This window comes from Aurantimonas sp. Leaf443 (assembly GCF_001425575.1).
Lineage (GTDB): Bacteria > Pseudomonadota > Alphaproteobacteria > Rhizobiales > Rhizobiaceae > Leaf443.
Map to the genome: position 1 here is coordinate 337743 of NZ_LMRD01000008.1, position 112389 is coordinate 450131.

The 112389-nt window shown below is 71.3% G+C and carries 95 protein-coding genes and 2 pseudogenes (2 of these 97 running past the window's edge); 44 read left to right on the forward strand and 53 right to left on the reverse strand.

The window, feature by feature from the left end:
• On the reverse strand, positions 1–43 hold the 5' portion of the coding sequence (locus tag ASG48_RS12970; RefSeq protein WP_055850327.1) for an altronate dehydratase family protein. The gene continues 1481 nt to the left of window position 1, outside the view; only the first 43 of its 1524 coding nucleotides appear in the window; the start codon lies at positions 41–43; the stop codon falls past the left edge of the window.
• 236 nt (positions 44–279) lie between these two features.
• On the opposite strand from ASG48_RS12970, the gene ASG48_RS12975 reads away from it, so the two are divergent.
• Positions 280–1188 carry a GntR family transcriptional regulator gene (locus ASG48_RS12975; RefSeq protein WP_055850329.1) on the forward strand — a complete coding sequence of 303 codons (909 nt, stop codon included), beginning with the start codon at positions 280–282 and terminating at the stop codon, positions 1186–1188.
• Positions 1189–1301: 113 nt separating this feature from the next.
• Here ASG48_RS12975 and ASG48_RS12980 read toward each other — a convergent pair whose 3' ends face one another.
• A complete protein-coding gene (locus tag ASG48_RS12980; RefSeq protein ID WP_244486898.1) occupies positions 1302–1883 on the reverse strand; it encodes a TetR/AcrR family transcriptional regulator in 582 nt (193 codons plus the stop codon).
• A gap of 222 nt (positions 1884–2105) precedes the next feature.
• Here ASG48_RS12980 and ASG48_RS12985 point away from each other — a divergent pair, with 222 nt between their 5' ends.
• The 3 genes from ASG48_RS12985 to ASG48_RS12995 are packed head-to-tail and all read left to right on the forward strand — an operon-like array spanning position 2106 to position 5921.
• Positions 2106–2618 carry a (2Fe-2S)-binding protein gene (locus tag ASG48_RS12985; RefSeq protein WP_055850331.1) on the forward strand — a complete coding sequence of 171 codons (513 nt, stop codon included), beginning with the start codon at positions 2106–2108 and terminating at the stop codon, positions 2616–2618.
• Positions 2615–3673 (forward strand): xanthine dehydrogenase family protein subunit M, encoded by a 1059-nt coding sequence (locus tag ASG48_RS12990; protein WP_055850333.1) that lies wholly within the window; start codon positions 2615–2617, stop codon positions 3671–3673. The genes ASG48_RS12985 and ASG48_RS12990 overlap by 4 nt, the downstream gene beginning before the upstream one ends.
• On the forward strand, positions 3666–5921 hold the full coding sequence (locus tag ASG48_RS12995; protein ID WP_055850336.1) for a xanthine dehydrogenase family protein molybdopterin-binding subunit: 2256 nt from the start codon (positions 3666–3668) through the stop codon (positions 5919–5921). Before ASG48_RS12990 ends, ASG48_RS12995 begins: the two co-directional genes overlap by 8 nt.
• 45 nt (positions 5922–5966) lie before the next feature.
• Here the strand turns inward: ASG48_RS12995 and ASG48_RS13000 are convergent, their stop codons facing one another.
• From ASG48_RS13000 to ASG48_RS13010, 3 genes are all read right to left on the reverse strand, one after another.
• Positions 5967–6710 (reverse strand): amino acid ABC transporter ATP-binding protein, encoded by a 744-nt coding sequence (locus tag ASG48_RS13000; RefSeq protein WP_055850338.1) that lies wholly within the window; start codon positions 6708–6710, stop codon positions 5967–5969.
• A complete protein-coding gene (locus ASG48_RS13005; protein ID WP_082529448.1) occupies positions 6707–7387 on the reverse strand; it encodes an ABC transporter permease subunit in 681 nt (226 codons plus the stop codon). The genes ASG48_RS13000 and ASG48_RS13005 overlap by 4 nt, the downstream gene beginning before the upstream one ends.
• A 185-nt stretch (positions 7388–7572) precedes the next feature.
• Positions 7573–8334: an amino acid ABC transporter substrate-binding protein gene (locus ASG48_RS13010; RefSeq protein ID WP_055850343.1), complete on the reverse strand. Its 762-nt coding sequence runs from the start codon at positions 8332–8334 to the stop codon at positions 7573–7575.
• A 296-nt stretch (positions 8335–8630) separates the two neighbouring features.
• Here ASG48_RS13010 and ASG48_RS13015 point away from each other — a divergent pair, with 296 nt between their 5' ends.
• Complete coding sequence (locus tag ASG48_RS13015; RefSeq protein WP_055850345.1) at positions 8631–10979, forward strand: Tex family protein; 2349 nt, start codon at positions 8631–8633, stop codon at positions 10977–10979.
• Positions 10980–10986: 7 nt separating this feature from the next.
• Here ASG48_RS13015 and ASG48_RS13020 read toward each other — a convergent pair whose 3' ends face one another.
• From ASG48_RS13020 to ASG48_RS13060, 9 genes are all read right to left on the reverse strand, one after another.
• Entirely contained in the window at positions 10987–11961 is a 975-nt protein-coding gene (locus ASG48_RS13020) for an ROK family protein (protein ID WP_055850347.1), read from the reverse strand.
• Positions 11962–11983: 22 nt separating this feature from the next.
• Positions 11984–12682: a ribulose-phosphate 3-epimerase gene (locus tag ASG48_RS13025; protein WP_055850349.1), complete on the reverse strand. Its 699-nt coding sequence runs from the start codon at positions 12680–12682 to the stop codon at positions 11984–11986.
• Positions 12679–13494 carry an alpha/beta hydrolase gene (locus tag ASG48_RS13030; RefSeq protein WP_055850352.1) on the reverse strand — a complete coding sequence of 272 codons (816 nt, stop codon included), beginning with the start codon at positions 13492–13494 and terminating at the stop codon, positions 12679–12681. The genes ASG48_RS13025 and ASG48_RS13030 overlap by 4 nt, the downstream gene beginning before the upstream one ends.
• On the reverse strand, positions 13491–14336 hold the full coding sequence (locus ASG48_RS13035) for a sugar phosphate isomerase/epimerase (RefSeq protein ID WP_055850353.1): 846 nt from the start codon (positions 14334–14336) through the stop codon (positions 13491–13493). Before ASG48_RS13035 ends, ASG48_RS13030 begins: the two co-directional genes overlap by 4 nt.
• Positions 14336–15412: a Gfo/Idh/MocA family oxidoreductase gene (locus ASG48_RS13040; RefSeq protein WP_055850357.1), complete on the reverse strand. Its 1077-nt coding sequence runs from the start codon at positions 15410–15412 to the stop codon at positions 14336–14338. The genes ASG48_RS13035 and ASG48_RS13040 overlap by 1 nt, the downstream gene beginning before the upstream one ends.
• 110 nt (positions 15413–15522) lie before the next feature.
• Complete coding sequence (locus tag ASG48_RS13045) at positions 15523–16614, reverse strand: ABC transporter ATP-binding protein (RefSeq protein WP_055850359.1); 1092 nt, start codon at positions 16612–16614, stop codon at positions 15523–15525.
• Positions 16615–16619: 5 nt separating this feature from the next.
• On the reverse strand, positions 16620–17564 hold the full coding sequence (locus tag ASG48_RS13050) for a carbohydrate ABC transporter permease (RefSeq protein WP_082529449.1): 945 nt from the start codon (positions 17562–17564) through the stop codon (positions 16620–16622).
• Positions 17548–18429, reverse strand: a complete 882-nt coding sequence (locus tag ASG48_RS13055) for a sugar ABC transporter permease (RefSeq protein ID WP_055850361.1) — start codon at positions 18427–18429, stop codon at positions 17548–17550. Before ASG48_RS13055 ends, ASG48_RS13050 begins: the two co-directional genes overlap by 17 nt.
• A gap of 121 nt (positions 18430–18550) precedes the next feature.
• Positions 18551–19819, reverse strand: a complete 1269-nt coding sequence (locus tag ASG48_RS13060) for an ABC transporter substrate-binding protein (protein ID WP_055850363.1) — start codon at positions 19817–19819, stop codon at positions 18551–18553.
• Between the two features lie 237 nt (positions 19820–20056).
• On the opposite strand from ASG48_RS13060, the gene ASG48_RS13065 reads away from it, so the two are divergent.
• Positions 20057–21271, forward strand: coding sequence for an ROK family transcriptional regulator (locus ASG48_RS13065; protein WP_055850365.1), 1215 nt, complete (start codon positions 20057–20059; stop codon positions 21269–21271).
• 72 nt (positions 21272–21343) lie between these two features.
• Here the strand turns inward: ASG48_RS13065 and ASG48_RS13070 are convergent, their stop codons facing one another.
• The 4 genes from ASG48_RS13070 to ASG48_RS13085 form a co-directional block, all read right to left on the reverse strand.
• Complete coding sequence (locus ASG48_RS13070; RefSeq protein WP_082529450.1) at positions 21344–22066, reverse strand: LrgB family protein; 723 nt, start codon at positions 22064–22066, stop codon at positions 21344–21346.
• Positions 22063–22464, reverse strand: a complete 402-nt coding sequence (locus ASG48_RS13075; protein ID WP_055850367.1) for a CidA/LrgA family protein — start codon at positions 22462–22464, stop codon at positions 22063–22065. The genes ASG48_RS13070 and ASG48_RS13075 overlap by 4 nt, the downstream gene beginning before the upstream one ends.
• 116 nt (positions 22465–22580) lie before the next feature.
• Positions 22581–24923, reverse strand: a complete 2343-nt coding sequence (locus ASG48_RS13080) for a DUF3772 domain-containing protein (RefSeq protein WP_082529451.1) — start codon at positions 24921–24923, stop codon at positions 22581–22583.
• 225 nt (positions 24924–25148) lie between these two features.
• Complete coding sequence (locus tag ASG48_RS13085; protein ID WP_156381592.1) at positions 25149–26939, reverse strand: DEAD/DEAH box helicase; 1791 nt, start codon at positions 26937–26939, stop codon at positions 25149–25151.
• A gap of 233 nt (positions 26940–27172) precedes the next feature.
• On the opposite strand from ASG48_RS13085, the gene ASG48_RS13090 reads away from it, so the two are divergent.
• A complete protein-coding gene (locus tag ASG48_RS13090; protein ID WP_055850371.1) occupies positions 27173–27385 on the forward strand; it encodes a hypothetical protein in 213 nt (70 codons plus the stop codon).
• Between the two features lie 139 nt (positions 27386–27524).
• Here ASG48_RS13090 and ASG48_RS13095 read toward each other — a convergent pair whose 3' ends face one another.
• On the reverse strand, positions 27525–28445 hold the full coding sequence (locus ASG48_RS13095; protein WP_082529452.1) for an undecaprenyl-diphosphate phosphatase: 921 nt from the start codon (positions 28443–28445) through the stop codon (positions 27525–27527).
• 346 nt (positions 28446–28791) lie between these two features.
• On the opposite strand from ASG48_RS13095, the gene ASG48_RS13100 reads away from it, so the two are divergent.
• On the forward strand, positions 28792–29484 hold the full coding sequence (locus ASG48_RS13100) for a glutathione S-transferase family protein (RefSeq protein ID WP_055850373.1): 693 nt from the start codon (positions 28792–28794) through the stop codon (positions 29482–29484).
• Between the two features lie 77 nt (positions 29485–29561).
• Entirely contained in the window at positions 29562–29852 is a 291-nt protein-coding gene (locus ASG48_RS13105) for a DUF1294 domain-containing protein (protein ID WP_055850374.1), read from the forward strand.
• A 13-nt stretch (positions 29853–29865) separates the two neighbouring features.
• Here the strand turns inward: ASG48_RS13105 and ASG48_RS13110 are convergent, their stop codons facing one another.
• Positions 29866–30753: a LysR family transcriptional regulator gene (locus ASG48_RS13110; protein WP_055850376.1), complete on the reverse strand. Its 888-nt coding sequence runs from the start codon at positions 30751–30753 to the stop codon at positions 29866–29868.
• Between the two features lie 106 nt (positions 30754–30859).
• Between ASG48_RS13110 and ASG48_RS13115 the strand changes: the two genes are divergently transcribed.
• The 5 genes from ASG48_RS13115 to ASG48_RS13135 all read left to right on the forward strand — a co-directional run bounded on the left by ASG48_RS13115 (position 30860) and on the right by ASG48_RS13135 (position 35857).
• Positions 30860–31849, forward strand: coding sequence for an aldo/keto reductase (locus ASG48_RS13115; protein ID WP_055850378.1), 990 nt, complete (start codon positions 30860–30862; stop codon positions 31847–31849).
• A 183-nt stretch (positions 31850–32032) separates the two neighbouring features.
• Positions 32033–33163 (forward strand): tRNA epoxyqueuosine(34) reductase QueG, encoded by a 1131-nt coding sequence (queG, locus tag ASG48_RS13120; protein WP_055850689.1) that lies wholly within the window; start codon positions 32033–32035, stop codon positions 33161–33163.
• A complete protein-coding gene (locus ASG48_RS18850) occupies positions 33141–33530 on the forward strand; it encodes a hypothetical protein (RefSeq protein ID WP_244486899.1) in 390 nt (129 codons plus the stop codon). Before queG ends, ASG48_RS18850 begins: the two co-directional genes overlap by 23 nt.
• 4 nt (positions 33531–33534) lie before the next feature.
• On the forward strand, positions 33535–34446 hold the full coding sequence (locus ASG48_RS13130; protein ID WP_055850380.1) for an SDR family oxidoreductase: 912 nt from the start codon (positions 33535–33537) through the stop codon (positions 34444–34446).
• A 196-nt stretch (positions 34447–34642) separates the two neighbouring features.
• Entirely contained in the window at positions 34643–35857 is a 1215-nt protein-coding gene (locus tag ASG48_RS13135) for a GGDEF domain-containing protein (protein WP_055850383.1), read from the forward strand.
• A gap of 21 nt (positions 35858–35878) precedes the next feature.
• Here the strand turns inward: ASG48_RS13135 and ASG48_RS13140 are convergent, their stop codons facing one another.
• Positions 35879–37411, reverse strand: a complete 1533-nt coding sequence (locus tag ASG48_RS13140; protein WP_055850386.1) for a RimK family protein — start codon at positions 37409–37411, stop codon at positions 35879–35881.
• A gap of 65 nt (positions 37412–37476) precedes the next feature.
• Complete coding sequence (locus ASG48_RS13145; protein WP_055850694.1) at positions 37477–38610, reverse strand: GNAT family N-acetyltransferase/peptidase C39 family protein; 1134 nt, start codon at positions 38608–38610, stop codon at positions 37477–37479.
• Between the two features lie 305 nt (positions 38611–38915).
• Between ASG48_RS13145 and ASG48_RS13150 the strand changes: the two genes are divergently transcribed.
• Both ASG48_RS13150 and ASG48_RS13155 read left to right on the forward strand, forming a co-directional pair.
• On the forward strand, positions 38916–39299 hold the full coding sequence (locus tag ASG48_RS13150) for a response regulator (protein WP_055850697.1): 384 nt from the start codon (positions 38916–38918) through the stop codon (positions 39297–39299).
• Positions 39300–39573: 274 nt separating this feature from the next.
• Positions 39574–40713: a PHB depolymerase family esterase gene (locus ASG48_RS13155; protein ID WP_055850387.1), complete on the forward strand. Its 1140-nt coding sequence runs from the start codon at positions 39574–39576 to the stop codon at positions 40711–40713.
• 14 nt (positions 40714–40727) lie between these two features.
• Here the strand turns inward: ASG48_RS13155 and ASG48_RS13160 are convergent, their stop codons facing one another.
• The 3 genes from ASG48_RS13160 to tal form a co-directional block, all read right to left on the reverse strand.
• On the reverse strand, positions 40728–41978 hold the full coding sequence (locus ASG48_RS13160) for an FAD-dependent oxidoreductase (protein WP_082529469.1): 1251 nt from the start codon (positions 41976–41978) through the stop codon (positions 40728–40730).
• 106 nt (positions 41979–42084) lie between these two features.
• Positions 42085–43101 (reverse strand): DUF808 domain-containing protein, encoded by a 1017-nt coding sequence (locus tag ASG48_RS13165; RefSeq protein ID WP_055850391.1) that lies wholly within the window; start codon positions 43099–43101, stop codon positions 42085–42087.
• A 123-nt stretch (positions 43102–43224) separates the two neighbouring features.
• Positions 43225–44193 (reverse strand): transaldolase, encoded by a 969-nt coding sequence (tal, locus tag ASG48_RS13170; RefSeq protein WP_055850393.1) that lies wholly within the window; start codon positions 44191–44193, stop codon positions 43225–43227.
• A gap of 335 nt (positions 44194–44528) precedes the next feature.
• Here tal and ASG48_RS13175 point away from each other — a divergent pair, with 335 nt between their 5' ends.
• Both ASG48_RS13175 and ASG48_RS13180 read left to right on the forward strand, forming a co-directional pair.
• A complete protein-coding gene (locus tag ASG48_RS13175; protein ID WP_055850396.1) occupies positions 44529–45533 on the forward strand; it encodes an AraC family transcriptional regulator in 1005 nt (334 codons plus the stop codon).
• Positions 45534–45778: 245 nt separating this feature from the next.
• Positions 45779–47803: a methyl-accepting chemotaxis protein gene (locus tag ASG48_RS13180; protein ID WP_055850397.1), complete on the forward strand. Its 2025-nt coding sequence runs from the start codon at positions 45779–45781 to the stop codon at positions 47801–47803.
• Between the two features lie 72 nt (positions 47804–47875).
• On the opposite strand, the gene ASG48_RS13185 is transcribed toward ASG48_RS13180, so the two are convergent.
• Positions 47876–49114 (reverse strand): crosslink repair DNA glycosylase YcaQ family protein, encoded by a 1239-nt coding sequence (locus ASG48_RS13185; RefSeq protein WP_082529453.1) that lies wholly within the window; start codon positions 49112–49114, stop codon positions 47876–47878.
• 499 nt (positions 49115–49613) lie between these two features.
• Here ASG48_RS13185 and ASG48_RS13190 point away from each other — a divergent pair, with 499 nt between their 5' ends.
• A complete protein-coding gene (locus ASG48_RS13190; RefSeq protein ID WP_055850400.1) occupies positions 49614–51707 on the forward strand; it encodes a methyl-accepting chemotaxis protein in 2094 nt (697 codons plus the stop codon).
• Between the two features lie 50 nt (positions 51708–51757).
• Here ASG48_RS13190 and ASG48_RS13195 read toward each other — a convergent pair whose 3' ends face one another.
• Positions 51758–52930 carry a Gfo/Idh/MocA family oxidoreductase gene (locus ASG48_RS13195; protein WP_055850402.1) on the reverse strand — a complete coding sequence of 391 codons (1173 nt, stop codon included), beginning with the start codon at positions 52928–52930 and terminating at the stop codon, positions 51758–51760.
• A 335-nt stretch (positions 52931–53265) separates the two neighbouring features.
• Between ASG48_RS13195 and ASG48_RS13200 the strand changes: the two genes are divergently transcribed.
• Complete coding sequence (locus tag ASG48_RS13200) at positions 53266–53463, forward strand: hypothetical protein (protein WP_055850405.1); 198 nt, start codon at positions 53266–53268, stop codon at positions 53461–53463.
• Positions 53464–53538: 75 nt separating this feature from the next.
• Here ASG48_RS13200 and iolB read toward each other — a convergent pair whose 3' ends face one another.
• Positions 53539–54354 carry a 5-deoxy-glucuronate isomerase gene (gene iolB / locus ASG48_RS13205; RefSeq protein WP_055850407.1) on the reverse strand — a complete coding sequence of 272 codons (816 nt, stop codon included), beginning with the start codon at positions 54352–54354 and terminating at the stop codon, positions 53539–53541.
• Between the two features lie 398 nt (positions 54355–54752).
• Here iolB and ASG48_RS13210 point away from each other — a divergent pair, with 398 nt between their 5' ends.
• From ASG48_RS13210 to ASG48_RS13255, 10 genes are all read left to right on the forward strand, one after another.
• Entirely contained in the window at positions 54753–55682 is a 930-nt protein-coding gene (locus ASG48_RS13210) for a sugar ABC transporter substrate-binding protein (RefSeq protein ID WP_055850700.1), read from the forward strand.
• 127 nt (positions 55683–55809) lie between these two features.
• Positions 55810–57351: a sugar ABC transporter ATP-binding protein gene (locus tag ASG48_RS13215; RefSeq protein ID WP_055850409.1), complete on the forward strand. Its 1542-nt coding sequence runs from the start codon at positions 55810–55812 to the stop codon at positions 57349–57351.
• A 75-nt stretch (positions 57352–57426) separates the two neighbouring features.
• A complete protein-coding gene (locus ASG48_RS13220; RefSeq protein WP_055850412.1) occupies positions 57427–58455 on the forward strand; it encodes an ABC transporter permease in 1029 nt (342 codons plus the stop codon).
• A gap of 88 nt (positions 58456–58543) precedes the next feature.
• The gene (locus ASG48_RS13225) at positions 58544–59356 is read left to right on the forward strand and encodes a TIM barrel protein (protein ID WP_055850414.1); all 813 of its coding nucleotides are present in this window, start codon (positions 58544–58546) and stop codon (positions 59354–59356) included.
• A 115-nt stretch (positions 59357–59471) separates the two neighbouring features.
• A complete protein-coding gene (locus ASG48_RS13230) occupies positions 59472–60335 on the forward strand; it encodes a MurR/RpiR family transcriptional regulator (RefSeq protein WP_055850420.1) in 864 nt (287 codons plus the stop codon).
• A gap of 75 nt (positions 60336–60410) precedes the next feature.
• Positions 60411–62333 carry a 5-dehydro-2-deoxygluconokinase gene (gene iolC / locus ASG48_RS13235; RefSeq protein ID WP_055850422.1) on the forward strand — a complete coding sequence of 641 codons (1923 nt, stop codon included), beginning with the start codon at positions 60411–60413 and terminating at the stop codon, positions 62331–62333.
• A 104-nt stretch (positions 62334–62437) separates the two neighbouring features.
• Positions 62438–64291, forward strand: a complete 1854-nt coding sequence (iolD, locus tag ASG48_RS13240; protein ID WP_055850424.1) for a 3D-(3,5/4)-trihydroxycyclohexane-1,2-dione acylhydrolase (decyclizing) — start codon at positions 62438–62440, stop codon at positions 64289–64291.
• A gap of 257 nt (positions 64292–64548) precedes the next feature.
• On the forward strand, positions 64549–65451 hold the full coding sequence (iolE, locus tag ASG48_RS13245) for a myo-inosose-2 dehydratase (protein WP_055850425.1): 903 nt from the start codon (positions 64549–64551) through the stop codon (positions 65449–65451).
• A gap of 52 nt (positions 65452–65503) precedes the next feature.
• Positions 65504–66418, forward strand: a complete 915-nt coding sequence (locus ASG48_RS13250) for a sugar phosphate isomerase/epimerase (protein ID WP_055850427.1) — start codon at positions 65504–65506, stop codon at positions 66416–66418.
• Positions 66415–67434: a Gfo/Idh/MocA family oxidoreductase gene (locus ASG48_RS13255; RefSeq protein ID WP_055850429.1), complete on the forward strand. Its 1020-nt coding sequence runs from the start codon at positions 66415–66417 to the stop codon at positions 67432–67434. Before ASG48_RS13250 ends, ASG48_RS13255 begins: the two co-directional genes overlap by 4 nt.
• Positions 67435–67506: 72 nt before the next feature.
• On the opposite strand, the gene ASG48_RS13260 is transcribed toward ASG48_RS13255, so the two are convergent.
• From ASG48_RS13260 to uxaC, 6 genes are all read right to left on the reverse strand, one after another.
• A complete protein-coding gene (locus tag ASG48_RS13260) occupies positions 67507–68979 on the reverse strand; it encodes a mannitol dehydrogenase family protein (protein WP_055850431.1) in 1473 nt (490 codons plus the stop codon).
• An 11-nt stretch (positions 68980–68990) separates the two neighbouring features.
• Positions 68991–69836: an ABC transporter permease subunit gene (locus tag ASG48_RS13265; protein WP_055850433.1), complete on the reverse strand. Its 846-nt coding sequence runs from the start codon at positions 69834–69836 to the stop codon at positions 68991–68993.
• A gap of 4 nt (positions 69837–69840) precedes the next feature.
• Entirely contained in the window at positions 69841–70752 is a 912-nt protein-coding gene (locus ASG48_RS13270) for a sugar ABC transporter permease (protein ID WP_055850434.1), read from the reverse strand.
• The gene (locus ASG48_RS13275; protein WP_055850703.1) at positions 70749–71861 is read right to left on the reverse strand and encodes an ABC transporter ATP-binding protein; all 1113 of its coding nucleotides are present in this window, start codon (positions 71859–71861) and stop codon (positions 70749–70751) included. Before ASG48_RS13275 ends, ASG48_RS13270 begins: the two co-directional genes overlap by 4 nt.
• Positions 71862–72019: 158 nt before the next feature.
• A complete protein-coding gene (locus tag ASG48_RS13280; protein WP_055850436.1) occupies positions 72020–73198 on the reverse strand; it encodes an extracellular solute-binding protein in 1179 nt (392 codons plus the stop codon).
• Between the two features lie 97 nt (positions 73199–73295).
• A complete protein-coding gene (uxaC, locus tag ASG48_RS13285) occupies positions 73296–74696 on the reverse strand; it encodes a glucuronate isomerase (RefSeq protein WP_055850438.1) in 1401 nt (466 codons plus the stop codon).
• A 118-nt stretch (positions 74697–74814) separates the two neighbouring features.
• On the opposite strand from uxaC, the gene ASG48_RS13290 reads away from it, so the two are divergent.
• On the forward strand, positions 74815–75534 hold the full coding sequence (locus ASG48_RS13290) for a GntR family transcriptional regulator (protein ID WP_055850440.1): 720 nt from the start codon (positions 74815–74817) through the stop codon (positions 75532–75534).
• Between the two features lie 41 nt (positions 75535–75575).
• Positions 75576–76778, forward strand: a complete 1203-nt coding sequence (gene uxuA / locus ASG48_RS13295; RefSeq protein WP_055850443.1) for a mannonate dehydratase — start codon at positions 75576–75578, stop codon at positions 76776–76778.
• Positions 76779–76785: 7 nt separating this feature from the next.
• Here uxuA and ASG48_RS13305 read toward each other — a convergent pair.
• A pseudogene (locus ASG48_RS13305) lies at positions 76786–77733 on the reverse strand (LysR family transcriptional regulator).
• A 163-nt stretch (positions 77734–77896) separates the two neighbouring features.
• Here ASG48_RS13305 and ASG48_RS13310 point away from each other — a divergent pair.
• The 5 genes from ASG48_RS13310 to lpdA are packed head-to-tail and all read left to right on the forward strand — an operon-like array spanning position 77897 to position 83981.
• Positions 77897–79042 (forward strand): acyl-CoA dehydrogenase family protein, encoded by a 1146-nt coding sequence (locus tag ASG48_RS13310; RefSeq protein ID WP_055850450.1) that lies wholly within the window; start codon positions 77897–77899, stop codon positions 79040–79042.
• The gene (locus ASG48_RS13315) at positions 79039–80280 is read left to right on the forward strand and encodes a 3-methyl-2-oxobutanoate dehydrogenase (2-methylpropanoyl-transferring) subunit alpha (RefSeq protein WP_055850454.1); all 1242 of its coding nucleotides are present in this window, start codon (positions 79039–79041) and stop codon (positions 80278–80280) included. The genes ASG48_RS13310 and ASG48_RS13315 overlap by 4 nt, the downstream gene beginning before the upstream one ends.
• 15 nt (positions 80281–80295) lie before the next feature.
• Entirely contained in the window at positions 80296–81294 is a 999-nt protein-coding gene (locus ASG48_RS13320) for an alpha-ketoacid dehydrogenase subunit beta (protein WP_055850705.1), read from the forward strand.
• 1 nt (position 81295) lies between these two features.
• The gene (locus ASG48_RS13325; RefSeq protein WP_055850456.1) at positions 81296–82582 is read left to right on the forward strand and encodes a dihydrolipoamide acetyltransferase family protein; all 1287 of its coding nucleotides are present in this window, start codon (positions 81296–81298) and stop codon (positions 82580–82582) included.
• A 7-nt stretch (positions 82583–82589) separates the two neighbouring features.
• Positions 82590–83981: a dihydrolipoyl dehydrogenase gene (gene lpdA, locus ASG48_RS13330; RefSeq protein WP_055850460.1), complete on the forward strand. Its 1392-nt coding sequence runs from the start codon at positions 82590–82592 to the stop codon at positions 83979–83981.
• Positions 83982–84115: 134 nt separating this feature from the next.
• Here the strand turns inward: lpdA and ASG48_RS13335 are convergent, their stop codons facing one another.
• Positions 84116–84739, reverse strand: coding sequence for a hypothetical protein (locus tag ASG48_RS13335; protein ID WP_156381595.1), 624 nt, complete (start codon positions 84737–84739; stop codon positions 84116–84118).
• Positions 84740–85067: 328 nt separating this feature from the next.
• On the opposite strand from ASG48_RS13335, the gene ASG48_RS13340 reads away from it, so the two are divergent.
• Together ASG48_RS13340 and ASG48_RS13345 are read left to right on the forward strand one after the other, a co-directional pair.
• Positions 85068–85772, forward strand: a complete 705-nt coding sequence (locus tag ASG48_RS13340; RefSeq protein ID WP_055850468.1) for a GntR family transcriptional regulator — start codon at positions 85068–85070, stop codon at positions 85770–85772.
• Positions 85773–85880: 108 nt separating this feature from the next.
• Positions 85881–86849: a dihydrodipicolinate synthase family protein gene (locus ASG48_RS13345; RefSeq protein WP_055850471.1), complete on the forward strand. Its 969-nt coding sequence runs from the start codon at positions 85881–85883 to the stop codon at positions 86847–86849.
• 18 nt (positions 86850–86867) lie between these two features.
• On the opposite strand, the gene ASG48_RS18365 is transcribed toward ASG48_RS13345, so the two are convergent.
• Positions 86868–87026, reverse strand: coding sequence for a hypothetical protein (locus tag ASG48_RS18365; protein ID WP_156381596.1), 159 nt, complete (start codon positions 87024–87026; stop codon positions 86868–86870).
• Between the two features lie 29 nt (positions 87027–87055).
• On the opposite strand from ASG48_RS18365, the pseudogene glnQ reads away from it, so the two are divergent.
• The 3 genes and pseudogenes from glnQ to ASG48_RS13360 form a co-directional block, all read left to right on the forward strand.
• A pseudogene (gene glnQ, locus ASG48_RS13350) lies at positions 87056–87346 on the forward strand (glutamine ABC transporter ATP-binding protein GlnQ); the annotation flags it as partial.
• 1 nt (position 87347) lies between these two features.
• Positions 87348–88604, forward strand: coding sequence for an FAD-dependent oxidoreductase (locus ASG48_RS13355; RefSeq protein WP_055850475.1), 1257 nt, complete (start codon positions 87348–87350; stop codon positions 88602–88604).
• Positions 88605–88614: 10 nt separating this feature from the next.
• A complete protein-coding gene (locus tag ASG48_RS13360) occupies positions 88615–89616 on the forward strand; it encodes a 4-hydroxyproline epimerase (RefSeq protein WP_055850478.1) in 1002 nt (333 codons plus the stop codon).
• A gap of 123 nt (positions 89617–89739) precedes the next feature.
• On the opposite strand, the gene ASG48_RS13365 is transcribed toward ASG48_RS13360, so the two are convergent.
• The 10 genes from ASG48_RS13365 to ASG48_RS13410 form a co-directional block, all read right to left on the reverse strand.
• Positions 89740–91479: a methyl-accepting chemotaxis protein gene (locus ASG48_RS13365; RefSeq protein WP_055850482.1), complete on the reverse strand. Its 1740-nt coding sequence runs from the start codon at positions 91477–91479 to the stop codon at positions 89740–89742.
• A 150-nt stretch (positions 91480–91629) separates the two neighbouring features.
• Entirely contained in the window at positions 91630–93369 is a 1740-nt protein-coding gene (locus ASG48_RS13370) for a nitrilase-related carbon-nitrogen hydrolase (protein ID WP_055850486.1), read from the reverse strand.
• 96 nt (positions 93370–93465) lie between these two features.
• A complete protein-coding gene (locus ASG48_RS13375; RefSeq protein ID WP_055850489.1) occupies positions 93466–94464 on the reverse strand; it encodes an acetamidase/formamidase family protein in 999 nt (332 codons plus the stop codon).
• A 31-nt stretch (positions 94465–94495) separates the two neighbouring features.
• Positions 94496–95212, reverse strand: a complete 717-nt coding sequence (locus tag ASG48_RS13380; RefSeq protein ID WP_055850492.1) for an ABC transporter ATP-binding protein — start codon at positions 95210–95212, stop codon at positions 94496–94498.
• A complete protein-coding gene (locus ASG48_RS13385) occupies positions 95205–95924 on the reverse strand; it encodes an ABC transporter ATP-binding protein (RefSeq protein WP_055850494.1) in 720 nt (239 codons plus the stop codon). The genes ASG48_RS13380 and ASG48_RS13385 overlap by 8 nt, the downstream gene beginning before the upstream one ends.
• Entirely contained in the window at positions 95924–97006 is a 1083-nt protein-coding gene (locus tag ASG48_RS13390; protein WP_055850499.1) for a branched-chain amino acid ABC transporter permease, read from the reverse strand. Before ASG48_RS13390 ends, ASG48_RS13385 begins: the two co-directional genes overlap by 1 nt.
• A gap of 2 nt (positions 97007–97008) precedes the next feature.
• Positions 97009–97881, reverse strand: coding sequence for a branched-chain amino acid ABC transporter permease (locus tag ASG48_RS13395; RefSeq protein ID WP_055850503.1), 873 nt, complete (start codon positions 97879–97881; stop codon positions 97009–97011).
• 139 nt (positions 97882–98020) lie between these two features.
• Entirely contained in the window at positions 98021–99253 is a 1233-nt protein-coding gene (locus ASG48_RS13400; protein ID WP_055850506.1) for an urea ABC transporter substrate-binding protein, read from the reverse strand.
• A gap of 27 nt (positions 99254–99280) precedes the next feature.
• Positions 99281–99931, reverse strand: coding sequence for an ANTAR domain-containing protein (locus ASG48_RS13405; RefSeq protein ID WP_055850509.1), 651 nt, complete (start codon positions 99929–99931; stop codon positions 99281–99283).
• Positions 99928–101088 carry a transporter substrate-binding domain-containing protein gene (locus tag ASG48_RS13410; RefSeq protein WP_055850708.1) on the reverse strand — a complete coding sequence of 387 codons (1161 nt, stop codon included), beginning with the start codon at positions 101086–101088 and terminating at the stop codon, positions 99928–99930. The genes ASG48_RS13405 and ASG48_RS13410 overlap by 4 nt, the downstream gene beginning before the upstream one ends.
• A gap of 272 nt (positions 101089–101360) precedes the next feature.
• Here ASG48_RS13410 and ASG48_RS13415 point away from each other — a divergent pair, with 272 nt between their 5' ends.
• Positions 101361–102122, forward strand: coding sequence for an SDR family NAD(P)-dependent oxidoreductase (locus ASG48_RS13415; RefSeq protein WP_055850512.1), 762 nt, complete (start codon positions 101361–101363; stop codon positions 102120–102122).
• A 163-nt stretch (positions 102123–102285) separates the two neighbouring features.
• Here ASG48_RS13415 and ASG48_RS13420 read toward each other — a convergent pair whose 3' ends face one another.
• The 3 genes from ASG48_RS13420 to ASG48_RS13430 all read right to left on the reverse strand — a co-directional run bounded on the left by ASG48_RS13420 (position 102286) and on the right by ASG48_RS13430 (position 106864).
• Positions 102286–103710 carry a mannose-1-phosphate guanylyltransferase/mannose-6-phosphate isomerase gene (locus ASG48_RS13420; RefSeq protein ID WP_200939598.1) on the reverse strand — a complete coding sequence of 475 codons (1425 nt, stop codon included), beginning with the start codon at positions 103708–103710 and terminating at the stop codon, positions 102286–102288.
• A gap of 174 nt (positions 103711–103884) precedes the next feature.
• Positions 103885–104589 (reverse strand): dihydrofolate reductase family protein, encoded by a 705-nt coding sequence (locus ASG48_RS13425; RefSeq protein ID WP_082529455.1) that lies wholly within the window; start codon positions 104587–104589, stop codon positions 103885–103887.
• 244 nt (positions 104590–104833) lie between these two features.
• Positions 104834–106864: a methyl-accepting chemotaxis protein gene (locus tag ASG48_RS13430; protein ID WP_082529456.1), complete on the reverse strand. Its 2031-nt coding sequence runs from the start codon at positions 106862–106864 to the stop codon at positions 104834–104836.
• Between the two features lie 245 nt (positions 106865–107109).
• Here ASG48_RS13430 and ASG48_RS13435 point away from each other — a divergent pair, with 245 nt between their 5' ends.
• Entirely contained in the window at positions 107110–107514 is a 405-nt protein-coding gene (locus ASG48_RS13435) for a host attachment protein (RefSeq protein ID WP_055850521.1), read from the forward strand.
• 321 nt (positions 107515–107835) lie between these two features.
• Here ASG48_RS13435 and ASG48_RS13440 read toward each other — a convergent pair whose 3' ends face one another.
• The 3 genes in view from ASG48_RS13440 to ASG48_RS13450 are tightly spaced (at most 24 nt apart) and all read right to left on the reverse strand, a layout consistent with a single transcriptional unit that may run on beyond the window.
• Positions 107836–108201, reverse strand: a complete 366-nt coding sequence (locus ASG48_RS13440; RefSeq protein WP_055850526.1) for a hypothetical protein — start codon at positions 108199–108201, stop codon at positions 107836–107838.
• A 24-nt stretch (positions 108202–108225) separates the two neighbouring features.
• Positions 108226–111372 (reverse strand): efflux RND transporter permease subunit, encoded by a 3147-nt coding sequence (locus tag ASG48_RS13445; protein ID WP_055850530.1) that lies wholly within the window; start codon positions 111370–111372, stop codon positions 108226–108228.
• 10 nt (positions 111373–111382) lie between these two features.
• Positions 111383–112389: the 3' portion of an HlyD family efflux transporter periplasmic adaptor subunit gene (locus ASG48_RS13450; RefSeq protein ID WP_055850533.1), read on the reverse strand. Its footprint extends 712 nt past the window's final position; only the last 1007 of its 1719 coding nucleotides appear in the window; its start codon lies beyond the right edge, outside the window; it ends in the stop codon at positions 111383–111385.

The following is a 112389-nucleotide window of genomic DNA, read 5'->3' on the forward strand; positions in this document are numbered from 1 at the left end:
CGTTGTCGGCCTCGTGGAGGCGGAGCGTGCGCGGGGCGGTCATGATCTTGGAAACTCCCGGGAGACGAAGCCCGCGACAGGCGCCGGCCCGGCTCGGCGGCGGCGGGCCTCCCCTCCCGCGCCGGACCGTGCCCTCGGCCACGGGCAGGGGACGCCGCCTTCGCGACGCGCCGTCCTTTGTATAAATAGAACGCCCCGGCCCTTCCGGGTCAAGCGTCCCTTATGTAAAAAGTCCGGGCAGGCAGGCGGCGGTCATCGGCGCGGAACGACGGGTCTCGCATGAAGGGCAACGCGGTCTTCAAGGGCGCGCACAATCGCTGCCTGGCACTGCTCGCCGCGCTCGAGCCCGGCGAGCGCCTGCCCTCGCGCACCGAACTGTCCGCGCGGCTCGGGGTCAGCCGCACCACGGTGCGCGCGGTCCTGGCGGCGCTCGGCGCGGCCGGCATCCTCACCGAGGACGGCGGCGCCCTTCTGCTCCTGCGCCGGCCGCGGGCGGAGGACGGCTTTCCCGAGACGCAGACGCTGACGGTGGCGCAGTCGGTCGAGCGCCGCTTCACCGAATGGCTGCTGCAGGGCGACTTCAGGGCCGGACAGACGCTGAACAGCGCCGAGCTCGCCCGCCGCTTCGGCACGTCGACGACCACGATCCGCGAGTATCTCGCCCATTTCCAGCGCTTCGGGCTGATCGAGCGCCGGCCGAACAGTGCCTGGATGTTTCTCGGCGTCACGCCGGGCTTTGCCGACGATCTCTACGAGGTGCGCGAGATGTTCGAGCTGCGCGCCGCCGCGCAGCTGATCGCGAGGCCGGCGCGGGACCCGGCCTTCGCGGCGCTGGCCGCGCTCGAGGCCGAGCATCGCGATCTCCTGTCGCGCGTCGAGGCGCGCGCGCGCGCGTTTCCCGCCCTCGACGAGCGCCTGCACCGCCTCGTGCACGAGGCCTCGGGCAACCGCTACATGATCGAGTTCTACAACGGCGTCTCCGCGCTCTTCCACTACACCTATGCGTGGAACCGGGGCGACGAGGCCGAGCGCAACCGGCTGGCGCTCGGCGAGCATCTCCACTACATCGCCGCGCTGCGCGCCCGCGACCTCGGCGAGGCGCAGGCGGCGCTGAAGGCGCATCTGGCGACCGCGCGGGCCAAGCTGAAGCGCTCGATCGGCGACGGTGCGTCCGGCGCGACAGGCTGAACGGCGGTCCGTCCCGCGGGCGGTCACGGCCCCCGGCGAAAGCGCCGCGCCGGGTGCAGAAAGACCCGGCGGGAAGCGCTCGACCCCCGGGGCCGGTCGACGGCGACCGCGTCTCAGGCGGCGCCGCCCGGGCGCAGGCGCAGGCCGTCGAGGAAGATGTCGACGAGGCGGATCACCGTGTCCTCCCAGCCCGGCTCCTTGCGCAGGAGGCACATGCCGACCAGCGTGTGGAGAATGTCCTCGGCCTCGACGTCGCCGCGCAGCGCCCCGGCCTTCACCGCCGGTTCGAGGAGCCTGGCGATCGCCCCTGTCAGGCGCACGCGCGAATAGGCGTAGAGATCGCTGGAGCCGTCGACGGCGAGCGCGAGCGCGGCCAGCATGCCCTTCTTGGTGGCGACGAGGGCGATATTGGCATGCAGCCAGCGGCGCAGCGCGCCGACCGGGTCGTCGCCGCCGGACAGGTCCTCGGCGAGCTGGGCGAGCTGCTCCACCTCGCGGCGGTAGACCGCCTCGAACAGCGCCTCGCGCGTCGGGAAATGGCGGTAGAGCGTGCCGATGCCGACGCCGGCATGGCGCGCGACGGCCTCGAGGCTCGCCGCGCCGCCGCCGGTGCGGAAGACCTCGGCCGCCGACAGGAGCAGCCGTTCGCGGTTTCGCGCCGAATCCGCCCGCGGTTTGCGTGTTGCCGTCGTCATCCGGCGTGCCATCTCCCGCCTTGCGAAGGCCCGCCCCTTGTAAACGGAGGCGGCCTCCATATAATCGTTCCAATCCCGGCGCCGCGAGACACGCGCAGCGCCCGGCCGCCATCCGCCCCCGCGAACGCGCGAGCGGCGGGGCGCCATCGCCGGCCGACCCCTTGCCGCTCGTCGAGCGGCAGCGGGCGCCGGGTCCCGAGTTACCATCGAACGGGTGACCGCATGAAATTTTCTCTCCGCCTGACGATCAACGGCGAGCCTCGACAGATCGAGCTCGACGATCCGCGCGTCACGCTGCTCGATCTCCTGCGCGAGCGGCTGCATCTCACCGGCACCAAGAAGGGCTGCGATCGCGGCCAGTGCGGCGCCTGCACCATCCTCGTCGGCGGCCGGCGCGTCAATTCGTGCCTGGCGCTCGCCGTCAGCCACGACGGCGCCGAGATCCGCACCATCGAGGGGCTTGCCGAGGGCGACCGCCTCCATCCCGTGCAGACCGCCTTCATCGACCATGACGGGTTCCAGTGCGGCTTCTGCACGCCCGGCCAGATCATGAGCGCGGTCGGGCTCATCGCCGAAGGGCAGGCGGGCGACGACCCCGAGCGCGTGCGCGAGGGCATGAGCGGCAACCTGTGCCGCTGCGGCGCCTATGCCGGCATCACGCAGGCCGTGCTCCAGGCGCAGGCCGAGATGGGCGCGCGACCGACCTCCCCGACCGAGAAAGGCGAAGCGGCATGATCGAGTTCGACTACGTGCGCCCGGCCACGATCGCCGAGGCCGTCGCGGCGGCAGGCCATCCGGGCGCCGCCTATCTCGCCGCCGGCACCAATCTCCTCGACCTGATGAAGGGCAATGCGCTGCGTCCGACCCGTCTCGTCGACCTCACGCACCTGCCGGACCTTGGCCGCATCGAGACGCTCGCGGACGGGACGACGCGCATCGGCACGCTGGTGAAGAACGCCGCGCTCGCCCATGACGCGGCCTTCGCCCGCCGCTTCCCCGCCGTCGCCGAAGCGCTCCTCTCCGGCGCCTCCGCGCAGCTGCGCAACGCCGCGAGCGTCGGCGGCAACCTCCTCCAGCGCACGCGCTGCGCCTATTTCATGGACCCCGCCAGCGCCTGCAACCGGCGCGATCCGGGCTCGGGCTGCGACGCGCGCGAGGGCGAGAACCGCGGCCATGCCGTGCTCGGCTGGAGCCCGTCCTGCATCGCCACCCACCCGTCCGATTTCTGCGTGCCGCTGGTGGCGCTCGGCGCGATCCTCGAGATCGAGGGTCCGGCCGGGCGGCGCGAGATGGCGCTGGAAGACCTCCACCGCCTGCCCGGCGAGACACCCGAGCGCGAGACCGCGCTGGCGCCCGGCGAGATGATCGTCGCGCTGCGCCTGCCCGCCGAGGCCGCCGCCTTCGCCGCGCATTCGCGCTATCTGAAGCTGCGCGAGCGCACCTCCTACGCCTTCGCCCTCGTCTCGGCGGCGGCCATGCTGCGCGTCGAGGGCGGGCGGATCGCGGAGGCGCGGATCGCGCTCGGCGGCGTCGCGCCCAAGCCCTGGCGCGCCCATGGCGCGGAGGCCGCGCTGGTCGGCGCCGAAATGGACGCCGAGGCCTTCGAGACGGCGGCGAGGGTCGCCTTCGACGAGGCCGTCCCCTCCGGCGACAACGCCCACAAGATCGAGCTCGGCCGGCGCATCGTGGTCCGCGCGCTGGCCTTGGCCGCCGCCGGCACGCCCGAGCGCCTGCCCGCCCTTCCCGCCTCCCCCTTCGCCCCGCAGACCCGAGGTGCCTCCCATGTCTGAGACCGAGATTCTTCCGGGCGGCCCGCGCCTGCGCCAGGGCTCCGGCATCGGCCAGCCGCTGACGCGGCGCGACGGGATGCTGAAGGTCACGGGGCGCGCGCGCTACGCCGCCGACAACCATCCGGACGGCATGCTGCACGCCGTTCTGGCCGTCGCCGCCATCGCGCGCGGGCGCGTCGTCTCCCTCGACCTGGAGGCCGCGCGCGCCCAGCCAGGCGTGGTCGAGGTGATGACGCCGGCCAACCGGCCGACTCTGGCGCTCGATCCCGACGCCAAGCATCACGGCTTCATGTTCCGCCTGGATCTCCTGCAGAACGATCGCGTGCGCTACGCCAACCAGCCGATCGCCGTGGTGATCGCCGAAACGCTGGAGGCGGCGAGCGAGGGCGCGGCGCGGCTCTCGCCGGTCTACGAGACGGAAACGGTGGAGACGGACCTGTCGGCGCAAGGCTTCGTGCCGGAGGTCGTCGGCCCCGGCCATCCCGCCGAGGCGGCGAGCGGCGACGTGGAGGCGGGCTTTCGGTCCGCCGAGCACCGCGTCGAGGCGGTCTACGAGACGGCGGCGCAGTATCACAACGCCATGGAGCCGCATGCGATCGTCGCCGCCTGGGAGGGCGGGCGCCTGTCGATCGACACGCCGAGCCAGGGCATGGCCATGGCGCAGGGGCGCATCGCCGGCCTCTTCGGCATCGCGCCCGAGGACATCCACATCCGCAGTCCGTTCCTGGGCGGCGGCTTCGGCTCCAAGGGCATGATCTCCGGCCCGCAGGTGCTCGGCATCCTGGCGGCCCGGCTCGTCGGCCGGCCGGTGAAGCTCGTCCTGCGGCGCGAGCATATGTACGGGCCCGTCGGCCACCGGGCGCAGACGCGCCAGACGCTGCGGCTCGGCGTCGACGGCGACGGCCGGCTGACGGCGCTCCACCACCATACCAAGACCGCCTCCAGCCGCTTCGACGACTTCTTCGAGCCCGCTTCCGACATCTCGCAGACGCTCTATGCGGCGGGCGCGGTGAAGACCTCGCACGAGGCGGTGCGCATCGACACGGGCACGCCGCTCTTCATGCGCGCGCCCGGCGAGGCGACGGGCTCGATCGCGCTGGAAGTGGCCATCGACGAGGCGGCCGAGGCGGCCGGGATGGACCCGCTGGCCTTCCGCCTGCGCAACTATGCGACGGTCGAGCCGATCTCGGGCAAGCCCTTCTCCTCCAAGGCCCTGCGCGAATGCTACGCCCGGGCCGCCGAACGCTTCGGCTGGGACGCGCGCCCGCTTCGCCCGGGCACGATGCGCGACGGGGACGGGCTCCTCACCGGCTGGGGCATGGGCACGGCGACCTTCCCCGCCCTCATGTTCGAGGCCAGGGCGCGCGGGCTCCTGCGCGCCGACGGCACCGGCGTGATGGAGACGGGCGCCCACGACATGGGCCAGGGCGCCTGGACGGCGCTCGCCCAGATCGCCGCCGACGCGATCGGCCTGCCGATCGACGCCGTGGCGTTCAACGCGGGCACCTCGGACCTGCCCGATGCCGGCATCGCCGGCGGCTCCGGCCACACGGCGACCGCCGGCATGGCGCTGCACGCGGCGGGCGCGGACATCGTGGCGAAACTCGCCGCGATCGCGACGCAGGACGAGGCCTCGCCGCTCTTCGGCGCCGGGAATGTCGGCGTCGTCGCGCGCGACGGCCGCCTCATGCGGCGCGACGACGAGAGCCGCGGCGAGAGCGTCTCGGCCATCATGCGCCGCGCTGGCGTCGAGACGATCGAGGGCACGGGCAAGAGCGGCGGCGATCCGCAGGCGCGCGAGGCCTATGCCATGCACGCCCACGGCGCGGTCTTCGCCGAGGTGAAGGTCGATCCCGATCTCGGGCAGATGCGCGTCACCCGCCTCGTCGGCGCCTTCGCGGCCGGGCGCGTCATCAACCCGCGCCTCGTGGAGAGCCAGCTCTTCGGCGGCATGATCTGGGGCGTCTCCTTCGCGCTGCACGAGCGCGCCAGCGTCGACAGGCGCAGCGGGCGGATCATGAACGCCGATCTCGGCGAGTATCACGTGCCGGTCAATGCCGACATTCCCGCCATGGAGGCGATCCTCGTGCACGAGGACGACGCGCATGTGAACGCGCTCGGCATCAAGGGCGTCGGCGAGATCGGCATCACCGGCACGGCCGGCGCCGTCGCCAACGCCGTCTGGCACGCGACGGGCCGGCGGGTGCGGCGCTTCCCCGTCGAGATCGCCGATCTCGTCATGGGCTGACGGCGACAGGCGGCGCGCGGGTCCCGCCGGCCGCCTTCCCCCGTCTCAGGCGCCCGTCAGCGTGCGCACGAAGCGGGCGGTGCGCGGATCGCGCGGCGCCTGGAAGATCGCCTCGGGCGGCCCTTCCTCCACGATGCCTCCCCCTTGCAGGAAGGCGACGTGGTGGGCGATGCGACGGGCGAGCCGCAGGTCGTGGGTCGCCATCAGCATGGTCATGCCGCCGGCGGCCAGATCGCCGAGCACCTCGACGACCTCGGCGGCCAGTTCCGGGTCGAGCGCCGAGGTCGGCTCGTCGCACAGGAGGAGCTTGGGCGAGGCGGCGAGCGCCCGGGCGATGGCGACGCGCTGCTGCTGGCCGCCGGACAGGGTCGCGGGATAGGCCTCGGCCTTCTGCGCCATGCCCACCTGCTCCAGCAGCGCGGCGGCGCGGGCGCGCGCCTTCTCCTGCGGCCATTTCAGCACGGTGACGAGCCCCTCCATCACATTGGCGATCACGCTGCGATGGGGGAAGAGCTGGAAGTTCTGGAACACCATGCCGGTGCTGCGGCGCACGGCGAGCACGTCCTTCTGCGAAAGGCGACCGCCGCCGAAGGTCACGCTCAGCCCGTCGAGGTCGAGCCGGCCGGCATCGGGGATCTCCAGGAGATTGGCGCAGCGCAGGAGCGTGCTCTTGCCGCTGCCCGAGGGGCCGATCAGCGCCGTCACGCGCCCCTGTGCCACCACGAGGCCGGCGCCGTCGAGGACCGTGTTGTCGCCGAAGCGCTTGACGATGCCGGACAGGGCGATCACGGGCGTCTCTCCAGGAAGCCGCCATAGGTGGCGAAACGCCGCTCCAGCCGGCTCTGCAGGAGGGTGAGGACCGAGGAGAAGGCGAGATAGATCAGCGCCGCCTCGATATAGAGGATCAGCGGCTCGTAGGTGGCGGCCACCACGCGCTGGGCCTCCTGGAAGAGCTCGGGCACGGTGATGGCGGCGGCGAGCGAGGTATCCTTCACCAGCGAGATGAAGGAGTTCGACAGCGGCGGCACGGCGACGCGCACGGCCTGCGGCACGATCGTGCGCAGCATGGCCTGGCGCGGCGTCATGCCGATCGAATAGGCCGCCTCCCACTGCCCCTTCGGGATCGAGGAAAGCGCGGCGCGGATGATCTCGGACGTGTAGGCGCCGACGCTCAAGGAGAAGCCGATGAGGGCGGCGGGAAAGGCGTCGATCAGGATGCCGACGCTCGGCAGGCCGTAGAAGATGACGAAGAGCTGCACGAGGAGCGGCGTGCCGCGGATGAACCAGACATAGGCCGCGGCGATCGCGGCGAGCGGCCGCGGCGCGAAGAGCCGGATCACGGCGACCGCGAAGCCGATGCCGAGACCGAAGGCGAAGGAGAGGACCGCGAGCGGCACGGTGAAGACGAGCCCGGCGCGCAGGAGCGGCCAGAGCGAGTCGAGCATGAGTTGCAGGCTGGGCGGCACGGCGGTCCGATCCGGTCGGGTTCAGGGGTCGCCCGCGCGCCCTGGCCAGGACGCCGGGCCCCCATGGAAGGCACGAACGCCGCGGCGCCGTTGGCGAAGGAGCGGGGCGATCCCCGGGGGCGGCGACGCGCCCCCGAAGTCTTCGGCAAGGATAGGGCGGTGCCGGCGTTGCGGAAGAAGGCGCGTCAGCGCGAGACGTCGGCGCCGAAATATTTCTGCGAGATCGTCTCGTAGGTGCCGTCCGCCTTCATCTCGGCGAGCGCCTCGTTGATCGCGGCCGTCAGCTCGGGATTGCCCTTCTGGACGATGACGCCCGAGGCCGCCGCGTCCTCCTGCGTCGCCACCACCGTCACCGGCGCGTCGGGCTTCTGCTTCTTGAAGTCGAGGAAGGAGAGGTTGTCGTTGATCGTGGCGTCGGCCCGGCCCGTGAGGACGAGCTGCACCGACTGGTCGAACCCGTCGGTGCCCACGAGCGTGGCGCCGGCGCCCTCCGCGATCTTGCCGTAGTTGGAGGTCAGCGACTGCGCCGCGCGCTTGCCCTTGAGGTCGGCGAAGGACGCGATGGCGTCGTTGCCCTCCTTCACGATCAGGACGGCGCGCGAGACGATGTAGGGGTCGGAGAAGTCGAAGCGCGCCTGCCGCTCGGGCGTGATGCCGACCTGGTTGATGACGGCGTCGTAGCGGTCCGAGGCGAGGCCCGCGATGAGCCCGTCCCACTTGCCCTCGACGAATTGCGGCTCGACGCCGAGGCGCCTGGCGATCTCGCGGCCGATCTCCACGTCGAAGCCGACGAGCGCGCCGGAGGCCTCGTGATAGGTGAAGGGCGCGTAGGTGCCCTCGGTGCCGATGCGCAGCACCTTGGCGGCCTGGATGTCCTTGAGGCTGCCGGCGGCGGCGGGCGCGGCGAGGAGGGCGGCGAGCGCCACGGCGGCGAGGAGGCGTTTCATCGTTTTGGGTCCTTCCAGCGGGGAGCGGGGTCGCGCCATAGGTGGGCGATCGGCGCCCGCGCCTGAAGGAACGGGATTTCAAACCCGTCGGTTGCCGGAGATTATCCTTGCGCGCCTGCGGACCGGCCCGCCGACGAACCGGCCCGCCTGGGCCGGCCCTTGCGATGCCGGGCGACGCGCGGGCGCTCGCGCCAGGGCTCGGGACGCCCGGCGAGCGCCCCCGCGCCCGCCCTTGCCGCTTGCGGCCGACGGCGCGTCGGGGCTAATCCCGGGCGCCCGACCTCAAGGAGACGCCCATGGCCCCCGCCCGTCCCGGCATCGAGACCATCATCGCCGGCGAGATCGGCGCCCGGGCCCAGCAGGTGGCGGCCGCCGTCGCGCTGCTCGACGCCGGCGCCACCGTTCCCTTCGTCGCGCGCTACCGCAAGGAGGCGACCGGCGGGCTCGACGACACGCAGCTGCGCACGCTGGAGACGCGCCTCGCCTATCTGCGCGAGCTGGAGGCGCGCCGCGACACGGTGCGCCGCTCCATCGCCGAGCAGGGCAAGATGACGGAGGCGCTGGGGGCGGCGATCGAGGCGGCGACGACGCGGGTGGCGCTCGAGGACCTCTATCTGCCCTTCCGCCCCAAGCGGCGCAGCCGCGCCGACGCCGCGCGCGAGCGCGGGCTCGGGGCGCTCGCCGAGACGATCCTCGCCGACCGGACGGCGGACCCCGCGAGGCTGGCGGCAAGCTTCGTCACGCCCGAGGTGGCCGACGTGAAGGCCGCGCTCGAGGGCGCGCGCGACATCGTCGCCGAGACCATGGCCGAGACGCCGGCGCTCGTCGGCGCGATCCGCCGGCATCTGGTGGAGAAGGCGCGCCTTCGCGCCCGCGTCGTGCCCGGCAAGGAGGAGGCGGGCGCCAAGTTCTCGGACTATTTCGACCACGAGGAGCGCTGGGCGAGCGCGCCGAGCCACCGGGTCCTGGCGCTGCTGCGCGCCGCCAAGGAGGGCGTCGTCACGCTCGACCTCGAGGTGGACGCCGACGATCCCTCGCCGGTCAAGCCGGTCGAGGCGATGATCGCGCGCCAGTTCGGCGTGCGCACGACCGGCGGCTCGGCGGCCGACACGTGGCTCGCGGGCGTGGCGCGCTGGGCCTGGCGCCAGAAGATCCACCCGCATCTGACCGCCGACCTGATGGCGCAGACCAAGGAAGGCGCCGATGCCGAGGCGATCCGGGTCTTCTCGCGCAACCTGAAGGACATTCTCCTCGCCGCCCCCGCCGGCGCCAAGACCACGATGGGCCTCGATCCCGGCATCCGCACCGGCGTGAAGGTGGCCGTGATCGACGCGACGGGCCGCCTCGTCGACACGGCCACCATCTACCCGTTCCAGCCGCGCAACGACGTGAAGGGCGCGAGCGCGACGCTGGCCGCGCTCGTCCAGAAGCACGGCGTGGAGCTGATCGCCATCGGCAACGGCACGGCGAGCCGCGAGACCGAGAAGCTCGCCGCCGAGATGATCGCCGCCCTGCCCGGGGCCAGGCCGCAGAAGGTGGTCGTCTCGGAGGCCGGCGCCTCCGTCTATTCGGCCTCCGAGATCGCCGCGCGCGAGATGCCGGGCGTCGACGTGTCGCTGCGCGGCGCGGCCTCCATCGCCCGCCGCCTGCAGGATCCGCTGGCCGAGATCGTCAAGGTCGACCCGAAGGCGATCGGCGTCGGCCAGTACCAGCACGATGTCGACCAGGGCGCCCTCTCGCGCGCGCTGGAAAGCGTGGTGGAGGATGCGGTGAACGCGGTCGGCGTCGACGTGAACACCGCCTCCCCCGCCCTTCTCGCCCATGTCTCGGGCATCGGCCCGGTCCTGGCGGGCGCCATCGTCGCCCATCGCGACAAGGAAGGCCCGTTCCGCACCCGCCGCAAGCTTCTCGACGTGCCGCGGCTCGGCCCCAAGGCCTTCGAGCAATGCGCCGGCTTCCTGCGCATCCAGGGCGGGCCGGAGCCGCTGGACGCCTCGGCCGTCCATCCGGAGGCCTATCCCGTCGCCAAGAAGATCGTGGCGGCCGCCGGCAAGGACGTGCGCGCCCTGATGGGCGACAGCGCGACGCTGCGCGCGCTCGATCCGCAAGCCTTCGTCGGCGGGGCCTTCGGCCTGCCGACGGTGAAGGACATCCTCGCCGAGCTGGAGAAGCCCGGCCGCGACCCGCGGCCCGCCTTCCGCACCGCGACCTTCGCGGAGGGGGTGGAGGAGATCGGCGACCTGAAGCCCGGCATGATGCTGGAGGGCACGGTGACCAACGTCGCCGCCTTCGGCGCCTTCGTCGATATCGGCGTGCACCAGGACGGGCTCGTCCACGTCTCCCAGATCGCCGACCGCTTCGTGAAGGACCCGGCGGACGTGGTGAAGGCCGGTCAGGTCGTGCGGGTGCGGGTGCTGGAGGTCGATGCCAGGCGCAAGCGCATCTCCCTGTCGATGAAGACGCAAGCCGAGGGTCAGGACGCCCGGCCGCCGCGCGGCGCGGACCGGCCGGAGCCGGACAAGGGCGCCCGTGGCGGCCGGGGCGGGACTGGCCGGAAGGGCGGCGAGGAGGGCGGCGCGAAGCCCGCCGCGCCCCAGATGGGCGGTCTCGGCGCCGCCCTCGCCGACGCCTTCAAGCGCCGCTGAGGCACGGTCAGCCGGCGGCGCTGAGGCGCCTTTGCGCGGGCGCCGCCGCCTCGAAGGCGATGGCGCCGGCGCCGACGAGGCCGGAATTGTCGCCGAGCGCGGCGCGCACCACCGGCACGTCGCGGAAGGGCGGCAGGGCGTTGCGCGCGACATAGGCGGCGATCGCCGGGCCGAGCGCCGCGAACTGATGCGACATGCCCCCGCCGACGACGATCATCTGCGGACTGTAGAGATGCAGGAGATTGACGAAGCCGAGGCCCAGCATCTCCGCCTCGTCGTCCACGAGCCGGCGCGCCAGGTCGTCGCCCGCCGCCGCCGCCTCGAAGACGGCCGCGCCCGTCAGCGCCGCGCCCGCCGCGTGGAGCGCCGATCCCGCGTCGAGCGTCGCGAGCCGCCGGGCCTTGGCGAGGAAGGCCGTGCCCGAGGCATAGGCCTCGAAGCAGCCGGCATTGCCGCACACGCAGCGCTCGCCGCCCTGCACCACCGTCATGTGGCCGATATGGGCGGCCATGCCCATGCGCCCGCGCAGGACGCGCCCGTCCACCACCGCGCCGCCGCCGATGCCGGTGGAGACGGTGGCATAGACCATGTTGCCCAGGCCGCGCGCCGCGCCGAAGCGCCATTCGCCGATCGCCGCGGCGATGCCGTCGTTCTCCAGCCGCACCGGCAGGCCGGTCGCGGCGGAGAGTTCGGCGGCGAGCGGAAAGTCCACGAAGCCGGCGATGGTGGGCGTGGCGAGCGCCAGGCCCTTCTCGGCGTCGAGGGGCCCGGGCGCCGAGAGGCCGAGACCGACGATCTCGGCCCCGCGCGCCTGTGCGCCCACCTCTTGCGCGACGCGCGCGAGCGCCGCGACGACCGCCGCCGCCCCCGCGCTCGCCGGCGTCGCCTCGGCCCGGCGCGACAGGATCGTGCCCTCGGCGTCGACGAGGGCGCCGCGGATCTGCGTGCCGCCGAGATCGAGGCCTATCGCCAGGGATCGCATCGGTCCCGTCCTTTCCGGCCGCTCAGAGCCCGTGAAGCCAGGCCGTGCGGGCGGCGAGATCGGGCGCGCCGAAGGCGAGCGAGCCGAGCACCACGGTCTCGGCGCCCGCCGCGCGCAGCTGCGGCACGGTGGTCTCGCGAATGCCGCCGTCGGCGGCGAGCACGATGCGATGCGGCGCGCCGCACGCCTCGATCATGCGCTTCACCTGCGCCAGCCGGTCGCAGGCCGTCGGGTCGAGGCCCTGTCCCTTCACGCCGATGGCCGTGCCGAGCAGCGTGACGAAGCGAAGGCGCGGGAGGAAGCGCTCGATGCCCGCGACGGGCGTCTCGACGCGCAGCACCATGCCGGCGGCGACGCCGAGCTCGTCCAGCCGCGCGAGCGCCGCCTCGGCGACCGCCTCGTTCTCGAGATGGAACGAGATGAGGTCGGCGCCGGCTTCCGCGAACTGCTCGATCTGCGACAGGACGATCGAATCGGCGATCATCAGGTGGATATGGATCGGCTTCTTCGAGACCTTGCGGATCGCCGCGACGAGATCGGGGAAGAAGAGGAAGGCCGGCGCGAAATGCCCGTCCGCGACGTCGATATGCAGAATGTCGGCATGCGGGTCGATGCGCGCCATGTCGTCGGCGAGGCGCACGAGATCGGCCGACCAGACGGAATATTCGCAGATGAGGCGGTCGCTCGGCAGCGCGTCGATCCAGGCGGTCTTGTCGGTCATCGGGGCAGATCCTTCAGGAAGGCGCCGAGCGCCTCGTGGATGTCTGAGACATAGGCCGCCTTGTCGACGGCCTTCGGGGTGATGCGGGCGAGCCTCGCGCCGGGAATGGCGGCGGCGAGCGCCTGTGCATGGGCCAGCGGATGGACGGCGTCGCGCGCGTGGCCGATGACGAGGACCGGCAGGGACAGCGCCGCGATCTGCGCGTCCGTCACGCCCGGCCCGTCCGCCGAGATCGAGCGCAGGAGCGCGGCGGTCACGGCGATCGGCTCGCGCGAGAAGAAGCCCTTCAGCGAGGCGAGATTGTCGGGCGCCTCCTCGGCCAGCCGCCGCGCGGTGTCCCCTTCGAGGAAGGCGGCGCGCGCCGCCTCCGGCGAACGGGTCGCGAGAAGCGCGCCGACCTCGGCGTTCGGCGCCATGTTGTCGGGGGCCGCGGCCGTCACCCAGGCCGGGCGTGCCAGCACGAGGCCGCGCACGAGGTCGGGCCGCGTGACGGCGAGGCGCAGCGCGATGGCCGCGCCCATCGAGATGCCGCCGACGGCGACCGAGCCCGCGCCCAGCGCCTCGATCGCGTCGGCGAGGTCCTGCGTGAAGCGGGCGATGGAATAATGCGCGGGGTCACCCGCCTGCGACCCGCCATGGCCGGGCATTTCCAGGGTCAGGCGGCGGAAGGCCGGATCGGCCGGAAAGGCCTCGCGCGTCTGCCCGGCATCGCCGCACAGGCCATGCTGGAAGAAGACGGGCGCGCCGTCGCCCCCGGCATCGTCGAGGACGAGACGGGCGCCGTCTGCCTTCGAGACGTGGAGGCCCGTCACGGCGCCACCTCGAGCCCCGCCTCGCCGAGCGCGCCGCGCAGGAAGGCCGAGACGCCCGGCGCTTCGTCGGCCGAAAGCCCGTGGGTGACGAGAGAGCCGGTGAAACCGATCTCCTTCAGGCGGCCGAGATAATGCGGATAGTCGAGGACGCCCTGCCCGGCCGTGGTGAAGCCGCCGGCGGCAGTCCGGTCCTTGGCATGGCCCATGGCGATGCGGTCGCCGAGGAGGTCGACCGCCTCCGAGACCAGCCGGCGCTGCTCTTCGAGCGGGGCCGTCTCGAAGAGGTTGGCCGGATCGAGCACGATCTTCAGCCGCGGGCTCGCGATCTCGTCGACGAGGCGCCTCGCCTTGGCCGCGCCGTCGACGACATTGGCGAGCTCGGGCTCGATGCCGAGATCGACGTCGTGGCGCTCGGCGATGGCGACGGCGACGGCCATCGCCTCCAGGAGATCGCGCCAGGCGTCGGGCTCGTGGTTGCCGGGATGCTCGCGCCACTGGTCGTGCGGGTCGCGCGTGCCGGTGCACAGCGTCACGAGCCGCGTGCCCATGGCCGCCGCGCGGGCCGCGAGGGTCTCGAGGCGCCGGTGCCCGGCCTCGCGCACGGCGCGGTCGGGATGGATCATGTTGTAGGTGCCGGAGAGCGCGACGATCTCGACGCCGGCGGCGAGCCCCGCCTCGCGCACGGCCCGCGCCTCGTCCTCGGAGATCGCGTCGGGCATGGCGGCAAGGCCCGAACAGGCCATGTTGTACTGCGCGGCCGAGAATCCGGCCTCGCGGGTCGCCCGCAGCACCGTCTTCGGGTCGGTGCCGGGGAAGGTCTTGGCGAAGATGCCGAGCTTCATCACACGCCCCCCGTCACGTCGGCGAGCGCGACGCGCGATCCCGTCTCGACGGAGCGGGCGATGGCGACCATGGCGCGCACCGAAGCGAGCCCGTCCTCCACGCTCGCGCCGCTCATCGGCGCGCCGTCGAGGACGGTGCGCGCGAAGCCCTCCACCTGGCGGCGGTAGAAATGCCCGTCGGCGCCCAGAACGCGGTGCGTGGCCCCGTCCGCCTCGCGGAAGATGTCGACCTCGGAGGACTTATAGTACCACGGGTTGTAGGTCTTGCCGAGGATCGAGCCGTTCTGGCCGTAGATCTGGAAGCCCTCGTGCCAGTCCATGCGCACGGCGACGGTGAGGTCGAGATGACCGAGCGTGCCGGAGGCGAACTCGACGTCGACGAACCAGCACCAGATGCCGGCGCGTTCCGACAGGCGCGCCTCGACCGAGACGATGTCGCCGGCGAAATAGCGTGCCGTGTCGATGAGATGGCAGCCATGGGCGAGCATGTAGTAGCGCCGCAGATCCGCCTTGGGGTTGGCGGAGGGCTTGCGGGCATTGGCGCTGGTGACGATCAGCGGCTGCACCGCGTCGGTCATGGGATAGCGGTGGGTGGAGTCGCAATACCAGGCCTTCAGCGCGACGAGGGCGCCCATCTCATCGTCGATGAAGCTCTTGGCGGCCTGGAGGCCGGCGTCGTAGCGCTTCATGTGGCCGACCTGGAAGACCTTGCCGGAGGCCTCGACGACGCCCTTCAGCTCCAGCGCCTCCTCGACGGTGAGCCCGACCGGCTTCTCGCACAGGACGTGCTTGCCGGCCTGCAGCGCGCGGATCGAGGCCGGCACGTGGAAGGCGTCGGCGGTGGCGATGATGACGGCGTCGATCTCGGGATCGGCGAGCATCGCGTCGTAGTCGGAGAAGGTCTTCTTCGCCCCGTGCACGATCGCCATGCGCTGGAGCAGGTCGTCGGCGACGTCGCAGATGGCGGTCAGATCTGCATTGGCGGCCTTGGTGCAGCTCTCGAAATGCGCCGACTGCGCGATCTGTCCGGCGCCCAGAACGCCGACGCGCAGCCGGTTCTCTTCCTTCTTGGCCATGGGGCTTGGGTCCTGTGAACTGTTGCGAGGGGTCGATGCGCCGCGGGCGCGGGATGCGCCTGCGGTGGGAGGAGGCGTTGAGCGTCGCGCGTCGCCCGTCCGGCGAAGGCTCAGACGGCCGTGCCGCTTTCGGCGCGGAAGAGGCAGGCCTTGGAGAGATCGATCGAGAAGGCGTGCCGCTCGCCGGGCGACAGACGCGTGCCGGCGGGAAGGCGCGCCATGATCGGCCGCTCGCCGGCCTTCAGCTCGGCGAAGATGTCGGGTCCGGTCGGCTCGACGACCTCGACGGCCATGTCGAGCCGCGCGCCGTCCCCGCCCGGCGCCTCGAGCGAGATCGCCTCGGGACGCAGGCCGAGAAGCAGCGCCTCGCCCGGCTTCACGCGCTCGAAGGCGCCGGCATCGGGATAGGGAAGCTCCGTGTCGCCGCCCTCCAGCGCCAGCGCCAGGCCGTTGCCGCGCGGCACGGCGCGCACCGGCACGAGGTTCATCGCCGGCGAGCCCATGAAGGTCGCCACGAACACGTTGGCGGGGCGCTCGTAGATGTCCTCGGGCGTGCCGAACTGCTGCAGGATGCCGTCCTTCATCACCGCGATGCGCGTGGCCATGGTCATGGCCTCGATCTGGTCGTGGGTGACGTAGACGATGGTGGCGCGCAGCCGCTGGTGCAGCTTCTTGATCTCGGTGCGCATCTCCACGCGCAGCTTGGCGTCGAGATTGGAGAGGGGCTCGTCGAAGAGGAAGATCTTGGGCTCGCGCACCAGCGCCCGGCCCATGGCGACGCGCTGGCGCTGGCCGCCGGAGAGCTGGCCGGGCTTGCGGTCGAGGAGATGGGTGATCTGCAGGAGCTCGGCCACCTGCCCGATCTTGGCGACGCGCTCGGCCTTGGGCACGCCGCTCATCTCCAGCGAGAAGCCGATATTCTGCCCCACCGTCATCGCCGGATAGAGCGCGTAGGACTGGAACACCATGGCGATGTCGCGTTCCTTCGGCTCCAGCCCCTCCACGGGCCGCCCGTCGATGGCGATCGAGCCGGTCGTCAGCTCCTCCAGCCCGGCGACGATGGACAGGAGCGTGGACTTGCCGCAGCCGGACGGGCCGACGAGGACGAGGAACTCGCCGTCCTCGATGGCGATGTCGATGTCCTTGAGGATCGAGACCGAGCCGAAGCTCTTGGAGACGTGCGAGATGTCGAGACTTGCCACGTGCTTCAGCCCTTGACCGCGCCGGCCATGAGGCCGCGCACGAAGTAACGACCGGCGGCGACGTAGACGAGGATGGTGGGCAGCGCCGCGATCATCGCGGCGGCCATGTCCTCGTTGTAGGCCTTGGTGCCGGTGGAGGTGTTGACGAGATTGTTCAGCGCCACGGTGACGGGCTGCGCCGGGCCGGCGGCGAAGGACACGCCGAAGAGGAAATCGTTCCAGATCGAGGTGAACTGCCAGATGATCGCCACCATGATGATCGGCCAGGAGATCGGCAGGAGGATGCGCAGGAGGATCGTCCAGAAGCCGGCGCCGTCGACGCGCGCGGCCTTGATGATCTCGTCGGGGATGGTGACGAGATAATTACGGAAGAACAGCGTCGTGAAGCAGATGCCGTAGACGACGTGGACGAGGACGAGGCCCGGGATCGTGCCGGCCAGATTCAGGAAGCCGAGCGTCTGCGCCATCGGGATCAGGACGATCTGGAAGGGGATGAAGCAGCCGAAGAGGATCAGGCCGAACAGGAGCTGGTCGCCGCGGAAGCGCCACTTGGTGAGCACGTAGCCGTTGAGCGCGCCGAGCGCGACCGAGATCAGCGTGGCCGGCACGACGATCAGGAAGGAGTTGACGAAATAGCCCTTGATGCCCTCGCAGGCGACGCCGATGCAGGCCGTGCCCCAGACATTGGCCCAGGCCTGGAGCGTCGGGGCGGCGGGCGGCGAGAGGAGCGTGCCCGAGCGGATCTCCTCCAGCGACTTCAGCGAGGTGAAGACCATGGAGACGAGCGGCGACACGAAGAAGGCGGCCAGGACCAGGAGGCAGCCATAGACGAAGAGCGTGCCGGCCAGCCGGCGCCGCTTCGGCTTCGGCCTCGCAGGGTGCCTGGCGGGCGCGATGCCGAGCGGCGCCGCGGCGGGGGCGGTGATCGCCGCCTCACTCTGCGCGTTCATCGCGAAGCTCCGAATAGAGATAGGGAATGATGATCGCGGCGAGCGTCATCAGCATGACCACCGCGCTGGCGGCGCCCAGGCCGAGCTCGTTGCGCGTGAAGGCGACCGAATACATGAAGGTCGAGGGGAGCTCGGTGGAGACGCCCGGCCCTCCCTTGGTGAGCGAGACGACGAGGTCGTAGCTCTTGATGGCGAGATGGGCCTCGATGACGAAGACGGTGAGGAAGACCGGCCGCAGCGCCGGGATGATGATGCGCGTGTAGACCTTGAAGAGCGGCGCGCCGTCGATCCGCGCCGCGCGCAGGATCTCGGTGTCGATGCCGCGAAGGCCGGCCAGGAACAGCGCCATCACGAAGCCCGTCACCTGCCAGACGCCGGCGATGACGATCGTGTAGATCGCCTTGTCGGGATCGACGAGCCACTGGAAGGAGAAGCTCTCCCAGCCGAGCCCGCGCATCATGTGCTCGAGGCCGAGCGTCGGGTTGAGCAGCCATTGCCAGATGACGCCCGTCACCACGAAGGAGAGCGCCATCGGATAGAGGAACACGGCCCGGAAGGCCCCCTCGGCGCGGATCTTCTGGTCCATCAGGATGGCGATGAACAGGCCGAGCGCGGTGGCGAAGACCATGTAGAGCACGCCGAAGATCGCCATGTTCTCGACGGCGATGGCCCAGCGCGGATTGTCGAAGAGGCGCACATACTGGTCGAAGCCGACGAAGTTGTAGCGCGGCAGGAGCTTGGAGCCCGTGAAGGACAGGACGGTCGTGTAGGCGATGAAGCCGTAGACGCAGACGATCAGGAGCACCAGCGAGGGCGACAGCACGATCTTCGGCAGGATGCGGGTGGAGAAGCGCGATGTGGCCATGGGTCCGGTCCGGTGAGCACGGGCGGGGACCGGCCTTGCCGCGTGGGGAGGGACACGCGGCAAGGCTCGGCGCGAAGGGCGCAGGGCGCGTGAAAGCGCCCTGCGCCCCGGTGGCGGCGCGTTACTGCGCGGCCTGGACCGAGGCCAGAAGCGCCTTCACCGCGTCCTGCGAGGACATCTCGGAATTGAAGTGCTGCGTCACGACGTCGAAGATGGCGCGCTGGATGGCGGCCGGCTGGGCATGGCCGTGGGCGAGCGAGCCCATCAGCGTCTTGGCGCCCTCGGCGGCCTTGATGTCGGCCATCGACTTCTTGCCGCAGGCGTCGAACTTGTCGCCGGAGACATCCGTGCGGGCGGGAATGGAGCCCTTCACGAGGTTGAAGGATTCCTGGAAGTCCTTGGCCATCACGCTCTCGGCGAAGGAGGCCTGCGCCGCCTTCTGCGCGTCGCCGACGTCGAACATGGCGAAGAAGTCGGTGTTGAACAGGAACGCGCCTTCCGTGCCCGGCGCCGTCAGGCAGAGGATCTCCTCGCCGGGCGTGACATTGGCCTTCACCAGCTCGCCCTTGGCCCAGTCGCCCATCAGCTGCATGGCCGCCTCGCCGCGGATCAGCATGCCGGTGGCCAGATTCCAGTCGCGGCCCGAGAAGCCGGGATCGACATAGCCGCGGATCCTGCGCATCTGGTCGAAGACCTTGACCATCGTGTCGGAGGTCAGGGACTCCTCGTCGAGCTCGATGATGGCCTTGCGGTAGAAGTCCGGGCCGCCGACGCCGAGCACCACGTCGTCGAAGACGGTCGTGTCCTGCCAGGGCTGGCCGCCATGGGCGAGCGGGGTGATGCCCTTGGCCTTCAGCGCGTCGGCGACGGTGTTGAACTCCTCCCAGGTCTTGGGCGGCGTCAGGCCGTTGTCCTTGAAGATCTTGGCGTTCACCCAGAGCCAGTTCGGGCGGTGGATGTTGACGGGCACGGCGACCCACTTGCCGTCCTCGACGGCGAAATCCTTGATCGCGGTGGGCAGGACGTCGCCCCAGCCCTGCGTCTCGGCTTCCGCCGTCAGGTCGCCGAGAAGGCCCTCGCCGGCCCATTCGCGCACGGTCATGCCGAGGAGCTGGGCGGCCGTCGGCGGGTTGCCGGCCGCCACGCGCGCCTTGAGCGCCGTGTTGGCGGCCTCGCCGCCGCCGCCGGCCACCGGCATGTCCTGCCAGGCGACGCCCTTCTTGGCGAGGTCGTCCTTCAGGACGCCGACGGCCGCGGCCTCGCTGCCGGCGGTCCACCAGTGCAGCACCTCGACCGTCTGCTCCTGCGCGAGGGCCGCGGCCGGAACGACGGCGGGCGCGAAGGCGCCCATGGTCAGCGCGAGCGCCGACGCGGTGAGAAAGCGGTTCATCGATGTCTCCTCCCCTGGCCGGCCCCAGTGCCGGCCCTCCCACAGACCGGCGCCTCCTCCGGCGCCAGTTTGTTTGGATTGAAAACAAACATAGGAGCGCGTAGGTGTCAATGGCCTGTCCGCCGCCACTTGTGCTGCGGTGCGACAGGCCGATACTGCGGGCCGAGCGATCGCGGCGGGACCCAGGCGGGCCTCGCCCGCCCTCCCCCGACGATCGCCAAGGGAAAGCTGCCGCCGATGTCGATGCCCCGCGCCGTGCGCCACATCAACGAGATCCGCGCCCTCGACGCCGTCTTCACGCTCGGGCCCATGAGCCGGGCGACGCTGGCGCGCGAACTCGGCCTGACGCGCTCGACGGCGGGCGCCATCGTCGCCGGCCTCGTCGACGAGGGGCTGATGGTGGAGGGCGAGAGCGATCCCGGCCCCGCCACGGTGCCGGCCTCGGCGAGCGTGCCCGCGCGCACCGGGCGCCCCGGCACGCTCGTGCGCCTTCGCCCGAACCACGCGCTCTTCGTCGGCACCGATATCGGCGTCGGGCGCATCAGCACCGTCGTCATCGACCTGGAGGCGCGCAAGATCGCCGAGGAGCACGAGGCCTTCGCGCTCGACGAGGCGCCCGGACGCGTCGTGGAACGGGCCTTCGCCCAGGCCGCGGCGATCCTGCGGGCGCTGGGCGCGCGGCAGAGCGTGCGCGGCATCGCCGTCACCGTGCCCGGCATCGTCGACAAGGAGGGCGTCGTCGTGCGCGTGCCCATCCTGGGCTGGTCGAACGTGCCGGTGCTGCCGCGCCTGCGCGAGACCTTTCCGGAGGTCGCGCATCTGGCCGTCGAGAACGACGCCAACGCCTTCGCCATGGCCGAGCTCTATCGCGGCGGCGGCGGGGAGGCGGTGCGCGACGCGGCCTACGTGTTCATGGATGCCGGCATCGGCGGCGCCGTCGTCGCCGACGGGGTGCTCCTGCGCGGCCATCACGGCTATGCCGGCGAGTTCGGCCATCTGCCGCTCGGCGGCGCCGGCTTCTCCTGCGCCGGCGTGATCCCCGGCTCGCTCGAGGCCTATGTCGGGCGCGGGGCCCTGCTCGAGCGCCACCGATTCCACGGCGGGTCCGCCGACACGCTGGAGGCGATGCTGGCGCGGCTCGCCGCGGGCGAGCCGGCGGCGCTGAGGACGGCCAGGGACTGGTGCGCCGAACTCGGCCGGGCGCTCGCCGGGCTGACGGCGCTGCTCGACCCGCAGCGCATCGTCCTCGGCGGCCCCGTCGCCGCCGTCTCGGCCTACGGGCCGCAGGTCATCGCCGAGGCGCTCGCGGCCCATGTCATGCCCGGCCAGCCGGTGCCGCAGGTGCGCCTGTCGGCGCTCGGTCTCGACGGGGCGGCGATCGGCGGCGCCTCGATCCTGCATCGCGCCATGCTCTCGGTCGACCGGGCGCTCGTCTATCACGCTCCGCGCTAGAAGGGTCGCGCGAGGCGGCGGAGCGGGCGGGCGGCCCTCGCGCCCGGCGCCGGCGGCCTGCGTCCCGCGCGGTCAGCGCAGCAGCGACAGGACGAGCGGGGCGACGAGCGCGGTGACGAGCCCGTTCAGCGCCATGGCGAGCCCGGCGAAGGTGCCGGCCACGTCGCTCACCTGGAAGGCGCGCACGGTGCCGATGCCGTGCGAGGCGAGCCCGGCGGCGAAGCCGCGCGCGGCGAAGTCGCGGATGCGCAGCGCGTTCATCAGCGGCGTCACCAGGATGGCGCCGATGATGCCCGTGGCGATGACGAAGACCGCCGTCAGCGCCGGGTCGGCGCCGATCTGCGCGGCGATGCCCATGGCGATGCCGGCGGTGACGGATTTGGGCGCCAGCGCGGCCACCAGCGGGCCGGGCACGTTCAGAAGGAGGCCGAGCCCGACCGCCGAGCCGACCGCCGCGAAGGTGCCGGCGAAAAGCGCCGCGAGGATCGGCAGGAGCGTGGCGCGCACCAGGGCGCGGTTGCGGTAGAGCGGCACGGCCAGCGCGACCGTCGCCGGGCCGAGCGCGAAATGCACGAACTGCGCGCCCGAGAAATAGGTGGCGTAGGGCGTGCCGGTCGCCGCCAGGATGGCGACGAGGACGGCGATCGAGAGCAGGATCGGGTTCACCAGCGGGTGGTTGCCGCAGGCCCGCGCCACGCGGCGCGCGCCGAGGAAGACGCCGATCGTCAGCGTCAGCCAGAGAAGCGGGCTCGCGGCGAGATAGACCCAGAGCTCGAAGATCGAGGCCGGGCTCACGCTCCGCCCTCCCTCGCCGGCCCGCTTCGCCCCTGCAGGCGGCGCACGAGGAGGAAGGCGAAGACCGTGACGAGGAGCGTGGCAACCGTCGAGAGGACGAGGACGAGAAGGATCGGCAGGCCGTTGCGGGCGATCAGACCCGTCGACTGGGCGATGCCGACGCCGGCCGGCACGAAGAGGAGGCCGAGATAGGACAGGAGCCCGTCCGCCGCGCCCCCGACCGGGGCCGAGCCGTGTGCCGCGCCGGCGCCCGCGCGGCGGCGCCGGTCGGCGAGCGCGAGGCCGCAGAAGAGGAGGACGATGCCGGCGACCGGCCCGGGAACGGGGAGCCCGAGACCGCGCACGACGGCCTCGCCGGCCAGCTGGCACAGGAGGATGGCGAAGAGACCGAAGAGCAAGGAGACCTCCTTTCCGGCGGCGGACGCGGCCGGATTCCAGGCGGCGCGCCGTCGTCGCCGCTCCCCGCTAGGCACAATCCGAACGGCGCTTCGTCAAGCCCCGCGGCGGGCGGGCGTCACGCCGCCGGCGGCGCCACCAGATGCACGCCCTCGGCGCGGAAGCGCTCCAGCATCTCGAAGAAGATGGCGCTGCGGGTGGAATAGACGACGCGCGGCCCCGACACGAAGGCGAAGGACTTGAAGGCGACCTGCCCGCCCTCGATCGCGTCGATGAAGATGGACGGGGCGGGCTCGGCGAGGACGGTCTCGTTGCGGGCGTAGATGTCGAGCATCAGCCGCTTCACGGCGCTCACGTCCACGTCGAGCGGCGCGGAGAAGGCGATCTGGATGCGCCCCAGCGGATTGGCGAGCGTCATGTTGCGGATCGTCTTGGTGATGAGCTCGGAATTGGGCACGATCAGCGTCGAGCGGTCGGGGATCTGGATCTCGGTGGAGCGCACCGAGATGCGCTTCACGTCGCCCTCGTCGGTGCCGATGCGCACCGTGTCGCCGATCTTCACGGGGCGTTCGGCGAGGAGGATCAGGCCGGAGACGAAGTTCTGGGTGATCGCCTGGAGGCCGAAGCCGATGCCGACCGAGAGCGCGGAGACGACGAGGGCGATGCGCTCCACGCCGATGCCGAGCGCCGAGAGCGCCCAGAAGCCGGCGAGGATGATGCCGGCATAGCTGACAATGGTGGAGACCGAGTTGCGGGCGCCGGGGTCGAGGTCGGTCGCCGGCAGGAAGCGCTCGTCGAGCCAGCGCCGCACGGCGCGCATCAGGAGGATGCCGACCGTCAGCGCCACCATGGCCTTCAGGATCGCGCCCGGCACGATGGTGAAGCCGCCGACGGTGATCTCGGCCGTCGAGCCGAACTGGTAGAAGAGCGAGGAGGCGCCGGGCCCGAGCGGGCCGGACAGGAGGAGCGCGGCGAGGACGAGGATGGCGATGCGCAGGATCGCAGAGAGCACGACGCCGAGCTGGCCGACCTGCGTCTTGCGAAGGCCGAGCCCGGTGTGCAGCGAGCGCCCGATCCGGCTCTCGGCCGAGAAGAGCGTGGTGCACAGGTCGTCGACGACGACGAGCAGGAGATAGGTCGCCGCCGCCACGATCGCCGTCCAGATCGTCTGGCGCGACAGGAAGAGCGCGAAGTTCACGTAGCCCTGCAGGGCCGCGATCAGGCTGACGGCGACCGCGATCCAGGCGGCGAGCGTCGCCAGGGTGACGAGCGTCGTCTGGGCGCTCGGCTCGCGCGCCTCCCCCTCCAGCCGGCGCTGCCGGCTGAGGCTGACGAGGACCGAGACGATGAGCCCGCAATAGGTGAAGGCGACGAGGTAGTTGACGAAGATCGCGCCGGTCTGGCTGACGCCGACGGCCCGCGCGCCCTCCACCAGGAAGACGCCGAAGAAGGTCAGGACGGCGGTGAGGCCGGGATAGGAGCGCAGGCGCCGCGCCGCCGCCTCGCTGATCGGCAGGAGGCGCCAGGAGGTCTGCCCGACGAGGAGGAGGCCGGCGCCGAGCGAGATGACGAAGGAGCCGACGGCCGCCGTCGCCGTCAGCGCCTCGGCGAGCGGGCGCGTGCCGCGCGTCAGGAGCCCCGACCAGTTCATCGCGAAATAGACGAGGACGAAGGCGAGCGCGGAGGTGAGCGTGCCGACGACGACGAACCACAGCGCCAGCCCCGAGCGGCGGGCGCGCGAGGCGGGCACCTGGGCGATGGCGAAGTTGCGGCCCGCCAGGCGCAGCCGCCGGCGCGCCGGCAGGATGAGGAACAGCGCCAGCGCCAGGGCCGCCGACATGACGGTGATGCGCGGCGCGGGGTCGCTGGCCGAGATGGTGACGAGCGAGAAGCGGATGAAGTCGCCGAGCCTTGCCAGATCGTCGTCGATCGTGCGCGCGCCCGCGCGCCACAGTTCGGGCGAGAGCGGCGAGGCCACGCGCTTGAACGTGTCGCGGTTGAAGGCCTCGTTGATCTCCTGGATCAGCTGGTCGATCGTGTCCTTGGCGTCGGCGGCGAGCAGGCGCCCGCGCTTGATCGCCGAGTCCAGCCGCCCGCGATCCTCGGCGAGCTTGTCGCGCTGGGCCTTGATGTCGGGCGCCTCGGCGTCGCCCGCCTCGCCGAGCTCGGCGATGCGCGCGTCGATCGCCACGAGCTGCGGCTCCAGAAGCGCCACCGCCGCGTTGGCGGCCATGCCGACTGCCATGGCGCGGTCGCGAAGCTCGGCCTTCTGCGCCACGTCGCCGTTGCCGGCGGCCGCCTTGGTGATCGCGGCGAACTCGTCGGTCTGCCGGTCGAGGGCGACGACCGGATCGCTCGCCGCGTCCCCCCCGCCCTGCGCGGCCGCCGGCGGCGCCAGGAGAAGGGTGAGGCAGAGGAAGAGGGCGGCCAGGAAGCCGCCGTGCCGGGTCGCTCTGATCATTCGCGCTCATTCACGGCGCCGTCGCGCGCCGTCCCCTCGCAAGTCCGGATGTCGATTCCGCCGGCCGGACGGCGGCCGCGGTCGCGGCGACACCGACATCACGAGGAAGGCGAAACGATGGGCGCGGGAATCGAGATCGGGCCGGCCATGCCGGGCGGGCCGCGACGCGCCATGCGCTCTCGAAGGGCCGGCGCCGGTCCTGCGACGGGCGCCGGCGCCGTGCCGTCAGCCCTGCGCGGGCCGGGCGCGGCGCTTGTCGGGACGGGGCCCGCGCGTGTCGCCGCCGGGCCCGCCGGCCGGGCGTCCGCCGGGCTTGCCGCCGTCCTTCTTGTGGAAGGGCCGCTTGCCGCCGGGCCCGCCCGGGCCCTTGCGCCCGCGCTCGGCCGAGGCCGGCGCGATGAAGCCGCCCTCGACGGGCGTGATCGTGATGTCGTCCTCGGCGCTGACGCGCGCGGCCGAGGCGAAGCGGCGCGCCACCTCCTCGGCGATCTCGAACTTCGTCTCGCGGTCGTAGATCTTGATCGCGCCGATCTCCTGGCGCGTGATCTTGCCCCGGCGGCAGAGCAGCGGCAGGATCCATTTCGGGTCGGCATTGTTGCGCCGGCCGACATCCATGTGGAACCAGACGCTCGCCATCTCGCGCCCGGGCTTGGCGCGGCGCTCGCCGGCATCGGCGAAGTCGGTGCCGCGCTTGTCCGGGCCGAAGCCGGGATCGAACACGTCCTCGGGGGCCGGCAGGCGGGCGCGGTAGAGGCGCGCCAGCGCGGTGGCGATCACCTCGGGCGAGAAGCGCTCGAGCAGCGATTTCGCCGAGGCGGCCTCCTCCTCGCTCGCCATCACGTCCATGATCGGATCGGTGAGGAGGCGCTCCTCGTCGCGCAGGCGGATCTCCTCCGCCGAGGGCGCGCCGCCCCAGGTGGCGTTGATGCGCGCCTCGGCCATCAGGCGCTCGGCCTTGCGGCGGCGCGAAATGGGCACGAGCAGCACCGAGACGCCCTTGCGCCCGGCCCGGCCGGTGCGGCCCGAACGGTGCTGCAGCGTCTCGGCGTCGCTCGGCAGGTCGGCATGGATGACGAGGCCGAGGCTCGGCAGGTCGATGCCGCGCGCGGCGACGTCGGTGGCCACGCAGACCCGCGCCCGTCCGTCGCGCAGCGCCTGCATGGCCGTGTTGCGCTCGTTCTGCCCGAGCTCGCCCGACAGGGTCACGACCTGGAAGCCCCGCTCGAGCAGGCCCGAATGCAGGTGCCGCACCGCCTCGCGCGTGTTGCAGAAGACGATGGCGCTCGGCGCGTCGGCATGGCGCAGCACGTTGACGATCGCGTGCTCCATCTCGTTGGGCGCGATGCGCACGGCGCGATACTCGATATCGGCATGGCCGGACGTGCCGCGCGCCACCTCGATGCGCAGGGCGTCGCGCTGGTAGCGCTTGGCCATGGCCATGATGGTCTTGGGCAGCGTCGCCGAGAAGAGGAGCGTGCGCCGCTCGGCGGGCGTCGCCTCGAGCAGGAACTCCAGATCCTCGCGGAAGCCGAGATTGAGCATCTCGTCCGCCTCGTCGAGCACGAGCGCCTGCAGCGCCCCGATCTGCAGCGCGCCGCGCTCCAGATGGTCGCGCAGGCGGCCGGGCGTGCCCACCACGATGTGGCAGCCCGCCTGCAGCTTGCGCCGCTCGGCGCGCGGATCCATGCCGCCGACGCAGGTGACGACCTCGGCCTTGGCGTCGGCATAGAGCCAGGCGAGCTCGGCCGTCACCTGGATGGCGAGTTCGCGCGTCGGCGCCACGATCAGCGCCAGCGGATCGCCGGCCTGGCCGAAGCGCTCGGCCTCGCCGAGGATCGTGGCGGCGATGGCGATGCCGTAGGCGATGGTCTTGCCCGAGCCCGTCTGCGCCGAGACGAGGAGGTCGCGCGCCTCGGTCTCGGGCTTGAGCACGTTTTCCTGGACGGGGGTCGGCGTCTCGTAGCCGCGCTCGGCTAGGGCCTTGGCAAGCGGCGCGCTCGTGGCGGCAAACGGCATCGGATCTTCCTTCGGATGGCAGCGGGGCGGCGTGGACCGGCCACGCGGATGGCAGCATGCCCTCCCTCACGCCAGCCTATGGCACAGCCGCCGCTTCGGCTCAATCGAGGCGCGCCCCCCGGACGGCGCATCCCGGCTTGCAGCCATGCCCCGCGGCAGGGCAAAGAGGCGGCGAGACAAGGCGGCGCGCCGACCCGAAGCGGCGGGCGCCCGCGAAAGGAAGGGAGCGGGCCATGGCCTTCAAGACGCGGGGCGAGACGGAAGCCGAGGCCAGAGTCGCCGCCGCCGGCTGGAAGCGCGACAAGAAGACGGGCCTCTGGAAATGCTACCGCGCGAGCGAGCGCGGCGCGACCTTCTCCGGCACCGCCATGGACCTCGCCCGCCGCCTCGCCCCGCCCCCGCCGCGCGACGCGGAGGAAGACGCAGCGCAGGAAGGCCGGGACTGAGCGGCAGGCGGCCGAGGGCCGGACGCATGCCGGAAGCGCCCTGCGTCCTCGCGGCCGCCTCGTTCGTTTCCTTCCCGGAGACCGCCGCAGACCGGCCGCGGGCGCACCGATCCGCGGGACGGGCGCGGGCGACGACGACCTAGCGCGCGATCGGGGCGCCGTGGTCGGTGAGGCGCTCGCCGCGTTCGGCGAGCTGCGAGGAACCGGGGGCGGCGTCGGAGAGGCCGGCGGCGGCGGGCGCGGCGACCGGGGCGGGGCTTGCCGTCATCAGGAGGATCAGGCCCACGGTGCCGACGGCGATGCGCCACCAGGCGAAGGGGGCGAAGCCGTGGCGCGAGACGAAGTCGAGGAGGCGCCGCACGACGAAGAGCGCCGAGAGCAGCGCCATCACGAAGCCGATGGCGACGAGACCCAGATCGTCGGCCGAGAGCGCGTCGCGGTTCTTGTAGAGGTCGTAGGCGAAGGCGCCGCCCATCGTGGGCAGGGCGAGGAAGAAGGAGAACTCCGCCGCCGAGCGCTTGTCCGTGCCCATCAGCAGCGCGCCGGCGACCGTCGCGCCCGAGCGCGAGGTGCCGGGCACGAGGGCGAGGCACTGGAACAGGCCGATCTTCAGGCAGAGCGACAGCGGGTAGTCCATCACGTCGGTATAGCGCCGCTCGAGCGGCAGGCGGTCGATGACGAGGAGGAGGATGCCGCCCACGATCAGCGCCACGCAGATCACCTCGGGCGTCTCGAACAGGACGCGCTTGATGAAGTCGTGCGCCAGGGCGCCGAAGAAGGCCGCCGGCAGGAAGGCGAGAAGGATGCCGAGGACGAAGCGGCGGCTCTTCTGGCTGCTGGGCAGCGTGACGAAGAGCTGCCACAGGCGCTGGAAATAGACGATCAGGATCGCCAGCACCGCGCCGAGCTGGATCAGCACCTCGAAGACGCGGCCGGTGGACTGGAAGCCGAGGAAATGGCCGAGAAGGAGGATATGCCCCGTCGAGGAGACGGGAATGAACTCGGTCAGCCCCTCGACGATGCCGAGCGCGATGGCGTCGGCGACGGATGCGATGTCCATGAACGTTCCTCGAGATGGGCGCCGCGGGCGCTTGTAGCGGCCCGGGCTGACGCCGGACTGGCCGTTTCGTGCTGCGCTGCAATACCGCCGGAAGGCGCCCCTGTGAAGGCGAGCGGCGGCGCGCCGTCCGGGCGCCCGCCCCGCCCGGCGGCCCGGCCCCGGCCCTTGCAGCGCGCGTCAGGACTGCTATGTCGCCGCTGACTGGAGCGATGTTGAGGATCCGTTGATCCTTTGGCGTCACTTTGAACGGCGCGGGGCCCGGATCGGCCCTCGCCGCCGTTCCGGACCTGCCCCTTTCCTGCGCCGCGGCCTGCCGGGCCGGACGCGAGCCATCGAACCGCCTTCCATGCTCAAGCTCCACCACCACCCGATGTCCGCGGCCTCCCGCTTCGTCAGGCTCGTGCTCGACGAGTACGGCGAGCGGATGGAGCTCGTGGAGGAGCGCCCCTGGGAGCGGCGGCGCGAGTTCCTGATGCTGAACCCGGCCGCGACCCTGCCGGTGATGCAGGAGGACGACGGGCCCGCCATGGTCGGGGGCATGGTGATCGCCGAATATCTCGACGAGACGCGCGGCGCCTTCCAGCGCGAGCGGCGGCTGATGTCGGAAAAGCCGATCGAGCGCGCCGAGGCGCGCCGGCTCACCGAATGGTTCCTCGGCAAGCTCGACGCGGAGGTGACGCGCTATCTCGTGCGCGAGCGCATCTTCAAGCTGGAGATGAAGGCGCAGGAAGGCGGCGGCCCGCCGGACGCGTCCGCCATCCGCGCCGCGCGCGCCAATCTCAAGCACCACATGCGCTATCTCGGCTGGCTGGCGGAGAGCCGCGACTGGCTGGCCGGCCCGCGCCTCTCCTATGCCGACGTCTCGGCGGCGGCGGCTTTCTCGATCCTCGACTATCTCGGCGAGGTCGCCTGGGACGAGGAGCCGGCGGCCAAGGACTGGTACATGCGCCTGAAGTCGCGCCCCTCCTTCCGCCCGCTTCTCGCCGAGCGCATCCGCGGCGTGCCGCCGGTGCATCACTACGCCGAGCTCGACTTCTAGGGCTCCGGCCTCCGCGCGAGCGCGCCTGCGCCTTCGGTCCGGCGCGCCATGCGTCCGCTCACGACCGGGAAATCCCGATGAACGCCCGTCTCGCCCTCGCCATCGTCCTCTATGCCGCGGCGATCAATCTCCTCGCCTATGCGGCCATGGCGATCGACAAGGCGCGGGCCGGACGGCGCGCCCCGCGCATCCGGGAGAGGACGCTTCTCGCGCTCGCCCTTCTCGGGGGCGGCGCCGGGACGGTCATCGCGCAGCGCGGGCTCCGCCACAAGACGCGCAAGGAGCCGTTCCGCACGCGGCTCGGCGCTATCCTTCTTCTCCATCTCGTCGCCCTCGTCGGGCTCTTCGCCGTTCTCCTATCGGGGTGACCCGGCGCCCGCCTCAGCGAAAGCGGAAATGGTCGACGAAGGCGCGCAGCGCCGGGCGCATCTGACGGCGCGTCGGATAGGCGAGGTGGAAGCCGGGGAAAGGCGGGCACCAGTCCTCCATCACCCGCACCAGCCGCCCCTCTTCGAGCCGCGGCGCCGCGCGCGGGGCGAGCACCATGGCGATGCCGATCCCGTCCTCGGCCGCCGCCAGCGCCATCTCGTCGCCGTTCACCACCAGCGCCGCGGGCGGCAGCACGGTGACGGCGCGCCCGGCGCGCGAGAACTCCCAGCGATAGAGGCCGCCATCGGGAAAGCGGCGGTGGACGGCGCGGTGGCGCGACAGGTCCTCGGGCGAGGCCGGCGTGCCGTGACGGGCGAGATAGGCGGGCGAGGCGACGGCGGCGAGCGTGAGCGGCGCGCTGGCCGGCACCGCGATCATGTCGGCATCGAGGCTTTCGCCGAGGCGCACGGTGACGTCGAGCCCCTCGGCGACGAGATCGCTGAGCCCGTCGTCGCCGACGATCTCCGGCACCACGCCGGGATGGGCGGCGACGAAACCGGCCATCTGCGGCATCAGGACGAGATGCACCGCCGACATCGGGGCGGCGATGCGCAAGGGGCCGAGCGCCACCGGCGCGGCGAGGCCGGTCTCGGTGATCGCCTGATCGATTTCCAGGAAGGCCGGCTCGATGCGCGCGAGCAGGCGCTCGCCCTCCGGCGTCGTGGAGACCGCGCGGGTGGTGCGCGCCACCAGCCGCACGCCGAGCCGCTCCTCGAGCTTGGCGACGGAATGGCTGACGGCGGACGGCGAGAGGCCGAGTTCGCGCGCCGCGGCGCGGAAGCTGCGCAGGCGCGCGACGCTGGACAGGACGGCGAGGCGGGGGAAGTCGGCGCGGTCCATCGATGAATCCAGTCGAACACGGCATGCGCCATTGTACGGCTTTCCTCCCCAGCCGTCCTGCGCCAAGTTCGCGTCACCATCGGATACGACCAGCATCGGAGCATTCATGAAGACGCGCAAACTCGGGACGGACCTTCAGGTCTCCGCCGTCGGCCTCGGCTGCATGGGCATGAGCCACGCCTATGGCGGGCAGGACGAGGCGGAGGCCATCGCCACGCTGCACCGGGCGATCGACATCGGCGTGACCTTCTTCGACACGGCGGAGGTCTACGGCCCCTATACGAACGAGATCCTCCTGGGGAAGGCCTTCGCCGGACGACGCGACCAGGTGATCATCGCCACGAAGTTCGGCTTCAGGATCGCGGCCGAAGGCGAGGGCGCGGCGCGCATGGCGGGCGTCGACGGGCGGCCGGACAACGCCCGTCGCGTCTGCGAGGCCTCGCTGAAGCGCCTCGGCGTGGAGCGCATCGACCTCTTCTACCAGCACCGCGTCGACCCGTCCGTGCCGATCGAGGAGACGGTCGGGGCGATGGGCGATCTCGTGCGCGAGGGCAAGGTGCGCGCGCTCGGCCTTTCGGAGGCGGGCGCGCAGTCGATCCGGCGCGCCCATCGCGAGCATCCGATCGCCGCCGTGCAGAGCGAGTATTCGCTGTGGACGCGCGATCCGGAGGCGGAGATCCTGCCCGTCCTGAAGGAGCTCGGCATCGGCTTCGTGCCCTATTCGCCGCTCGGGCGCGGCGGGCTGACGGGCGCGGTGACCAAGCCCGAGGACCTCTCGGAGACCGATTTCCGCCGCAACCTGCCGCGCTTCCAGAAGGAGGCGATGGAGGCCAATGCCCGGCTCGTGGAGCTTCTGGCGCGCTTTGCCAAGACGAAGGACGCCACGCCCGCCCAGATCGCCATCGCCTTCGTCCTGTCGCAGGGCGACTTCATCGTGCCGATCCCGGGCGCGCGCAAGATCCGCCATCTGGAGGAGAACGCGGCGGCCGCCGAGATCGAACTGACGCCGGCCGAGATCGAGGAGATCGCCGGCATCCAGGGCGAGGTGACGGGCGAGCGCTACACCGCCGCGCAGCTCGCCATGACCGGGCTCTGATACCATCGCGCCTTCGTTCTGACTTCATCGGAACGAAGGTTCCGCCCATGAGGGCGGACGCCCGTTCGGGCTTGCCTTGCTCCTTCGGACAGGTCTGTCCGAAGGAGCGGCGGTATGAAACAGGCGGGCGGGGCGGACGGGCGCGGGCTCGCCGCCCCGCCCTCGCCCCGCTATACGGGGGCCATGACACCCGACGCCCTCAAGGCCTTCGCCAGGACGGACGCCGCTCGGCTCGGCTTCGACGCGTTCGGCGTCGCGCCGGGAACGGGGGACGTGACCGCCGCCGACCGGCTCGACGCCTTCGTCGAAGCCGGACGGCACGGCACGATGGACTGGCTGCCCGAGACGGCCGGGCGCCGCCGCTCGGCCCGGGCCCTGTGGCCGGACGTGCGCTCGATCCTCGTTCTCGGCATGAATTACGGGCCGGACGAGGACCCGCTCTCCATCCTGGAAAGGCGCGAGCGCGGCGCGATCTCGGTCTATGCGCGCCACCGCGACTATCACGACGTCATCAAGGGCCGGCTGAAGGAGCTCGGCCAGCGCCTCCTCGCCAGGGCGGGCCAGGGCGAGATGAAGGTCTTCGTCGACACCGCGCCCGTCATGGAGAAGCCGCTCGGCCAGATGGCCGGGCTCGGCTGGCAGGGCAAGCACACCAATCTCGTCAGCCGCGACTTCGGCTCCTGGCTGTTCCTCGGCTCGGTCTTCACCACGCTGGACCTTCTCCCGGACGCGCCGGGCCGCGATCTCTGCGGCTCCTGCACCGCCTGCCAGACCGCCTGCCCGACCGACGCCTTCCCGCAGCCCTACCAGCTCGACGCCAGGCGCTGCCTCTCCTACCTGACGATCGAGACGCGCAACCCCATTCCCCGCGCCTTCCGCGCCGCCATGGGCAACCGCATCTACGGCTGCGACGACTGCCTCGCCGTCTGCCCCTGGAACAAGTTCGCGGTCTCGGCGCGCGAGGCCAAGCTCGTGGCGCGGCAGGACCTGAAGGCGCCCGCGCTCGCCGATCTTCTCGCCCTCGACGAGACGGGCTTCCGGACGCTCTTCTCCGGCTCGCCGATCAAGCGCGTCGGGCACGCCAAGTTCGTCTCCAACTGTCTCGTGGCGGCCGGCAATTCCGGCAAGGCGGAGCTCCTGCCGGCCGTCCTCGCGCGCCTTGCGGACCCCGCGCCCCTGGTGCGGGCGATGGCGGTCTGGGCGCTGGCGCGGCTTTCTGCGCGCGACGCCTTGGAAAGACGCGCCGACGCCCTCCATAACGAGGAGGACGCGATGGTTCGGAGCGAGTGGCATGTTCTGGCGCAGGAAGACTGACGACGTCGCCGCCCGCGCGGCGGACGCGGGCAAGACGGCCGCCGAAGCCGGCGCGCGGGCGATCAAGACCGCGAGCGAGACGCTGCAGACGCGCGTGGAGGAGGCGCGGCGCGCGCTGTCCTGGAGCGGGGAGGAGGCGCATCGTCTCCTGCGGCGCACGCGCCGGCGCGAGAGCGAGGCGCTGGGGGCGGGCGCCGTCGGGGCCCTGGCGCTCGGGGCGCTCGCCATCGGCGCGGTCGCGATCGGCGCCTTCGCAATCGGGCGGCTCTCGGTCGGCAAGGCGCGCGTCGGGGAGGCCGAGATCGGCCGCCTGCGCATCGGCCGCCTGGAAGTGGGCTCGGTCGGCCGGCTCCACCGGCGGTCCTGAGACGATGCATCTCTTCGTCTTCGGCCACGGCTATTCGGCCGCGCATTTCGTCGAGACGCTGAGCCGGGACAGCGTGCAGGGCGTCACCGTGCGCTCGCCCGAGAAGGCGGCGCGGCTCGCCGCGCATGGCCTTCGGCCCTTCGTCTACGACGGCACGGGCCCGGGCGAGGGCATCGCGCCCGCGCTCAACCGCGCGACCCATCTCCTCGTCTCGGTGCCGCCCGGCCACGAGGCGCCTCCGGGCGCGGCCGTCGGCGGGGCCAACCAGCCGCCGGGCGATCCGGTCCTGCGCTGGCACGCCGACACGATCGCCCATGCCTGTCCCGCGCTGGAATGGATCGGCTATCTCTCGACCGTCGGCGTCTACGGCGACCACGACGGCGCGTTGGTCGACGAGGAGAGCGCGCCGAAGCCGGTCTCGGCCCGCTCGCGCGAGCGCGTGGCGGCCGAGGAGGCCTGGGCGCGCGTCGCCGAGACGCGCCGCGTGCCGCTCGCCACCTTGCGCCTGTCGGGCATCTACGGCCCCGGCCGCAACAGTTTCGTGAATCTCGCCAAGGGCACGGCCAAGCGGCTGGTGAAGCCCGGCCAGGTGTTCAACCGCATCCATGTCGCCGATATCGCCGGCGCGCTCGCCTTCCTCGCCGAGCGCCGCCTCGGCGGCGTCTTCAACGTCACCGACGACGAGCCCGCGCCGCCGCAGGACGTCGTCGCCCACGCCGCCGCGATGGCCGGGATTGCGCCGCCGCCCGAAATTCCCTTCGACGCGGCGACCCTGACGCCGATGGCGCGCAGCTTCTACGGCGAGAACAAGCGCGTCTCGAACGCCCGTCTCAAGGCGGCGGGCTACGCCTTGCGCTACCCGACCTTCCGCGAGGGCCTCGCCTCGCTGACCGAAGACATCGCGCCGCCGGCCTGACCTTCGGGCGGCGGGCGGCGGCCGGGCGGGCAGGCGGCGGGCGGGCGCTTCCTTCCGCCGGGGGACCCCGGGCGGGCGGAAACCTTGCCTTAACCCTGTGGCCGCAAGCTGTCGGCCGGCTTCCAATCCATTCGCGGAGCTCGTGCGTTTCTCGGGTGGCATCGATCGCGACGCCGATCCCTGGAGTTGGCATACGATGGCGTCCCTCGATCTCGGCACTGTCCTCCTCCTGCATCAGAGTTCGCTGGTGGCGGGCGCCGCTTCGCTGCTTCACCTGTGGCTGCGCGCCGGCCGGCCGGCCGGCGTGCTGCGGATCGCCCTCGGCTTCGCCCTCCTCTCGCTCGGCGCCGCGCTCGGCGGCCTCAACATCCTCGAGGCCGCGCTGCCCGATTTCGCCACGCAATCGGTCCTCGCCGTCTGCCTTCTCGGCGACATCCTCCTCCTCCAGGGCCTCCAGCGCCTCGACAGTCCGCTGCGCTGGCACTGGAGCCTGATCTGCGCGGGCCTTGCCCTCGTCGCCTTCGCGCTGACGCTCGACCGCACGATGGAGGCGGCGCTGCGCTCGCTCGTCTTCCACGCCGCGGGCGCGGGCATCCTCCTCGTCGGCGGGCTCTCGATCGCCTGGCGCCGGCGGGTGGAACCCCTGCCCTCGCGCGGCCCGCTCGCCCTCTGCCTCTTCGCCGGCTCGGCCATCTACGCCCTGCAGGTCGCGCCGGACCTCCTCGGCTGGGCGCCGCCGATCTCGGCGACGACCGGCTTCGCGCTGCTCCTGACGATCAATTACGGGCTGGCCGCCTTCGTCAGCTCGATGGTGCGCGAGCGCACCGAGCTGCAGCACCGGCGCGTCGCGGTGACGGACTCGCTGACCGGCACCGCCAACCGGCGCGGCTTCTTCGACCTCGTGCCGCCCGAGCCGCGCGCCGGCGACGGGCTCGCCGTGCTCGATCTCGACCGTTTCAAGCGCCTCAACGACCAGTTCGGCCACGCGGCGGGCGACCATGCGCTGACCGCCTTCGCCGCCATCGTCGAGCGGCGTCTGGGACACGGCGAGATCTTCGCGCGCTTCGGGGGCGAGGAGTTCGTGATCTTCGTGCCGGGGCCGCAGGCGAGCCGCGCCGTGCGCCTCGTCGAGGAGATCCGCGCCACGCTCGCGAGCGAGGAGATCGTCTGGAAGGGCCTGCGCCTGCCGGTCACCGTCAGCATCGGCCTCTCGGTGGCGGGCACCAGCGCCACGCAATGGTCCGTGCTGCAGGAGGGCGCCGACCGCGCGCTCTACAGCGCCAAGGCGGCGGGGCGAAACCGCGTGGCGATCGATCTCGGCATCGTGCCGGACGAGGCGGGGCGCGAGGAGACCGGCCGGGAGACGGCCGGGCCGGAGGGCGCGGCCGTACGGCAGGCCAGCGCGGCCTGAGCCTTCGAGCCGGGCGGGGCGTCAGGTCTCGATCCGGTCGATGAACCAGCGCGTCAGGCGCGTCCAGACCTCGTCCTTCTCCGCCTGGTCCTCCACGCCGTGCTCGAGATTGGGATTGTCGTTGATCTCGATGGCGAAGACGCCGTCGTCGGTCTCCTTCAGGTCGACGCCATAGAGCCCGTCGCCGATGCAGCGCGCCGCCCTGAGGCCGGCGTCGAGCACGTGCGGCGGCGTCTGGCCGAGGGCGAAGGAGCGGAAGCCCCCCTCCAGCGGGCGCCCGCCCGCCTCGTGGTTGATGATCTGCCAATGGCTCTTGGCCATGAGATACTGCACGGCGAAGAGCGGCTGCCCGCCGAGCACGCCGATGCGCCAGTCGAAGCGCGTCGGCATGTATTCCTGCGCGATGAGGAGGTCGCTGTCCTCCAGCCAGGCGCCCGCCAGCGCCTCGAGCGCGGCCATGTCGCCCACCTTCTTCACGCCGCGCGAGAAGGAGCCGTCGGGGATCTTCAGCACCATCGGGAAGCCGAGTTCGTCGGCGGCCCGCGTCAGATCCTCGCGCCCGCCGATCATGACCGAGGCCGGCGTCGCCACGCCGTTGGCGGCCATCAGCTCGTTCAGATAGACCTTGTTGGTGCAGCGGATCATCGAGATCGGGTCGTCGATGACGGGCATGCCCTCCTGCATCGCGCGGCGCGCGAAGCGGTAGGTGTGGTTGGAGATCGAGGTCGTCTCGCGGATGAAGAGCGCGTCGAAATTGGCGAGCCGCGCCAGGTCGCGGCGCGTGATCGGCTCGACGTCGACGCCCTGGCGCGCGGCGATCTTCGCCCAGTGCTTCAGGGTCTCGACCGAGGAGGGCGGCAGGTCCTCGTTCTTGTCGTAAAGGGTGGCGAAGACGTATTTGGCCGGCGTCTTGGCCTTGGCGGCGCGCCATTCGCGCGCCGTGTAGCGTTCCAGGTCGGCATGGAGGCGGACGAGCTCGGCCTCGTCGAGCTTGCCGATCGAGGCGAAGGCGATGCGGCGGATGCGCGCGGTGCCGGGTTCCAAATGCACCTCGAGGGCGGGAGCGCGGAACCAGTCGAAGAGGAGCTTGGCGAAGCGGTCGAGCCGGTGGTCCCGCGCGAAGCCGAAATAGATGCGGATGGGCGAGGCGGGCAGAAAGCCCGGCGCCGCCTCGCCCTTGCTCCTGCCGGCCGGCGCGGCCGGCTTGCCGCCCTTGCCGGCCGCGGCCGCCGGCTCGGCCGCGTTCTTCTCCAGCGCCCTGGCGAGGGCTGCGTCGAGCTCGGGCAGGGCGTTCTCGTAGAGCTTGCGCTCGGAGAGGTCGATCATCGTCTCGACGGAGGGGATGACGCGGTGGCCGCGCGCCTCGGCGAGCAGCGAGGCGTAGTAGCCCCGGCTCTGATAGGCGTAGGAGCGCGAGAGGTTGATGAGCTTGGGGCGCTGGCCGCGGAAGAGGCCCGGCCGGGCGAGATAGTCCCGGCTCGTCATGATCTTGTGCGGCGTCGCGCCGTTTTCGATATCGGACGCGCGCCCGACGAGGACGACCCATTGGGACATCGGCTGGGAACCTCAGAGGGCGGAACGGGATGGGACGGACATGGCGGCGCGGCGGGCTTGCGCCGTCACGCCCTGGCCGGGGGCCTCGCCCGGCCAGGGCGCGGCGAGAGGAAGACGGCGGCGCGAAGGCCCACCTTGCCGAAGCGCGCGATCCGGTCGAAAACCGCATAGGGTATGGGTAGGCTCGCCGCGTCCGCCACCGTCTCGCCCCGCTCGTCCTCGACCCAGGGGTCGTGGACGACGATATGCCGTCCATCATCGCCATGGGCGAGGACCCAGTGCGGCACCTTCTTGTCGAACATGTGATAGCCCGAGACGAGGACGACGGCCGTCGCCCCGGCCGCGATCGCGGCCCGCAGGTCGTCGATCTGGAAGGGCCGGATATGGACGGGGATGCCGTATCCCTCGGCCCGGCGGCGGAAGTCCTCCTGCGCGAGCGCCATCACCTTCTGCTTCTCCGGGCTGCGCACCCCTTCCAGGAAGAGGTCGCCGGGCTCGGAGACGTGGATCTCGGCGTCGAGCCCGAACTCGTGGGCCGCCACCGCCAGCCCGTAGGGCTCGCAGCCGCCGGGGCCCGACATCATGAACACCGTCGTCGCCTCGCGCCACAGGCGGATCTCCAGCACCGGATCGAGCACGACGCCCGGCACGTCGCGCGCCAGCGCCATCATCAGGCAGCAGGCGCCGCAGGTGAAGTCGGTGGTCTGGTGGTAATAGGGCACGCCCGTCTCCAGCGGGCGCTCGCCGCGCAGCGTCTTCTCGAAGCGCAGCGCCGACATGCGGTCGGCATAGTAGTCGAGATAGCGGCCGACGGGCCGGAAGGCCTCCGAGCGGTAGAGCGCGATGGCCGGCGCGTTGTCCTCGCGCACCTCGAGGCGCAGGGCGAAGCGGTCGCGCTCGTAGGCGCCGCGCTCGGCGGCCTTCAGAAGGGCCCGCCCGACGCCGCGTCCGGCCGCGGTCTTGGCCACCGCCAGCGAATAGAGGCGGGCAAGGCCGGTGGAGCGGCGAAAGAGCAGCGCGCAATAGCCGAGCAGCGGCCCGCCCGCCGGCGCCTCCACCGTCTCGGCGAGAACGATCAGCGCGCTCGGGGCGGACAGGAGATTGCGGAAGGAGCGGCGCGAGATGCGGTCCGCGTCGAAGACGGCGGTCTCGATCTCGAGCAGCCGCTCCAGATCGGCGGGCGTGGCGGCGCGCAGCATGAAATCGCGCCCCTCCACGCAGCGCCCGCGCGGCGCGGCGTCGGCGGCCTCGGGAGCGGGCGAGGAGCGGGGCGTGGGCAGAGACATGGCGAGGGCGGGCCGAAGGATGTTGCGCCGCCCTTATAGACCCCGCGCCCGCAGGCTGGCGAGGGCGGGCGGGAAAAGCTGCCTCCGGCTGGAACCTATCGCGCCGCCGCAAGTTTGACGACTGCCGAAGGGTCCATGGGTTCGGCACTGCAACGCAAGGAACGGCATCGGCCACACGGGCCCTGGCGCCGTTCGCGCATGACGGGATGACCGAGACGATGTCATTGACGACCGATTTCTCCGGACGCCCGACGTCCAAGGACGGGCGCAAGGTGGCCCTCGTCGTGGACGACGAGATGCTGGTGCGCATGAACGCCGTCGATCTCTTCGAGGAGATGGGCTTCGAGGTCCTGGAAGCCTCGAACGGCAACGAGGCGCTCGCCGTGCTCGAGGCGCGGCCGGATGTCGACATCCTCTTCAGCGACTGCCGCATGCCCGGCCTGTCCGGCCCGGACCTCGCGGCCATCGCCGCCGAACGCTGGCCGTCGCTGCGCATCGTCCTTGTCTCCGGCTATGTGAAGGTCGCCCCCACGACCTGGCCGCTCATCGCCAAGCCCTACGATGCCAGCACGCTGGAGCGCGTCGTCCTGAAGGACGGCTGAGCGTCGCAGCCCGTCGCGTTCGGGCCCATCGCGCCGGACAGCGGCCGCGCATGGACCGTGCCGGCCGAAGGTCGCCCGGGTGGCGGACGCTTCCCGGCAACGTGCCGGCGACGCGCAGCCGGCAACCGCCGCTTCGTCCCCCCCTGCCTGCGCATCGCGGCCGACGCCGGCGAACGGTTTTCCCGGTTCATATTGCATCGCAGCATGAGACCCCCATCTGATGGGTCAGCCGATCCTTGCGCGAGGACCGACACCACGCCGGAAGGACGATGCGATGAGCCCGATTTCGAAAGCTGCCCTCTTGGAGGCGACGCGCCTCACGCGGGCCGGACGCCTCGACGAGGCGCTCGCCGCCCTGACCGGCCGTGCGGCGCCCGCCGTCGGGACGGAGCGCGACGCGCCGGCCGGCCAGCCCCGCATGCCCCATGCCGGCCCCGACCTCTCGGCCCTCGGCGACATGGCGGCGCGGCTCGGGGCGGGGCTCGGAGCGGGGCTGAAGAAGATGCCCTTCGAGCTTCCCGGCGGCCTCGGCGCCAAGGCCCCGGCGCCCGAGCCGAAGCTCGCGCCCGGCGCGCGCTTCGAGAGCCTCGACCATACGGGCATGGCCGGAACGCGGGCCTACCGGCTCTACGTGCCCTCCACCTATCGCGAGGCTCCCATGCCGCTCGTCGTGATGCTGCATGGCTGCACCCAGTCGCCCGAGGATTTCGCCGCCGGCACGCGGATGAACGAGGTCGCCGAGGAGCACGGCTTCCTCGTCGCCTGGCCGGCCCAGAGCAAGGCGGCCAACGCCTCGAAATGCTGGAACTGGTTCAAGCCCGAGGATCAGGGCCGCGAGCGCGGCGAGCCCTCGCTGATCGCCGGCATCGTGCGCGACATCGAGCGCGACTTCGCCGTGGAGGCGGGCCGCGTCTTCGTCGCCGGCCTTTCGGCGGGCGGGGCGCAGGCCGCGATCATGGGGGCGGCCTATCCCGACCTCTTTCGCGCCGTCGGCGTCCATTCCGGCCTCGCCTGCGGGGCGGCCAGCGACATGGGCTCTGCCTTTTCCGCCATGCGCAACGGCGCGCCCGCCAGGCCTCGCGCGCCGGGCGCCGCCCCCATCCCGACCATCGTCTTCCACGGCGACGAGGACGCGACGGTCCATCCGGCCAATGCCCAGTCCGTGGCGCACGGGGCGCGCGGGCCCCACGCGCTGGAGGCGCGCGAGGAAACCGGCACCGCGCCCGGCGGGCGCGCCTACAGCCGCCGCGTCGAGACCGACGGGTCGGGCCGGGTGGTGCTGGAGACCTGGACGCTGCATGGCGGCCCGCACGCCTGGTCGGGCGGCAGCGCGGCCGGCACCTATACCGATCCCGCCGGCCCCGACGCGAGCCGGGCCATGGCGCGCTTCTTCCTCGCCCAGCCGCACGGCTGAGCGCGGCCGGCCCGTCAGCGGGACTTGGCGTAGGCCTTCAGCTCGAAGCCGGGCGCCGTCGCCTCCTGCGGCGACGGGCCGGCGCCGCGGGCGAGGAGCGCGCGGGCGGCCATGTGGTCGCCCGGCCGGTTCAGCGTCTCGGCCGCCACGAAGCGCCCGTTCCGAAAGCGCAGCACGGTGAGCTGGGGCGGATCGCCGGCCGCCCCGGGCATGGCCGGCCCGCCCGCCGTCACGGCGGCGTCGGCCGCCGCCGCGAGCCCCGCCATCTGGATCTTCACCTTGCCCTGGTCGCTCCAGAACCAGGGGACGGGAACGGCCGGCATCGTCGCGCCGGTGAGATGGGCGGCGAGCGCGCGGGCCTGATCGTTGGCGTTCTGCACCGATTCCAGCCGTTCGGTCTCCCCGGCCCCGTGCGGATTGGGCGCGCGCGCGCAGTCGCCGAGCGCGAAGATGGCGGGATCGCTCGTGGCGAGCGTCTCGTCGACGATGATGCCGTCGCCGATCGCAAGGCCCGCATCGCCTGCGAGTTCGACATTGGGAACGACCCCGATGCCGACGACGACGAGATCGGCCTCCACCGCCCGCCCGTCGGAGAGGCGCAGCCGCGCGACGCGCCCGCCCTCCCCTTCGAGCGCGGCGATGCCCGCGCCCATGCGCAGATCGACGCCGAGCGCGCGGTGATAGGCCTCGACCGCGCTCGAAGCTTCCGGCGAGAGCACGCGCGACAGGGCGCGCGGCGCGACGTCGACGACGGTCACGGCCAGCCCCTTGAGCGCGGCGGTCGCTGCGAATTCCAGCCCGATGAAGCCGGCGCCGACGACGACGGCCCGGCGCGCGCCGTCCATCGCGCCGCGCACCCGCCGCGCCTCCTCGAGGCTGCGCAGCATCAGGACGCCTTCGAGATCGGCGCCCGGCACGGGAAGGCGGCGGTTGCGCGCGCCCGTCGCCAGGACCAGGCGGTCATAGGCGAGGTCCGACCCGTCGGCCAGGCGCAGCGTGCGGCGGTCGCGATCGATGGCGGCGACCCGCAGGCCGTCGCGGTGGTCGATGCGGTGTTCGGCGAACCAGGGCGCCGGGCGGAAGGCGAGCCCGGCCTCGTCGGCGGCGCCGGCGAGAAAGGCCTTGGAGAGCGGCGGGCGGTTGTAGGGCAGGTCCGCCTCGTCGCCGACGAGCGTCAGCGCCCCGGCGAAGCCCGCCTGTCGCAGTGCCGCTGCGAGTTGGAAGCCGGCATGGCCGGCCCCGACGATGGTGATGGCGCGGTCCATGGCCATGGGTCCCCCGGTGCTCCTGTCCGGCGGATCTCCTAGCGCATCGCCGGCCGCAGCGGCACCGCCTTTCGGTGCCGGCAATGCGGGTCGTGCCGCCCCCCGCTCAGTGGCCGGGCGTCGCCGGACCCGCCTTGCCGCGTCCGAACAGGCCGGAGACGGCGCGCCAGAGCGGGGCGATTACGAAGGCGGTCAGCGGGATGAGGATCGCGCCGACGGCAAGGCCGACGACGCCGGCGCCCGCCGCCGAGACGATCCATTCCAGAAGGCCGCCGATCGCCGGCACGAGGGCGCCCGCCGAGACGCCGAGATCGTGGACGAAATGGGCCGGCCCGGACAGGCCGTAGGTCTCCAGACCGTGCAGGACGATGCCGCCGCCGACCCAGATCATCGCCGCCGTGCCGATGACGGCCAGCACCTTCAGGAAGACGGGCATGCCGGTGACGAGCCCGCGGCCGAGGCCGCGCCAGAGGCCGGCGAGCGGCGAGGTCGATCGCGAGGCGGCGAGCGCCACGCCGATGTCGTCGGCCTTCACGATGAGGGCGACGGCGCCGTAGACGACGGCGGTGATGCCGAGGCCGACGACCGCCAGGACCGCCGCCTGCATGAAGACCGAGCCTTCGGGGAGCGAGGCGAGCGTGATCGCCATGATCTCGGCCGAGAGGATGAAGTCGGTCTTGATGGCGCCGGCGACGCGCGCCTCCTCCAGCGCCTTGGGGTCCTGGGGGGCGACGCCCACCTTGGCCTCGTGCGCATGCGCCTTGTGGGGCACCAGCGCCTCGTAGACCTTCTCTGTGCCCTCGTAGGCGAGATAGGCGCCGCCGATCATCAGGAGCGGGGTGATGACCCAGGGCGCGAAGAAGGAGAGGAGCAGCGCGGCCGGCAGAAGGAAGAGGATCTTGTTGCGCGCCGAGCCGACGGCGATGCGCCAGACGATGGGCAGTTCGCGCGCGGCGTTGAAGCCCGTCACGTAGCGCGGCGTCACGGCCGCGTCGTCGATGACGACGCCCGCCGCCTTGATGCCGGCACGCCCGGCCTGGGCCGCGACGTCGTCGATGGAGGCGGCCGCGACCTTGGCCAGCGCCGTCACGTCGTCGAGGAGGGCGATCAGACCGATGCTCAAGGCGCAGCACTCCCGTCGGCTTCTTTGACCGACACAGATCGGGTCCGCGCCGCGTTTGGGAAGGCCCGTTCCCGGAAAACCCCGTGGGCCGGGGCGGCGGGGATGAGCCCGCCGCCCGTTCCGTCAGGCGGCCGGGCGCTCGGCCAGGCGCTCTTCCACCAGGCCCCGCAGCGACCGCAGGTCCTTGGCGAAGGAGCGGATGCCCTCGGCGAGCTTCTCGGTCGCCATCGCGTCCTCGTTCATCGCCCAGCGGAAGGAGGCCTCGTCGAGCGCGATCGGCTCGATCTTCTCGGCGCGCTCGGGCGACAGGCGACGCTCCAGCGGGCCTTCGCTCGCCGCAAGCTCGGAGAGGAGGGCGGGCGAGATCGTCAGCCGGTCGCAGCCGGCGAGCGCCTCGATCTCGCCGACATTGCGGAAGGAGGCGCCCATGACGACGGTCCGGATGCCGTTCGACTTGAAGTAATCGTAGATCGAGCGCACCGAGAGCACGCCCGGATCTTCCTCGGCCGTGTAGGTCTTGCCGGTCGACTTGGCGTACCAGTCCATGATGCGGCCGACGAAGGGCGAGATCAGGAAGACGCCCGCATCGGCGCAGGCGATGGCCTGGGTGCGGTTGAAGATCAGCGTCAGGTTGCAGTCGATGCCCTCCTTCTGGAGGATCTCGGCGGCGCGGATGCCCTCCCAGGTCGCGGCGAGCTTGATGAGGACGCGCTCGCGCGGCACGCCGCGCTCCTCGTAGTCGGCGATGATGCGCCGGCCGCGCTCGACCGAGGCCTCGATGTCGAAGGAGAGGTCGGCATCGACTTCGGTGGAGACGCGGCCCGGCACGAGTTCGGCGAGCGCGCTGCCCACGGAGACGGCGAGGCGGTCGGCGACCGCGTTGGCGACGCCCGTGGACGAACCGCCCTGGCGCCGGCCCCAGGCGAGCGCCTCGTCGAAGGCGCCGGCGAAGGCCGGGGTGCCGAGCGCCTTCAGCACGATCGTCGGGTTCGTCGTGCAGTCCACCGGCTTCAGCGCGCGAACGGCGTCGATGTCGCCGGTGTCGGCGACGACGGTGGTCATCTCGCGGAGCTGTTCGAGCTTGGAAGCCATCGATTCGGTCCTTCTGTGTCGGGCGGGCGATCGCGCGTTCCTGCGCCCCGCGATCGGTCGGGCGGATGGGGTGCGTTCAAGCGCGTCCGCCCCCGGCCCGCAAGGCCGATCATGCGCGACGCGGGGCCGGAGGCGATTTTTTCCACGCCGCGCGAGCTCCGCCCGTCGCAAAACGCGACAGGCGGGCCATCGATCCGCCGAAGCCTCCGTCACTTTCGCGCCAACGCCGCGCAAGGGCCCGTCTTCGAAGCGCAAACCGCTGGCGGCCGGTGCCCGTTGCGCCTAGCTAGAAACCCTGGGGACCGCGCATCCGCGGCGGAAGGCGAAAGACGGCTTTGAGCGAAGAGAACGGGACGTTCGGGCTGCGGGCTTCGCTCCATATGTTCTCGCTGAAGGCGGGACGGGCGGACGACACGGAGGCGCTCAACGAGATCGGTTTCCTGCCCGTCCAGTTCCGGCCGCAGGGCCGGGCCGGACTCGACCTGTCGATCGAGGGGCTCCACAGCCGGAAGGTCAACCTGTGGCGCACGCGCTCGACGAGCGGCTTCAAGTCGCGGCCGAAGGCGGAGATCGACGTCCTGTCCGTGCGCCTGTTGCTGAAGGGGCGGATGACGCGCATCGACGGGGGTCGCGAGTTCGTCGCCGAGACCGGCCACGGCATCGCCCTGCCCTTCGAGGCGATGAATGTCGCGACGATGTCGCCCGCCTTCGACGCGCTGAGCTGCTCCATCCCGCAGCGGCATCTCAGGGCCGCCTTCGAGACCCTGGAAGGCCGGCCGGCGCCGGTGCGTCTGGCGTTCGAACCCGTCGTGGCCTTCGACACGAGGGCCGTGCGCGCCTTCGCCGCGACGCTGCGCAGCGTCCACCGGCGGCTGTCGCGATCGCCCGAGGGGGCGGACCTGTTCTATCCCCTCCTGGAGGAGCTGATGCTGCACCAGTTCCTTTCCTCCTGGCCGATGCACGCGCATGCCCAGCCCGACGCGGCCGGGCCGGCGCATTCGCGCGTGGTGCGCCGGGCGCGCGACTATATGGAGGCGCATCTGGCGACGCCGATGACGGTCGCCGAGATCGCCGCGGCGGCCGGCGTCAGCGTGCGCGTGCTGCAGCTGACCTTCCGCAAGGAGATCGACCGAACGCCGATCCAATACATCCTGGAGCGCCGCCTCGACCTGGTGCGCGACGAACTCGCGCGCGCCGGTCCGGACACGCGCATCTCGCAGGTCTCCACACGCTGGGGCTTCACCAGCGCCAGCGACTTTTCCGCGCGCTACAAGGCGCGCTTCGGCTGCACGCCGACGCAGACGCTCGCCCAGGCGCTCAACCGCCATAATAGCCATTGAAATGCTATTGTAAGTAATGCTTTCAATTAGACTTCCGTATAGAACAACGCAATGAAGTGTTCTGTTTTCGCAATCGTGCTATAATTCGTATTTCTTATAGTATATTACAAGATGTACATCCCGGTGCATCAATTGTTATTCTTTTTTGGTCAGGGTGCGACCGATCCGCAAATCGGAAGGTCTTTTCATCAATGCGCATTTCTGTTCGCTGGAAGCTCGGTGCGAGCTTCGCGGCAATTCTTGTCATGACGGGTGTGGTCGGTCTCGTCAGCTATCGCAGCGTGGTCTCCGGCGACGAGGCGCTGCGCTCCTTCGCGCAGGGACCGGCGACGCTCGTGCAGAAGTCCGGCGAACTCCAGAACGGGCTCCTCAACCTGAAGAGCAGCGTCATGGTGGCGATCGTCTCCGACAGCGCGCAGCTGCGCCGCGAGGCCGAGGCCTCCTACGCCGACGTCTGGCGCAACCTGACCGCCGATAGCGATGCCGTGCTCGCCGCGCTCGAGCCGGCCGCCCGTTCCAGCTTCGAGGATCTGCGCCCGGTGCTCGACGAGCTGCGCCGCGTCTCCGACGAGACCTTCGCCGCCGGCGTCGAAGGCGAGGCGAGCGCCGCGCTCGACGCCTTCCGCGAGAGCGCGACCGCGCTCGACATCTTCCTGAAGCGCCTCGCCGCGCTGGAAACCTCCGCCGCCGGGACCTTCACGACTCCCGCCTCGGACGCGCTTCTGGCGCGCATCCACGCCAATGCGCTGGCGGCCCGGATCGCCATGCTCGGCACGATCGTCCTGTCGGCGGACGAGGAGATCGCGGTGGCCGACGGCCAGCTCAAGGCGGCCGACGCCAGCATCCGGGCCGATCTGAAGACGCTCGCCGCCACGCCCGGCCTGTCCTCCGCCTCGGCGCTCGCCGACAGCTGGAACACGGCCTCCGCGACGCTGAGCCGCTTCGCCGCGATCGGCGTCGCCAACTGGCAGGGCAAGGCGCGGACCCTTCTGGAGACGCGGCTCGAGCCCCTCGCCCATTCGGCCGCCGAGCGCCTCGACGCGCTCGACACGGCCACCGAAACCGCGAAGCAGGGCTTCCTGGCGCGCTCGGAGAACCTCTACCGGCAGAACGAGTTCGTGCTCCTCTCGCTGCTGGCCGCGGTCTTCGCGCTCGGCGCGGGTCTCGCCTTCGCCATTGGCCGCAATCTCTCGCATGGGCTTCGGCAGGCCGTCGAGAACGCCAAGCGCATCGGCTCAGGCGACCTGTCCCATCGCATCGTCCACAACCGCCGCGACGAGATCGGCGATCTCCTGTCGAACCTGTGCGTGATGCGCCTGAAGCTGCGCGCCGTCATCGGCGATGTCGCGCTGTCCTCCGAACAGGTCGCCTCCGGCTCGGCCAACGCCTCGCAGGCCGCCGACCTTCTCTCCTCGGGATCGACGCAGCAGGCGGCGGCCTCCGAGCAGGCCTCCGCGGCCGTCGAGGAGATGACGGCCAACCTTCGCAAGACGGCCGACAACGCCACGCAGACCGAACGGATGGCCGGCCAGGCCTCGATCAACGCCGCGCGCAGCGGCGAGGCGGTGGCCAAGTCTCTGGAAGCGACGCAGGCCATCGCGGAGAAGATCCGGATCGTGCAGGAGATCGCGCGCCAGACCGATCTCCTGGCGCTGAACGCGGCCATCGAGGCGGCGCGCGCCGGCAGCCACGGCAAGGGTTTCGCGGTGGTGGCCTCCGAGGTGCGAAAGCTTGCCGAGCGCAGCCAGCACGCCGCCACCGAGATCGGCGCGCTCTCCCAGTCGACGCTGCTCGCCTCCGAGGAGGCCGGCCGCATGCTCGACCAGCTGGTGCCCGACATCCGCCAGACCTCGGAACTCGTCTCGGAGATCACCGCCGCCTGCCGCGAACAGTCGGTCGGCATCGACCAGATCAACGACGCGATCATCCAGCTCGACCAGGTGACGCAGGCGAATGCGGGGGCCGCCAACGCCATGTCGGCGACCTCGGGAGAACTGTCCATGGAGGCCGAGCATCTGGAGACGCGCGTCGGCTTCTTCCATCTGGGCACGGACGCGGACGCGCTTCCGGGCACGCTGCCGCCCGAATTCGTGGCGCTGCTCGGCGACCTGAAGCCGCGCGAGCGCGCCGGCGACGTGCGCGCCCTGCAGGCCCAGGCCCAGGCCTTCGTGCGGGCCGCGCCCCCTGCGCAGAAACGCGCCTCGCGGCCGGCCTCGACGCAAGGGGTCGATCTGCAGCTTGGCGACGCGTTCGAGCGTCAGAGCGCCTGATCCAGCCTGTCCGGTCTATCCGGACCGTCCGGCCGGCGCGCCCCGCTCGACGCGGGGCGCGCCGGCCGCGTTTCATGCGCCGCCCGCAGGCGGCAGATCCCAGGCGCCCGCCGCCGGATCCGGCGAAGCCCTGGCCCCCTCGTCGCCGCGCGCCAGCTGGAACCGCTCGAAGCGATGGAGCGCCTCGTCCAGCGCGACACGCTCGTCGGGGCCGAGCGCAGCCCCGAAATCGGTGCGCTGGCGCAGGACGAGCCGTCCGGCCGCCCGGTCCGCCTTCATGTCGATCGCCGCCGCAACCCGGTCGCCGACGAGCACCGGCAGCGCGAAATAGCCGAGGACGCGGTCGCGCGCCGGCACATAGGCCTCGAACCGGTGTGCATAGCCGAAGAACAGCGTGAGGCGCCGGCGCTGGATGATCAGGGGATCGAAGGGCGAGAGGATGTGCACGCGCGGCGCGACCGCCTCGGCCGGCAGGGCGTCCAGGCTTTCGGGCCGGGCCCAGTGCTCCAGCCGGTCGGCTCCCTCGAGCGCGACGGGCACCAAGGCGCGGCGGGCGACGCGCGCCTCGATGAGCGCCCGCATCGGCCCCTTGCCGGGCGCATCGAGATGGCAGACGGAATCGAGGCTGACGAGGCCTTGCGCGCGCAGGGCCCGGTCGAGGCGATAGTCGAGAACCTGGCGCTCGCTCGCCATGCGCGGCCGGCGTTCCCAGCCGAAATGGCGCTCCATCAGCTCGTAGGTCTTGAGCATGCCCCGGCGCTCGCAGACCGTCAGCGCGCCCTCCAGGAACAGCTGCTGCAGCGCGCGCATCGACGGCTTGCGGCTCGCCCAGGCATGGGTCTTCTCCACCAGGACGTCGTCGTTGATGTCGCGGAGGGTCAGCGCGCCCTCGGTGCGGATGCGCTTCATGACGCGGGCGCGCTCGGCGGCGGTCACCGCGCCGAACCAGGCGGCCGGCGCGCTTCGGCGGCGCTTCATCTCCGGCAGGAAGAAGGGAAGATCGCGCACCGGCACGTAGGAGAGGGCGTGCGTCCAGTATTCGAAGACGCTGCGATGCTCGCGCTGCGCCGTATCGAGATCGGCGCGGCGATAAGCGGGGATGCGGGAATAGAGGATGTGGTGGTGGCAGCGCTCGACCACGTTGATCGTGTCGATCTGGACGTAGCCGAGATGCTCCACCGCCGCCTTGACGGCGTGCGGGCCGTCGCCGAAGGGCGCGTGCGAATCGAGACGCTGCGCCCGCATCCAGAGCCGCCTCGCGGCGGCGCGGTCGAGCGGCACGGGATCGAGGAGGCGGAGGGCGGGCGGCATGGCCACATGAGATAGCGCCGGCGGGCCGATCCGCCCATCGGGTGCCGTCATGCGTCCGTCCGACGATCGTCACGAGATCGACAGGATCGGATCGGGACTGCGACAAAAGCGCGCACCCTTTGCCGACAGCCCGAGCGAGACCGATGCATCGCGGCCGTTGCAACCGGGCGTGGAACCGCGCTGCGCGGCGACGCGGAGCGCGACGCGGTTCCGCCCCTCACGAAAATTTGCTTGTGCCTGCCATGTTTTACCCGGCGGCGCCTCTCCCGGCCGGTCCGGTCGCGGCCACGGATCCGCGCTCCGTGCCGGCACGCGCCCGACCGGGTGGCCCGGCCGGGTCGGCCTAACAAAATCACGAAGGCGGGCCCACGGCTCACGTCAGCTTAAGGCCTTACCCCTCAAGGTCGTTGCGCCACGAAACGTGGTGTTCTCGGGCAAAGATGGGGATCTCCGTGCGTGTAACGATGACGAAGAAGCTGGCGGCCAGCTTCGGGGGGGCGTGCTCATTCTGACAGGGGCCGTCGGCTATTTCGGCCTGACGAGCCTTTCCTCGACAAACCAGACGCTGACCGAGTTCTCGCAGCGCCCCTTCGTCCAGGTGTCGGCGGCCAAGGAGATCCAGACCAATCTCCAGACCTCGCGCCGCGCCATCGCGCAGGCGCTGGGCTCCAGCGATCCCGAAGTCAACCGCACGGCGGTCGAGAACTACCAGACGGCCTGGACGACGCTCACCGCGCAGTTCGACCGGCTCACGGCCGCCATGAGCGAGCAGGGCAAGGCCCAGTTCAACGGCCTCAACGGCGAGATCCAGGCGCTGAAGGCGGCCTCGGACGAAGCGATGACGGCAGCCCGCGCCGCCGATCCCGCCGCCATCGAGAACGCGCTCGTCGCCAGCGAGGACAAGGCCGCGGCCTTCGGCACCACCGTGAGACGCCTGCAGGAGGCTCTGACCCTTGCCCAGGCGTCCACGGCCCGCGAGCGTCTCTCCGAGATCGAATATCTGGCGAGCGAGGCGCGGCTCGACATGGTGAAGTCCCTCGTCCTCAGCGATACGGCCGAGATCGTTGCCGCCAGCGAGGCGCTCGACAAGGCGTCGCAGACCATCCAGCGCGATCTCGCCGACCTCTCGGGCCTCGTGCCGCCGCCCCTGCAGCGCGACGTCGCGGAGCTGCAGTCGCAGTGGACCACGCTCGTCCCGATCCTGCGCTCGGGCGCCGATATCGGCGTGCAGAACTTCGTTGCCAAGGCCGAGACGCTGATCCAGACGCGCCAGCTTCCCCTCGCGCTCGCCCTCGACAAGCGCTTCGACGAAGTCACCGCCTATGCCGAGAAGCGGGCGCAGTCCTTCCTCGAAGAGGCGGCGGCGACCTTCTCGCAGACGCGCATGCTCCTTCTCGGCATCCTGACCGGCGCGCTCCTCGTCGGTGCCGCCGCGGCGGTCTGGATGGCCCGCTCGATCTCCACCGGCCTGCAGCGCTCGGTGTCGCTCGCCCGCTCGATCTCGACCGGCGACCTGACGCAGACGATCGAGCCGAAGGGCTCGGACGAGATCGCCAGTCTCCAGACGGAGATGCGCTCCATGAACTCCAAGCTCGTCGAGATCGTCTCCGACGTCACCGGCTCGGCCGGCCAGGTCTCGGCCGGCTCGCAGCAGGCCGCCATCACCGCCGAGCAGCTCTCGGCCGCCGCCTCCCAGCAGGCCGCGGCCTCCCAGCGCCTGTCCTCCGGCGTCAACGAGCAGGCGGCGGCCACGGAACAGGCCTCCTCCTCCATGGAGGAGATGGCCGCCAATATCCGCCAGACCGCCGAGAACGCCACGCAGACCGAGCGGATCGCCAGCCAGGCGAGCGTCAGCGCCGAGAGGAGCGGCGAGGCCGTCGCCAAGTCGGTCGAGGCGATGCGCGTCATCGCCCAGAAGATCGCCATCGTGCAGGAAATCGCACGCCAGACCGACCTTCTGGCGCTCAACGCGGCCATCGAGGCCGCGCGCGCCGGCACCCACGGCAAGGGCTTCGCGGTCGTCGCCTCGGAAGTGCGCAAGCTCGCCGAGCGGTCCGCCTCGGCGGCGCTCGAGATCGGCTCCCTCTCCGTGGAGACGCTCGCCGTCGCCGAGGAAGCGGGCGGCATGCTGCACCAGCTCGTGCCCGACATCCGCCGCACCTCCGAGCTCGTCTCGGAAATCTCGGCGGCCTGCCGCGAGCAGAATATCGGCGCCGAGCAGATCAACCAGGCGCTCGGCCAGCTCGAGCAGGTGACGCAGCAGAACGCGCAGGCGATCCAGCAGCTCGATCAGGTGACGCAGGCCAATGCCGACGCCGCCAACGAGATGTCGGCGACCGCCGAGCAGCTCTCGGCCGAGGCCCGCCGCCTCAAGGAGCGCGCCGGCTTCTTCCGCCTGACGTCCGGCGCCGTCGCCGCCGAGCCGCTGCCCGCGCTCGACGTGCGGTCCCTGCAGGCGAGCGCCCAGCGCTTCGAGCCGAGCCGCCGGCCGGCCGCAAGGCCCGCCGCCTCGCCCGCGCCCGCCGCCCAGGCCCGCGCCGGCAACGGCATCGACCTGCAGCTCGACGACGGGTTCGAGAAGCTCAGCGCCTGAGGGCGCGACGGGCCGGCGGCGCGAGCTGCCGGCCCTTTTTCGTGGCGCCGTCAGCGGTAGTCCACCCAGACTCCGCCAAGGTCGGCCGAGCGCACGCAATTCTCCACCCAGCGCACGCCTTCCACGCCCGCCTCGATGCCGGGAAAGCGCAGGCCCTCGAGCCGCTCGCCCTCCCCCCGGTCGCTCGCCTCCATGGCGATGGCGAAGCGGTAGTAGAGATTGGCCCAGCCCTCGAAGAGGCCCTCGGGATGGCCGGGGCCGATGCGGTCGTCCTGCCGCGCCTGCGGATAGAGATAGGGCATGCCTCGATCGAGGAGCCGCACCGGCTCGCCCTGCACCTCGTAGCTCAGCTGGTTGGGATGCTCGTCCCACCATTCGAGGCTGGCCTTCGCGCCCACGATGCGCACCTTCTGCCCGTGCATGCCGCCCGCGTTGACCGCGCTCGCCCAGAGCGTGCCGAAGGCGCCGGTGTCGTATTCCATCAGCGTCACCGCGTTGTCCTCCAGCGGCGCGCGGCTCTTCACGAAGCTCTGGCGCGCGCAGAGGAGACGGCGGATCTTCAGGTGCGGCAGGATGACCTGCGAGATGTAGAGCGGATGGGTGCCGATGTCGCCGAGCACGTAGCTCGGTCCGGCAAAGCGCGGATCGACGCGCCAGGCCGTGCCCGGGCTCGTCTCCTCCACGGCCTGCGAATGGAAGCCGTGGGCGAACTGCAGGTTGACGAGGCGGATCTCGCCGAGATCGCCGTTCTCCACCATCGCGCGGGCCTGCTCGATCATCGGGTAGCCGGAATAGCCATAGGTGACCCCGACGACGCGGCCGCGCGCCTGCGCGAGCGCCTCGAGGGCCTCGGCCTGCGCCAGCGTGAAGCAGAGCGGCTTCTCGCAGACGACGTGCAGCCCGTGTTCGAGCGCGGCCCTGGCGATGGCGAAATGGGTGTTGTTGGGCGTGGCGATCGACACCGCCTCGATGCCGTCGGCGCGCGCCGCCTCGGCGGCGAACATCGCCGCGTGGGTTGCGTAGCAGCGGCCGGGATCGAGGCCGAGCTCGACGCCGAAGGCGCGGCCGGCCGCCGCGTCGATGTCGAAGGCGCCGGCGACGAGTTCGAAGGCGCGCTCGCGCGCGGCGGCGGCGCGGTGGATATAGCCGATCTGGCTGCCGCGCCCGCCCCCCACCATGGCCCAGCGCAGGGGCCGGCGCGTGTTCGGTGTCCCGACGATCATGTCCTGTCTCCTCCTCGATGACGGGGACGGCCGGGCCTTCCGGCTCCGGTCCGCCCGCGGGCGCCCCGCGCCCACCGCGATGGGGCGGGCGCGGAACGGATGGCTGCCGGTCGCCCCCGGGGCCGGACGAGGGCGCGGAAGGGGGCGGGCGATTGGGGCCGCCTGGAGGGGCGGCCGGGGACGAGGGTCGGCGACTTTCGCATCCACACGGGCCGGAACCCCTGCTAGAGGCAGGAGCGGCGCGCGGCGGACACCCGCCGGGCGGGGCACCGAAGGATGATCCGGCGGCGCAGCGCGGCCGTTTCGGCCGGACATCGCAGAGCGAGGAGACGACGATGCAGGACCGGCACAACCCCTTCTACAACCCGCTCTGGGTGCGGCTCCTCATCCTCGCGGTGTGCCTTTCCCTCGTCGGCTTCGAGGTCTGGAACGGCAGCGACCCGCTCTGGCTGGGTCTTGCCGTCGCCGTCACCGCCTATGCGGTCTGGTCCTTCTTCATCGCCTTCGATCCGAAGGACAAGGCGGAGAAATAGGCCCGGCGCGGGCCGCCGCCCGGCCCTTCGCGCGGCGCCCGGCGATGGCGCGGGACGGGCCGCCGCGCGGATTCCTCACACGCCCGAGAAGAGCCAGGCGTGGTCCGCCTCGTTGTGGAACTTCCAGGCCCGGCGCGGGCCGGCCATCGTGTTGAGATAGTAGCTGTCGTAGCCGTGGACGGTGGCGACCGGGTGGTAGCCCTCGGGCACCAGGACCACGTCGCCGTCCGTCACCACGAAGGCCTCGTCGAGGGCGCGCGCGCCGGTCTCGTCGGCATCGGTGTAGACGCGCTGGAAGGCGTAGCCCTGCGGCGGGTTCAGCCGGTGATAGTAGGTCTCCTCCAGATAGGTCTCGTCCGGCAGGGCGTCGCGGTCGTGCTTGTGCGGCGGGTAGGAGGAGGTGTGGCCGCCGGGCGTGACGACCTCCACCACGAGGAGCTGGTGCGCCGCCGCGTCGTTCTCGGGCATGATATTGGTGACGTAGCGCGTGTTGGTGCCCTTGCCGCGCACGGTCTGGGGATGGGTGCCCGGCGCGATCATCTTCGGCGCGAAGCCCGGGGCGCCCGGCGCCGTGCAGAAGCCGGCCTCCAGATCCGTCAGCGCCTCGATGGCGAAAGCCGTGCCGGCCGGCAGGTAGAGCGCGTGCGGCGGGCCCTCGAAGGGCGACATGCGCTCGCCGAACGCGCCGAAATCCGCGCCCTCCACGCTCGCCCGCGCCCGCCCGCTCACCAGGACGAGGCAGAGCTCGCGATCCCCCGTGTCGCCCTCGAAGCGCTCGCCGGCGGCAAGGCGCCGCAGCGCGAAGCCGACATGGCCCCAGCCCGCGCTGCGGGGCGTCACGTCGTGCACGAGCCCGCGCGCGGCGGCGGGCTTTCGATGAAGCCTGGACATGGCGTTTCCTCTTTCCCTCGAGACGGTCAAAATGGAATGTCTGGTTGACCATGCGTATAAAATGAATTATTCGTTCCATTCAGACAAGGCCGGTCGGCGAAAAGAGGCGCAGAGCCCGTCGCCCCCCCGGCTTACCGGGGAGGTGAGGTCATGTCGAAGATGCCGAAGGCGGAGCTCGTGTCGGCTCTCTCCCGCCGCTTCCCCATGCCCCGGCCGATCCCGGCCTGACAGGCCGGCGGGCTCGCGGCCCGGGTCTAGCCGCCGGGACGGCGACGATCCGACCGGACATCCCATCACACCGGCCGTGCCTCTCGCGGAGGAGCGAGGGCGCGCGCCCTGATCACGGAACGAAGGCCCGCCGCCAAGCGACGCGGCGGCCGAAGCGGGAGGAAATGACCATGAAGAAGCTTCTCTTGGGCACGGCGCTCGCCGCCCTCGTCTCCACGGCCGCGCAGGCCGAGACGATCGGCGTGTCGATGGCGCTGTTCGACGACAACTTCCTCACCGTGCTGCGCGGCGGCATGCAGGATTACGCCGAGACGCTCGACGGCGTGACGCTGCAGGTGGAGGACGCCCAGAACGACGTCGCCAAGCAGCAGAGCCAGATCCAGAACTTCATCGCCTCGGGCGTCGACGCCATCATCGTCAATCCCGTCGACACCGACGCCACCGCCGCCATGTCGAAGATCGCGGCGGATGCGGGCATCCCCCTCGTCTATGTCAACCGCCAGCCGGCCAATCTCGACCAGCTGCCGGAGAAGCAGGCCTTCGTCGCCTCCGACGAGAAGGAGTCCGGCACGCTGCAGACGCAGGAAGTCTGCAAGATGCTCGGCGGCAAGGGCAAGGCCGTCGTCATGATGGGCGAACTCTCCAACCAGGCCGCGCGCATGCGCACGCAGGACATCAAGGACGTGGTCGCCACCGACGCCTGCAAGGGCATCGAGATCGTCGAGGAGCAGACCGCCAACTGGTCGCGCACCCAGGGCGCCGACCTCGTGACGAACTGGCTTTCGGCGGGCGTCGAGTTCGACGCCGTCATCTCCAACAACGACGAGATGGCCATCGGCGCCATCCAGGCGCTGAAGGCGGCGGGCAAGTCGATGGACGAGGTCGTGGTCGCCGGCATCGACGCCACGCAGGACGCGCTCGCGGCGATGGAGGCGGGCGATCTCGACGTCACCGTGTTCCAGAACGCGGCCGGCCAGGGCAAGGGCGCGGTCGACGCGGCGCTGAAGCTCGCCAAGGGCGAGGCGGTCGCGACGTCGACCTTCGTGCCCTTCGAGCTCGTCACCAGGGAGAACCTCTCGACCTACACGGCCAAGAACTGACCGCGCCGACGGGTCCCGGCGCCGCCGGGGCCCGTGCGGCATCGCAAGCCCGCCCGGCGCCAGGGCTCCGGGGCGGACCGTCGCCCGCCCCGCGCAGACCGACGCTCGACCCGAAGGGACGACCCGCATGGTTCTCAGCCCCCAGACGATGAAGGCGGTGCGCCGCTCCGGCGCCGTGCCCGGCGCCGAGTTCCTCCTGACGGCCGAAGGCGTGCGCAAGGAGTTTCCCGGCGTCGTGGCGCTCGACGACGTGACGTTCCGGCTGCGGCGCGGCACCGTTCACGCGCTGATGGGCGAGAACGGCGCCGGCAAGTCGACGCTGATGAAGATCCTCGCCGGCATCTACACGCCCGACCGGGGCACGGTGCGGCTGAAGGGCATCGACGTGCGCCTCGCCTCGCCGCTCGACGCGCTCGAGAACGGCATCGCCATGATCCATCAGGAGCTCAACCTGATGCCCTTCATGACGGTGGCCGAGAATATCTGGATCCGGCGCGAGCCCAAGAACCGCTTCGGCTTCGTCGATCACGGCACGATGGACGCCATGACGCAGGCGCTGTTCGACCGTCTCAACATCGGCCTCGACCCGCAGGCGCTGGTGGGCGAGCTCTCCGTCGCCAACCGCCAGATGGTCGAGATCGCCAAGGCCGTCTCCTACGAGAGCGACGTCCTCATCATGGACGAGCCGACCTCGGCGCTGACCGAGACGGAGGTCGGCCATCTGTTCACGATCATCCGGAGCTTGCGCGCGCAGGGCATCGGCATCGTCTACATCACGCACAAGATGAGCGAGCTGTTCGAGATCGCCGACGAGTTCTCGGTCTTCCGCGACGGCAAGTATATCGGCACGCACGCCTCGAGCGAGGTCACGCGCGACGACATCATCCGCATGATGGTCGGGCGCGAGATCACCCAGATGTTTCCCAAGGAGGAGGTGCCGATCGGCGAGGTCCTCCTGAAAGTGGAGAATCTGACGCTCGACGGGGTCTTCCGCGACGTCTCCTTCGAGGTGCGCGCCGGCGAGATCCTCGGCGTCGCCGGCCTCGTCGGCTCGGGGCGCTCCAACGTCGCCGAGACGATCTTCGGCGTCACGCCCGCCTCCTCGGGCACGATCTCCATCGACGGCGCGCCCGTGCGGATCGACAGCCCGACGACCGCGATCGCCCATCGCATGGCCTTCCTCACCGAGGACCGCAAGGACACCGGCTGCTTCCTCGTCCTCGACATCCAGGAGAACATGCAGCTCGCCGTCCTCCAGGACCGCTTCACCAGGGCCGGCTTCGTCTCGCAGGAGAAGCTGTCCCGGGCCTGCGAGGCCATGTCGGCCAAGCTGCGCGTCAAGACGCCGAACCTCCACGAGCGGATCGAGAACCTGTCGGGCGGCAACCAGCAGAAGGTGCTGATCGGCCGCTGGCTCCTCACGGACCCGCGCATCCTCATCCTCGACGAGCCGACGCGCGGCATCGATGTCGGCGCCAAGGCGGAGATCCACCGCTTCGTCACCGAGCTCGCCCGAAACGGCGTCGCGGTCGTCATGATCTCCTCGGAAATGCCCGAGGTCCTGGGGATGAGCGACCGGGTGATGGTGATGCACGAGGGCCGCGTGACCGGCTTCCTCGACCGCGCCGAAGCCACGCAGATCAAGGTGATGGAACTGGCCGCCAGCTGAAGCCCCCCGGCCCGGCCGGGGCGCCCGAGGGCGAGCATGCCGGCGCGATGGCCCGGCGAAAGGGAGAACGCGACGATGACCCCAACCGATCTGGCCACCGCGGGCACGACGCGGGCGCAAGCCGTCCGGCGCCGCCGCGTGCCGCCCGAGCTCAGCATCTTCCTCGTCCTCGTCGGCATCGCGCTCGTCTACGAGCTGCTCGGCTGGCTGACGGTCGGGCAGAGCTTCCTGATGAACCAGCAGCGCCTGACCATCATGATCCTGCAGGTCTCGGTGATCGGCATCATCGCCGTCGGCGTCACGCAGGTCATCATCACCGGCGGCATCGACCTCTCCTCGGGCTCGGTCGTCGGCCTCACCGCGATGGTGGCGGCGAGCTTCGCGCAGTCCTCCACCTGGAGCCGCGCGCTCTATCCCTCGCTCACCGACCTTCCGGCCATCGTGCCGATCCTCGTCGGCATCGCCATCGGGGCGCTGGCGGGCTTCATCAACGGCCAGCTCATCGCGCGCACCAGGATCCCGCCCTTCATCGCCACGCTCGGCATGATGGTCTCGGCCCGCGGCCTGTCCAAGTGGTATACCAAGGGCCAGCCGGTCTCGGGGCTGACGGAGCAGTTCAACTTCATCGGCTCGGGCATCTGGCCGGTGATCGTCTTCCTCGCCGTCGCCGCGATCTTCCACGTCGCGCTGCGCTACACGCGCTACGGCAAGTTCACCTACGCGATCGGCGCCAACGTGCAGGCCGCGCGCGTCTCGGGCATCAATGTCGAGGCCCATCTCGTCAAGGTCTACATGATCGCCGGCATGCTCGCGGGCCTTGCCGGCATCGTCACGGCGGCGCGCGCCCAGACCGCGCAGGCCGGCATGGGCGTCATGTACGAGCTCGACGCGATCGCGGCGGCCGTCATCGGCGGCACGTCGCTGGCCGGCGGCGTCGGGCGCATCACCGGCACGGTCATCGGCACGATCATCCTCGGCGTCATGACCTCGGGCTTCACCTTCCTGCGCGTCGACGCCTACTACCAGGAGATCGTCAAGGGGATGATCATCGTCGCCGCCGTCGTCACCGACGTCTACCGCCAGAAGAAGCGCGCCAAGCGCTGAACGCCCCGCCGCGCCCCGCCGAAGCGGCGCGGCGCCACCCCGCCCCTTCGCCTTCCGAGGCGCCACGATCCTTCAGGGAACGCCAGACGTGACGACCCTCTCCTTCGCCCTCAACCACATGGCGGCCCCGAAGCTCCCGCTCGAGGCGTTCTTCGCCCTCGCCGGTCGGCTCGGCATCGGCACGGTGGAGATCCGCAACGACCTCGCCGGCAACGCCATCGCCGACGGCACGCCGCCCGAGGCGGTGCGCGAGGCGGCCGGGCGCCACGGGCTGACGATCGCCTCGATCAACGCCCTCTACCCGTTCAACATCTGGACCGAAGAGCGGGCCGAAGCCGCCGAGAGGCTCGCGGCCTATGCGAGCGCCTGCGGCGCCGAGGGCCTCGTCCTCGTGCCGCTGAACGACGGCACGAACACCGGGGACGGGCGCCGGCAGGACAACCTCCGGGAAGCGCTGGCGGGGCTCGCCCCGATCCTGACCCGGGCCGGCATCACCGGCCTCGTCGAGCCGCTCGGCTTCGAGATCTGTTCGCTGCGCTTCAAGAGCGAGGCGGCCGAGGCGATCGCGCAAACGCCGGGCGGGGCGTGCTTCAAGCTCGTCCACGACACGTTCCACCACGCGCTGGCGGGCGAGAGCGAGATGTTCCCCGCGCTCACCGGCCTCGTCCACATTTCCGGCGTCGAGGACGCCTCGCTCGCGCTCTCCCGGATGCTCGACGCCCACCGCGTCCTCGTCGGGAAAGCCGACCGGCTCGGCAATGTCGCGCAGATCGCGGCGCTGCGGGCCGCGGGCTTTCGCGGGCCCTTCTCGTTCGAGCCCTTCGCGGCCGAGGTCCAGGAGGATGCCGGCATCGAGGCCTCGCTCCGCGCCTCGATGGCCTTCGTCGAGGCCGGCGTCTGACGCAGGGCCCGGGAGGAGACGCCGGCGCGCCCGGCGCTCTGGCAGGCGCGCGCGGGAATGGATAGAGCATCGGACGACGAATGGGACCCAGTCCCCCGCCAGGATCGGCCGCCCCATGCCCGCACCGACACCCCCTCCGCAGACCGACGAGGCGCCCGCCCTGCCGCCGCCCTCCGACTTCGAGGCGCTGAGGGCCGAGATCCTGTCGCGCAACGCCACGCTGCCCAAGCGCCTGCGCGAGGTCGCCGCCTTCGCGCTGGAACATCCCGACGAGATCGCCTTCGGCACGGTGGCGAGCATCGCCGCGCAGGCGAGCGTCCAGCCCTCCACCCTCGTGCGTTTCGCGCAGGCGCTCGGCTTCGAGGGCTTTTCCAGCCTGCAGGAGCTCTTCCGCGACCGGCTGCGCGAGCGCCATCCGCTCTACACCGAGCGCCTGAAGATGCTGCATGGCGAGGAGAGCCAGCCGCCCTCCATCCTCCTCGGCTTCGTCGGCGCGGCGCAGCGCTCGCTGGAGGGCCTGGCCACCCGCGTCGACCTGGAGGCCTTCGAGCGCGGCGTCGACATCCTGGCGCGGGCGCAGACGATCTATCTCGTCGCCCGCCGGCGCTCCTATCCGATCGGCATCTACATGGCCTACGCCTTCGGCAAGCTCGGCCTGCGCTGCCAGGTCGCCGGCACGGCCGCGGGCATCGACGACGACATCCTGGCGCTGGCCCGCCCCTGCGACGCGGCCTTCGTCGTCAGCTTCTCGCCCTATGCGCCCGAATCCGTCGCCCAGGCCCGCGCGCTCGCCAAGCGCGGCGTGCCGGTCGTCTCCCTCACCGACAGCCCGTTCTCGCCGCTCGTGGAACCCTCGCGCGAGTGGTTCGAGCTCGTGGAGGCCGACCATGCGGGCTTCCGGCTGCTCTCGGCGACGATGACCTTCGCCATGGCGCTGACGGTGGCCGTCGGCGAGCGGCGCCAGATTCTCGGGGACTGAATAGAACGTAAAATCCGCCTTGACCTTAGATGGAATATTTGTTTCATCACGGGAGCCGGAAAGGGAGGATCCACCATGAGCCAGTCCGCGACGCCCCTCGATCTCGTGACCATCGGCCGCGCCTCCGTGGATCTCTACGGCCAGCAGATCGGCACCCGCCTCGAAGACGTCGGCAGCTTCGCCAAGTCGGTCGGCGGCTGCCCCACCAACATCGCCGTCGGCACCGCCCGGCTCGGCCTGACCTCGGCCCTCCTCACCCGCGTCGGCGACGAGCAGATGGGCCGCTTCATCCGCGAGCAGCTGACGCGCGAGGGCGTCGACACGTCCGGCATCGTCACCGATCCCGAGCGCCTGACCGCGCTCGCCATCCTCTCGGTCGAGAGCGACACGTCCTTCCCCCTCCTCTTCTACCGCGACAACTGCGCCGACAACGCGCTCTGCGAGGCCGATGTCGACGAGGCGCTGATCGCGCGCGCCCGCGCCGTCCTCGTCACCGGCACGCATTTCTCCAAGCCCAACACGGACGCGGCGCAGAAGAAGGCGATGCGGCTCGCCAAGGCGAACGGCGCCAAGGTCGTCCTCGACATCGACTACCGGCCGAACCTGTGGGGTCTTGCCGGCCACGACGCGGGCGACAACCGCTACATCGCCTCCGAGGCCGTCTCGGCGCATATGCGCGCGCTTCTGGCCGACTGCGACCTCATCGTCGGCACGGAGGAGGAGGTGCTGATCGCCTCCGGCGAGAGCGATCTCCTGGCCGCGCTCAAGACCATCCGCGCCCTGTCGGCGGCGACCATCGTCCTCAAGCGCGGGCCGATGGGCTGCATCGTCTACGACGGCGCGATCTCCGACGATCTCGAGGACGGGATCGTGGGGCGCGGCTTCCCGATCGAGGTCTACAACGTGCTCGGCGCCGGCGACGCCTTCCTGTCCGGCTTCCTGCGCGGCTGGCTCACCGGCGAGCCGCACGAGACCTCCGCCACCTTCGCCAATGCCTGCGGCGCCTTCGCCGTCTCGCGCCTCCTCTGCGCGCCCGAGATCCCGACCTGGACGGAGCTGCGGTATTTCCTGGAGAACGGCAGTCCCGAGCGCGCCCTGCGCCGGGACGCGGCGATCAACCACGTGCACTGGGCGACGACGCGCCGCCGGCAGGTGCCGCGGATCATGGCGCTCGCCATCGACCACCGCATGCAGATCGAGGACCTCGCAGGCTCCGACGCAAAGGCGCTCGCGCGCATTCCCGCCTTCAAGGTCCTGGCGGTGAAGGCGGCGATGCGGGTGGCGGCCGGGCGGCCGGGCTTCGGCATGCTCCTCGACGACAAGCATGGGCGCGAGGCGCTCTTCGCCGCCGCCAAGGCGCCCGACTTCTGGATCGCCAAGCCGATCGAACTGCCGGGGTCGCGCCCCCTGCGCCTCGAATTCAGCCAGGATCTCGGCAGCCGGCTGATCGACTGGCCGCTCGACCATTGCATCAAGGTCCTGTGCTTCTACCACCCGGACGATCCGGCCGAGCTGAAGGCGCGCCAGATCGACACGCTGCGCGCGGCCTACGAGGCGGCGCGCAAGGTGGGCCGCGACATCCTCATCGAGATCATCGCCGGCAAGAACGGACCGCTCGGCGAGACGACGGTCTCCGACGTCCTGACCGAACTCTACGACGCCGGCCTGAAACCCGACTGGTGGAAGCTCGAGCCGCAGGCCTCGGCCCGCGCCTTCGAGGCGATCGACCGGGTGATCGAGGCGCGCGACCCGCTCTGCCGCGGCGTCATGCTGCTCGGGCTCGAAGCCTCCATCGAGACGCTGCGCGAGGGCTTCGCCGCGGCGCGGGGCGCGCGCACCGTGCGGGGCTTCGCGGTCGGGCGCACCATCTGGGTCGACGCGGCACGCGCCTGGCTCGCCGGCGAGATCGACGACGAGGCGGCCGTCGCCGACATGGCGGCGCGCTTCGAGGCGCTGACGCGGCTCTGGGAAAGCCCGAGCGCGACGCTGGCGGCCTGACGCCCGGCCCTCGCGCCTCGGCCGGGAGCGGGCCGCGCGCGGGATTTCGACCACAGAGCATGGACAGGGCGGCGCCGCGCATGCGCCGCGGGAGGATGCGGACGATGACGAGACCGACGGTACGCCTGACGATGGCGCAGGCCGTGGCGCGCTTCCTGACGCGCCAGATGACGGTGATCGAGGGCGAGACCGTGCCGATCTTCGGCGGCGTCTTCGCGATCTTCGGCCATGGCAATGTGGCGGGCATCGGCGAGGCGCTTCACGGCGTGCGCGGCGAGATCACCACCTACCGCGCCCAGAACGAGCAGGGCATGGCGAATGCGGCGGTCGCCTTCGCCAAGGCGAGCTTCCGGCGCCGCTTCATGGCCTGCACCACGTCCATCGGCCCGGGCGCGCTCAACATGGTGACCTCCGCCGCGCTCGCCCATGCCAACCGCCTGCCGGTGCTTCTCCTGCCCGGCGACGTCTTCGCGAACCGCCTGCCCGATCCCGTCCTCCAGCAGGTGGAGGATTTCGGCGACGGCACGGTCTCGGCGACCGACTGCTTCCGGCCCGTCTCGCGCTATTTCGACCGCATCACCCGGCCCGAACAGATCGTGCCGGCGCTGCGCCGGGCCATGCAGGTGCTGACCGACCCCGCCGAATGCGGCCCGGTGACGCTGGCGCTGTGCCAGGACGTGCAGGCGGAGGCCTTCGACTATCCGCAGAGCTTCTTCGAGGAGAAGGTCTGGCTGCCGCGCCGCGCGCGCCCCGACGAGGCCGAGCTTGCCGCCGCCGTCGATCTCCTGCGCGCCGCGAGGAAGCCGATCGTCGTCGCCGGCGGCGGCGTCCTCTATTCGGGCGCGAGTGCCGCGCTCGCGCGTTTCGCCGAGGGGCTCGGCCTGCCCGTCACCGAGACCCATGGCGGCAAGTCGTCCCTGCCCCATTCGCACCCGCTCAACATGGGCGCCATCGGCGTCACCGGCTCGTCGGCCTCGAACGAACGGGCGGCGGAGGCCGACCTCGTCCTGGCCGTCGGCACGCGGCTCGCCGACTTCACCACCGGCTCCTGGGCGCTGTTCCGCGACGCCGGGCTGAAGATCGTCGGCCTCAACGTCCAGCCCTTCGACGCCGGCAAGCACGATGGCGCCCCGCTCGTCTGCGACGCGCGCGTCGGGCTGGAAGCGCTCGGGCAGGCGCTGTCCGGCCACCGGGTCGACGCCGCCTGGACGGCGCGGGCACAGGAGGGCAAGGCGCGCTGGATGGAGGCGGCCAACGCCGCCATCGCCCCGACGAACGCCGCGCTTCCCTCCGACGCCCAGGTGATCGGCGCCGTGCACCGGGCGCGCAACGGTCCCGACACGGTCCTCGTCTGCGCCGCCGGCGGCCTGCCGGGCGAACTCCACAAGCTCTGGCAGGCCGAGGCGCCGGGCGGCTACCACATGGAATACGGCTTCTCGACCATGGGCTACGAGGTGGCCGGCGGCCTCGGCGTGAAGCTGGCGCGGCCCGAGGCCGACATCGTCGTGATGGTCGGCGACGGCTCGTACATGATGCTGAACTCGGAGATCGCCTCGTCGATCATGGCGGGCGCGAGATTCACGATCGTCCTTCTCGACAATGCCGGATACGCCTGCATCAACCGGCTGCAGATGGAATGCGGCGGCGCGAACTTCAACAACATGCTGGCCGACACGCACCACGTGGAGCTGCCGCGGATCGACTTCGCCGCCCATGCCCGCTCCATGGGCGCGCATGCCCTGAAGGTCGCCTCCATCGCCGAACTCGAGCAGGCGCTGCGGGAGACGAAGTACGAGCCGCGCACCACGGTGATCGTCATCGACACCGACCATCTCGCCACCACCACCGCCGGCGGCCATTGGTGGGACGTGGCGGTGCCGCAGGTCTCGCAGCGGCCGGCGGTGGAGCGGGCCCGCGCGGCCTACGACAAGGCGCGGGCGTTCCAGCGATTGGGGTGAGGCCAGCCTCGACCTCGCCGAAAGGGGCGCGGTTTCTCCTCCCCTGCGGGGGAAGGTGCCCCGAAAGGGCGGATGAGGGGTCGGCGAAGCCGGGGCGACGCTTCGCAAGATCTTTCCACCGCCGGACGGCACTGACTTGCCGCCCCCATCGGCCTGCCGGCCACGTCTCCCCGCAGGGGAGAAGACGGCCGTTTCGGTGTCCCGCCCAGTCGACCACGCCGCCCGACGACCCTTCAACGCACGCCAGCAAGGCTCCCATGATCCGCTACGGCACCAATCCCATCGCCTGGTCCAACGACGACGACTTTTCCATCGGCGCGCATCTGACGCTGGAGGACTGCCTGTCCGACTGCCGCACGATCGGCTTCGACGGCATCGAGAAGGGCCATCTCATGCCCTCCGACCCCGAGGCGCTGAAGGCCAAGCTCGCCGAATACGGGCTGGTCTTCGTGTCCGGCTGGCACTCGACCAATCTCCTCGTCAACGACGTCGAGACCGAGACGGCGGCGATCCAGCCCCATCTCGATCTCCTGAAGGCCAACGGCTCGACCGTCTGCATCGTGTGCGAATGCTCCAACACGGTGCATGGCGACGACACGAAGGCCGTGTTCCGCGACCGGCCGGTGCTCTCCCCCGAGGAGATGCAGGCCTTCGGGGCCAGGCTGGAAGAGCTCGCCGCCTTCTGCGCGGCGCAGGGGATCGACCTCGTCTACCACCACCATATGGGCTCCATCGTCCAGACGGGCGCGGAGATCGACGCGCTGATGGCGGCGACGGGCCCGGCGACCAAGCTCCTCCTCGACACCGGCCACGCCTGGTTCGGCGGGGCGGACCCGGAGGCGGTGGCGCGCAAGCACATGGCCCGCGTGCGCCACATCCACGCCAAGAACGTGCGGCCCGACATCGCGACCGCGGTGCTGGAGGAGAACCTCTCCTTCCTGGAGGGCGTGCGCCGCGGGGCCTTCACCGTGCCGGGCGACCAGGAGGGGGTCGTGGACTTCGTGCCCGTCCTGAGGATCGCCGCCGAGCACGGCTATGACGGCTGGCTGGTGATCGAGGCCGAGCAGGACTCGGCCCTGCGCAACCCGCTCGACTACCAGAGCCTCGGCCACCGCTCGCTCAAGGCCTTCGCCGCCGAGGCCGGCCTCGACAGGCGCTGAGCCGCCAGGCGCCGAGCCGCTCGCCCCTTCGCCGTCTCGGGAGGAGACATCCATGAAGATCGCCCTCGATCCCTACATGCACCGGCACCTGCCGCTGAACGAGCTCTGCCGCAAGGCGGCGGAGCTCGGCTACGACCATATCGAGCTGTCGCCGCGCGACGACCTCCTCCCCTGGTGGGTGCGTCCGCGCGCCCACAGGGAGCGCGTCGCCGAGTTCCGGAAGGCGCTGTCCGACCATTCCGTGAAGCTCGCCTCGGTCCTGCCGATGTATCGCTGGGCGAGCCCGCACGAGGACGAGCGCCAGGCCGCCGTGCGCTACTGGATCGAGGCGATCCGCGCCACCGTCGCCCTGGACTGCGACACGATGAATTCCGAGTTCGGCCGGGGCCCCTCGCCCGACCGCTCGCACCGTTCCAGCTGCTGCGGCGGCACCTTCTCCCACGAGCATTCCGAAGCCGCCTGGTGGCGCTCGATGGAGGAGCTCGTGCCCGTCTTCGAGCGGGAGGGCGTCACCCTCAACATGGAGCCGCACCCGGAGGACTGGTGCGAGACGCTGCATCCGGCGATCGACATGCTGAAGACGATCGGCTCGAACAACGTCAAGTTCCTCTACTGCGCGCCGCACACGTTCCATTTCGGCGACGACATGGGGCGGATGATCCGCGACGCGGGCTCCCTCATCGCCCATGTCCACGTGGCGGACACCTACAACCACCGCGCCTCGTCGGGCCTTCGCTACATCGTCAACCCGCCGGGCGCGAAGGTGACGGTGCATCAGCACATGGACATCGGCAACGGCGAGATCGACTGGGATCTCTTCTTCTCCTCGCTCGCGGCGGTCGGCTTCGACGGCATCGTCACGGCCTGCGTCTTCGGCTGGGAGGAGCGCGCCGACGCGTCCGGCCGCTTCATGCGCGAGCGCATCCAGCACTATATCGACAAGCATTTCGGGGGACAGGCACAATGACCGTCAATATCGGCGTCATCGGAACGGGCGCCATCGGGCGCGACCACATGCGGCGCATCACGCAGACGCTGGCGGGCGGGGCGATCGTCGCCGTCAGCGACGTCAACCGCGGCGCGGCCGAGGCCTCGCTCGCCGCCCTCGACCTCGACGGCGAGGTCTTCGCCACCGGCGCCGAACTCGTCGCCTCGCCCAAGGTCGACGCCGTCCTCGTCACCTCCTGGGGCGGCGCGCACGAGCCGGACGTCCTTTCGGCCGTGAAGGCCGGCAAGCCCGTCTTCTGCGAGAAGCCGCTCGCCACGACCGCGCAAGGCTGCCGCAACATCGTGGAGGCCGAGATCGCCGGCGGGCGCCGCCTCGTCCAGGTCGGCTTCATGCGCCGCTACGACGCGGGCTACCGCATGCTGAAGACGATGATCGACGCGGGGACCATCGGCGCGCCGCTGATGGTGCACGGCGCCCATCGCAACCCGACGGTCGGGGCCAACTACACGACGGACATGGCCATCCACGACACGCTGATCCACGAGATCGACGTCCTGCGCTGGCTGCTCGACGACGACTACCGGAGCGTGCAGGTCGTCTTCCCGCGCCGCACCCCGAACGCCCGCGAGGGCCTGCGCGACCCGCAGGTGGTGATGATCGAGACGGTGAAGGGCGTGCGCATCGACGTCGAGATCTTCGTCAACTGCGTTTACGGCTACGACATCCAGTGCGAGATCGTCGGCGAGACGGGCATCGCCCGGCTGCCCGAGCCGATGTCGATCCAGACGCGCTCCGGCGCGCGGCTCTCCAACGAGATCCTCGTCGACTGGAAGGACCGCTTCATCGACAGCTACGACGTGGAGCTGAAGGACTTCCTGGCCGCCGCCGCCAGGGGCACGGCCTCCGGCCCGACCGCCTGGGACGGCTTTGCGGCGGCCGTCGCGGCCGATGCCTGCGTGAAGGCGCAAGGGTCGGGCGCCATCGAGCCCGTCGCCATGCCCGAGCGCCCGGCCTTCTACGCCTTCGGCGCCTGAGGCCCGGCAGCCCCGGACATCGCGAGCGCGGCGGCGCGGGCTCCTCGAGCCGAGCGCCGCCGCTTGTCTTAATTAGCCGGCAAAGTCCCGCACGGTCCGCGCCGCGCCCTTGGCGCGCAGGTCCGCGACCCGTGCGGTGAGCGTCTCGCGAAAGGCCGGCGAGGCCGGCAGGTCCTGTCCGAAGACCTCGCCGAAGCCGAGCGCCGCCTCGACGAGGCCGGCGGGCGTCGCCGCCGCGCCGAGCGCCGCCTTCAGCCGATCGGCGAGCGGATCGCGCAGGTCGATCGCCGCGCCCGCCTCGTCGCGGCCGGTGGCGTAGACGAGCCAGGCGGCAAGGCCGAGCGCCAGCCGATCGAAGGGCGCGCCCGCCGCCAGCCGGTCGCGGATCGTGCCGAGAAGTCGCTGCGGCACCTTCTGCGAGCCGTCCATGGCGATCTGCCAGGTGCGATGGCGCAGCGCCGGATTGCGGAAACGCTCGCGCAGGGAGCGGCGATAGGCGTCGAGATCGAAGCCGGCGAGCTCTGGCAGGGTCGGCGAGACCTCCTCCTCCATCAGCCCGCGCACCAAGGGTTCGAAGCCGGGCGCGGCCATGGTCTCGGCCACCGTCTCGTGGCCGGCGAGATAGCCAAGATAGGCGAGCGTCGAATGGCTGCCGTTGAGGAGGCGCAGCTTCATCGTCTCGAAGGCGCCGACCTGCGTCGTGAAGGTGACGCCGGCGCTCGCCCAGTCCGGCCGCCCGCTCGGGAAGTCGTCCTCCACCACCCATTGCGTGAAGGGCTCGGTCATGACCGGCCAGGCGTCCTCCAGCCCGAGCGCGCCCGCCACCAGCGCGCGGTCGGCGTCGGTCGTCGCCGGCACGATGCGGTCGATCATCGTGGAGGGAAAGGCGATGGTCTGCGCGACATAGGCGCCGAGGTCGCCGTCGCGCATCTCGGCGAGGCGCCGCACGACCTTGGCCACCGTATGGCCGTTGGAGGGAAGGTTGTCGCAGGAGAGGACGGTGAGCGGGGCAAGGCCCGCCTCGCGGCGCAGGCGGATCGCCTCGACGAGGAAGCCCGGCGCCGAGCGCGGCGCTTCCGGGTGGGCCAGGTCGTGGACGATGTCGGGATGGGCCTCGTCGAGTTCGCCCGTCGCCGGGCGGTGGCAGTAGCCCTTCTCGGTGACGGTGAGGGAGACGATGCGCGCGTCCGGATGGGCGAGCGCGGCCAGGACCGCGGCCGGGTCCTGCGGCGCCACGAGCTGGCGGACGAGACCGCCGATCACCTGGAACCGGTCGCCGGAGCCGTCGCGCACCGCCACCGTGTAGAGCCCGTCCTGCGGGGCCAGCGCGTCGCGCGTGTCGGGCGAGCGCAGGGAGACGCCGACCGTGCCCCAGCGCAGGTCTCCCCCGGCCAGAACGCTCTCGGTATAGACGGCCTGATGGGCGCGGTGGAAGGCGCCGAGGCCGAGATGGACGAGGCCGGGCTTCAGCGCCGAGCGGTCGTAGCCGGGTCGCTCCACGCCGGGAGCCAAGGCGTCGAGGGTCTGGTTGGAAAGGCGTGTCATGATCCGGCGTCTCAATGGGCGTTCGAAGGCTGCTTGGCGCGGGCCACGATCTGCGTCGGATTGACGAAGCGCAGCGCCAGCACCAGCCAGAAGAGGGTCGTGACCATGTAGACCACGGCCATGGCGTCGATCGACTGCGAGGCGCGCACGCCCGCCGCGAAGACCGCGTAGTAGAGCGAGACAACGAGGGTCTGGCTCGTCGGGCCGGCCACGAGGAAGGTCAGCTCGAACATGGCGATGGTGCGCACGAGCACGAGGAGCAGCGCGGCCAGCATGCCCGGCAGGAGCAGCGGCAGGAGGATGCGCAGGAAGAGGCTGCCCGTGCGCGCCCCGAAGACGCGCGCGGCCTGTTCGATGCGCGGATCGATCTGCTCGATGAAGGGGATCATCACCAGCACCACGAAGGGGATGGAGGGCACGAGATTGATGATGACGACGCCCCAGAACGTGCCGCCCAGACCGACCTGGTAGAGAAGGGTCGCAAGCGGGATGCCGTAGGTGAGCGGGGGCACGAGGAGCGGCAGGAGGAAGACGAGGACGACGAAGCGCTTGCCCGCGAACTCGCGCCGCGCCAGCGCATAGGCCGTGGTGATGCCGATGAAGCCTGACAGGATCGTGACGAGGAAGACGATCTGGAAGGTGACGAGCAGCACCTCCGTCAGCTGGAACTCGCGCCAGGCGTCGAAATACCAGCGCGTCGTCCAGCCGGTCGGCAGCCAGGTGCCGAGCCAGCGCGTGGCGAGCGAGTTCGTCACCACGGCGGCGATGACGCCGAGAAGGTTGAGGACGAAGAGGATGGTGATGGCCCAAACGCCCGTGCGCCAGAGCTTGGAGCCGAGACCGCGATCCCTGATCATGGGGTCAACCCTTCGTTCCGCCGGTGGGGCCGCGATAGAACAGGCGGCGCAGCGCCAGGACGCAGAGGACGACGATCAGCTGGACGACGCCCATGATGATCGCGATCGCCGAGCCCAGCGAGTGGTTGTATTCCTCGAAGGCCGCCGAATAGGCCGCGATCGAGATGACGCGCGTCGGCCCCGCCGGCGCGCCGAGAAGGACGGCCGAGGGGAAGACCGCGAAGGCCTGCACGAAGGCGAGGCAGAAGGTGACGGCAAGGCCCGGCACCAGGAGCGGCAGGAAGACGCGCCGGAAGCGCTCGAAGGCGTTGGCGCCGAGCGTGGCGGCCGCCTGCTCGATCGCCGGATCGATGCCCGAGACGTAGGAGAGCGTCAGCAGGAAGGAGAAGGGAAAGCCGGTGATGAGGAGCGACGCGAAGACGCCCCAGTAGTTGTTGGTGAGGCGCAGCGGCGTGTCGAGCAGGCCGGTGAAGATCAGCGTGCGGTTGAACCAGCCCTGCGGCCCGAGGAAGTTGAGAAGCCCTTCGGCGACGAGCACCGTGCCGAGCGTGATCGGCAGGACGAGAAGGATCGTCAGGAGCTTCTGGCGCCGCATCAGCCGCACCCGGAAGGCGATCGGCACGGCGAGCGCGAGGTTCAGGATCGTCACCGGCAGGGCGAGCCAGAGCGTGGCGCCGATCGTGTCGTAGAGGAACGGGTCGGAGAAGAAGCGCCGGTAGTTCTCGTACCAGGCTCCCGTCTCGGGCGTGATCGAATCCACCAGCCCGTAGAGGAACGGATAGACGAAGAGCGCCAGGATCGAGAGGAGGCCGGGCAGGACGAGGAGCGTCGTGGCGTCGAAGCCCTTGGCGGCGAGGCGCGTGCGCAGCGAGCTGCGCGGCTCGGCGCGGGCGGCGGAGAGCGTCGCCCCGCTCATCGCGCCGCGCCCGAGAAGATCAGCGTGCGCTGCGGGTCCGGGTTGAGGACGATCGTCTCGCCGCTCGACACGGGCGCGTCGGAGCGGAAATAGACCGGCGCGCCGCCGGCAAGGCTCGCCACGCCGAAATAGGCCCGGCCGCGATATTCGCTGGAGCGCACGCTCGCCTTCAGCCCCTCGCCGTCGCGGGCGGCGACGAGATCCTCGGGGCGGATGGAGAGGGTGATGGGCGCGCCCGGCCCCGCCTCGCCCGCCCGCTCGAGCCAGAAGCGCCCGCCATCGGCCTCGATCAGCGTGCGCCCGCCGCCGCTCTCCACGACCCGGCCCTCGATCTTCGTGCGGAAGCCCATGAAATCGGCGACGTCGAGATGGTTCGGCCGCTCGTAGAGGTCCTCGGGCCTGCCGACCTGGCGGATGACGCCCTGGCTCATCACCACGATGCGGTCGGCGAGCGAGAGCGCCTCGTCCTGGTCGTGGGTGACGTAGATCGTGGTCGAGCCGATGGCGTCGTGGATGGCGCGGATCTCGGCGCGCATCTCCAGGCGCAGCTTGGCGTCGAGATTCGACAAAGGCTCGTCCATGAGGACGAGCGGCGGGCGGATGACGATGGCGCGGGCGATGGCCACGCGCTGCTGCTGGCCGCCGGAGAGCTGGCCCGGCAGCTTGTCGCCCTGCTCGCGCAGGCGCACGAGGTCGAGCGCCCTCTCGACGCGCTCCTCCGCCTCGGCGCGCGGCACGCCCTGCATGGCGAGGCCGAAGCCGACATTCTTGCGGATCGTCATGTGCGGAAAGAGCGCGTAGCTCTGGAACACCATGCCGAAGCCGCGCTCCTCGGGCTGCAGCTCGTCGATGCGCCGTCCGTCGAGGCGGATCTCGCCGCCGGTCAGCGGAAGGAGGCCCGCGATGCAGTTCAGCGCCGTCGACTTGCCGCAGCCGGACGGCCCGAGCAGCGCGATGAACTCGCCCTTCTCGACGCTGAGGTCGATGCCGGCGAGCGCGTTGTAGGAGCCGAAGGAGCGGCGCAGGCCGAGAAGCTCCAGCCGGCCGCCGCCGGCCTTGGGCGAGCCGAGGGGGGCTGATTGCGTCACGCTGGCGGGATGGGCGTTCATCGCGAAGGGCTCCGAAACGGCTCGAAAGGGAAACAGGGCGCCGGCTTGGCGCGGGCGCATCGTGCGGCGGCGGGGGGCCCCGCGGCCGGTGCCGCGCGCCGATGCGGGCGCGCGGCGAAGGGCGGCGGGCGGCGGGGGCCGCCCGCGCACCCTCGTCGTCAGCTCTTCTTCGCGCCGATCCGCTCGTCCCAGATGCGGAAGGCGGCGACGATCTTGTCGGCGTCGAGCGGGGTTTCCAGCGGGTTCTCGGCGATCCACGTGTCGTATTCGGGACGGCCGAATTCCTTGATCGCGTCCTGGCTCTCCTGCGGCGCCATGGAGAGGGGCACGTCCTTCACCGCCGGGCCGGGGTAGAAATAGCCCTGGTCGTAGGCATAGGCCTGGCTTTCCGGCGTCAGCATGAAGTTCATGAGGTCGAGGAGGACGGCGAGCTTCTCGTCGGAGACGCCCTTGGGCACGACCATGTAATGGGCGTCCGTCACCCAGTGGAAGCCGGCGAGCGTGCCGACCTTGGCCTCCGCCGGCACGACGCCGAGGACGCGCGGGTTGATGTCCCAGCCGGTGGTGGAGACGACGATGTCGCGCGTGCCCTCGCCGAGCTCGCGCATGGTCTGCGTGGTGCCCGAGGCGTAGTATTCGATGTTCTGGCCGAGCTCTTCGAGATAGGCCCAGGTCTTGTCCCAGCCCTTCTCCGGATCACGCGGATCGGCGTCCTTCAGGAGATAGGGCAGGCCCATCAGGAAGGTGCGGCCGGGGCCGGAATTGGAGGGCCGGGCGTAGATGAACTTGTTCGGGTTGGCCTTGGTATAGGCGAGAAGTTCCTCGGCCGAGGTCGGCGGCGTCGGCACGCGATCGGGCATGTATTCGATCAGCGGGCCGGACGGGTAGTAGGAGACGACGACGCCCCGGTCCTTGGCCATGGCCTGCATCTTGAAGGCCTGGGGGATGAGGACGCTCTCGAGGTTCGGCAGGTCCGCCTTGTAGGGCGCAAGGTCCGTCCACAGGTCCTGGTCGAGGCCGGCCGAAAGCGCGTCCGTGCCGGTGAGGACGAGGTCGATGTCGAGGCGGCCGGCATTCTGCTGGGCCTTCAGCTTGGCCGGCAGCTCGGGCGCCGGCGCCTTGGTGAAGGCGATGCGGCTCGCCCATTCGGGCTTCATCTCGGTGTAGCGCTGCATGGCGGCCTGCGTCAGCGCGAGATTGCCGGCGACGTCGACGACGGTGATCGTGACGGGGCTGGAGGGCTTGGCGAGCGCGGCGAAGGCCTTGCCGCCGAAGAGCGTCGCGCCGGCAAGGCCCGCGGCGGCGCTCGTCATCAGACGTCTGCGGGTGATGTCCATGGTCGTTCCTCCCGGATGGGGCCCTCGAGCGCGGTCTCCCGTCCGCGGGCCGGTTGATGGGTCGCCGGAGCGCGCCTTCGCGCGGCCCGACCGGTCGTCAGAGCCGGTACGCCGCCTTGGCGAGCCGGTAGGTGAGATCCAGCGCCACCTCGTGCGCCTCGTCCTCGTCGAGCCGCCCGTCGCAGACGAGGCGGGCGAGATGGGCGCAGTCCACCCGGCGCGCGACGTCGTGGCGGGCGGGGATGGACAGGAAGGCCCGCGTGTCGTCGTTGAAGCCGACCGTGTTGTAGAAACCGGCCGTCTCGGTCGTGGTCTCGCGGAAGCGGCGCATGCCCTCCGGGCTGTCGAAGAACCACCAGGCCGGGCCGAGCCGCAGGGCGGGATAGTGGCCGGCGAGCGGCGCGAGCTCGCGCGAATAGGCGGTCTCGTCCAGCGTGAAGAGGATGACGGTGAGCGAGGGCTCGTTGCCGACCGCGTCGAGAAGCGGCTTCAGCGCGCGCACGTAGTCGGTGCGGGTCGGAATGTCGGCGCCCTTGTCGAGGCCGAAGCGCTGGAACAGCGCGGCATTGTGGTTGCGCCAGGAGCCGGGATGGATCTGCATCACCAGCCCGTCCTCGAGGCTCATGCGCGCCATTTCGGTCAGCATCTGCGCGCGGAAGGCCTCGGCGTCGCGCCGATCGCCCCGTCCGGCGGCGAGGCGCTCGAACAGCGCCTCGGCCTCGGCGGCGGGACGGTCGGCGGTCGCCGCGGTCGGATGGCCGTGGTCGGTCGCGGTCGCGCCGCGCGCCTTGAAATAGGCCCGGCGCCGGCGATGCGCCTCGAGATAGCCGGCATAGGTCCGGTCCTGCCCCGTCATCTCCAGGAAGCGGTCCAGGGAGGCGGCGAAATCGGGCCGGTCGGCGTCGATCACCGCGTCCGGCCGGTAGCAGGGCAGGACGCGGCCGGCCCAGCCGGAGGCGCGGGTGCGCTCGTGGGCGGCCAGGTCGTCGATCGCCGCGTCCGTCGTGGAGATCGCCTCGATGCCGAAGCGCTCGTAGAGGGCCCGCGGGCGCATGTCGTCGGCGCGAAGGCGCTCGGAGATCGCGTCGTAGAGCGCGTCGGCATTGTCGGGCGACAGGCGCTCCTCGATGCCGAACACGGTCTCCAGCGAATGCTCGAACCAGAGGCGCGAGGGCGTGGCCCGGAAGAGCGCGTAATGGTCTGCGAAGAGGCGCCAGATCGCCCGCCCGTCGGTCTCCACCGGCCCGCCGTCGACGCGCGGCACGCCGAGCCGCTCCAGCGGCACGCCCTGCGAGTAGAGCATGCGGAAGATGTAGTGGTCGGGCACGACGAAGAGCGCCGCCGGATCGCGGAACGGCGCGTTGTCGGCATACCAGAGCGGATCGGTATGGCCGTGCGGCGAGAGGATCGGCAGATCGGCGACGGCGTCGAGGAGACGGCGCGCGACGGCCCGTGCGTCGGGTTCGATCGGCAGGAGCCGGTCCCGGTTCAGCGCCATCGCGTTTCGTCCTCCCTTGCCGCCGTCCGCCCTCCCCGGCGGTCCGCGCTTGGCATGACCTATCAACTAATATACTAGGATGTCAATTGAGGGCGAACACGGCGAGGGAGCCAGGGCGATGTCGGACGCGAAGGAGGCGGTGCTGCCGGCAGCGGCGCGCCGCAAGGCCGGCCCGGAGCGCCGCCGCCTCACCTCGGCGGGCCTCATCTACGAGACGCTCCTGTCCGAGATCGTCTCGCTCGAACTGCCGCCGGGCACGCCGCTGCAGGAGAAGATGCTGCTGGAGCGCTTCCAGGTGAGCCGCACGCCGGTGCGCGAGGCGCTGATCCGGCTGGCCGAGATGGGGCTCGTCGACGTCTTCCCCCAGTCGGGCACCTTCGTCTCGCGCGTGCCCGTCAACGCCATTCCCGAGGCGGTCCTGGTGCGCAAGGCGCTGGAGGCGATCACGGTGGAGGCGGCGGCGCGCTCGGGCGACCCGCGCTGCGGCCTGCGCCTCGACACGATCGTCCAGCGCCAGCGCATCGCCGCCGAGCACGGCGAGCTCGGCCTGTTCCACGAGGCAGACGAGGCCTTCCACGCCGAGATCGCGGCGATCGCCGGCCATCCCGGCATCTGGCGCCTCCTGATGCAGGTGAAGGTGCAGATCGACCGCGCGCGGCGCCTGACGCTGCCCGCCCTCGGGCGCATGCGGAGCGTGATGGCCGAGCACCAGGAGATCCGCGACGCCATCGTGCGCGGCGACGCTGCGGCGGCGCGCGCCGCCATGGACCTGCATCTCGTCGCCGTGCTTCCCGACGTCGCGCAGCTGCGCGACCGCTTTCCCACCTATTTCGCCTGACCGGCCGGGGCCGGTCGGCAGCTTTCAAACGGAGAAGACGCATGCGGCAAGGCTGGCGCTGGTTCGGGCCGAAGGCACCGGTGACGCTCGACGAGGTGCGCCAGGTCGGCGCCACCGACGTCGTCTCGGCCCTCCACGAGGTGCCGATCGGCACGGTCTGGACGGCGCAGGCCATCGAGGAGCGGCGCGCCCTCATCGAGACGACGCCGGCGGGGCGCGTGCCGCTCGTCTGGTCGGTGGTCGAGAGCATCCCGATCCCCGATGCGGTGAAGCGCACCGGCGGGGCGGCCAGGGCCGAGATCGAGGCCTGGATCGCGAGTCTCGAAAATGTCGGGCGGGCCGGCATCCCGATCGTCTGCTACAATTTCATGCCCGTCGTCGACTGGTGCCGCACCGAGCTCGACTTCGTGACCGACACCGGCGCCACCGCCATGCGCTTCGACTTCACGACCTTCGCCGCCTTCGAGCTGCACATCCTGGAGCGCGTCGGCGCCGAGGCGGACTATACGGACGACGAGCGCGAGGCCGCGCGCGCCGCCTTCGAGGCGATGGACGAGGCGGCGGTCGCCGACCTCACCCGCAACATCGCCAGCGCCCTGCCGGGCTCGACCACCGAGCCGATGACCATCCCCGCCTTCCGCGACAGGCTCGCCGCCTATCGCGACGTGGACGCGGCGCGGCTGCGCCGCCATCTCGTGGAGTTCCTGGAGGCCGTTACGCCTGCGGCCGAGGCCTTCGGCGTCAAGCTCACGCTCCATCCCGACGATCCGCCGCGCCCGCTCTTCGGCCTGCCGCGCATCGCCTCGACGGCGGACGACTACGCCGCGCTCTTCGAGGCGGTGCCCTCGCCCGCCAACGGCATGTGCTTCTGCACGGGGAGCCTCGGCGTGCGCGCCGACAACGACCTGCCGGCCATGGCGCGCCGCTTCGCGTCCCGCATCCACTTCACCCATCTGCGCGCCACGCGGCGCGAGGCGGATCCGCGCAGCTTCCATGAATCGGCCCATCTCGACGGCGACGTCGACATGGTGGCGGTGCTGCGCGAACTGATGGCCGAGGACGCGCGGCGCGCGCCCGGCGCCTCGATCGTGATGCGCTCCGACCACGGGCACCGCATGCTGGACGACCTCCACAAGGCGGTCACGCCCGGCTATCCCGCGATCGGGCGCATGCGCGGGCTCGCCGAACTGCGCGGCATCATGCGCGCGCTTTCCGCCGAGCCCGGCCTCTCGCGCCCGCATTGAGGCGGGTTCAGAGCGGCGCCGGCTCCGCCTCGGCGCCGCCCTCGATCTCGCGCACCAGCGCCGCGCAGGTCGCCTCGGCGCAGCGGCGGATGCGCTCCAGCCGGGCGTTGTCCTCGTGGATGACGAGCCAGAAGGTGCGCGTGAACTCGACCTTGTCGGGGATCACGCGCCGCAGTTCCGGGCGGCGGCGGGCGAGATAGTCCGGCAGCACGCAGAGCCCGGCCCCCTGCGCCGCCCATTCCAGCTGCACATGCGGGCTGGTGCTCGTCAGGCGCGGCACCAGCGTCGGGTCGATCTACGGGATGTAGTCGAGCTCGGGGCTGAAGATGAGGTCGGGCACGTAGCCGATGCCCCGGCAGCGCCGGAGGTCCGCCTTGTCGCGCACCGGATGGCGCTCGAGATAGGCGGGCGCGGCGTAGATATGCAGCTTGAAGTCGGCGATGCGGCGCACCGTCAGCCGGCCGCGCTCGGGCCGCTGCACGGCGATGGCGAAGTCCACCTCGCGCCGCGACAGGCTGAAGACGCGCGGCAGCGCCACGACCTGCACCTCGAGATCGGGATTGGTGCGGCACAGCGCGAGCGTGCCCCGGCTGATGAGCTGGCTCGCCACCCCTTCCGGCGCGCCGATGCGGATCGAGCCCGAGAGCGTCTGCATGCGCGTCGTCACCGCGTCGGCGAGCCGCCCGACCGTGGCCTCCACCTCCTCGGCGAGCCCGAGGAGCCGCTGGCCCGTCTCGGTCAGGACGTAGCCGCGCGGCCCGCGATCGAAGAGCTTCACGCCGAGATCGCGCTCCAGCTGGGTGATGCGGCGCCCGACGGTGGCCTGATCGACGCCGAGCCTGAGGCCCGCCGCCGTCACCTGGCCGGCTCTGGCGGCGGCGAGGAAATGGCGAAGATCGTCCCACTGCATCCCGGTCCCGCCCTCGTCTCTCGTCGCCATCCTGCAGATCTGCATTTCCGCATAGCATTTTTCCGGCTTTACTCCGGCAGCCCTGCATGATGGGCTGGGTCTCGCGCAGTTTTGGGAGAACCTGCCGCATGACCCGACCCTTCGCCCGACCCTTCGAAGCCCTTGCCGGCCGTCGCGCCCGGCAGCGCGGCGGCGCGGCGTGAACGCGATGGCGTTCCGCCTCGACGAGACGCAGGGCGAGCTTGCGGGGATGGCGCTCGACTTCGCCCGCGCCGAGATGGCGCCCCATGCGCTGGCCTGGGAGGCCTCCGGCCAGTTGCCGCTGGAGACGCTGCGCGAGGCCGCGCGCCTCGGCATGGCGGCGATCTACACGGGCGAGGCGCTCGGCGGCAGCGGCCTCGGGCGGCTCGACGCCGTCCTCATCTTCTCGGCCCTGGCGCGCGGCTGCCCCTCCGTCGCCGCCTTCCTGTCGATCCACAACATGGCGACCTGGATGATCGACCGCTACGGCGGGGACGCCCTGCGCGAGGCCCTCGTGCCGAAGCTCGCCTCGATGGAGCTCGTGGCGAGCTACTGCCTCACCGAGCCCGGCTGCGGCTCGGATGCCGCAGCGCTGACGACGCGGGCGGTGCGCGAGGGCGAGACCTACGTCGTCACCGGCACCAAGCAGTTCATCTCCGGGGCGGGCACGTCCGATCTCTACGTGACCATGGTGCGCACCTCCGGCGAGGGCGCCTCGGGCATCTCGGCGCTCGTCGTGCCGAAGGACACGCCGGGCCTCTCCTTCGGGGCCAACGAGCAGAAGATGGGCTGGAAGGCGCAGCCGACGCGCACCGTCTCCCTCGACGCCTGCCGCGTGCCCGTCGCCAACCGGCTCGGCGGCGAGGGCGAGGGCTTCTCCATCGCCATGAAGGGGCTCGACGGCGGGCGCCTCAACATCGCCGCCTGCTCGCTCGGCGGGGCGGAGGCGGCGCTGGAGAAGGCGCTCGGCTACATGGCGGAGCGCCACGCCTTCGGGCGCCGGCTCGACGCGTTCCAGGCGCTGCAGTTCAGGCTCGCCGACATGGCGACCCGCATCGAGGCCGCGCGCGCCCTCCTCTACGGCGCGGCGGCGGCCCTCGACCGGGGCGACGCGGACGCCACGATGCGCATCGCCATGGCCAAGCGCTTCGTCACCGACGAGTGCTTCGCCGTCGTCGACGAGGCGCTGCAGCTCCATGGCGGCTACGGCTATCTCTGCGACTACGGGCTGGAGAAGATCCTGCGGGACCTGCGCGTCCACCGCATCCTCGAGGGCACCAACGAGATCATGCAGGTGATCGTGGCCCGCGCGCTCGTGGGCGGCGCCCGATGAGCGGGGCGGGCGAGGAGGGCCGGCTCTCGCTCACCGTGCCCGAGCCGCATGTGCGCCCGGGCGACCAGCCCGATTTCAGCGATCTCGTCGTCCCGCCGGCCGGCAGCGTGCGCCGCCCGCCCGTCGACGCCGATCCCCAGGACATCCGCGACCTCGCCTACACGATCATCACCGTCCTCGACGGCGAGGGCCGCGCGCACGGCCCCTGGGCGGGCGCGCTCGACGACGAGGCGCTGCGCGAGGGCCTGCGCCACATGATGGTGCTGCGCGCCTTCGACGCGCGCATGCAGATGGCGCAGCGCCAGGGCAAGACCTCGTTCTACATGCAGAATCTCGGCGAGGAGGCGGTCGCCTGCGCCTTCCGCACGGCGCTGCGGCCGGGCGACATGAACTTCCCGACCTATCGGCAGGCGGGGCTGCTGGTCGCCGGCGGCTATCCGCTGGTCGAGATGATGAACCAGATCTTCTCCAACGAGAGCGACCCCCTCAAGGGCCGCCAGCTGCCGATCTTCTACTCCTCGAAGAGCCACGGCTTCTTCTCGATCTCGGGCAATCTCGGCACGCAGTTCATCCAGGCCGTGGGCTGGGCCATGGCCTCGGCGATCATGAACGACACGAAGATCGCCGCCGGCTGGATCGGCGACGGCGCGACGGCGGAATCGGACTTCCACGCCGCCATGGTCTTCGCCTCCACCTATCACGCGCCGGTGGTGCTCAACATCGTCAACAACCAGTGGGCGATCTCGACCTTCCAGGGCATCGCGCGCGGCGAGGCGGCGACCTTCGCCGCGCGCGGCCACGGCTTCGGCATCGCGGCGCTGCGCGTGGACGGCAACGACTATCTCGCCGTCCACGCCGTCGCCTCCTGGGCGGCGGAGCGGGCGCGGCGCAATCTCGGCCCGACGCTGATCGAATATGTCACCTATCGCGCCGGGGCCCATTCGACCTCGGACGACCCCTCCGCCTACCGGCCGCGCGTGGAGTCCGAGGCCTGGCCGCTCGGCGACCCGATCGCCCGGCTGAAGCAGCACCTGATCGCCAGAGGCGCCTGGTCGCCCGAGCGCCACGTGCAGGCCGAGGCCGAGGTGCTGGAGACGGTGATCGAGGCCCAGCGCGAGGCCGAGACGCACGGCACGCTGCATGCCGGCGGCAAGCCCTCGGCGCGCGACATCTTCGAGAATGTCTACGCGCAGATGCCGCCGCACCTGAAGCGCCAACGCCAGGACGCGGGGGTCTGAACCGTGAAGCGCACGATGATCGAGGCGATCCGCGACGCGATCGGCACCGCCATGGAGGCCGATCCGGCGGTCGTCGTCTTCGGGCAGGACGTCGGCTATTTCGGCGGCGTCTTCCGCTGCACGCAGGGGCTCCAGCAGCGCTTCGGCAAGAACCGCTGCTTCGACGCGCCGATCAGCGAGCTCGGCATCGTGGGGGCGGCCATCGGCATGGCGGCCTACGGGTTGCGCCCCTGCGTCGAGATCCAGTTCGCCGACTACGTCTATCCCGCCTACGACCAGATCGTCTCGGAAGCGGCGCGCCTGCGCTACCGCTCCAACGGCGACTTCACCGCCCCGCTCGTCATCCGCATGCCGACCGGCGGGGGTATCTTCGGCGGGCAGACGCACAGCCAGAGCCCCGAGGCGCTCTTCACCCATGTCGCCGGGCTGAAGACGATCGTGCCCTCCAACCCCTACGACGCCAAGGGCCTGATGATCGCCGCCATCGAGGACGACGACCCGGTGATCGTGCTGGAGCCCAAGCGCCTCTACAACGGCCCCTTCGACGGCCATCCCGACCGGCCGGTGACGCCCTGGTCGAAACATCCCTTGGGCGAGGTGCCGGACGGGCACTACACCGTGCCGCTCGGCAAGGCCGCGATCCGGCGGGAGGGGGCGGCCGTGACGGTCCTCGCCTACGGCACGATGGTGCACACGGCCGAAGCGGCGGCGATCGAGACGGGGATCGACGCGGAGATCGTCGACCTGCGCTCGCTGGTGCCGCTCGATCTCGAGACGATCGTCGCCTCCGTCGAGAAGACCGGGCGCTGCGTCGTCGTGCACGAGGCGACGCTGACCTCGGGCTTCGGCGCCGAGCTCGCCGCGCTCGTGCAGGAGCATTGCTTCTTCCACCTGGAGGCGCCGGTGCGGCGCGTGACGGGCTGGGACACGCCCTACCCGCACGCCCAGGAATGGGACTATTTCCCCGGCCCCGCCCGCCTCGGCCGCGTGCTGCGCGAAGCGCTGGAGGCCTGACATGGCGCTGCGGATCGTCAAGCTGCCCGATATCGGCGAGGGCGTCGCGGAGGCCGAGATCGTGGAATGGCACGTGTCGGTGGGCGACACGGTCGGCGAGGACCAGATCCTCGCCGCCGTGATGACCGACAAGGCGACGGTCGAGATTCCGACGCCCTGCGCGGGCACGGTCGTGGCGCTCGGCGGGGCGGCCGGCGAGACGCTGGCGGTGGGCGGCGAACTGGTGCGCCTCGAGGTGGAGGGGACCGACGCCGCCGCCCCGTCCGCCCCGTCCGCTCCGGCGGCTCCGACTGCGACGGACGGGGCGGTGCCGCCCTCCCCGTCTCCTGCGCCCCCGCATCGCGCGCCCGCCGCGCCCGCCGCTCCACGCCGGACGACGTCGCCCGCCTCGCCGGCGCCGCGCCTCGGGGCGCCGCGCGCGCCCGGCGAGAAGCCGCTGGCCTCGCCCGCGGTGCGCCTTCGCGCCCGCGAGGCCGGGGTCGATCTGAGGCAGGTGCGCGGCTCCGGGCCGGCCGGGCGCATCTCGCACGAGGATCTCGACCTCTTCCTGCGCGGCGGCCCGGCGCTCGCCCGGCCCGGCGCCCCGGTGCCGAACGAGGCGGTGGAGGAGATCGCCGTCACCGGCCTTCGCCGGCGCATCGCCGCCAACATGGCCGAGGCGACGCGCCGCGTCGCCCATTTCAGCTATGTCGAGGAGGTGGACGTCACCGCCCTCGAGGCCCTGCGCAAGGCGCTGAACGCCCGCGACCCCGCGCGCGGCCGTCTCACGCTCCTGCCCTTCCTGATGACGGCGATGGCGCGGGCCGTCGCCGACCATCCCCAGCTCAACGCCCATTACGACGACGAGGCCAATGTCCTGCGCCGCTACGGCGCCGCCCATATCGGCGTCGCCACGCAGACGCCGGCCGGGCTGATGGTGCCGGTGGTGCGCCATGCCGAGGCGCGCGACCTGTGGGACCTCTCGGCCGAGATCGCCCGTCTGGCGCAGGCCGCGCGCGACGGGCTCGCCGCCGCCGCCGACCTGTCGGGCTCCACCATCACCCTGTCCAGCCTCGGCGCGCTCGGCGGCATCGTCTCGACGCCCGTCGTCAACCGGCCGGAGGTCGCCATCGTCGGCGTCAACCGCCAGGTCATGCGGCCCGTCTGGGACGGCGCCACCTTCGTGCCGCGCCTGACGATGAACCTCTCCTCCTCCTTCGACCACCGCATCGTCGACGGCGCCGACGCGGCTGGCTTCGTCCAGCGCATCAAGGGGCTCCTCGAGGAGCCCGCAACCCTGTTCGTCTGAGGCCGCCATGGGCGAGATCACGACCCGCATCGCGGTCCTGGGCGGCGGGCCGGGGGGCTATGTCACCGCCATCCGCGCCGGCCAGCTCGGGCTCGACACCGTGCTCGTGGAGGAGGCCTTCCTCGGCGGCACCTGCCTCAATGTCGGCTGCATCCCGTCCAAGGCGCTGATCCACGCCGCGCAGACCTTCCACGGCGCGACCCTGGCGTCGCGCGAGCCGTCCTTCGGGGTGCGCCAGGGCGCGCCGAGCCTCGACTTTCCCGCCACCATGGCCTGGAAGGACGCCATCACCGACCGTCTGAAGCTCGGCGTCGCGGGGCTTCTGGGCCGGGCCGGCGTGAAGATCCTGCGCGGCGCCGGCACGCTTCTCGACGGCAAGACGATCCGGGTGGAGACCGACACCGGGCCGGAGACGGTGCGCGCCGAGCATCTCGTCCTCGCCACCGGCTCGGTGCCCGCCGAACTGGCGACGCTGCCCTTCGGGGGGCGCGTCGTCTCCTCCACCGGCGCCCTGGCGCTCGGCGCCGTGCCCCGCCGGCTCGTCGTCGTGGGCGCCGGCTATATCGGGCTGGAGCTCGGCACCGCCTTCGCCAAGCTCGGCGCGACGGTCGACGTGGTGGAGGCCGCGCCCGACATCCTGCCCCATTACGACGAGGAGCTGACGGCCGAGGTGGCGCGGCGCCTGCCCGCCCTCGGCGTGACGCTGCATCTCTCCACCCGCGCGGCCGGGCTTACCCCGGACGGCGCGGGCCTCGTGGCGGAGCGGGCGGACGGGACGCGCACGGTCCTGCCGGCCGATATCGTCCTCGTCGCCACCGGCCGGCGGCCGCGCACGCGGGGCTTCGGCCTGGAACAGCTCGACCTTGCCATGGCCGGGCCCTTCATCCGCATCGACGAGCGCTGCGCCACGTCCATGCGCAACGTCTGGGCCGTGGGCGACGTCACCGGCGAGCCGATGCTCGCCCACCGCGCCATGGCGCAGGGCGAGATGCTGGCCGAGATCCTCGCCGGCAGGCGCCGGGCCTTCGACCGCCACATCCCGTCCGTCTGCTTCACCGATCCCGAGATCGTCTCGGTCGGCCTCTCGCCGCAGGCCGCCCGGGCGGCGGGCGTGGAGACCGTCACCGGGCGCTTTCCGCTCCATGCCAACGGCCGCGCCATGACGCTCGGCGCCGAGGACGGTTTCGTGCGGGTGACGGCCCGCAGCGACAACCATCTCATCCTCGGCCTCCAGGCCGTGGGGCGCGACGTCGCCGAGCTCTCCACCGCCTTCGGCCTCGCGCTGGAGATGGGCGCGCGGCTGGAGGACGTCGCCGGAACCGTGCATGCCCATCCCACCATCGGCGAGACGCTGCACGAGGCCTGCCTGCGCGCCCTCGGCCACGCGCTTCACCTGTAGGCCGGGCGTCCTCGATCCGGGTCGGATCGGCCCGCCCGGGCATCGTCGGGAGAAACGGAACCAGGCTCCGCCCTCGCACCGGGCGGCAGGGTCCGGGACCGCGGGCGCGACGGATGCGCCCGTTCGCGGGTCGCTCAGCCGGCGGCGACCTTGTCGAGGCAGCGCTCGATATTCTCGCGCGCCTGGCGCTCCAGGCGGTCGTGCAGGGGCGGCAGGCGGTAGATGGTGGGGCTGGCGCCGAGCCGGGAGAAGAAGCAGCCGAGCGCGCCGCGCCACTGCGCGTCGTCGAGATGGGACGCTTCCTGGCGCAGGCGGGCCGTATTGGCGGTGAATTGCGGCCAGGGCAGGCCGAGCGAAGCGAGGTCGAGGTCGAGCATCCACTGGCGGGCGCGGGCCCGGCGCCCCGCCTCGCCGCAGATCGCCGCGCCGCTGCCCATGTGGTCGGCGGTGGCCAGGATCGTCTCGGCGACCCAGAGCCGGTCGGCCTCCGGCATCGCCGCGCGGTCCGCCATCCACTGTTCGGCCGAGCGCCGCTCGTTGTCGCAGGCCCCGCCCACCACGACCGCGTCGTGATAGGCGATGGCGCAGGCGATGAGGGACGTGTCCTCGGGCCGGGCGAGATCGACCTCGGCGCCGTAGGCCCGATGCAGCCGCCAGAGGTCGGCGAGATGCCCCGCATCGTGATAGTGGCGGTTCGGCGCCGTCATCTGCCGCCACAGCGCGCCGCGCTCGGCCTCGCCCACGGGCACGTGGGCCATCATCTCCGCGAAGGCCGCGGCGGCTTGGCCGGCGGCGCGACGGGTGGCTCCCCGGACGGGCCCGCCCATGTCAGGGCGCCGCGACAGACGTTGCATGCATGCTTCGGCGCCTCGTGCGTCCTGACCCATCCCTGCCCTCCGGCCCGCCGCAATGTTGACCCTGTTCCCTGTCTGCTTTCAATCCCGATAACGACATACGCGTGCGAATCGTGCCGGATCACCGTCCGAACGGGGGTCGAGACGGAGGTCGCACCCGGTCCCGACGGCGCTGGCATTCGCCTCGCGCCCGGCCTAAACCCATCGCCCCGCCCCCCGGAAGGACCGCCGCATGACGCAAGAACCCGAGGCCGTCTTCCTGGAGCGCAAGCGCGGCTCGGGCGCCCGGATGGTCTACGACGCGCTGCGCGACGAGATCCTCGACCTCGTCCTGCCGCCCGGCAGCTTCATCGACGAGGTGCAGCTGGCCGAACGCTTCGGCGTCTCGCGCACGCCGGTGCGCGAGGCCCTGGTGCGTCTCTCGGGCGAGGGGCTGGTCAGCACGCTGCCCAACCGCTCGACCATGGTGTCGAACATCGACTTCCTGAACCTGCAGCCGTATTTCGACGCGCTGGTCCTCATGTACCGCGTCACCACGCGCCTTGCCGCCCGGCATCACCAGGAGGGCGACCTCGCCGCCATCCGCGCCTGCCAGGACGCCTTCGCCGAGGCGGTCGCCGCGCAGGACGCGCTCGCCATGATCGCCACCAACGCCGCCTTCCACCTGGCGATCGCCGAAGCCGGCCGCAATCCCTATTTCGCCGGCCTGTTCGGCCGCCTCGCCGACGAGGGCCGCCGGATCCTGCGCTACTACTACGACAGCTACGAGGACCGCCTGCCGCGCCGTTTCGTGGACGAGCATCTGGAGATCCTCGACGCCATCGCCGCGCGCGACGCCGACCGCTGCGACCGGCTGGCCGCCGCCCATGCCGAGCAGATCGTGCAGCAGATCCGCTCGCTCTTCACGCGCGGCGACCGCCTCGAGATCACCCTTTGATGAGGGGGTGAAATTCTTGTCGACAAATAAAATGCAAAAATGGATAGTGTCTCCCAGCCAGACCGCGACCGCGCCATCGGGCCGTCGCCGACCACCGAGGACCCTTCGATGAAAGCCCAGATCTTCTCCGGCGTCATTCCCGCCCTCATGACCCCCTGCAAGGGAGACCGCACGCCCGACTTCGACGCGCTCGTGCGCACCGGACAGGACCTCGTGGCGGCCGGCATGTCGGCGGTCGTCTATTGCGGCTCGATGGGCGACTGGCCGCTCCTCACCGACGCGCAGCGCATGGAGGGCGTGGAGCGCCTCGTGAAGGCGGGCCTGCCGGTGATCGTGGGCACCGGGGCCGTCAACACGGCCAGCGCCGTCGCCCATGCCGCGCACGCGCAGTCCGTCGGCGCCCAGGGTCTCATGGTCATCCCCCGCGTCCTGTCTCGCGGCTCGGCGCCGGCGGCCCAGAAGGCGCATTTCAAGGCTATCCTCTCGGCCGCGCCCGACCTGCCGGCGGTGATCTACAACAGCCCCTATTACGGCTTCGCCACGCGCGCCGACCTGTTCTTCGCGCTGCGCGCCGACCATCCGAACCTCGTCGGCTTCAAGGAATTCGGCGGGCCGGCCGACCTTCGCTACGCCGCCGAGACCATCACCAGCCGCGACGACGACGTCTCGCTGATGATCGGCGTCGACACGGCCGTCTTCCACGGTTTCGTGAACTGCGGCGCCACCGGCGCCATCACCGGCCTCGGCAACGTGCTGCCCAAGGAGGTCCTGCACCTGTGCGCCCTCTCGCGGGCCGCCGCGGCCGGCGACGCCAAGGCGCGGCGCGACGCGCAGGAGCTGGAACAGGCCATGGCCGTCCTCTCCTCCTTCGACGAGGGGCCGGACCTCGTCCTGTTCTTCAAGCACATGATGGTGCTCAAGGGCCACGAGGCCTTCGCGCTCCACTTCAACGAGAGCGACGCGCTGAGCGAGAGCCAGCGCGGCTATGCCGAGGCGCAGCTGCGCCTCTTCGACACCTGGTACGCCGACTGGAGCCGGGCCGAGGGTCGCAGCCCGGCCCAGCGCGCCGCGGCCTGAGACGGGCCGGGAGGGCCGTCACGCCACGGCGTCGAGGCCCTCCCGTTCCAGCCGGTCGAGGAGCGCCGTCTCGGCCGGAGTGAGGCGGATGCCCTCCTGCGCCGTGCGCGCCCGCGCGGCGCGCCGGCGAGAAGGCGAGAGGGCGAGAGGGCGAGAGGGCGAGGATCGGCTCGCCATGGCTCGGGGCGAGCGTCGTCATGCCGAGCTTGTCCAGCGCCCGCGCGCTTGCCATGTCGCCGGACTGCATGCTCTTCGACGAGGTGACCTCGGCGCTCGATCCGATGCTCGTCGGCGAGGTGCCGGACACGCTGCGCCTGCTCGCCTCAGAGGGAATGACGATGATCTGCGTGACGCACGAGATGGAATTCGCCCGCGAGGTCTGCGACCGCGTCGCCTTCTTCCACAAGGGCGTCATGGCCGAGATCGCGCCGCCCGAGCAGCTCTTCGGGGCGCCGCAGCGCCCGCAGACGCAGACCTTCCTTGCGGCGACGCACTGAGATGGCCGCATCCTCCGGACCACGGCCCGATGTCGTCGTCATCGGCGCGGGCGTCGTCGGCCTCTCGGCCGCGCTCGCTCTCCAGGCGGAGGGCCTTGCCGTCGCCGTCCTCGACCGCGAGGGGCCGGCGGCCGGGGCCTCGGCGGGCAATGCCGGCGCCTTCGCCTTCACCGACATTCTGCCCCTCGCCTCGCCCGGCATCCTGAAGAAGGCGCCGCGCTGGCTGCTCGACCCGCTCGGGCCGCTCAGCGTGCCGCCGGCCTATGCCCTGCGGATCGCGCCCTGGATGCTCCGCTTCTGGCGGGCCTGCGCGCCCGCGCGCGTCGAGGCCTCGACGGCGGCGCAGACGGCGCTGATGGACCTGTCGAAGGCGGAGCTGGAGCCCTTCCTCGCGGCCACCGGCACGGCCGGGATGCTGCGGCGCGAGGGCAACCTCCAGGTCTACGAGAGCGAGGCAGAGTTCGCGGGCTCGCTGCCCGGCTGGGCGGCACGCGAGCGCCACGGCATCGACTTCCGCCACATGGGCCCGGCCGAGATGGCGCAGATCCAGCCCGGCCTCTCCCCGCGCTTCACCCATGGCACCTTCACGCCCGGCTGGTTCTCGATCGCCGACCCGAAGGACTACGTGCTCGCGCTCGCCGACCGCTTCCGGGCCGGGGGCGGGCGGATCGAGCGGGGCGAGGCCAGGGCGCTCAGGCCCCTTGCCGAAGGCGTCGAGATCGCGACGGCCGAGGGCCCGCGCCCGGCCGGCCGCGTCGTCGTGGCGGCCGGCGCCTTCTCGCACCGCCTGAGCGAGACGCTCGGCGAGCGCGTGCCGCTGGAGACCGAGCGCGGCTACAACACGACGCTGCCGGCCGGCGCCTTCGACCTGCGCACGCAAGTCACCTTCGGCGGCCACGGCTTCGTCGTCACCCGCCTCTCCTCGGGGCTGCGCGTCGGCGGGGCGGTGGAACTGGGCGGGCTCGACCTGCCGCCGAACTTCAGGCGCTCCGAGGCGATGCTGCGAAAGGCGGCCGAGTTCCTGCCGGGCCTCAGGACCGAGGGCGGCCGGCCTTGGATGGGCTTCCGACCCTCGCTGCCCGACTCGCTTCCCGCCATCGGCCCTTCGCGCGCCTCGCCGCGGATCGTCTACGCGTTCGGCCACGGCCATCTCGGCCTCACCCAGTCGGCCGGCACGGCCCGGCTCGTGGCCGACCTCGTCACCGGCAGGGCGCCCGCGATCGACCTCTCGCCCTTCTCGCCCCAACGCTTCGCCTAGGAGCCACCCCATGGCCAACCACACGTTCTCCTGCCTCGACGGCCATACCTGCGGCAATCCGGTGCGCCTCGTCTCGGGCGGCGGCCCGCGCCTCGAGGGCGCCACGATGCTGGAAAGGCGCGCGCATTTCCTGCGCGAGTTCGACTGGATCCGCACCGGGCTGATGTACGAGCCGCGCGGCCACGACATGATGTCGGGCTCCATCCTCTACCCTTCCACCCGGCCGGACTGCGACGTCGCCGTGCTCTTCATCGAGACGAGCGGCTGCCTGCCCATGTGCGGCCACGGCACGATCGGCACGATCACCATGGCGATCGAGAACGGCCTCGTGACGCCGCGCGAGCCCGGCCGCCTCTCGATCGACGCGCCGGCCGGCAAGGTGGACATCACCTATTCGCAGGAAGGCCGCTTCGTGGAGGAGGTGCGCCTCACCAACGTGCCGGGCTACCTCCATGCCGAGGGGCTGACGGCCGAGGTGGAGGGCCTCGGCGAAGTCGTCGTCGACGTCGCCTATGGCGGCAATTTCTACGCCATCGTCGAGCCGCAGAAGAATTTCCGCGACATGGCCGACTTCACGGCCGGCGAACTCGTCGGCCTCTCGCCCAGGCTGCGCGCCGCGCTGAACGCCAAGTACGAGTTCGTCCATCCCGAGCATCCGCAAATCTGCGGCCTCAGCCACATCCAGTGGACCGGCGCGGCCCTCGATCCGCAGGCCCATGCGCGCAACGCCGTCTTCTACGGCGAGAAGGCGATCGACCGCTCGCCCTGCGGCACCGGCACCTCGGCCCGCATGGCCCAGCTCGCCGCCAAGGGGAAACTGTCCGTCGGCGACGAGTTCGTGCACGAGTCGATCATCGGCTCGCTCTTCCGCGGCCGCGTCGAGGCCGCGGCGAGCGTCGGCGGACGGCCGGCCATCGTCCCCTCCATCGCCGGATGGGCGCGCCAGACCGGCATCAACACGATCTTCATCGACGACCGCGACCCCTTCGCCCACGGCTTCGTGGTCCGCTAGGACAGGTCCGGGCGGAGCGCGCGCGCTCCGCCGCCGCACGATGCCCCTGTTCGAGGCCCCGGGACCGCATCCGGTGATCCCGAACCCGGCGGACGGTCTGCGGCCGCCGGGTTCGGGGCGCCGTCAGGCGCTGAGCCGTTCGAAGGGCTCGTCGGTCAGGTCGAGCGCGAAGCCCGTGGCGGGCGCGTTCGCCGCCTTGGCAGGCCCTGCCGCGCGGCGCGCGGGCGCCCTTGCGGCGGCCGGCGCCCGCTCGGCGGCGAAGGCGGCGACGCTCGCCTGCAGGCCGCGCGCGTCGCGCCCCGTCTCCGCCGTCGTCGTCGCGGCGTCCGCTTCCGTGTCGTCCAGGCGGAAGAAGGCCGCCCGCTCGTTGAGGCGCGCGGCGCCCTGCGAGAGTTCCTGCGAGGTCGCGGACATCTCGTTGGAGGCGCCGGCATTGGCCTGCGTCACCTGGTCGAGCTGCTGGATCGCCTGGTTGATCTGCTCGATGCCGACCGACTGCTCGCGGCAGGCCGAGGAGATTTCCGAGACGAGCTCGGCCGTGCGCTGGATGTCGGGCACGAGCGCGGCCAGGAGCGTTCCCGCCTCCTCGGAGACCGTCAGCGTCGAGCGCGACAGTTCGCCGATCTCGGTCGCCGCCTCCTGGCTGCGTTCGGCGAGCTTTCGCACCTCGGAGGCGACGACGGCGAAGCCGCGCCCGTGGCTGCCCGCCCGCGCCGCCTCGATGGCCGCGTTGAGGGCCAGAAGGTCGGTCTGGCGGGCGATCTCCTTCACCACCATGATCTTCTGGGCGATGGTGCGCATGGCCTCGACGGACTGGACGACGGCAAGGCCCGTCGTCTCGGCCTTGCGCGAGGCCTCGATGGCGATCGTCTCGGTCTGCGTGGCGTTGTCGGCGTTCTGGCGCACGTTGGACGCCATTTCCTCGATCGCGGCCGAGGCCTGTTCGGAGGCGGCGGCCTGCTCGGTGGAGCCGGAGGAGAGCTGCTCGGCGGTGGCGGCCGACTGGGCGGATCCGGAGGCGACCTGCGCCGACGAGACGCGGACGGCGTGGATCGTGCCGGCAAGGCGCAGCCGCATCTGGCACAGGCGCGTCAGGAGCGTGCCGATCTCGTCGCTGCGCGTGTGGACGATGCGCCGGGAAAGGTCGCCGGACGCCATGAGCTCGACATGCTCCTCCATCTGCCGCAGACCGCGCGTCAGCGAGGCGGCCATCCAGAAGGCGAGCCCGGCGCCCACCGCCACCGCCGCCGCGACGAGGGCGATCAGCCAGTTGCGCGTTTCCAGATAGGTCGCGCCGGAGGCCTCGACGAAGTCCGCCGCCCCCTTCTGGCTGCGCAGCACGAGCTGCGACAGACGGGTCTGCGCGGCCTCGGCGGCCGGCCGCAGACGCTCGTCGGCGAAGGTCTTGGCGGTCGCCAGCGACCCGTCCGTGCCCTCGACGGCCGTCCTGTCGACATCGACGGCGGCGGCGAGCGCGAAGCCCTGGTCGGTCAGGGTCTCGAGCGAGAGGAGCATCGGCGCGAGGTCGGCGACCTCGGCCTGTCCCTCCCGCGTCGGCACGGCCTTGAGAAAGCTCTGCGTGCTCTCGCCGATCTCGGCCCAGGTGGCCTCGTATTCGACGCGCAGGGCCTCGATCTGCGAGGCGGGCGCGGCGAGCGCGGTGCGCACGATGCGGCGGACCCGCTCCAGATCCCGGTCGATCGTCGAAAGGGTGCGCACCTGCTCGAAGGGCCGGTCGGCGAATTGCGAGAAGCGGTCGGCGCTCGCCGACAGGGCCTGGACGCCGATCGCACCGACGCCCGCGGTGAGGATCAGCACGGCGCCGAAGCTTGCGGCCAGCCGGGTCTTCAGGGAGAAACGCATGGGAACACTCGTTTTCGCTATCGCCACCTCGCGGCGATCTCCATGGCCGCCCTAACGCGCTCCTCAGCCTTCCGGCCGACTCCCGTTCGCTCGCGATGCGCCGATCTTGCGCGGCATGGTTGGCAAATCCTGAAGCCGCCCCTCCGGCCCTCACCCGGCCGCGGGCGCGGCGACGAGCTCGCGATAGTGGTGGGGCTGGCGCATGAGGACGAGGTCCTTGCGGCGCGCGACATGGGTCGGATAGGGGCCGCCGACGGTCCCCGTGTCGATCTCGGCCACCGCGACGGCCGCGTTGCCGGAGACGATCGCCTCCTGCCGGGGAAAGAGGAACGTGTCCGGCCCGAAGACGCCGGAGAGGCCCGGATAGCCTTCCAGCGGCGCGCGCACGTTGGCGAAGGCCAGCCAGCAGTTGTTCTCGCCCGCGCGCACCCGGTACTGGTGCCAGTGCAGGGGGTCCGCCCCGGTCGGGATGGGCGCGGGCTGGGCGACCGCCGTGCCCTCGTGGCCGAGATGGAAGCGCTCCTTCACGGCCGCCGGGCAGGCGATGAGGTCGCAGCCGCGCAGCGCCAGGATGCGCCCGGTCTCGGGAAAGCTCGCATCGTGCCCGATCATCAGGCCGAGCCGGCCGAAGGGCAGGTCGAAGACCGCGAAGGCATCGCCCGCCTGCGCCCATGCCGCGTCGGCCCGCGTCAGGTGGATCTTGCGGTAGAGGCCGACGAGCCCGTGCGGTCCGGCGAGCGCGGCGCTGTCGAAGCGGGCCTCGCCGTCGCGTTCGGCAAGGCCGGCGACGAGGTGGATCTTGAGGTCGGCGGCGATGGCGCAGAGCGCGGCGACCGCCCGCCCGCCCGCCTCCACCGCGCCGGCGGCGGGGTCGGCAAGGCCCGTCAGGGCGCGTTCGGGAAAGACCACGAGTTCGGCGCCGAGATCGGCGGCGGCGGCGGCCAGGCGCCCGATCTCGGCGAGATTGGCCTCGACGTCCGGTCCGGGCGCCATCTCGGCGACGGCGACCTTCGCCTTGCGGCCCTCGGGCAGCGGCTCGTGCCCGTAGAGGCGGAAGAAGTCGTGCGGATTCCAGGCGAAGGTGTTGGTCATCAGCTCGGCATAGAGGTCCGGCCGGCGCTGCTCCAGGATCGGCTCGCCCCAGAGCGTGCGCGCGCGCGCCAGCGCCGGGTCGATCTCGGCCATCGCGATGCCGTCGCCGCCGTCCACCACGTCGAGGATCGTGGCGTCCGGCGCAATGATGCAGGAGCCGCCGGAGAACTGCACGCCGCGCTCCAGGCCCCAGCGGTTGGCCTCCACGAGATAGCAGCCGTTCTCGAAGGCGCGGTTGATCCAGTAGGGCGCGGGCGTTCGCTCGGCGAGCCAGTTGGAGACGTGGCAGATGACGTCGGCGCCGCGAAGGCCGGCGAGGCGCGCGGTCTCCACGAAATGGATGTCCATGCACACGAGCAGCGCGATGCGCCCGATCCGCGTCTCGAAGACCTGATGGCCGAGATCGCCGGAGACGGCCCATTTGGGCTCGGAAATATAGGGATGGGTCTTGCGGTGGGTGCCGACGACGCCCTCCGGCCCGATGAGGACGGCCGCGTTGTAGTAGAGGTTGGTCCGCGGATCGACCTCGGGCATGCCGATGACGACGTAGATGCCGCGGGCCCGCGCCAGGGCCTCGAAGCGCCGCGTGGTCGGACCGGGGATCGGCTCGACGAAGGGGGCGACCTCGGCGCGGTCGTGCCAGCAATAGCCGGTCGTGCCCATTTCCGGCGTCACGACGAGCCGCGCGCCGGCCTCGGCCGCCGTCTCGACGAGCGCCAGCAGCGCCTCGATATTGCGCGCCTTCGCGAACATCGTCGGCTCGAACTGGACGGCGGCGGCTTTGAAGGGAGCGGTCATGGCGAGAATCCGGACGCGAGGCGAAGGACGGCGGTCGAGGGGCGGCGGCGCCGCCCGGCCCCCCGCGGCTGCGCGGGAGGCCGGGCCGGGCGCGGATCAGCGCGGCGTGCCGGCGATCGTCTTCAGGACGGAGGCGCCGACCGTGTATTTCGGGTCGACCATGTTGCCGAGGCGGATGCGCCCGCACTGGGTGAGGAGCATGTAGGCGTCGATCTCCTCGAAGCCGAAATCCCTGGCGAGCCAGCGGATCAGCTCGCGATAGGCGCCGCGCGCGGCGTCCTCCATCGGGCGCGAGGAGCCGACCGTCATGTAGAAGCGCTCGTTCTCGAGGCGCGGGGTCCTGATCGTCCAGCCCTTGATGAGGTCGACCTGGACCGTCGTCACCGTCGGATGCTCGATCGCAACCCCGCAGAGCTCGCCGTCGCCTTGCGCGGCATGGCAGTCGCCGAGGAAGAGATAGGCGCCCTTCGTGTTGACCGGCAGGTAGATCACCGCGTCCGGCGCCACGTCCGGCAGGTCCATGTTGCCGCCGTAGTAGTCGGGCACGAGCGAGGAGATCGCCTCGATCTCGGGCGCGGTGCCGATCGTGCCGATGAAGGGCTCGTAGGGCAGCGTGATGCGCTCGTTCCACCGCACGCCGGTCTCGACATCGACATGCAGCTTCTTCACCCGCTCGGGCAGCGGCTCGGTGAGGAGCGCGGTGTCGGCGGTCGGCACGAGGCCGCCGAACTCGGGCATGATGACCGTGGTGCCCCGCGGCTGGGGCCCGCGCGGCACGATGCTCTTGATGTGCACCGCCAGGCAATCGCCCTTCTCGGCGCCGTTGACGTAGATCGGGCCGTTCTGCGGGTTGAGGAAGGGGAAGTTCAGCTTCTCACTCGGCTTGTCCTGTTCGGTCGCGATCGCGCCCTCGAAGGCGTCGTGCGTCTCGGCCGAGATCACCGCGCCCGGATCGACGGCGAGGATCGGCTCGGCGAAGGCGCCGTAGACATAGTGGTACCTGCCCTGGCTCTCCTCGGTGATGGCGTGCTGCGAACGCGCCTCGCCCCGGGCGACGCCCTTGCGGGCCATGAAGGAGTCCTGAAACCAGCTCATGCGAGCCTCCCTGCTTGAAGATGTCGTGCGGTCAGACGGCGAGGTAGCGACGCACCGCGTCGCGGTCGTCGAGCGCGCCCGGCGCGATCTCGGCGGTGATGCGGCCCTTGTCCATGACGTAGGCGCGCTGGGCCATGGCGCGGATCATGTCGATGTTCTGCTCGACGAAGACGATCGTGACGCCGGTCGTGCGGTTCAGCTCGACCATGATGCGGGCGATGTCCTGGACGATGTTGGGCTGGATGCCCTCGGAAAGCTCGTCGAGGAGGATGAGGGCCGGCGCCCCCATCAGGACGCGGCCGATGGCGAGCTGCTGCTGCTGTCCGCCCGACATCGTGCCGGCGCGCTGGGCGCGGCGCTCGGCGAGGATCGGGAAGTAGGAGAAGATCTGCTCCAGCCGCTCGCGCGGCGCCCGATCCCCGCTGATCGCCTCGCCAACGGAGAGGTTTTCGAGCACGCTGAGGCGCGGGAAGACGTCGCGCCCCTGCGGCACGTAGCCGATGCCGAGCCGCGCGCGCCGGTGCGCGGGAAGCGCGTCGACGGCCGTGCCGCGAAAGACGACCGAGCCCCGGTCGGTGGGCAGGAGGCCGATCAGGCTCTTCATCAGCGTCGACTTGCCGACGCCGTTGCGCCCGATCACGGCGACGATCTCGCCCTCGCGCACCTCCATGTCGACGCCCTGGAGCACCGGCTTGCCGCCGTAGCCCGACCAGAGCCCGGCCGTGTTGAGGAGGATTTCCCTACGCATGGACCTCTCCCAGATAGATGGCGGCCACGCGTTCGTCGGCGACGATCTCGTCGATCGTGCCTTGCGCGAAGATCTTGCCGAAATGCAGCACCGTCACGGCCTGGGCGATCTGGCGCACGAAGGCCATGTCGTGCTCGACGGCCAGCACCGTCACCCCGTCGCGGTTGAGCGCCTGCACCATCTCGCCGGTGGCGAAGGTCTCGTCCGGCGTCATGCCGGCCGTCGGCTCGTCGAGGAGGAGGAGCCGCGGTTTGAGCGCGATCGCCATGCCGATCTCCAGCCACTGCTTCTGGCCGTGGCTGAGATTGCCAGCGAGCATGCGCTCGGCGTCCGTCAGCTTCAGGAACTCCAGCAGCCTGTCGATCTCCTCGCCGAGCGAGGCGGCGCTCCTGTGGTGCTGGAGCGCGATCTCCAGATTCTGGCGCACGCTCAGCGCCTTGAAGATGCCGGGCACCTGGAACTTCACGGAGATGCCGCGCCGGATGCGCTGGAAGGGCTTCTCGCGGCTGATGTCGGCGCCCTCGTAGAGGATGGCTCCGCTCGTGGGCAGGTGCTCGCCGAGGATGAGGCGGAAGAAGGTGCTCTTGCCCGCCCCGTTCGGCCCGATCAGGCAGTGGATGCGGCCGCGCTCCAGCGCGAAGTCGACGCCGCCGGTGACGTGCAGGCCGCCGAACCACTTGTTCAGGGCCCGCGTCTCGAGGATCGCGTCCATCACAGCGCCTCCCTTTCCGTCACGCGCCGCCGGAAGCGGCCGGAGAAGAGCGTGCCGGCGGCATGCACGATGCCGTTCGGGGCGACGAGAACGGTAAGGACGAGGAGCACGCCCATCACGACCAGCGCGTACTGGCTGCCGTAGATCGTCAGCGCCTGGAAGCCGGCGAGGACGAGGAGCGTGCCGAGCAGCGTCGTCGTGAGATCCGAACGCCCGCCGACGGCGACCCAGACGATGGGAAGCGAGGCGGCCGTCATGCCCATGGAGGCGGGCGTGATGTAGTTGCCCCAGGACGTGTAGAGGACGCCCGAGAGGCCGGCGAGGCCCGAGCCCACGACGAAGGCGATCAGCTGGTAGCGGCGGATGTCGTAGCCGAGCATCTCGGCGCGCTGCGGGTTCTCGCGGATGGCCACGAGCACGTTGCCGAAGCGCGAGTTCACGAGGATGCGCAGCGCGAGATAGACGATCACCACGAGGGCGAGCGTGATGTAGTAGAGCGGCACGTCGGGAAAGAGCGCGATGTCGCCGCCCGGCCAGGGGATGGTGAGCGAGGGCATGCCGCCCATGCCGTTGAAGCCGTTCAGCCGCGCCGCGCCCACGCGCCATTCCGGCCCGGCGGTCTGGGCCATGAAGCGCTCCAGCACCAGCGTCACCGAGAGGGTGACGATGCCGAGGAAGACGCCGGAGATGCGGCCGAAGAACAGGAAGTAGCCGAGCACGGCGGCGAGCAGCGCCGAGACGGCGACCGAGCCCAGAAGCGCGACGAGCGTCAGCCCGTAGGCGTCGCCGAAATTGATGGAGATGATGCCGTAGGTATAGGCGGCGACCCCGAAGAAGGCGGTCTGCCCGAAGGAGAGCGCCCCGCCATAGCCCCAGATGAGGCTGAGGCCCATGGCCATGAAGGTCCAGTTGAAGAAATACACGTTGTTGCCGACGTCGTAGCCGTCCGCGAAGAGCGGATAGGCGCAGGCGGCGGCGAGGACGAGGGCGAAGGGCGCCCAGAATCTCGGCCCCTTGCCGAGCGTCTGCGGACCTTCGAGAAGCGCCAGCCAGCGGGCCGTCTTGGAGGAGGAGCGCGCCACCGTCAGGACCTTTCGCGCAGGAGGAAGCCGGACAGGCCCTGCGGCAGGACCCGGATGACGACGATGACCGCGACGAGGAGCCCGATCTGGCCGAAGAGCTGGCCCTGCCAGGAGGTGAGCGCGGCCTTGACGATGCCGAGGATGGCGGCGGCGGGCGCGGTGCCGAGGAAAACGTCGGCGCCGCCGACGACGACGGTGACGAAGGCCTCCACCACGAAGGCGCTGCCCATGGTGGGCACCAGCGTCATGGTCGGGGCGTAGAGGCCGCCGGCGAGCCCGGCGAGCGCGGCGCCGAGCCCGAAGGTCAGCGAGTAGATCAGGCTGGTGTTGACGCCGAGCGCCTCGGCGATGTGCGGCACCTGGATCGTGGCCCTGGCGAGCGTGCCGAAGCGCGTCCGGGTGAAGAGCAGCCAGAGGCACAGGAGCAGGAGGAGCGCCGAGCCCATCAGGACGAGGCGGTAGACCGAATAGGAATAAGGACCGACGGCGAAGGAGCCGAAGGGCGTGCCGGTGCCCGGCAGCGAGGAGCCCAGAAGGATCAGCGTGCCCTGCGTGGCGATCATCGAGACGCCCCAGGTGGCCACGATCGTGTCGAGCGGCCGGTCGTAGAGATGGCGGATGATCGCCCGCTCCAGCACCATGCCGACGAGACCGGCGACCGCCGCGCCGAGAAGGATCGCCAGCGGCAGCGGCAGGCCCATGCGCGCCGCGCTCGCCGAGACGTAGGCGCCGCACAGGATGAATTCGCCATGGGCGAGGTTGATGACGCCCATCATGCCGAAGATCACCGCCAGCCCGCAGGCCGACAGGACGAGAAAGGCGAAGGCGTCGCCCGCCTGGTAGAGAAAGGTGAAGGCCCCGTAGAGGAGGTCCATCGTGCCATCCGATGCTGGAACTGTCGGGGCGGGACGCGGCCCGCGCGGGAGCCGGCGCCCCGGCGCAGGCCCTGCGAGGGCTCGCGCGCGGGCGCCGGGCGGTCCGCGGCCCGGCCATGGCGGCCGGGCCGTGGCGCGATCAGCCCTTGGCGGGCGGATTGGAGGGCGTGTACTGCTCGCTCGGGTCGCTCTTGGTCAGGTCGCAGCCCGCCTCGCCCAGCCAGTAGGGCTTGATGTCGTCCCAGACCTTCGGGAAGGTGATCGAGTGGTCCTCGCCCACCTTGGCGAGGTAGATCGTATGCGACATGTGCTGGCTCTTGGGGTCGAGGCAGACCTTGCCCTCGGGCGCGTCGAAGCAGACGTCGCCCTTGGCAATCTCGGCGCGCAGCGCCTCCTTGTCGGTCTTGCCGCCGGCCCGCTCCACCATCTGCTTGTAGAGATAGACGGCGGTGTAGGAGTTCTCGGCCTCCTGGTTGATATAGGGCTCGTCGGGGAACTTCTTGCGCCATTTCTCGACGAAGGCCTTGGAGGCCGGCGTCTCCACCTCCTCGATGTAGTTCACCGTGGCGTACATGTTGGCAAGGCTCGGCGGCTTGAAGCGCTTGTGCTCGTAGCCCTGGCCGACATTGACCGAGGAGGCCATGGGCACCTTCAGATTGGCCGCGCCCGCCTGCTCGTAATAGGAGGCCTGCGCGGTGCCCACCAGCAGCGTCACCAGGACGTCGGGCTTGGCGGCCTGGATGTTCTGGATGGTCTGGGAGAACTGCGAGACGCCGAGCGGGATGAACTCCTCGCCGACCATCTCGCCGCCGTTCTCCTTGACGATGTTGCGCACCCATTCGGCGGAGATCTGGCCGAAATTGTAGTCCGCCGCGATCGTGTAGACCTTCTTGCCGTAGGTCTCCATCATGTAGGGGATCAGCGTCGAGAACTGCTGCTCGGGCACGGCGCCCGTCACGATCATGTTGGCGTCGCAGACGCCGCCCTCGTACTGGTTGTTGTAGAAGGCGAGCCCGTCGAACTGGTTGACGATCGGGCGGTAGGCCTCGCGCGAGGCCGAGGAGAAGCCGGCGAAGACGGCGTCCACCTTGTCGCGCTGCAGCACGCGGCGCATGAATTCCTGGTAGCGCGTGTTGTCGGACTGGGTGTCGTAGACGACGAGTTCCAGCGGACGGCCCGCGATGCCGCCGGCCGCGTTGATCTCCTCGGTCGCCAGTTCGATGCCGTGCACCTTGCCGATCGTGGCGAGGGCGAAGTCGCCGGACTGGTCCTCGAGCACGCCGAGCTTGATCGGCTCCTGGGCGAGGGCCGCGCCGGACAATAGGAGAAGTGTTCCGAGCGCCGCGAGGGCGCCGGAGGATCGCGTCTTCATCTCGTGTCTCCGTGGGTTGGGGGCTCGTCAGTCCGCCGCGGCTTGCAGGCGCTTGGCCGCGACGGGTTCGTCGTCCGGTGTTCCTGCGGCAAGGACGAGGCGCTCGCAGTAGGCCTCGAGGCCGAGACGCTCGCGCATCGCCTCGCGTCGCAGGATCTGGTAGGCGGCCTCGTCGTCGAGGCCGCTCAGCGCCATGGTTCGCACCACGGCCTTGATGACGTGGCGGCGCTGGCGCCGACGCGTCTGGAGCTCGTCGATCGCCGCCTCCTGGGCGGCCCGGCGTGCATGCTCGTTCACGCCGAGATAGAGCGCGGAATAGACGGCCCCGCCATAGACCGGCTTCTGCAGGAAGGCGGTCGCGCCTGCCATGAGCAGCGCCTTCAGCCGGCTCGGCGCCTCGGCCCCGACGAGGCCGATGACGGGGGCGGGCGGCAGCGCGCCGGCCAGCGCGGAAAAGGGGCTCGCGGGACCGGTGAGGTCGCCGTCGACGAAGAGGACGTCGCGCGCCGGCTCCAGCCCCGAAAGGAGCGCCTCGCAGGCCTGCGCGCCCGTCGCCTCCTCCACCTCGAGGCCGAGCTTGGCGAGCGTCGCCGACAGCGCCTCCACCGCCCTCCGGTCGGGCGAGGCCACGAGGGCGCGGCGCTGGCTGAAGTTCTGGACGAGGCGGGCAAGGCTCATGACACGACCCTCAGGGCAGGCTGCAGCATGGGCTGCTCGAGCGCGGCGGAGGAGCGCACGAGATAGGGATCGGGGCGCACCGGCGCCTTGGCCTCCACCAGGATGTCGAACTGGCCGTCGTGCCGGGAGCGCCCGATGCGCGGGGTGAGATAGGCGTGGCGCGTGTCGGGATCGATCGAGACCGTGCCCTGCGGGGCCTCGATGCTCTGGCCGGCCACGCAGCGCCGGACCGCGCCGATCTCGGCCGTGCCCGCGGCCCCGAGCGCCCTGGCGAGCAGCTTGACGGCGACGAAGGCGGCCTCGGCCTCGGCGGAGGCCGCCGGCCCGTCGGGAAAGCTCCGGGCGTAGTCGGAGACGAAGGCGGCATTGGCCTCGCTCTTGACCGAGGCGAAATAGACCGAGGAGCTGAGATGGCCGTCGATCGCCTCCGGCCCGATCTCCATCAGCTCGGGTTCGGAGAGGTTGCAGCTGGCGATGGGCAGGAAGCGCGCCTGGTCGATGCCGCGCGCCCGGCATTCCCGCCGCATAGCCCGGAAGAAGGCGTAGGCGGATTCGCCGATCAGCGAGTTGAAGACGAAGTCGGGCGCGGCGTCGAGGACGGCGGCGACGATGTGGGACATATCCGTCTCCCCCACCGGCAGGTAGCGCTCGGCCAGGACGCTGCCGCCGCGCTGCAGCAGCTCGTCGCGCAGGACGCGGTTGCTCTCCCAGGCCCAGATGTAGTTCGACCCGATGCAGAAGGCGCGCCGTCCGTGGCGGGCGACCAGGAACTCGACCAGCGGCAGGATGTGGTGGTTGGGCGCCGAGCCCGTGTAGACGACGTTCTCCGAACTTTCGAAACCCTCGTAATGGGCGGGGTACCACAGGAGCGCGTCGCGCTTCTCGAAGATCGGGATGACGTCCTTGCGCGAGGAGGACGTGTAGCAGCCGACGACGTGGCGGATGCCCTGCCCCAGCATGGCCTCCACCGCCGGCGCATAGGCCGAGAGGCAGCTCTGCGGATCGACCACGACCGGGTCGAGGCGCAGGCCGGAGCCGGCCGCCTCGTTGACCTGCCGGCAGGCCAGGAGCGCCCCGTTGCGCATCGTCCGCCCCACCGTGCCGTAGGAGCCGGTGGCCGAGAAGAGGATGCCGATCGGGATGCTCGAACCTGTCATCGCACCGTCCAACGCAACAAGCCCCTCAGCATGGAAATGCTGCGGGGCGCCGTTGCCGAAATCGAGGGTCATCAGTCTGGCGCGTTGTTGGGCAGCCTTGCCCTGCGCTTAAAGGTTAGGCTGACCTGTTCGCCCGCCGCTGTCAAGCGGCGTTTTCAAGTCATGCGATGCGACGCGCGGACGGCTTGCGCCGGAGGCCGAAACCCGGCGACGCTCACGCACGGGGGCGCGCCAGGGGGGCGCGCCGCGGCAAGGCAGGATGGAGACAGGCGATGGATCTGGGACTCAAGGGGCGCAAGGCGCTCGTCACCGGCGGCACGCGCGGCATCGGCCTCGCGATCGCCCGAACGCTCGCCGAGGAGGGCGCGGATGTCGCGCTCTGCGCCCGCGACGGGGCGCTCGCGCTGAGCATGGCGGAGGATCTCGCCAGGCTCGGCGTTTCAACCCTCGGCCGTGGCGTCGACGTCTCGGACGCGGCCGCGCTGAAAGGCTTCGTGGAGGAGGCCGCGCGCACGCTGGGCGGGCTCGACATCGTCGTCGCCAATGTCAGCGCGCTCGCCGTCGGGAGCGACGAGGAGAGCTGGCGACAGGGCTTCGAGACCGACATACTGGGCACGGTGCGCCTCGTCGACGCGGCCATGCCGAGCCTCGAGAAGAGCGACTGCGGCTCGATCGTGACGATCGCCTCGGTCTCGGGCCGCGAGATCGACTTCGCCGCCGGCCCCTACGGCGCCTTCAAGGCCGCCCTCATCCACTACACGCAGGGGTTGGCCTATCGCCTGGCGCCCCGGAACATCCGCGCCAACACCGTGTCGCCCGGCAACACCTACTTTCCCGGCGGGGTCTGGACGCAGATCGAGGCCGGCAATCCCGAACTCTTCGCCGCTTCGCTCGCCCTCAACCCGACCGGCCGCATGGCCACCCCGCAGGAGATCGCCAACGCCGCCGTCTTCCTGGCGAGCCCCGTGGCGAGCTTCGTCACCGGCACCAATCTCGTCGTCGACGGCGCCCTCACCCGCGGCGTCCAGTTCTGAACCGGCGGCCTGCGCCGGCCGAAACGCCCGAACGGGCTGGCGGAGCGAACGGGCGAGGCGTCATCCGTCAAACGCCCGGCGCCGCGCCGTCGGCCGCTGCACGCCCGGCGGGAATGCAGCGCGCCGAGGCGCGCCGCACGGTCCGGGCCGGGCGGCGCGTCCGCTACTGGCGGGCGTAGACGTCCTCGATGCGCACGATGTCGTCCTCGCCGGTATAGCTGCCGACCTGGATCTCGATGATCTTCAGGTCGATCTTGCCGGGATTGTGCATCCGGTGCGTGCAGCCGATCGGCAGATAGGCCGCCTCGTTCTCGTGATAGTATTTCACCGTCCCGTCGATCGTCACCTCGGCGGTGCCGTGCACGACGACCCAGTGCTCGGCGCGGTGATGGTGGCGCTGCAGCGAGAGGATGCCGCCGGGCTTGACGCAGATATGCTTCACCTGGAAGCGGTCGCCGATGTCGATGCGCTGGTACCAGCCCCAGGGCCGGTGGATGCGCAGGTGGTCGGTGGCGGCCTCGTGGCCGGCCGCGACGAGCTGGGCGACGAGATCCTTGACCTTGGGCGCCTCGCTCTTGGCCGCGACCAGGACGGCATCGGCGGTGGACACGACCACCACGTCGTCGAGCCCGACGACGGCCGTCAGGATCCCGTCCGAGCGCACGAGGCTGTTGCGGGTGCCGAGAACGCTGACCGGACCCTCGATGACGTTGCCCTGCGCGTCCGCCGGCTTCACGTCGTAGATCGAATCCCAGGAGCCGACGTCGGACCAGCCGAAGGAGGCGCGCACGACGCCGGCCCGCCGCGTCTTCTCCATCACGGCGTAGTCGATCGAGATCTTCGGCGCGCGGCGGAAGGCGTCCGCGTCGAGGCGCAGGAATTCCAGATCCCGCCGGCCGGCGGCGAGCGAGGCCGAGACGGCCGAGACGACGTCGGGCGCCTCCTGGCGCAGTTCCTCCATCATCGCGTCCGCCCGGTAGAGGAAGTTGCCGCTGTTCCAGACGAGCCCGTCCGCCACATAGGCCTCGGCGCGCGCCCGGTCGGGCTTCTCCACGAAGCGCTCGAGCGCGAACGTGCCCTCGACGCCGAGCGGCGCCCCGACCTCGATATAGCCGTAGGCGACGGAGGGAGAGGTCGGCTCGATGCCGAGCGTCATGATGCGCCCGTCCTCGGCGGCCCGCGCCGCGCGCAGGCAGTCCTCGACGAAGGCGTCGGTGCCCGTCACCACGTGGTCGGCCGCCAGCACGAGGCAGATCGCCTCGGGGTCGCGCTCCATGGCCTTCAGTGTTCCGGCCGCAACCGCCGCGGCGGAGTCGCGCCGCTCGGGCTCGAGCAGGATCTCGCCCTCGCGGCCCAGAAGACGCATCTGCTCGGCCACGATGAAGCGGAAGTCGTTGCCGGTGACGACGATCGGAGGCCCGAATTGCGGGCCGCTCACGCGCTCCAGCGTCGCCTGGAACGTCGATCCGCCCGCGTCCATCAGGGGGATGAACTGCTTGGGCATCGTCTCGCGCGACAGCGGCCAGAGCCGTGTGCCGGAGCCGCCCGCCATGATGATCGGAATGATCGTCCGCACTGTGCCTGCCATCCCCGTCGCTCGAGCCTTGCCAAGGCGTTCCTGCGGCACCTCTAATGACGCGCTCCGCCCGCAACAAGGCCGATCTGCGCGCAAGCGCGTGTTTTCGCGAGCGAAGCGGCGACCGGGGCAGGTCGCGAAAGCACGCGCCGGCGCGCGCGGCCGATCGCCGGGGGCGAGCGGCCTTCAGGAGGGGGTGACGGCGTAGCGCAGGTGCAGGAGGTCGTGCTCCAGCGTCTCGACCCCGAGAAGGGTCAGCTCGACCTTGCCCTGGAGACCCTCCGTTCCGAAGACGGCGATGGTCTCCTCGCCGACGCGCCCGACCAGCGCCGGCGCCAGGACGAGGCTCAGTTCGTCGACGAGGCCGGCGGCGAGGAACGAGCCGTTCACGCCCCCGCCCCCCTCCAGCAGCAGATGCCCGATCCCGAATTCGCGCCGCAGCACCGCGAGGGCCGTGCCGAGGTCGATCTCCGGCCCCTCCGCCACGATGTAGGACACGCCGTCGCCGGCAAGCTCCGCCAGGTGGCGGTCCTCGACGCCGCCGCCCAGAAGCACCACGACGGGATCGCCGCCGATATCGCCCTTGGCGAAATGCAGCTTGCCGGAGCGGTCCACCGCGACCGCGTAGGTCTTCGCATCCCGGCGGGCGACATGAACCGGGCGCTCCACCGCGCCGTGCCCGGCCGGCGGGTGCGGCGCGCCCTTGGCCATCTCGGCCATGGTCACGCGGCCGACGAGCCAGGCGTCGGCGGCAATCGCGTCGTGGATCCCCTCGTAGGCCGCGCTCCAGTCCTTCACGACACCCTTCGGGCTCTTCGTGTAGCGGCTGGGATGGAGCCCGCCGTCGAGGGACGAGGTCATGTGGCAGGTGACTTTGGGGCGGTCGTTCACGCGCTTTCCTTCCGGCGATGCTTGAGGTTCGAGGCGTCGAGGGGCGGGGCGCGCCCTCGCCGTCCGACGCCCCTTCCAACGCGTCACGAAGCGCTCGGCTCCCGTCGGAACGGTCCGCCCCTCCGGTTTGCCCCGTTCGGGCGGACGGGCGTCGAAAGGGCGCCGGGCCGAAACGACGGCGCCGTGCGGCTGGCGACGCACGGCGCTGTTCCATCTGGGGGCGTGGCGTTCAGACCGGCGCGCCTCAGGCGCGGCGTCGCTCGAACCCTCCGTCGAGATCAACGTCGAAGCCCTGCGCCGCGACCGGGGCGGCCTTCGGCGGCGAGGCCGGCCGCAGCGCGGTCACGGTCGCGGCGGGGGCCGGCGCGTGGACCGCGCCGCCTTGGCCCATGCCCTCCAGCCGGAAGAAGCCCGTCCGCTCGTTGAGGTTCACGGCCTCGCCGGACAGGGCCTCGGCGGTCGCCGTCATCTCGGTCGCCGCGCCCGAATTGGCCTGGGTGACCTGGTCGAGCTGGGTGATGGCCTGGTTGATCTGCTCGATGCCGACGGACTGCTCGCGGCAGGCCGCCGAGATTTCCGAGACCAGTTCGGCCGTGCGCTGGATGTCCGGCACGAGCGCGGAGAGCATGCGGCCGGCCTCGTCGGAGATGGAGAGCGTGGAGCTCGACAGTTCGCCGATCTCGGTCGCCGCGGCCTGACTGCGCTCGGCGAGCTTGCGCACTTCGGACGCCACCACCGCGAAGCCCTTGCCGTGGGTGCCCGCGCGCGCGGCCTCGATGGCCGCGTTCAGGGCCAGAAGGTCGGTCTGGCGCGCGATCTCCTGCACGACGCGGATCTTGTCGGAAATGGCGCGCATCGCCTCCACCGCCTTGGAGACCGCCTCGCCGCTCTTCTCGGCGCTGACGCTCGCCTGGCGGGCGATCGTCTCGGTCTGCGTGGCGTTGTCGGCGTTCTGGCGCACGTTCGCCGTCATCTGCTCGACGGCGGCGGAAGTCTCCTCGGAGGCTGCGGCCTGCTCGGTCGAGCCCGAGGAGAGCTGTTCGGCGGTCGCCGCCGACTGGCGCGAGCCGCTCGCCACCTGCGCGGCCGAGTCGATGACGCCCGAGACGATCTCGTTCAGCTTCACCCGCATCTGGCAGATCGTCGTCAGCAGATCTCCAATCTCGTCGCGATAGTTGTGGGCGATGCGTTCGGAAATGTCGCCGCCGCCGATCTTGCGGGCGTGGTGCATGGCGAGCTTGAGCCCGCGATCAATGGAGACCGAAATCCAGGACGCCGCCGCGATGCCGAGGCAAACGGCGACGACAATGACGATTACGAGCATGTTTCTGGTCGAGATGTAGGTTTTCTCGGTCGTCTCCTGCATGGCCGTGGCCACCTTGCCCTCGAATGCGATAAGATCGGCGACCTGGTTGTTGATCTCCAGAGTAAGCGGGCGCACCGTGTTGATGGCGATGTTGGTGGCCTCGGCGTCGGTATTGACGGTGCCGAGCGCGAATATCTTCTGCATCACGGCGAGCAGCTCGTCGGCGGAAGCTGCGACTTCGTTGATCTGGACCGCGAAGGGTGTGGCCAAGCCGGCAGCCCTGTAATCGTCTAAGTGTTTGCGAAAACTCGCAAGCCCGTCCGCGAAGACTGGCTTTGCAGCATCGATCCGCGCCGGATCGCTCTCGGCGACGGCCGTGATCATCAGGAAGCGCAATGTCTGCAGTTCGACGCGCAGGTCGGCGTTGATGGAGCGCGCCGGCCCGTCGAAGCCGCCGGCGAGCATGGCCTGGCGCGTGGCGTTGAGGCGCTCCAGCATCCGGGTCCCGAGAAGCCCGCCCTTCTGCGCGTTGAGTTCCAGCGCCCGGACGATGGAATTCTGCTGCGAGAGGTCCATCGCCCTGATGGCGGCCTCCTTCCACGCCTGGAGATTGGCGAGGATCGCGTTCGCCTCGGCCACGGCCCCCGTCTCCGCCGGGGTGATGGCGTCGCGGAACTCGGTCAGCGTCTTCACGACGCTGGCATGGGTATCTTCCACGGTCTTGCGGCGCTCGAGCTTCAGCGCGTCGTCGTCAACCATGACAAGTGCGTTCAGCGAGCGCCCCATCGTCTCGACCCGTCGCGCGATCTCGCCGAGGCGGTTGGACTGGGTGTAGGGACCCTTGGCAAAGTCCTTCATCGTGTCGTTGGCCGAGCCGAGACTGGCGATGCCGAGGTAACCGGAAACGGCGAGCATGAGGAGTACGGCCCCGAAGGCACCGGCAAGTTTCGTCCTAATCGTGAGGCGCATCGCGTGGGTCCACCGGGAGGAAATGATGCCCTAGCGATAGCGGTAGAAAATTGATGAGCGATCTACGATCCCGGGCCCGCGGGCAGCACGATTCGTTAACCCGTCCGTGCTTGCGGCCGGTTCCTCCGCGGATCACGGGCGCGCCGCGCATCCTTTGGCCCCCGGCGGCGTTGGGCAGGCATGAAGGATCGGCGCACCGATCGATCGGGCACGCGCCGGGCGCGTGCGGCAGATGGAGAGACGAGATGGAACTTCCCCAGGGCGCGACGGTCGCCGTCGCAGACGGCCAGAAGCTCAGCCTGTTCGTGAACGAGGGCGACGCGGCGAACCCGAAGCTCGCAGCCCAGCCGAACGTCGCGGTCAACACCGACAACAAGAGCGGCGGCATGGGCCATAGCAGTTCATCGGCCAATCCCGACGACGACACGCAGGACGAGGACGGCTTCTCCGCCGGCGTCGTGGCGATCCTCAACAAGCATGCCGTCGAGGGCAAGCTGAAGCACCTCGTCGTCGTCGCCGCGCCCCGGGCGCTCGGCGAGATGCGCAAGCACTACCATGCCAAGCTGAAGGACGTGCTCGTCGGCGAGATCTCCAAGGACCTCACCGGCCACACGAGCGCCGAGATCGAGAAGGCCATCGCCGCGGCCTGACCGCCGCGCCGCGACCGGCCGCCACCGCGCCCCGGCGCGGGCGGCCGCCTTCGATCGCATCACGAAGATGCCGGCGGAGGAAGGCTCCTGCCCTCCTCCGCCGGCGATGCATGAAACGGGTCCCGCGGGCGGCCGCGATCCAGCCCGCGAGGCGTTCCGCGGCCCCGTCCGAAGGTCCGCCGGGCATGGCGGCAGGGACCTCTGCCTGGGCCGCCGCCAGAGGCGCGGCGACGGCGGCGATCCGGACCTGTCCCCTCGGTGTTCTCCCTTGATGGTCTCCGGTCGTCTTCGGTCCGGGACGGATGACCGCCGCCCCTGCGGTCAGTCGAACTTCGCCTGCGAGGTCTTGCCGTCGGGGCCGGTGAGCTGGACCGCTCCCTTGACGGGCCCCTCGGACGGGCTTGCGAGCGTCCCCGACAGGAACGGACCGGACGCGCTGAGCGGGATCCGGGCGGGCTTGCCGCCGAGAAGGAGGAGCGCGGTGCCCTTGAAGCCGTCGGCCGGCAGCGGCGCGTCGGCGGCATCGCTCACGAACACCTTCACCTCGCTTCCCGCCGCGACGAGCTCGACATGGAGGGCGCCGGCATCGACGAGCGTGCCGCCGTTCGGCCCCTTGCGGGGTTCGTGGGCGCCGGCGTCCCCCGAGGCGAGGAGGGCGGCGGCGAGGATCAGCGTGCGGATGGTCATGGGGTCGGGTCTCCGGTGACGGGATCAGAAGGAATGGGCGGGGCTTGCGCCCGGCGACGGCGCGGTGGCCTGCGGGGCGGCGGCGCGGGCGGCGTCCACGAGGCGCCTCAGCGGTTTCTCGCCGTAGCGCAGGAAGAGGACCGGGGTCAGGACCGTGTCGAGCAGCGTCGAGGAGACGAGGCCCCCGAAGATCGTCACCGCGACGGGGTGGAGGATCTCCTTGCCCGGCGCCGCGGCGTCGATCATCAGCGGCACCAGCGCGACGCCGGCCGACAGGGCCGTCATCAGGACGGGGGTGAGCCGCTCCAGACTGCCGCGCATCACGAGATCGCGCCCGAAGGGCAGCCCTTCGTGGATCGACAGGTTGATGATGTGGCTGATCTTCAGGATGCCGTTGCGGGCCGCGATGCCCGTCAGCGTGATGAAGCCGATCATCGAGGCGACCGACAGGGGCTGGCCGGAGATCCAGAGCGCCGCGACGGAGCCGATGAGGGCGAGCGGGATGCTGCCGAGGATGATCAGCGTGAACACGGCCGAGCGGTAGCGGCTGTAGAGGATCGCGAAGATCATCGCGAGCGAGACCAGGGACAGGAGGCCGATCGTGCGGCTCGCCTCCTCCTGCGCCTGGAAGGTGCCCTCGAGGCTGGTCGAGAAGCCGGGCGGCAGGGCCGCGCCGGCGACCTCGGCCCGGATGCGCTCGACGACCTGCGCCATGTCGGCATCGCCCGCGGCGTTCGCGAGCACCACGACGCGGCGCTGCCCGTTCTCGCGCAGGATCTGGTTCGGCCCGTCGGTCTCGCGCAGCTCGGCGATCTCGCGCACGGGGATCCAGCCGGCCGGCGTCTCGATCAGGAGATCGCCGAGGGCCTGCGTCGTGCGCTCGGCGTCGCCGAGCCGCATGACGACGTCGTAGGTGCGGTTGCCGTCGACGAGGCGCGAGACGACCCGGCCGTTGGAGAGCTGCTCCAGCTCCCGCGTGACCTTGGCCGGCTGGATGCCGAAGAGGGCCGCGCGCGCATAGTCGATGCGGATCTCGAGCTGCGGGATGCGCACCTGCTTCTCGACCTGGAGGTCGACGACGCCGGGAACGCTCGCAAGGCGGCCCCTCAGGCTCTCGGCGACGCTGCGCAGCGTGTCGATGTCCTCGCCATAGACCTTGAGCGCGATCTGCGCCCGCACGCCCGACAGCATGTGGTCGAGGCGATGCGAGATCGGCTGGCCGATATTGATCGACACCGGCAGGACCGACAGGCGCGAGCGGATGTCCGCCTCGATCGCCGTCTTGGGACGGCCCGTCTCGAGGTCGACCTCGATCTCGGACGAGTGCACGCCCTCGGCATGCTCGTCGAGCTCGGCGCGGCCCGTCCGCCGTCCGACGACGGAGACTTCCGGCACTTCCAGGATGAGGCGTTCGGCGATGAGGCCGACCCGGTGCGACTCCGCCAGCGAGATGCCGGGGTTGAAGGCCATGCTGATCGTCAGCGTGCCCTCGTTGAAGGGCGGCAGGAAGGCGCGCGGCAGGGCGGTGGCGGCGAGGGCCGCCAGGCCGACGGCCAGGGCGGCGCAGGCCATCAGCGCGCGCGGCCAGCGGAAGGCGCGCTCGAGCAGCGCCCGGTTGCCGGCCTTCAGCCACCGCACGAGGGCGCTCTCGCGCTCGTCGAGGCGTTTGAGCCCCGGCAGGAGATAATAGGCCATGACCGGGGTCAGCGTGATCGAGACCACGAGACTGGCGAGGATCGAGACGATGTAGGCCTGGCCGAGCGGCGCGAAGAGCCGCCCCTCGATGCCCGACAGGGCGAAGAGCGGCACGAAGACGAGGACGATGATCACGGTGGCATAGACGATGCCCGAGCGCACCTCCTGCGAGGCGGAGACGACGACGTCGAAGACGGAGCGCGGATTGCCGAGCTCGCGGTTCTCCCGCAGGCGCCGGAAGATGTTCTCGACGTCCACCACCGCATCGTCGACGAGCTCGCCGATCGCGATGGCGAGGCCCCCGAGCGTCATCGTGTTGATGGAGAGGCCCATGAGGTGGAAGACGATCCCGGTCGCCAGGATCGAGACCGGGATGGCCGTCAGCGAGATCACGGTGGTGCGCACGTTGAGGAGGAAGGCGAAGAGGACGACCGCCACCACGGCGATGGCCTCCAGAAGCACCGTCTCGACATTCTTCACCGAGGTCTCGATGAAGTCGGCCTGACGGAACAGGACCTGGTCGGCCTCGATGCCGCCGGGAAGCGAGGCGCTGACCTCGCCGAGGGCCGCTTCCAGCTGGCGGGTCAGGGTGACGGTGTCGACATCCGGCTGCTTCTCGATCGAGACGATCACGGCGGGCCGGCCCATATAGCCGGCCTCGCCGCGCTTCTGGCGCGCGCCGAACGAGACGTCCGCCACCTGATCGAGGAGGACGGGCCGCGTGTCGACGGTCGCGACGACGAGGCTGCGCAGATCGTCGAGGCTGAGGCTGCGGCCGACGTTCCGGATCAGGAACTCGCGGGCATATTGATCGGTGAAGCCGCCGCCCGTGTTGGCGCCGAAGGCGGTCAGCGCCGCCTCGACCTGGTCCAGCGTGACGCCGAGCGCGCGCAGGGCGGCCGGGTTCGGGGCGACGCGATACTGGCGCACCTCGCCGCCGATCGGGATGACCTGCGCGACGCCGGGCACGGACAGGAGGCGCGGGCGCAGTAAAGCGTCCGCCGCCTCGCGCAAGGCCATCGGCGACACGCCGTCGGGCGCCGTCACGGCGACCAGCATGACCTGCCCCATGATCGAGGAGATCGGCCCCATCTGCGGCGAGACCTCGGGCGGGAGCTGGCTGCGCACGAGCGCCAGCTTCTCGGCGATCTGCTGGCGGTTCAGGTAGATGTCGGTGTCCCAGTCGAACTCGACATAGACGATGGAGAGGCCGACGCCCGAGACGGACCGCACGCGGGAGACGCCCGGCAGGCCGTTCATCTGCGTCTCGATCGGAGAGGTGACGAGCTGCTCCACCTCGGGCGGCGCGAGCCCCTCGGCCTCCGTCATGACGGTGACGGTCGGCCGGTTCAGGTCGGGAAAGACGTCGACGGGAAGGCGCGCCGAGACGAAGGCGCCGTAGAGGACGAGCACCGCCGCCATCGCCAGGACGAGCATGCGGTTGCGCAGGGACTGCGTGACGAGGACCGTGAACATGGACGCGCCCTCAACGGATCTGGTTGAGGAGCTCGGCGCCCTCGGTCACGACGCGGCTGCCCGCCTCGATGCCGGCGGCGACCAGAACCCGCTCGCCGTCGAGCGGCAGGACGCGCACCTCGCGCGGCTCGAAGCGCTCGGCCCCGACATGGAGGAAGACGAGATCCTGCCCGTTGGCGCCGCGCAGGACGCTCCGGCGCGGCAGGGCGAGGCCCGTCTGCGTCTCCTCGGTCTGCGCGAGAACCGTCAGCATCTGGCCCGGACGCAGGCCCTCGGCGGGGCCCTCGACGCTGAACTGGACGGGCAGCGCCTGCGAGCGGTCGGAAAGGCCGGAGCCCTCGAATCTCAGCGCGAGAGGCTTCACGCCCTCGCCCATCGCCGAAGCGGTGGAGAAGGTACCGGACGAGCCGTAGGCCAGCGCCTCGACCCAGAGGCGCGTCGGGTCGACGATGTGGAAGACGACGGCGTCGCTGCGCGTCATCTGCCCGGCGACGGCGCCGGCGGCCGCGATCACGCCGGAGACCGGCGCCACCAGCGCCTCCGGCTTCACCTGCACCTCGTCGATCGCGGCGCGCCGGTCGCGAAGGCCCTCGAGTTCGATCCGCGTCTCGTCGAGCGTCGTCTGGGCGACCGCGCCGCTCCTCACCAGCGTCTGCGCCCGGCGCACCCGCTGCTCGGCGATGGAGATCGCCTGGTCGAGCTCGCTGAGCCGCTGCGCGAGGTCCGACTGGTCGATCGTCTCGATGGAGGACGCGACGTAGGCGAGCACGTCCCCCGCCTTCACGCGCGCGCCGAGGCGGGGAAAGCCGCCCGGCGGCGGCGACAGGCGTCCGGCGACGGAGGCCTGGACATAGCCGCTGGCGTTCGGGTCGGGGATGACGCGGCCGGGCATCTCGACGCTGCGCCGGTGGTCGGCGGGCGCCGTCACGACCGTGCGCAGGGCGAGGATGCGCTGGGTCGGCTTGGGCACGAAGACGGCGCCGTCGGGCAGGCGCTGCGCGAGGTCGCGCCCGGCCG

What these genes read in the sequence shown, in the direction of transcription:
- ASG48_RS12975 (WP_055850329.1), top strand. Translation starts at nt 280, where the DNA reads ATGAAGGGCAACGCGGTCTTCAAGGGCGCGCACAATCGCTGCCTGGCA.
- ASG48_RS12980 (WP_244486898.1), bottom strand. Translation starts at nt 1,883, where the DNA reads ATGACGACGGCAACACGCAAACCGCGGGCGGATTCGGCGCGAAACCGC.
- ASG48_RS12985 (WP_055850331.1), top strand. Translation starts at nt 2,106, where the DNA reads ATGAAATTTTCTCTCCGCCTGACGATCAACGGCGAGCCTCGACAGATC.
- ASG48_RS12990 (WP_055850333.1), top strand. Translation starts at nt 2,615, where the DNA reads ATGATCGAGTTCGACTACGTGCGCCCGGCCACGATCGCCGAGGCCGTC.
- ASG48_RS12995 (WP_055850336.1), top strand. Translation starts at nt 3,666, where the DNA reads ATGTCTGAGACCGAGATTCTTCCGGGCGGCCCGCGCCTGCGCCAGGGC.
- ASG48_RS13010 (WP_055850343.1), bottom strand. Translation starts at nt 8,334, where the DNA reads ATGAAACGCCTCCTCGCCGCCGTGGCGCTCGCCGCCCTCCTCGCCGCG.
- ASG48_RS13015 (WP_055850345.1), top strand. Translation starts at nt 8,631, where the DNA reads ATGGCCCCCGCCCGTCCCGGCATCGAGACCATCATCGCCGGCGAGATC.
- ASG48_RS13020 (WP_055850347.1), bottom strand. Translation starts at nt 11,961, where the DNA reads ATGCGATCCCTGGCGATAGGCCTCGATCTCGGCGGCACGCAGATCCGC.
- ASG48_RS13025 (WP_055850349.1), bottom strand. Translation starts at nt 12,682, where the DNA reads ATGACCGACAAGACCGCCTGGATCGACGCGCTGCCGAGCGACCGCCTC.
- ASG48_RS13035 (WP_055850353.1), bottom strand. Translation starts at nt 14,336, where the DNA reads ATGAAGCTCGGCATCTTCGCCAAGACCTTCCCCGGCACCGACCCGAAG.
- ASG48_RS13040 (WP_055850357.1), bottom strand. Translation starts at nt 15,412, where the DNA reads ATGGCCAAGAAGGAAGAGAACCGGCTGCGCGTCGGCGTTCTGGGCGCC.
- ASG48_RS13050 (WP_082529449.1), bottom strand. Translation starts at nt 17,564, where the DNA reads ATGAACGCGCAGAGTGAGGCGGCGATCACCGCCCCCGCCGCGGCGCCG.
- ASG48_RS13055 (WP_055850361.1), bottom strand. Translation starts at nt 18,429, where the DNA reads ATGGCCACATCGCGCTTCTCCACCCGCATCCTGCCGAAGATCGTGCTG.
- ASG48_RS13060 (WP_055850363.1), bottom strand. Translation starts at nt 19,819, where the DNA reads ATGAACCGCTTTCTCACCGCGTCGGCGCTCGCGCTGACCATGGGCGCC.
- ASG48_RS13065 (WP_055850365.1), top strand. Translation starts at nt 20,057, where the DNA reads ATGTCGATGCCCCGCGCCGTGCGCCACATCAACGAGATCCGCGCCCTC.
- ASG48_RS13080 (WP_082529451.1), bottom strand. Translation starts at nt 24,923, where the DNA reads ATGATCAGAGCGACCCGGCACGGCGGCTTCCTGGCCGCCCTCTTCCTC.
- ASG48_RS13085 (WP_156381592.1), bottom strand. Translation starts at nt 26,939, where the DNA reads ATGCCGTTTGCCGCCACGAGCGCGCCGCTTGCCAAGGCCCTAGCCGAG.
- ASG48_RS13090 (WP_055850371.1), top strand. Translation starts at nt 27,173, where the DNA reads ATGGCCTTCAAGACGCGGGGCGAGACGGAAGCCGAGGCCAGAGTCGCC.
- ASG48_RS13095 (WP_082529452.1), bottom strand. Translation starts at nt 28,445, where the DNA reads ATGGACATCGCATCCGTCGCCGACGCCATCGCGCTCGGCATCGTCGAG.
- ASG48_RS13100 (WP_055850373.1), top strand. Translation starts at nt 28,792, where the DNA reads ATGCTCAAGCTCCACCACCACCCGATGTCCGCGGCCTCCCGCTTCGTC.
- ASG48_RS13105 (WP_055850374.1), top strand. Translation starts at nt 29,562, where the DNA reads ATGAACGCCCGTCTCGCCCTCGCCATCGTCCTCTATGCCGCGGCGATC.
- ASG48_RS13110 (WP_055850376.1), bottom strand. Translation starts at nt 30,753, where the DNA reads ATGGACCGCGCCGACTTCCCCCGCCTCGCCGTCCTGTCCAGCGTCGCG.
- ASG48_RS13115 (WP_055850378.1), top strand. Translation starts at nt 30,860, where the DNA reads ATGAAGACGCGCAAACTCGGGACGGACCTTCAGGTCTCCGCCGTCGGC.
- queG (WP_055850689.1), top strand. Translation starts at nt 32,033, where the DNA reads ATGACACCCGACGCCCTCAAGGCCTTCGCCAGGACGGACGCCGCTCGG.
- ASG48_RS18850 (WP_244486899.1), top strand. Translation starts at nt 33,141, where the DNA reads ATGTTCTGGCGCAGGAAGACTGACGACGTCGCCGCCCGCGCGGCGGAC.
- ASG48_RS13130 (WP_055850380.1), top strand. Translation starts at nt 33,535, where the DNA reads ATGCATCTCTTCGTCTTCGGCCACGGCTATTCGGCCGCGCATTTCGTC.
- ASG48_RS13135 (WP_055850383.1), top strand. Translation starts at nt 34,643, where the DNA reads ATGGCGTCCCTCGATCTCGGCACTGTCCTCCTCCTGCATCAGAGTTCG.
- ASG48_RS13140 (WP_055850386.1), bottom strand. Translation starts at nt 37,411, where the DNA reads ATGTCCCAATGGGTCGTCCTCGTCGGGCGCGCGTCCGATATCGAAAAC.
- ASG48_RS13145 (WP_055850694.1), bottom strand. Translation starts at nt 38,610, where the DNA reads ATGCTGCGCGCCGCCACGCCCGCCGATCTGGAGCGGCTGCTCGAGATC.
- ASG48_RS13150 (WP_055850697.1), top strand. Translation starts at nt 38,916, where the DNA reads ATGTCATTGACGACCGATTTCTCCGGACGCCCGACGTCCAAGGACGGG.
- ASG48_RS13155 (WP_055850387.1), top strand. Translation starts at nt 39,574, where the DNA reads ATGAGCCCGATTTCGAAAGCTGCCCTCTTGGAGGCGACGCGCCTCACG.
- ASG48_RS13160 (WP_082529469.1), bottom strand. Translation starts at nt 41,978, where the DNA reads ATGGACCGCGCCATCACCATCGTCGGGGCCGGCCATGCCGGCTTCCAA.
- tal (WP_055850393.1), bottom strand. Translation starts at nt 44,193, where the DNA reads ATGGCTTCCAAGCTCGAACAGCTCCGCGAGATGACCACCGTCGTCGCC.
- ASG48_RS13180 (WP_055850397.1), top strand. Translation starts at nt 45,779, where the DNA reads ATGACGGGTGTGGTCGGTCTCGTCAGCTATCGCAGCGTGGTCTCCGGC.
- ASG48_RS13185 (WP_082529453.1), bottom strand. Translation starts at nt 49,114, where the DNA reads ATGCCGCCCGCCCTCCGCCTCCTCGATCCCGTGCCGCTCGACCGCGCC.
- ASG48_RS13195 (WP_055850402.1), bottom strand. Translation starts at nt 52,930, where the DNA reads ATGATCGTCGGGACACCGAACACGCGCCGGCCCCTGCGCTGGGCCATG.
- ASG48_RS13200 (WP_055850405.1), top strand. Translation starts at nt 53,266, where the DNA reads ATGCAGGACCGGCACAACCCCTTCTACAACCCGCTCTGGGTGCGGCTC.
- iolB (WP_055850407.1), bottom strand. Translation starts at nt 54,354, where the DNA reads ATGTCCAGGCTTCATCGAAAGCCCGCCGCCGCGCGCGGGCTCGTGCAC.
- ASG48_RS13210 (WP_055850700.1), top strand. Translation starts at nt 54,753, where the DNA reads ATGAAGAAGCTTCTCTTGGGCACGGCGCTCGCCGCCCTCGTCTCCACG.
- ASG48_RS13215 (WP_055850409.1), top strand. Translation starts at nt 55,810, where the DNA reads ATGGTTCTCAGCCCCCAGACGATGAAGGCGGTGCGCCGCTCCGGCGCC.
- ASG48_RS13220 (WP_055850412.1), top strand. Translation starts at nt 57,427, where the DNA reads ATGACCCCAACCGATCTGGCCACCGCGGGCACGACGCGGGCGCAAGCC.
- ASG48_RS13230 (WP_055850420.1), top strand. Translation starts at nt 59,472, where the DNA reads ATGCCCGCACCGACACCCCCTCCGCAGACCGACGAGGCGCCCGCCCTG.
- iolC (WP_055850422.1), top strand. Translation starts at nt 60,411, where the DNA reads ATGAGCCAGTCCGCGACGCCCCTCGATCTCGTGACCATCGGCCGCGCC.
- iolD (WP_055850424.1), top strand. Translation starts at nt 62,438, where the DNA reads ATGACGAGACCGACGGTACGCCTGACGATGGCGCAGGCCGTGGCGCGC.
- iolE (WP_055850425.1), top strand. Translation starts at nt 64,549, where the DNA reads ATGATCCGCTACGGCACCAATCCCATCGCCTGGTCCAACGACGACGAC.
- ASG48_RS13250 (WP_055850427.1), top strand. Translation starts at nt 65,504, where the DNA reads ATGAAGATCGCCCTCGATCCCTACATGCACCGGCACCTGCCGCTGAAC.
- ASG48_RS13255 (WP_055850429.1), top strand. Translation starts at nt 66,415, where the DNA reads ATGACCGTCAATATCGGCGTCATCGGAACGGGCGCCATCGGGCGCGAC.
- ASG48_RS13260 (WP_055850431.1), bottom strand. Translation starts at nt 68,979, where the DNA reads ATGACACGCCTTTCCAACCAGACCCTCGACGCCTTGGCTCCCGGCGTG.
- ASG48_RS13265 (WP_055850433.1), bottom strand. Translation starts at nt 69,836, where the DNA reads ATGATCAGGGATCGCGGTCTCGGCTCCAAGCTCTGGCGCACGGGCGTT.
- ASG48_RS13270 (WP_055850434.1), bottom strand. Translation starts at nt 70,752, where the DNA reads ATGAGCGGGGCGACGCTCTCCGCCGCCCGCGCCGAGCCGCGCAGCTCG.
- ASG48_RS13275 (WP_055850703.1), bottom strand. Translation starts at nt 71,861, where the DNA reads ATGAACGCCCATCCCGCCAGCGTGACGCAATCAGCCCCCCTCGGCTCG.
- ASG48_RS13280 (WP_055850436.1), bottom strand. Translation starts at nt 73,198, where the DNA reads ATGGACATCACCCGCAGACGTCTGATGACGAGCGCCGCCGCGGGCCTT.
- uxaC (WP_055850438.1), bottom strand. Translation starts at nt 74,696, where the DNA reads ATGGCGCTGAACCGGGACCGGCTCCTGCCGATCGAACCCGACGCACGG.
- ASG48_RS13290 (WP_055850440.1), top strand. Translation starts at nt 74,815, where the DNA reads ATGTCGGACGCGAAGGAGGCGGTGCTGCCGGCAGCGGCGCGCCGCAAG.
- uxuA (WP_055850443.1), top strand. Translation starts at nt 75,576, where the DNA reads ATGCGGCAAGGCTGGCGCTGGTTCGGGCCGAAGGCACCGGTGACGCTC.
- ASG48_RS13310 (WP_055850450.1), top strand. Translation starts at nt 77,897, where the DNA reads ATGGCGTTCCGCCTCGACGAGACGCAGGGCGAGCTTGCGGGGATGGCG.
- ASG48_RS13315 (WP_055850454.1), top strand. Translation starts at nt 79,039, where the DNA reads ATGAGCGGGGCGGGCGAGGAGGGCCGGCTCTCGCTCACCGTGCCCGAG.
- ASG48_RS13320 (WP_055850705.1), top strand. Translation starts at nt 80,296, where the DNA reads ATGATCGAGGCGATCCGCGACGCGATCGGCACCGCCATGGAGGCCGAT.
- ASG48_RS13325 (WP_055850456.1), top strand. Translation starts at nt 81,296, where the DNA reads ATGGCGCTGCGGATCGTCAAGCTGCCCGATATCGGCGAGGGCGTCGCG.
- lpdA (WP_055850460.1), top strand. Translation starts at nt 82,590, where the DNA reads ATGGGCGAGATCACGACCCGCATCGCGGTCCTGGGCGGCGGGCCGGGG.
- ASG48_RS13335 (WP_156381595.1), bottom strand. Translation starts at nt 84,739, where the DNA reads ATGGCCCACGTGCCCGTGGGCGAGGCCGAGCGCGGCGCGCTGTGGCGG.
- ASG48_RS13340 (WP_055850468.1), top strand. Translation starts at nt 85,068, where the DNA reads ATGACGCAAGAACCCGAGGCCGTCTTCCTGGAGCGCAAGCGCGGCTCG.
- ASG48_RS13345 (WP_055850471.1), top strand. Translation starts at nt 85,881, where the DNA reads ATGAAAGCCCAGATCTTCTCCGGCGTCATTCCCGCCCTCATGACCCCC.
- ASG48_RS18365 (WP_156381596.1), bottom strand. Translation starts at nt 87,026, where the DNA reads ATGGCGAGCCGATCCTCGCCCTCTCGCCCTCTCGCCCTCTCGCCTTCT.
- ASG48_RS13355 (WP_055850475.1), top strand. Translation starts at nt 87,348, where the DNA reads ATGGCCGCATCCTCCGGACCACGGCCCGATGTCGTCGTCATCGGCGCG.
- ASG48_RS13360 (WP_055850478.1), top strand. Translation starts at nt 88,615, where the DNA reads ATGGCCAACCACACGTTCTCCTGCCTCGACGGCCATACCTGCGGCAAT.
- ASG48_RS13365 (WP_055850482.1), bottom strand. Translation starts at nt 91,479, where the DNA reads ATGCGTTTCTCCCTGAAGACCCGGCTGGCCGCAAGCTTCGGCGCCGTG.
- ASG48_RS13370 (WP_055850486.1), bottom strand. Translation starts at nt 93,369, where the DNA reads ATGACCGCTCCCTTCAAAGCCGCCGCCGTCCAGTTCGAGCCGACGATG.
- ASG48_RS13375 (WP_055850489.1), bottom strand. Translation starts at nt 94,464, where the DNA reads ATGAGCTGGTTTCAGGACTCCTTCATGGCCCGCAAGGGCGTCGCCCGG.
- ASG48_RS13380 (WP_055850492.1), bottom strand. Translation starts at nt 95,212, where the DNA reads ATGCGTAGGGAAATCCTCCTCAACACGGCCGGGCTCTGGTCGGGCTAC.
- ASG48_RS13385 (WP_055850494.1), bottom strand. Translation starts at nt 95,924, where the DNA reads ATGGACGCGATCCTCGAGACGCGGGCCCTGAACAAGTGGTTCGGCGGC.
- ASG48_RS13395 (WP_055850503.1), bottom strand. Translation starts at nt 97,881, where the DNA reads ATGGACCTCCTCTACGGGGCCTTCACCTTTCTCTACCAGGCGGGCGAC.
- ASG48_RS13400 (WP_055850506.1), bottom strand. Translation starts at nt 99,253, where the DNA reads ATGAAGACGCGATCCTCCGGCGCCCTCGCGGCGCTCGGAACACTTCTC.
- ASG48_RS13405 (WP_055850509.1), bottom strand. Translation starts at nt 99,931, where the DNA reads ATGAGCCTTGCCCGCCTCGTCCAGAACTTCAGCCAGCGCCGCGCCCTC.
- ASG48_RS13410 (WP_055850708.1), bottom strand. Translation starts at nt 101,088, where the DNA reads ATGACAGGTTCGAGCATCCCGATCGGCATCCTCTTCTCGGCCACCGGC.
- ASG48_RS13415 (WP_055850512.1), top strand. Translation starts at nt 101,361, where the DNA reads ATGGATCTGGGACTCAAGGGGCGCAAGGCGCTCGTCACCGGCGGCACG.
- ASG48_RS13420 (WP_200939598.1), bottom strand. Translation starts at nt 103,710, where the DNA reads ATGGCAGGCACAGTGCGGACGATCATTCCGATCATCATGGCGGGCGGC.
- ASG48_RS13430 (WP_082529456.1), bottom strand. Translation starts at nt 106,864, where the DNA reads ATGCGCCTCACGATTAGGACGAAACTTGCCGGTGCCTTCGGGGCCGTA.
- ASG48_RS13435 (WP_055850521.1), top strand. Translation starts at nt 107,110, where the DNA reads ATGGAACTTCCCCAGGGCGCGACGGTCGCCGTCGCAGACGGCCAGAAG.
- ASG48_RS13440 (WP_055850526.1), bottom strand. Translation starts at nt 108,201, where the DNA reads ATGACCATCCGCACGCTGATCCTCGCCGCCGCCCTCCTCGCCTCGGGG.
- ASG48_RS13445 (WP_055850530.1), bottom strand. Translation starts at nt 111,372, where the DNA reads ATGTTCACGGTCCTCGTCACGCAGTCCCTGCGCAACCGCATGCTCGTC.